This is a genomic window from Curtobacterium sp. PhB115, from assembly GCF_003752025.1.
Taxonomy (GTDB): domain Bacteria; phylum Actinomycetota; class Actinomycetes; order Actinomycetales; family Microbacteriaceae; genus Curtobacterium.
Map to the genome: position 1 here is coordinate 782,241 of NZ_RJKR01000005.1, position 111,837 is coordinate 894,077.

The 111,837-nt window shown below is 70.6% G+C and carries 109 protein-coding genes and 1 pseudogene (1 of these 110 cut by a window edge); 41 read left to right on the forward strand and 69 right to left on the reverse strand.

The features are described 5' to 3' along the window. Nucleotides 1-205 precede the first annotated feature (205 nt). Nucleotides 206-1,408, reverse strand: a complete 1,203-nt coding sequence (locus EDF19_RS03910; protein WP_123679575.1) for a PP2C family protein-serine/threonine phosphatase — start codon at nt 1,406-1,408, stop codon at nt 206-208. A 121-nt stretch (nt 1,409-1,529) separates the two neighbouring features. Here EDF19_RS03910 and EDF19_RS19000 point away from each other — a divergent pair, with 121 nt between their 5' ends. Next, complete coding sequence (locus EDF19_RS19000; RefSeq protein WP_185022655.1) at nt 1,530-1,850, forward strand: hypothetical protein; 321 nt, start codon at nt 1,530-1,532, stop codon at nt 1,848-1,850. Here EDF19_RS19000 and EDF19_RS03920 read toward each other — a convergent pair. Both EDF19_RS03920 and EDF19_RS03925 read right to left on the reverse strand, forming a co-directional pair. Next, nucleotides 1,825-3,447 carry an MFS transporter gene (locus EDF19_RS03920; protein WP_185022656.1) on the reverse strand — a complete coding sequence of 541 codons (1,623 nt, stop codon included), beginning with the start codon at nt 3,445-3,447 and terminating at the stop codon, nt 1,825-1,827. The two genes, EDF19_RS19000 and EDF19_RS03920, sit on opposite strands and share 26 nt — an antisense overlap. An 86-nt stretch (nt 3,448-3,533) precedes the next feature. Then, nucleotides 3,534-4,253 (reverse strand): alpha/beta fold hydrolase, encoded by a 720-nt coding sequence (locus EDF19_RS03925; protein ID WP_123679577.1) that lies wholly within the window; start codon nt 4,251-4,253, stop codon nt 3,534-3,536. Between the two features lie 150 nt (nt 4,254-4,403). Between EDF19_RS03925 and EDF19_RS03930 the strand changes: the two genes are divergently transcribed. Further along, complete coding sequence (locus EDF19_RS03930) at nt 4,404-4,922, forward strand: hypothetical protein (RefSeq protein ID WP_123679578.1); 519 nt, start codon at nt 4,404-4,406, stop codon at nt 4,920-4,922. Nucleotides 4,923-5,024: 102 nt separating this feature from the next. Here EDF19_RS03930 and EDF19_RS03935 read toward each other — a convergent pair whose 3' ends face one another. The 4 genes from EDF19_RS03935 to EDF19_RS03950 form a co-directional block, all read right to left on the reverse strand. After that, entirely contained in the window at nt 5,025-5,861 is an 837-nt protein-coding gene (locus tag EDF19_RS03935) for a helix-turn-helix domain-containing protein (RefSeq protein WP_123679579.1), read from the reverse strand. A 47-nt stretch (nt 5,862-5,908) separates the two neighbouring features. Next, nucleotides 5,909-6,733 (reverse strand): AraC family transcriptional regulator, encoded by an 825-nt coding sequence (locus EDF19_RS03940; protein ID WP_123679580.1) that lies wholly within the window; start codon nt 6,731-6,733, stop codon nt 5,909-5,911. 80 nt (nt 6,734-6,813) lie between these two features. After that, nucleotides 6,814-7,446, reverse strand: coding sequence for a signal peptidase I (gene lepB, locus EDF19_RS03945; protein ID WP_395859456.1), 633 nt, complete (start codon nt 7,444-7,446; stop codon nt 6,814-6,816). Next, nucleotides 7,443-8,003, reverse strand: a complete 561-nt coding sequence (locus EDF19_RS03950) for a hypothetical protein (protein WP_148071024.1) — start codon at nt 8,001-8,003, stop codon at nt 7,443-7,445. Before EDF19_RS03950 ends, lepB begins: the two co-directional genes overlap by 4 nt. A 128-nt stretch (nt 8,004-8,131) precedes the next feature. Between EDF19_RS03950 and EDF19_RS03955 the strand changes: the two genes are divergently transcribed. Further along, nucleotides 8,132-8,917 (forward strand): SDR family oxidoreductase, encoded by a 786-nt coding sequence (locus EDF19_RS03955; RefSeq protein ID WP_123679582.1) that lies wholly within the window; start codon nt 8,132-8,134, stop codon nt 8,915-8,917. 127 nt (nt 8,918-9,044) lie between these two features. Here EDF19_RS03955 and EDF19_RS03960 read toward each other — a convergent pair whose 3' ends face one another. From EDF19_RS03960 to EDF19_RS03995, 7 genes are all read right to left on the reverse strand, one after another. Then, nucleotides 9,045-9,914, reverse strand: coding sequence for a VOC family protein (locus tag EDF19_RS03960; RefSeq protein ID WP_123679583.1), 870 nt, complete (start codon nt 9,912-9,914; stop codon nt 9,045-9,047). Nucleotides 9,915-10,082: 168 nt separating this feature from the next. Next, the gene (locus EDF19_RS03965) at nt 10,083-11,156 is read right to left on the reverse strand and encodes a hypothetical protein (protein WP_123679584.1); all 1,074 of its coding nucleotides are present in this window, start codon (nt 11,154-11,156) and stop codon (nt 10,083-10,085) included. Continuing rightward, on the reverse strand, nt 11,156-11,758 hold the full coding sequence (locus tag EDF19_RS03970; protein ID WP_123679585.1) for an ABC transporter ATP-binding protein: 603 nt from the start codon (nt 11,756-11,758) through the stop codon (nt 11,156-11,158). Before EDF19_RS03970 ends, EDF19_RS03965 begins: the two co-directional genes overlap by 1 nt. Further along, the gene (locus EDF19_RS03975; RefSeq protein ID WP_123679586.1) at nt 11,749-12,792 is read right to left on the reverse strand and encodes a peptidoglycan-binding protein; all 1,044 of its coding nucleotides are present in this window, start codon (nt 12,790-12,792) and stop codon (nt 11,749-11,751) included. Before EDF19_RS03975 ends, EDF19_RS03970 begins: the two co-directional genes overlap by 10 nt. Next, a complete protein-coding gene (locus EDF19_RS03980) occupies nt 12,792-13,385 on the reverse strand; it encodes a hypothetical protein (RefSeq protein WP_123679587.1) in 594 nt (197 codons plus the stop codon). Before EDF19_RS03980 ends, EDF19_RS03975 begins: the two co-directional genes overlap by 1 nt. A 38-nt stretch (nt 13,386-13,423) precedes the next feature. After that, nucleotides 13,424-14,011, reverse strand: a complete 588-nt coding sequence (locus EDF19_RS19005; RefSeq protein ID WP_185022657.1) for a hypothetical protein — start codon at nt 14,009-14,011, stop codon at nt 13,424-13,426. Between the two features lie 52 nt (nt 14,012-14,063). Then, nucleotides 14,064-14,348 (reverse strand): hypothetical protein, encoded by a 285-nt coding sequence (locus EDF19_RS03995; protein WP_123679589.1) that lies wholly within the window; start codon nt 14,346-14,348, stop codon nt 14,064-14,066. A gap of 103 nt (nt 14,349-14,451) precedes the next feature. Here EDF19_RS03995 and EDF19_RS04000 point away from each other — a divergent pair, with 103 nt between their 5' ends. After that, a complete protein-coding gene (locus EDF19_RS04000) occupies nt 14,452-15,018 on the forward strand; it encodes a GNAT family N-acetyltransferase (RefSeq protein WP_123679590.1) in 567 nt (188 codons plus the stop codon). Between the two features lie 122 nt (nt 15,019-15,140). Here the strand turns inward: EDF19_RS04000 and EDF19_RS04005 are convergent, their stop codons facing one another. Together EDF19_RS04005 and EDF19_RS04010 are read right to left on the reverse strand one after the other, a co-directional pair. Then, the gene (locus EDF19_RS04005; protein ID WP_123679591.1) at nt 15,141-16,670 is read right to left on the reverse strand and encodes a catalase; all 1,530 of its coding nucleotides are present in this window, start codon (nt 16,668-16,670) and stop codon (nt 15,141-15,143) included. A 182-nt stretch (nt 16,671-16,852) separates the two neighbouring features. After that, nucleotides 16,853-17,293 (reverse strand): annotated as a pseudogene (locus tag EDF19_RS04010) (Fur family transcriptional regulator); the annotation flags it as partial. 169 nt (nt 17,294-17,462) lie between these two features. On the opposite strand from EDF19_RS04010, the gene EDF19_RS04015 reads away from it, so the two are divergent. Continuing rightward, nucleotides 17,463-18,776: an acyltransferase gene (locus EDF19_RS04015; protein WP_123679592.1), complete on the forward strand. Its 1,314-nt coding sequence runs from the start codon at nt 17,463-17,465 to the stop codon at nt 18,774-18,776. Between the two features lie 147 nt (nt 18,777-18,923). Then, nucleotides 18,924-19,742, forward strand: coding sequence for a cytochrome c oxidase assembly protein (locus tag EDF19_RS04020; RefSeq protein WP_123679593.1), 819 nt, complete (start codon nt 18,924-18,926; stop codon nt 19,740-19,742). Between the two features lie 98 nt (nt 19,743-19,840). On the opposite strand, the gene EDF19_RS04025 is transcribed toward EDF19_RS04020, so the two are convergent. Together EDF19_RS04025 and EDF19_RS04030 are read right to left on the reverse strand one after the other, a co-directional pair. Beyond that, nucleotides 19,841-21,391 carry a DHA2 family efflux MFS transporter permease subunit gene (locus EDF19_RS04025; RefSeq protein WP_123679594.1) on the reverse strand — a complete coding sequence of 517 codons (1,551 nt, stop codon included), beginning with the start codon at nt 21,389-21,391 and terminating at the stop codon, nt 19,841-19,843. Then, nucleotides 21,388-21,996 (reverse strand): PadR family transcriptional regulator, encoded by a 609-nt coding sequence (locus EDF19_RS04030; RefSeq protein WP_123679595.1) that lies wholly within the window; start codon nt 21,994-21,996, stop codon nt 21,388-21,390. Before EDF19_RS04030 ends, EDF19_RS04025 begins: the two co-directional genes overlap by 4 nt. Nucleotides 21,997-22,182: 186 nt before the next feature. Here EDF19_RS04030 and purS point away from each other — a divergent pair, with 186 nt between their 5' ends. Genes purS through EDF19_RS04050 form a run of 4 tightly spaced genes read left to right on the forward strand, consistent with a single transcriptional unit; the run spans nt 22,183 to nt 26,504 of the window. Then, entirely contained in the window at nt 22,183-22,449 is a 267-nt protein-coding gene (purS, locus tag EDF19_RS04035) for a phosphoribosylformylglycinamidine synthase subunit PurS (protein ID WP_123679596.1), read from the forward strand. Between the two features lie 5 nt (nt 22,450-22,454). After that, entirely contained in the window at nt 22,455-23,150 is a 696-nt protein-coding gene (purQ, locus tag EDF19_RS04040) for a phosphoribosylformylglycinamidine synthase subunit PurQ (RefSeq protein ID WP_123679934.1), read from the forward strand. A 35-nt stretch (nt 23,151-23,185) separates the two neighbouring features. Next, nucleotides 23,186-25,567 carry a phosphoribosylformylglycinamidine synthase subunit PurL gene (gene purL / locus EDF19_RS04045; RefSeq protein WP_260216908.1) on the forward strand — a complete coding sequence of 794 codons (2,382 nt, stop codon included), beginning with the start codon at nt 23,186-23,188 and terminating at the stop codon, nt 25,565-25,567. Between the two features lie 16 nt (nt 25,568-25,583). Further along, entirely contained in the window at nt 25,584-26,504 is a 921-nt protein-coding gene (locus EDF19_RS04050; protein WP_123679598.1) for a 2-hydroxyacid dehydrogenase, read from the forward strand. A gap of 28 nt (nt 26,505-26,532) precedes the next feature. Here EDF19_RS04050 and EDF19_RS04055 read toward each other — a convergent pair whose 3' ends face one another. Together EDF19_RS04055 and EDF19_RS04060 are read right to left on the reverse strand one after the other, a co-directional pair. Beyond that, nucleotides 26,533-27,648, reverse strand: a complete 1,116-nt coding sequence (locus tag EDF19_RS04055) for a beta-propeller fold lactonase family protein (RefSeq protein WP_123679599.1) — start codon at nt 27,646-27,648, stop codon at nt 26,533-26,535. Continuing rightward, a complete protein-coding gene (locus tag EDF19_RS04060; protein ID WP_123679600.1) occupies nt 27,645-27,968 on the reverse strand; it encodes a chorismate mutase in 324 nt (107 codons plus the stop codon). The genes EDF19_RS04055 and EDF19_RS04060 overlap by 4 nt, the downstream gene beginning before the upstream one ends. A 78-nt stretch (nt 27,969-28,046) precedes the next feature. Between EDF19_RS04060 and EDF19_RS04065 the strand changes: the two genes are divergently transcribed. Then, the gene (locus EDF19_RS04065) at nt 28,047-28,448 is read left to right on the forward strand and encodes a DUF1304 domain-containing protein (protein WP_123679935.1); all 402 of its coding nucleotides are present in this window, start codon (nt 28,047-28,049) and stop codon (nt 28,446-28,448) included. Nucleotides 28,449-28,536: 88 nt separating this feature from the next. Here the strand turns inward: EDF19_RS04065 and EDF19_RS04070 are convergent, their stop codons facing one another. Continuing rightward, nucleotides 28,537-29,547 (reverse strand): iron-siderophore ABC transporter substrate-binding protein, encoded by a 1,011-nt coding sequence (locus EDF19_RS04070; RefSeq protein WP_260216911.1) that lies wholly within the window; start codon nt 29,545-29,547, stop codon nt 28,537-28,539. A 57-nt stretch (nt 29,548-29,604) separates the two neighbouring features. Between EDF19_RS04070 and EDF19_RS04075 the strand changes: the two genes are divergently transcribed. Continuing rightward, on the forward strand, nt 29,605-30,471 hold the full coding sequence (locus EDF19_RS04075) for a shikimate dehydrogenase (protein ID WP_185022658.1): 867 nt from the start codon (nt 29,605-29,607) through the stop codon (nt 30,469-30,471). A 25-nt stretch (nt 30,472-30,496) separates the two neighbouring features. Here EDF19_RS04075 and EDF19_RS04080 read toward each other — a convergent pair whose 3' ends face one another. Both EDF19_RS04080 and EDF19_RS04085 read right to left on the reverse strand, forming a co-directional pair. Next, nucleotides 30,497-30,883, reverse strand: a complete 387-nt coding sequence (locus EDF19_RS04080) for a YchJ family protein (protein WP_123679603.1) — start codon at nt 30,881-30,883, stop codon at nt 30,497-30,499. Nucleotides 30,884-30,892: 9 nt separating this feature from the next. Continuing rightward, complete coding sequence (locus tag EDF19_RS04085) at nt 30,893-31,318, reverse strand: organic hydroperoxide resistance protein (protein WP_123679604.1); 426 nt, start codon at nt 31,316-31,318, stop codon at nt 30,893-30,895. A gap of 235 nt (nt 31,319-31,553) precedes the next feature. Between EDF19_RS04085 and EDF19_RS04090 the strand changes: the two genes are divergently transcribed. The 3 genes from EDF19_RS04090 (at nt 31,554) to EDF19_RS04100 (ending at nt 33,719) form a co-directional block, all read left to right on the forward strand. Next, entirely contained in the window at nt 31,554-32,240 is a 687-nt protein-coding gene (locus EDF19_RS04090; RefSeq protein WP_123679605.1) for a hypothetical protein, read from the forward strand. Beyond that, nucleotides 32,240-32,836: a hypothetical protein gene (locus EDF19_RS19010; RefSeq protein WP_123679606.1), complete on the forward strand. Its 597-nt coding sequence runs from the start codon at nt 32,240-32,242 to the stop codon at nt 32,834-32,836. The genes EDF19_RS04090 and EDF19_RS19010 overlap by 1 nt, the downstream gene beginning before the upstream one ends. Nucleotides 32,837-32,987: 151 nt before the next feature. Further along, entirely contained in the window at nt 32,988-33,719 is a 732-nt protein-coding gene (locus EDF19_RS04100; protein ID WP_123679607.1) for an SOS response-associated peptidase, read from the forward strand. A 110-nt stretch (nt 33,720-33,829) separates the two neighbouring features. Here the strand turns inward: EDF19_RS04100 and EDF19_RS04105 are convergent, their stop codons facing one another. From EDF19_RS04105 to EDF19_RS04115, 3 genes are all read right to left on the reverse strand, one after another. After that, nucleotides 33,830-39,295: an Ig-like domain-containing protein gene (locus EDF19_RS04105; RefSeq protein ID WP_148071026.1), complete on the reverse strand. Its 5,466-nt coding sequence runs from the start codon at nt 39,293-39,295 to the stop codon at nt 33,830-33,832. A 275-nt stretch (nt 39,296-39,570) separates the two neighbouring features. Then, nucleotides 39,571-39,900, reverse strand: a complete 330-nt coding sequence (locus EDF19_RS04110; RefSeq protein WP_123679609.1) for a hypothetical protein — start codon at nt 39,898-39,900, stop codon at nt 39,571-39,573. Nucleotides 39,901-39,963: 63 nt separating this feature from the next. Then, nucleotides 39,964-40,293 carry a hypothetical protein gene (locus EDF19_RS04115; protein WP_123679610.1) on the reverse strand — a complete coding sequence of 110 codons (330 nt, stop codon included), beginning with the start codon at nt 40,291-40,293 and terminating at the stop codon, nt 39,964-39,966. Between the two features lie 260 nt (nt 40,294-40,553). On the opposite strand from EDF19_RS04115, the gene EDF19_RS04120 reads away from it, so the two are divergent. Together EDF19_RS04120 and EDF19_RS04125 are read left to right on the forward strand one after the other, a co-directional pair. Continuing rightward, a complete protein-coding gene (locus EDF19_RS04120) occupies nt 40,554-41,024 on the forward strand; it encodes a VanZ family protein (protein WP_185022659.1) in 471 nt (156 codons plus the stop codon). Between the two features lie 85 nt (nt 41,025-41,109). Continuing rightward, nucleotides 41,110-41,316, forward strand: coding sequence for a hypothetical protein (locus EDF19_RS04125; RefSeq protein WP_148071027.1), 207 nt, complete (start codon nt 41,110-41,112; stop codon nt 41,314-41,316). Between the two features lie 80 nt (nt 41,317-41,396). Here the strand turns inward: EDF19_RS04125 and EDF19_RS04130 are convergent, their stop codons facing one another. The 5 genes from EDF19_RS04130 to EDF19_RS04150 form a co-directional block, all read right to left on the reverse strand. After that, on the reverse strand, nt 41,397-41,948 hold the full coding sequence (locus EDF19_RS04130) for a sortase (RefSeq protein ID WP_123679613.1): 552 nt from the start codon (nt 41,946-41,948) through the stop codon (nt 41,397-41,399). An 85-nt stretch (nt 41,949-42,033) separates the two neighbouring features. Next, on the reverse strand, nt 42,034-43,848 hold the full coding sequence (locus EDF19_RS04135; RefSeq protein ID WP_123679614.1) for a DUF4012 domain-containing protein: 1,815 nt from the start codon (nt 43,846-43,848) through the stop codon (nt 42,034-42,036). Between the two features lie 44 nt (nt 43,849-43,892). Beyond that, complete coding sequence (locus tag EDF19_RS04140) at nt 43,893-44,864, reverse strand: GDP-L-fucose synthase (protein WP_123679615.1); 972 nt, start codon at nt 44,862-44,864, stop codon at nt 43,893-43,895. Then, on the reverse strand, nt 44,864-45,892 hold the full coding sequence (gene gmd / locus EDF19_RS04145; RefSeq protein ID WP_123679616.1) for a GDP-mannose 4,6-dehydratase: 1,029 nt from the start codon (nt 45,890-45,892) through the stop codon (nt 44,864-44,866). The genes EDF19_RS04140 and gmd overlap by 1 nt, the downstream gene beginning before the upstream one ends. After that, on the reverse strand, nt 45,889-47,163 hold the full coding sequence (locus tag EDF19_RS04150) for a glycosyltransferase family 4 protein (protein ID WP_123679617.1): 1,275 nt from the start codon (nt 47,161-47,163) through the stop codon (nt 45,889-45,891). The genes gmd and EDF19_RS04150 overlap by 4 nt, the downstream gene beginning before the upstream one ends. Nucleotides 47,164-47,351: 188 nt before the next feature. Here EDF19_RS04150 and EDF19_RS04155 point away from each other — a divergent pair, with 188 nt between their 5' ends. Both EDF19_RS04155 and EDF19_RS04160 read left to right on the forward strand, forming a co-directional pair. Continuing rightward, on the forward strand, nt 47,352-47,942 hold the full coding sequence (locus tag EDF19_RS04155) for an acetyltransferase (RefSeq protein ID WP_123679618.1): 591 nt from the start codon (nt 47,352-47,354) through the stop codon (nt 47,940-47,942). A gap of 5 nt (nt 47,943-47,947) precedes the next feature. Then, nucleotides 47,948-50,188: a glycosyltransferase gene (locus tag EDF19_RS04160; RefSeq protein ID WP_185022660.1), complete on the forward strand. Its 2,241-nt coding sequence runs from the start codon at nt 47,948-47,950 to the stop codon at nt 50,186-50,188. 636 nt (nt 50,189-50,824) lie between these two features. Here EDF19_RS04160 and EDF19_RS04165 read toward each other — a convergent pair. From EDF19_RS04165 to EDF19_RS04190, 7 genes are all read right to left on the reverse strand, one after another. Beyond that, on the reverse strand, nt 50,825-51,844 hold the full coding sequence (locus EDF19_RS04165; RefSeq protein WP_123679620.1) for a glycosyltransferase family 4 protein: 1,020 nt from the start codon (nt 51,842-51,844) through the stop codon (nt 50,825-50,827). After that, complete coding sequence (locus EDF19_RS19530; protein WP_395859470.1) at nt 51,844-53,130, reverse strand: O-antigen ligase; 1,287 nt, start codon at nt 53,128-53,130, stop codon at nt 51,844-51,846. Before EDF19_RS19530 ends, EDF19_RS04165 begins: the two co-directional genes overlap by 1 nt. A gap of 1 nt (nt 53,131) precedes the next feature. After that, complete coding sequence (locus tag EDF19_RS04175; RefSeq protein WP_185022662.1) at nt 53,132-54,031, reverse strand: lipopolysaccharide biosynthesis protein; 900 nt, start codon at nt 54,029-54,031, stop codon at nt 53,132-53,134. A 367-nt stretch (nt 54,032-54,398) separates the two neighbouring features. Continuing rightward, entirely contained in the window at nt 54,399-55,472 is a 1,074-nt protein-coding gene (locus EDF19_RS18790; protein ID WP_148071029.1) for a glycosyltransferase family 4 protein, read from the reverse strand. Further along, nucleotides 55,472-56,950, reverse strand: coding sequence for a sugar transferase (locus EDF19_RS04180; protein WP_260216913.1), 1,479 nt, complete (start codon nt 56,948-56,950; stop codon nt 55,472-55,474). Before EDF19_RS04180 ends, EDF19_RS18790 begins: the two co-directional genes overlap by 1 nt. Then, entirely contained in the window at nt 56,944-57,897 is a 954-nt protein-coding gene (locus EDF19_RS04185) for a hypothetical protein (protein WP_123679623.1), read from the reverse strand. Before EDF19_RS04185 ends, EDF19_RS04180 begins: the two co-directional genes overlap by 7 nt. 13 nt (nt 57,898-57,910) lie before the next feature. Continuing rightward, nucleotides 57,911-59,347, reverse strand: coding sequence for a polysaccharide biosynthesis tyrosine autokinase (locus tag EDF19_RS04190; RefSeq protein WP_123679624.1), 1,437 nt, complete (start codon nt 59,345-59,347; stop codon nt 57,911-57,913). A 156-nt stretch (nt 59,348-59,503) separates the two neighbouring features. Here EDF19_RS04190 and EDF19_RS04195 point away from each other — a divergent pair, with 156 nt between their 5' ends. Further along, the gene (locus EDF19_RS04195; protein WP_185022663.1) at nt 59,504-60,226 is read left to right on the forward strand and encodes a CPBP family intramembrane glutamic endopeptidase; all 723 of its coding nucleotides are present in this window, start codon (nt 59,504-59,506) and stop codon (nt 60,224-60,226) included. 46 nt (nt 60,227-60,272) lie between these two features. Continuing rightward, a complete protein-coding gene (locus EDF19_RS04200) occupies nt 60,273-61,568 on the forward strand; it encodes a PP2C family protein-serine/threonine phosphatase (RefSeq protein WP_123679626.1) in 1,296 nt (431 codons plus the stop codon). A 54-nt stretch (nt 61,569-61,622) separates the two neighbouring features. On the opposite strand, the gene EDF19_RS04205 is transcribed toward EDF19_RS04200, so the two are convergent. Next, nucleotides 61,623-61,805 carry a hypothetical protein gene (locus tag EDF19_RS04205; RefSeq protein WP_123679627.1) on the reverse strand — a complete coding sequence of 61 codons (183 nt, stop codon included), beginning with the start codon at nt 61,803-61,805 and terminating at the stop codon, nt 61,623-61,625. A 321-nt stretch (nt 61,806-62,126) separates the two neighbouring features. Continuing rightward, complete coding sequence (locus EDF19_RS04210; protein ID WP_123679628.1) at nt 62,127-62,750, reverse strand: TetR/AcrR family transcriptional regulator; 624 nt, start codon at nt 62,748-62,750, stop codon at nt 62,127-62,129. 124 nt (nt 62,751-62,874) lie between these two features. Here EDF19_RS04210 and EDF19_RS04215 point away from each other — a divergent pair, with 124 nt between their 5' ends. Next, nucleotides 62,875-63,360 carry a hypothetical protein gene (locus EDF19_RS04215; RefSeq protein ID WP_123679629.1) on the forward strand — a complete coding sequence of 162 codons (486 nt, stop codon included), beginning with the start codon at nt 62,875-62,877 and terminating at the stop codon, nt 63,358-63,360. Here the strand turns inward: EDF19_RS04215 and EDF19_RS04220 are convergent. After that, entirely contained in the window at nt 63,276-64,121 is an 846-nt protein-coding gene (locus EDF19_RS04220) for a helix-turn-helix transcriptional regulator (protein WP_123679630.1), read from the reverse strand. The genes EDF19_RS04215 and EDF19_RS04220 overlap by 85 nt on opposite strands. A gap of 54 nt (nt 64,122-64,175) precedes the next feature. Here EDF19_RS04220 and EDF19_RS04225 point away from each other — a divergent pair, with 54 nt between their 5' ends. Further along, nucleotides 64,176-65,402: an MFS transporter gene (locus EDF19_RS04225; RefSeq protein ID WP_123679631.1), complete on the forward strand. Its 1,227-nt coding sequence runs from the start codon at nt 64,176-64,178 to the stop codon at nt 65,400-65,402. A 7-nt stretch (nt 65,403-65,409) separates the two neighbouring features. Here EDF19_RS04225 and EDF19_RS04230 read toward each other — a convergent pair whose 3' ends face one another. The 5 genes from EDF19_RS04230 to EDF19_RS04250 form a co-directional block, all read right to left on the reverse strand. Next, complete coding sequence (locus tag EDF19_RS04230) at nt 65,410-66,078, reverse strand: response regulator transcription factor (protein WP_123679632.1); 669 nt, start codon at nt 66,076-66,078, stop codon at nt 65,410-65,412. After that, the gene (locus EDF19_RS04235) at nt 66,075-67,337 is read right to left on the reverse strand and encodes a sensor histidine kinase (protein ID WP_123679633.1); all 1,263 of its coding nucleotides are present in this window, start codon (nt 67,335-67,337) and stop codon (nt 66,075-66,077) included. Before EDF19_RS04235 ends, EDF19_RS04230 begins: the two co-directional genes overlap by 4 nt. Continuing rightward, a complete protein-coding gene (locus EDF19_RS04240) occupies nt 67,324-68,316 on the reverse strand; it encodes a type II CAAX endopeptidase family protein (protein ID WP_123679634.1) in 993 nt (330 codons plus the stop codon). The genes EDF19_RS04235 and EDF19_RS04240 overlap by 14 nt, the downstream gene beginning before the upstream one ends. A 376-nt stretch (nt 68,317-68,692) precedes the next feature. Next, nucleotides 68,693-69,253: a low molecular weight phosphatase family protein gene (locus EDF19_RS04245; protein WP_123679635.1), complete on the reverse strand. Its 561-nt coding sequence runs from the start codon at nt 69,251-69,253 to the stop codon at nt 68,693-68,695. Between the two features lie 2 nt (nt 69,254-69,255). Continuing rightward, nucleotides 69,256-70,551, reverse strand: coding sequence for an adenylosuccinate synthase (locus EDF19_RS04250; protein ID WP_123679937.1), 1,296 nt, complete (start codon nt 70,549-70,551; stop codon nt 69,256-69,258). A gap of 194 nt (nt 70,552-70,745) precedes the next feature. Here EDF19_RS04250 and EDF19_RS04255 point away from each other — a divergent pair, with 194 nt between their 5' ends. Beyond that, complete coding sequence (locus EDF19_RS04255) at nt 70,746-70,919, forward strand: antitoxin (RefSeq protein WP_123679636.1); 174 nt, start codon at nt 70,746-70,748, stop codon at nt 70,917-70,919. 85 nt (nt 70,920-71,004) lie between these two features. On the opposite strand, the gene EDF19_RS19015 is transcribed toward EDF19_RS04255, so the two are convergent. Together EDF19_RS19015 and EDF19_RS04260 are read right to left on the reverse strand one after the other, a co-directional pair. After that, nucleotides 71,005-71,169: a hypothetical protein gene (locus EDF19_RS19015; protein ID WP_185022664.1), complete on the reverse strand. Its 165-nt coding sequence runs from the start codon at nt 71,167-71,169 to the stop codon at nt 71,005-71,007. 165 nt (nt 71,170-71,334) lie between these two features. Then, the gene (locus EDF19_RS04260) at nt 71,335-74,997 is read right to left on the reverse strand and encodes a S8 family serine peptidase (RefSeq protein WP_123679637.1); all 3,663 of its coding nucleotides are present in this window, start codon (nt 74,995-74,997) and stop codon (nt 71,335-71,337) included. 160 nt (nt 74,998-75,157) lie between these two features. Between EDF19_RS04260 and EDF19_RS04265 the strand changes: the two genes are divergently transcribed. The 3 genes from EDF19_RS04265 to EDF19_RS04275 are packed head-to-tail and all read left to right on the forward strand — an operon-like array spanning nt 75,158 to nt 78,620. After that, a complete protein-coding gene (locus tag EDF19_RS04265) occupies nt 75,158-75,829 on the forward strand; it encodes a TetR/AcrR family transcriptional regulator (protein ID WP_123679938.1) in 672 nt (223 codons plus the stop codon). Further along, nucleotides 75,826-76,542: a hypothetical protein gene (locus EDF19_RS04270; protein ID WP_123679638.1), complete on the forward strand. Its 717-nt coding sequence runs from the start codon at nt 75,826-75,828 to the stop codon at nt 76,540-76,542. Before EDF19_RS04265 ends, EDF19_RS04270 begins: the two co-directional genes overlap by 4 nt. Continuing rightward, the gene (locus tag EDF19_RS04275; protein ID WP_123679639.1) at nt 76,539-78,620 is read left to right on the forward strand and encodes a YhgE/Pip domain-containing protein; all 2,082 of its coding nucleotides are present in this window, start codon (nt 76,539-76,541) and stop codon (nt 78,618-78,620) included. Before EDF19_RS04270 ends, EDF19_RS04275 begins: the two co-directional genes overlap by 4 nt. Nucleotides 78,621-78,814: 194 nt before the next feature. On the opposite strand, the gene EDF19_RS04280 is transcribed toward EDF19_RS04275, so the two are convergent. Further along, nucleotides 78,815-79,618, reverse strand: coding sequence for an NAD(P)-dependent oxidoreductase (locus tag EDF19_RS04280; protein ID WP_123679640.1), 804 nt, complete (start codon nt 79,616-79,618; stop codon nt 78,815-78,817). Nucleotides 79,619-79,628: 10 nt separating this feature from the next. After that, a complete protein-coding gene (locus EDF19_RS04285; protein ID WP_123679641.1) occupies nt 79,629-80,525 on the reverse strand; it encodes a DUF559 domain-containing protein in 897 nt (298 codons plus the stop codon). 274 nt (nt 80,526-80,799) lie between these two features. On the opposite strand from EDF19_RS04285, the gene EDF19_RS04290 reads away from it, so the two are divergent. Continuing rightward, nucleotides 80,800-81,795 carry a LacI family DNA-binding transcriptional regulator gene (locus EDF19_RS04290; RefSeq protein ID WP_123679642.1) on the forward strand — a complete coding sequence of 332 codons (996 nt, stop codon included), beginning with the start codon at nt 80,800-80,802 and terminating at the stop codon, nt 81,793-81,795. Nucleotides 81,796-81,949: 154 nt separating this feature from the next. On the opposite strand, the gene EDF19_RS04295 is transcribed toward EDF19_RS04290, so the two are convergent. Then, a complete protein-coding gene (locus EDF19_RS04295) occupies nt 81,950-82,594 on the reverse strand; it encodes a TrmH family RNA methyltransferase (protein WP_123679643.1) in 645 nt (214 codons plus the stop codon). A gap of 421 nt (nt 82,595-83,015) precedes the next feature. Further along, a complete protein-coding gene (locus EDF19_RS04300) occupies nt 83,016-83,711 on the reverse strand; it encodes a TetR/AcrR family transcriptional regulator C-terminal domain-containing protein (protein ID WP_123679644.1) in 696 nt (231 codons plus the stop codon). Nucleotides 83,712-83,869: 158 nt separating this feature from the next. Here EDF19_RS04300 and EDF19_RS04305 point away from each other — a divergent pair, with 158 nt between their 5' ends. Both EDF19_RS04305 and EDF19_RS04310 read left to right on the forward strand, forming a co-directional pair. Further along, nucleotides 83,870-84,667 carry an HAD-IIA family hydrolase gene (locus EDF19_RS04305; protein WP_123679645.1) on the forward strand — a complete coding sequence of 266 codons (798 nt, stop codon included), beginning with the start codon at nt 83,870-83,872 and terminating at the stop codon, nt 84,665-84,667. Nucleotides 84,668-84,669: 2 nt separating this feature from the next. Next, nucleotides 84,670-85,482: a methyltransferase domain-containing protein gene (locus tag EDF19_RS04310; RefSeq protein ID WP_123679646.1), complete on the forward strand. Its 813-nt coding sequence runs from the start codon at nt 84,670-84,672 to the stop codon at nt 85,480-85,482. A 131-nt stretch (nt 85,483-85,613) separates the two neighbouring features. On the opposite strand, the gene EDF19_RS04315 is transcribed toward EDF19_RS04310, so the two are convergent. Next, complete coding sequence (locus EDF19_RS04315) at nt 85,614-86,525, reverse strand: CPBP family intramembrane glutamic endopeptidase (RefSeq protein WP_185022665.1); 912 nt, start codon at nt 86,523-86,525, stop codon at nt 85,614-85,616. Nucleotides 86,526-86,562: 37 nt separating this feature from the next. Here EDF19_RS04315 and EDF19_RS04320 point away from each other — a divergent pair, with 37 nt between their 5' ends. Further along, complete coding sequence (locus EDF19_RS04320) at nt 86,563-87,252, forward strand: metal-dependent transcriptional regulator (RefSeq protein WP_123679648.1); 690 nt, start codon at nt 86,563-86,565, stop codon at nt 87,250-87,252. Nucleotides 87,253-87,833: 581 nt separating this feature from the next. Here EDF19_RS04320 and EDF19_RS04335 read toward each other — a convergent pair. Continuing rightward, nucleotides 87,834-88,478: a HEAT repeat domain-containing protein gene (locus EDF19_RS04335; protein WP_123679651.1), complete on the reverse strand. Its 645-nt coding sequence runs from the start codon at nt 88,476-88,478 to the stop codon at nt 87,834-87,836. Nucleotides 88,479-88,610: 132 nt separating this feature from the next. Between EDF19_RS04335 and EDF19_RS04340 the strand changes: the two genes are divergently transcribed. Further along, nucleotides 88,611-89,564, forward strand: coding sequence for an aldo/keto reductase (locus EDF19_RS04340; protein ID WP_123679652.1), 954 nt, complete (start codon nt 88,611-88,613; stop codon nt 89,562-89,564). A gap of 236 nt (nt 89,565-89,800) precedes the next feature. Here EDF19_RS04340 and EDF19_RS04345 read toward each other — a convergent pair whose 3' ends face one another. Both EDF19_RS04345 and pyrE read right to left on the reverse strand, forming a co-directional pair. Further along, on the reverse strand, nt 89,801-92,164 hold the full coding sequence (locus EDF19_RS04345; RefSeq protein ID WP_123679653.1) for a septum formation family protein: 2,364 nt from the start codon (nt 92,162-92,164) through the stop codon (nt 89,801-89,803). Then, entirely contained in the window at nt 92,161-92,712 is a 552-nt protein-coding gene (gene pyrE / locus EDF19_RS04350; protein WP_071404348.1) for an orotate phosphoribosyltransferase, read from the reverse strand. Before pyrE ends, EDF19_RS04345 begins: the two co-directional genes overlap by 4 nt. A gap of 86 nt (nt 92,713-92,798) precedes the next feature. Here pyrE and EDF19_RS04355 point away from each other — a divergent pair, with 86 nt between their 5' ends. Together EDF19_RS04355 and EDF19_RS04360 are read left to right on the forward strand one after the other, a co-directional pair. Then, on the forward strand, nt 92,799-94,466 hold the full coding sequence (locus EDF19_RS04355) for a hypothetical protein (RefSeq protein ID WP_148071030.1): 1,668 nt from the start codon (nt 92,799-92,801) through the stop codon (nt 94,464-94,466). Between the two features lie 64 nt (nt 94,467-94,530). Continuing rightward, a complete protein-coding gene (locus EDF19_RS04360; RefSeq protein WP_123679655.1) occupies nt 94,531-95,847 on the forward strand; it encodes a M23 family metallopeptidase in 1,317 nt (438 codons plus the stop codon). Here EDF19_RS04360 and EDF19_RS04365 read toward each other — a convergent pair. Genes EDF19_RS04365 through EDF19_RS04385 form a run of 6 tightly spaced genes read right to left on the reverse strand, consistent with a single transcriptional unit; the run spans nt 95,844 to nt 98,888 of the window. Then, nucleotides 95,844-96,617: an aminoglycoside 3'-phosphotransferase gene (locus EDF19_RS04365; protein WP_123679656.1), complete on the reverse strand. Its 774-nt coding sequence runs from the start codon at nt 96,615-96,617 to the stop codon at nt 95,844-95,846. The two genes, EDF19_RS04360 and EDF19_RS04365, sit on opposite strands and share 4 nt — an antisense overlap. A 7-nt stretch (nt 96,618-96,624) precedes the next feature. Continuing rightward, nucleotides 96,625-97,227: a hypothetical protein gene (locus EDF19_RS04370; protein ID WP_123679657.1), complete on the reverse strand. Its 603-nt coding sequence runs from the start codon at nt 97,225-97,227 to the stop codon at nt 96,625-96,627. Continuing rightward, entirely contained in the window at nt 97,224-97,880 is a 657-nt protein-coding gene (locus tag EDF19_RS19020; RefSeq protein WP_185022666.1) for a hypothetical protein, read from the reverse strand. Before EDF19_RS19020 ends, EDF19_RS04370 begins: the two co-directional genes overlap by 4 nt. Then, nucleotides 97,877-98,248 carry a hypothetical protein gene (locus tag EDF19_RS19025; protein WP_185022667.1) on the reverse strand — a complete coding sequence of 124 codons (372 nt, stop codon included), beginning with the start codon at nt 98,246-98,248 and terminating at the stop codon, nt 97,877-97,879. Before EDF19_RS19025 ends, EDF19_RS19020 begins: the two co-directional genes overlap by 4 nt. Beyond that, a complete protein-coding gene (locus EDF19_RS04380; protein ID WP_123679659.1) occupies nt 98,245-98,436 on the reverse strand; it encodes a DUF2273 domain-containing protein in 192 nt (63 codons plus the stop codon). The genes EDF19_RS19025 and EDF19_RS04380 overlap by 4 nt, the downstream gene beginning before the upstream one ends. After that, nucleotides 98,433-98,888, reverse strand: coding sequence for an Asp23/Gls24 family envelope stress response protein (locus EDF19_RS04385; protein ID WP_123679660.1), 456 nt, complete (start codon nt 98,886-98,888; stop codon nt 98,433-98,435). Before EDF19_RS04385 ends, EDF19_RS04380 begins: the two co-directional genes overlap by 4 nt. Before the next feature lie 120 nt (nt 98,889-99,008). On the opposite strand from EDF19_RS04385, the gene EDF19_RS04390 reads away from it, so the two are divergent. Next, the gene (locus EDF19_RS04390; protein ID WP_123679661.1) at nt 99,009-99,845 is read left to right on the forward strand and encodes an exodeoxyribonuclease III; all 837 of its coding nucleotides are present in this window, start codon (nt 99,009-99,011) and stop codon (nt 99,843-99,845) included. Between the two features lie 113 nt (nt 99,846-99,958). Further along, nucleotides 99,959-100,207, forward strand: a complete 249-nt coding sequence (locus tag EDF19_RS04395; protein WP_123679662.1) for a nuclease — start codon at nt 99,959-99,961, stop codon at nt 100,205-100,207. Nucleotides 100,208-100,222: 15 nt separating this feature from the next. Here the strand turns inward: EDF19_RS04395 and EDF19_RS04400 are convergent, their stop codons facing one another. Continuing rightward, a complete protein-coding gene (locus EDF19_RS04400; protein ID WP_260216916.1) occupies nt 100,223-100,621 on the reverse strand; it encodes an aldehyde dehydrogenase in 399 nt (132 codons plus the stop codon). Nucleotides 100,622-100,852: 231 nt separating this feature from the next. Next, on the reverse strand, nt 100,853-101,776 hold the full coding sequence (locus EDF19_RS04405; protein WP_123679664.1) for an AEC family transporter: 924 nt from the start codon (nt 101,774-101,776) through the stop codon (nt 100,853-100,855). Between the two features lie 86 nt (nt 101,777-101,862). Between EDF19_RS04405 and EDF19_RS04410 the strand changes: the two genes are divergently transcribed. The 3 genes from EDF19_RS04410 (at nt 101,863) to EDF19_RS04420 (ending at nt 103,773) form a co-directional block, all read left to right on the forward strand. After that, entirely contained in the window at nt 101,863-102,459 is a 597-nt protein-coding gene (locus EDF19_RS04410) for a nitroreductase family protein (RefSeq protein ID WP_123679665.1), read from the forward strand. A 59-nt stretch (nt 102,460-102,518) separates the two neighbouring features. Beyond that, a complete protein-coding gene (locus EDF19_RS04415; protein ID WP_123679666.1) occupies nt 102,519-102,932 on the forward strand; it encodes an acyl-CoA thioesterase in 414 nt (137 codons plus the stop codon). Between the two features lie 82 nt (nt 102,933-103,014). Then, complete coding sequence (locus EDF19_RS04420) at nt 103,015-103,773, forward strand: HAD-IIB family hydrolase (RefSeq protein ID WP_123679667.1); 759 nt, start codon at nt 103,015-103,017, stop codon at nt 103,771-103,773. 21 nt (nt 103,774-103,794) lie between these two features. Here EDF19_RS04420 and EDF19_RS04425 read toward each other — a convergent pair whose 3' ends face one another. Continuing rightward, nucleotides 103,795-104,418, reverse strand: coding sequence for a phosphoribosylanthranilate isomerase (locus EDF19_RS04425; RefSeq protein WP_123679668.1), 624 nt, complete (start codon nt 104,416-104,418; stop codon nt 103,795-103,797). A gap of 47 nt (nt 104,419-104,465) precedes the next feature. Further along, complete coding sequence (locus EDF19_RS04430; protein ID WP_123679669.1) at nt 104,466-105,518, reverse strand: serine/threonine-protein kinase; 1,053 nt, start codon at nt 105,516-105,518, stop codon at nt 104,466-104,468. Between the two features lie 199 nt (nt 105,519-105,717). Between EDF19_RS04430 and EDF19_RS04435 the strand changes: the two genes are divergently transcribed. Continuing rightward, nucleotides 105,718-105,921, forward strand: a complete 204-nt coding sequence (locus EDF19_RS04435) for a DUF2945 domain-containing protein (protein ID WP_123679670.1) — start codon at nt 105,718-105,720, stop codon at nt 105,919-105,921. Nucleotides 105,922-105,931: 10 nt separating this feature from the next. On the opposite strand, the gene EDF19_RS04440 is transcribed toward EDF19_RS04435, so the two are convergent. Together EDF19_RS04440 and EDF19_RS04445 are read right to left on the reverse strand one after the other, a co-directional pair. Beyond that, nucleotides 105,932-106,684: a DedA family protein gene (locus EDF19_RS04440; protein WP_260216919.1), complete on the reverse strand. Its 753-nt coding sequence runs from the start codon at nt 106,682-106,684 to the stop codon at nt 105,932-105,934. A 51-nt stretch (nt 106,685-106,735) separates the two neighbouring features. After that, on the reverse strand, nt 106,736-107,917 hold the full coding sequence (locus tag EDF19_RS04445; RefSeq protein ID WP_185022668.1) for an ROK family transcriptional regulator: 1,182 nt from the start codon (nt 107,915-107,917) through the stop codon (nt 106,736-106,738). Between the two features lie 36 nt (nt 107,918-107,953). Between EDF19_RS04445 and EDF19_RS04450 the strand changes: the two genes are divergently transcribed. Beyond that, nucleotides 107,954-109,666: a beta-N-acetylhexosaminidase gene (locus tag EDF19_RS04450; protein ID WP_123679673.1), complete on the forward strand. Its 1,713-nt coding sequence runs from the start codon at nt 107,954-107,956 to the stop codon at nt 109,664-109,666. Nucleotides 109,667-109,863: 197 nt separating this feature from the next. On the opposite strand, the gene EDF19_RS04455 is transcribed toward EDF19_RS04450, so the two are convergent. After that, nucleotides 109,864-111,837 carry the 3' portion of a fructose-specific PTS transporter subunit EIIC gene (locus EDF19_RS04455; RefSeq protein ID WP_123679674.1) on the reverse strand. Its footprint extends 156 nt past the window's final position, so only the last 1,974 of its 2,130 coding nucleotides appear in the window; the start codon falls outside the window, past its right edge — the gene reads right to left on this strand; it ends in the stop codon at nt 109,864-109,866.

A 111,837-nucleotide genomic window follows, 5' to 3' on the forward strand; every position in this document is an offset into this window, starting at 1 on the left:
CCGCCGCTCACGTTCGGCGAGCGGTCACGAACTGTCGCCCGGAGCCCCGCCAGCCGACACTTCGTGACACCTCGGCGGAACTCCGGCGGCGTGTTGTGACCACTCGGCGGGCCACCACAGCCGACAGAACGTGACCGACCGAACGTGACCGACAGAACGTGACCGACCGACCGACCGGCCGGGCGCGCGCCAGGACCCGCGCGCGTCAGGCGTCGCGCGCGATGACGACGACGGTCAGGTCGTCGCCCGGGTCGTGCTCGACCGCACGCGCCCGCACCCGCTGCAGGAACGTGGCGATGTCCGGCGACTGCCGGTAGAGCGCCCCGAGCTCGGACAGCGCCGCGAGCGTGGAGTCCCAGAGCTCGAGCGCCCCGTCGCTGACCACCACGAGGACGTCGCCCGGCCGCAGCACGAGCGACCCCGACGTGCGCGGCAGCCCGGTCGGGTGCAGGCCGATCGGCAGGTCGGACGACCGCAGGATCCGCTCGGCACCGTCATCGCGGAGCTGCAGGACGAGTCCGTGGCCGGCGTCGGTGAAGTCGAGGCGCCCGGTGGCCGGTGCGAGGCGGCCGTGGAACATCGTCGCGAAGGACTCGGCACGGCTGAGCTCCGGCGCGACCTGCGCCTCGAGCTCGGCGACGGCGACGTCCGGTGCCAGGTCGCCCCGTGCGAGGAGTGCGCCGCGGATGTTCGCGGCGAGGAGCCCGGCGGACATGCCCTTGCCCATCACGTCCGCGACGGTGAGGTGCAAGGCGTCGCCGGCCAGGTGCCAGTCGTGGAGGTCACCGGAGACGACGCCGTGCGGCACGGACATGCCGGCGATGCGGTACCCGGGCACTTCGACCGCGGCGGGTTCGAGGCCGGCGAGCACGGCGCGCAGGCGGTCCTCGTCGGCACCGGCGGCGAGTTCGCGCTCCGCCCAGACGCCGAGCTCCTCGAGCAGCGCGAGGTCGTCGGGCTCGAGTGTGCGGGGCTGCTGGTCGATGAGGCAGAGCGTGCCGACCTTGAGGGCGTCCTCGCCGACGCGCAGCGGGACCCCGGCGTAGAAGCGCACGTGGGGCGCCCCGGTGACGGCCGGGAGGTCGGCGTACCGCTCGTCGGAGCGTGCGTCGGGGATCAGCACGGGGCCGGGGGCTCGGAGCGTCCGGCCGCAGAAGGTGTCCTCGAGCTGGGCGATCTGCGCCAGCGGCTCGTCGATCTGCTGCGACTTGATGAACAGCTCGGACTCGCCGGCCAGGTTGAGGAAGGAGCCGGTGACGCCGAAGGCCTCGCGCGCGATCCGGGTGATCCGCTCGAAGCGTTCCTCGGCACCGCCCTCGACGACGTCGAGTGCGGCGAGGAGCGCGGCGCGGCGGACCGCATCCGGCGCCGCGGTGACGGGGACGGTCGTCGCTGGCTCCGAGTGCATGACTCCACGCTAACGCGCCTACCGGACAAGGCACGTCCCCACATCGGAGGACCCGTGCCCCCAGTAGGCGGGCCACCCCGTCGCGAACGGTCCACCACCCCGGCCGGACTACCCTGGACACGTGTCCCGTCGTCTCGCCCCCGTGCTCGCCCTCGGCGGCGCGGCCCTGCTGCTCCTGACGGGGTGCGGTGCCCACGACTCCACCGGCCAGGTCTCGGTGACGGTGTCGAGCAGCGCCGCCGACCACCCCTACGAGGTCAAGGTCTTCGCCTCCACCGGCAAGCTCTCCGAGCACCAGCGCGTGTTCCCCGGCGGCACGGCGGACTTCGCCGGGGTCCCGCTCGGCGAGGTCACGATCCGTGCGAACGAGCTGTGCACGCAGCAGACCACGGTCACGAACGAGCGGGTCGCGACGGTCACCCTGACGACGACGGGCTGCTGACCCCGGGCGCCACCAGGTGCTCCACGCGGGGCTCCCCCGCCACGGCGCGCACGGCGTCGAGCATCCTGGCGTCGTCCCCGGTCTGCCGGACCTCGTGCTGGTCGACGTGCTCCTGCCACGACCCGACGCGGAACGCCTCGACCCACGCGTCCGGTCCGGCCGCGGTGTCGACGTAGAGGTTCCAGTCCCGCGCCCCGGTCCGTCGACGGCTGTGCCCGAGCAGCACGGCGGCCGCCCGGAACGCGTCGACGTGGTCCGGCGGGACGGTCCAGTGCACGAGCACGAGGGTCTCCCCGGTGGCTGCGGTGTGGTCGTCCGGCACGAATGCGACGTCCCCGAGCGGCATCGGTGCGACCGCTCGCTGCCGGTCGGTGAGGACGGGGAACGCCGACACGGCCACCAGCAGCGCGCTGAGGGCGGTCAGTGCCCCGGCGCCGGCGAGCACCCCGACGACCCCGAGGGGCGTGGCGATGATGCCGGCGAGTGCCGCACCGATCGCGGTGCTGCCGAACAGGACGAGTTGGTACGTCGCGAGTCCGCGCGCCCGCACCCAGGCGGGCAGGAAGGCCTGCACCGTGCCGTTGAGCGTCGTCACCACCCCGATCCAGGCGACGCCGCCGACGACCAGTGCGACGAGGACCACGGCGAGCACCGGGACGATGGCCACGACGACGGTGGACAGGCCGAACACGACCGATGCGGTCCCGACAGTGCGACCGATGCCGAGTCGCGTCCGGATCGCGGGCATGACGAACGCGCCGCCGACGGACCCGATGCCGACGGCTGCGAGGAGCAGCCCGTACCCGCCGGAGGACAACCCGAGCGGCCCGGAGGCCACCAGCGGCAGCAGTGCCCACAGCGCGTTCGCCGGCACCATGAACGCCGCGAGCTGCAGGAGCAGCCGCCGGACGACCCCGGCGTGCAGCACGTACCGGAGACCAGCGCGGGTGGCGTCGATGAACGGTTCCGCCCGGGTCTCCGGACGTCGGTACCCGCGCCAGGCGACGAGGACCACGAGGAACAGCGCGAAGGAGACCGCGTTCGCGGCGAAGACGAACGGGACCCCGAGCTGCGCGATCACGACGCCGGCGAGCGCCGGGCCGATCGCGCGCGCGACGTTGACGCCGACCGAGCTCAACGCTGCGGCATCGGTGATCATCGCCCGCGGCACGATCTCCGGGACGAGCGCCTGGTAGGCCGGCAGCTGCAGGGCCGAGGCGGTGCCGAGCAGGAAGGTGACGGTGAGCAGCAGCGCCGGCGTCATCTGCCCCGTCGCGGTCAGCACGGTCATCGCGAGCCCGACGACCACCTGGAACGCCTGCACGCCGATGAGCAGCCGCCGTCGGTCGACGAACTCGCCGATCACCCCGGCCGGGATCCCGATCAGCAGGACCGGCAGGCTCGACGCCGTCTGGACGAGGGCGATCACCACGGGCGCGGCGTGCTCGTCGACGAGGAGCCACTGCGCCCCCACCGTCTGCATCCAGCTGCCGATGTTGCTGACGAGCACCGCGATCCACAGGGCACGGAACACCGGGATCGCGAGCGGCGCGAGCGCGCCGCCGCGGGGTGTCGTGGTCGTGCGCTCGGTGGTCACGTCGCCTCCTCGGGGTGGGAACGGGGGACTGCCTGGAGGCACGGTGCGCGTCGGACGCGCACCGTGCCTCCAGGCAGGTGGTCGCGTCAGGCCGTGCCGGTGGCGGCGACCGCGCGCTCGATCACGTCGGCGACCTCGGACGGGTGGGTCTGCATGACCAGGTGCGGGGCGGGCAGCTCCGTCACGTCCTCGATGCCGGCGCGGGTGTACCCGAAGCGCTCGACGTCGGGGTTGATGGTGTGGTCCTCCGAGGACACGATCGCCCAGGCGGGCGTCGTCTTCCACGCGGCGACCGACGCGGGCTCGCCGAACGCGGCACCGGACAGCGGACGCTGGGACACGGCGAGGACCTCGGCGACGCGCAGGTCCAGCCCGCCGGCGAACACCGCGGGGAACGCGTCGATCTTCACGGAGACGTCCGTGCCGTCTTCGGCACCCGCGATCGGGTACGGCGTGTAGACGAGGTTCTCGGCGAGGTCCGAGTCCGGGAAGCCGCCCTGCAGCTGTCCGAGGCTCTCGCCCTCGTCGAGGACGTAGCCGGCGACGTAGACGAGGCCGACGACGTTCTCCGCCGCGCCGGCGACGGTGATCACGGCGCCGCCGTACGAGTGCCCGGCGAGGACCACGGGGCCCTCGATGTGCTCGGCGACGGCACGGATCGATGCGGCGTCCTCGGCGAGGCTGCGGTTGTAGACCGGCGGCACGACGACGGTGTGGCCACGGTCGAGGAGCTCGCGGGTGACGGGCGCCCAGCTGGCGGCGTCGGCGAACGCGCCGTGGACGAGGACGATGGTGGGACGGGCCACAGAGGCCTCCTGGGGGTCGAGAGCGGAAGCGGACGGAAGCGGTGCCGGACGTGGTGTCCGGCGTCGTCACGGTACGACCGCGACCGCCTGTCCGTCCTGTCCCTGTGGGGACCCCCTTCGTGCGCGTGCCCGACGGCTAGCGTGGGGTGCATGGACGACCAGCACGGCCCGACGACGACGTCGGCCCAGCGGTTCGTGGACGCACGCACCGAGCCCGCGATCGCCTTCGACCGACACCTCGACGTGGTCGCCGCGAACGCGATCGCCGGAGCCGTGTCGGCGTCGCTCACCGTCGGGACGAACCTCGCACGGTTCACGTTCCTGAACCCCTACGTGGAGGACTCCGTCGAGGGCTGGGAGTCGGAGGCGCACCGGACGGCGGCGGCACTCCGGGACTCGCTCGACCAGCACGACGAGGACGGGCGGTTCCGGGCGCTCCTCGGCGAGCTGATGGCGCGGAGCAACGCGTTCGCGCTCGAGTGGGCAGCCGGAGCCGGACGGGCTCCGACGGAGGGCACGACGACCGTCGAGAACCCGTTGGTGGGGCGACTGGTCCTCCGCTGGGAGCACGTCCGACGGCCGGAGGACCTCGAGCACGTGCTCGTCGTCTGGAGCTCGGCGGACGCCGACACCGCGGAACGTCTGGAGGCCCTGCGCCGCGCGCTCTGACGTCCAGCGCTTGGACGCCCGGTCGCCCGGTCGCCCGGTCGCTCGGTCGGCCCGTCGCCCCGTCGGCCCGTCGGCCCGTCGGCCCGTCGGCCCGTCGGCCCGTCAGATCTCCGAGGCCTGGGCCGTCCCGTGCCGGACCTGTGCGGCGAGGAACGCGACCGCGGCGGCCGCGGGCGTACCGGGTTCCGCCCAGAAGGTGACGAGGACGTGGCCACTCCCCGGGACGACCAGGTTCTGCCACCGGAACTCCACCCAGCCGATCGGGTCGATGTGGTGCCGGGAGACCCCGGTGCGCTGGACGGCGACGTCGTGCCGCGCCCAGATCCGTGCGAAGTCGGGGTCCTGCAGGGTCAGGGTCCCGACGATCTCCTGCAGCCGCGGGTCGTCGGGCTCGGCGTGCAGGCGGAGCGCCGCGACGACCCGGTACGCGGTCCGCTCCCAGTCGGCCGCGTGTTGCCGCGAGGCCTCGGAGAAGATCTGCAGCACGAGGTTCGCGCCGGGTTCCATGTACCCGGGGCCGAGCGCGCTCGCGAGGGCGTTCGACAGGATGATGTCCTGGTTGCGGTCCATCACGAACGCCGGGGTGTGCGCCCAGTGGGCGAGCAGGTCGCGGACCGAGTCGTCGACGCCCGGCGCGGTGGTCCCCGTCGGGCGGTTCCGCTCGGCATGCGCGAGCCGTCGCAGGTAGCCGCCTGCCTCGTCGTCGAGCTGGAGCGCCCGGGCCAGGGCGGCGAGGACCTGGTCGGAGGGCTGGTGATCACGGCCGCGCTCGAGCCGCAGGTAGTACTCGGCGCTGATGCCGGCGATCCGTGCGACCTCTTCTCGTCGGAGCCCGTCGACGCGTCGTCCCGGATCCCGCGTGAGGCCGACGTCCTCGGGCTGGACGAGTGCTCGGCGCGCGCGGAGGTACTGCCCCAGCTCCGACCGTCGTGCGTCCACGGGAGAACGCTAGCCGGAAACCGCAGACAAAGCGAGAACCAGCGTTCTCAGCCCGCGCGTCGCACCGATCTGCCCGCCCGCGCGACCGTCTCGTGCGGGCTCTCGCCGAACCGCGCCCGGTAGTTCGCCGCGAAGCGCCCGAGGTGCGCGAACTGCCACCGCCGAGCGACCTCACCCACCGTGGTGCTGCCCGCGCGGGAGGCCCGCAGCACCAGGTGCACGCGGTCGAGCCGGACCTCGCGGAGGTACTGCACGGGTGTGACCGCGAGCCGCCGGCGGAACAGGTCCTGCAGCCCGCGCGCACTGAGGCCGCAGGCATCGGCGACGTCAGCGACGGTGATCGGGTCGCCGGCGTGCTCGTGCACGAAGCGGATGGCCCGACGCATCCGGTGCGCCACGTCGGACCGGGTGCGGGTGAACGTCGACAGCACGACCGTGGCGATCCGCCGGTTCAAGGAGGCGCGCTCGTCGTCGGGCAGCGCCGGGTCGAGGACGCGGCCGGCGACGTCGCGCAGCAACGCACGGAGCGGCTCGGTCGCGGGGTCCCCCTCGTCGGGCTGCCGGAACTCCCACGGTTCGTCGGCGTCCCCGAGCAACGACGGTGACAGGTGCACGAGGGTCATCGCAGTGGCGTCCGTCTCGAACCCGTACGCCACCGGCGCGGACAGCATCACCGGGCGCTCGGGACCGACGTCCCACGTCCCACCGTCGTCGTCGGTCAGCCGGGCACGGCCGTCCGCGAGCCAGAAGACGACGTGGTCCGGACGGGGCCCGATGGTGCCGGACCGCGGCCCGCCCGCACGGATCCGCCGGATCATGAGGTCGTCGTCGCCGCCGGACTGGTACTCGTCGGGCGCGTCCGAGGTCGTCACGACGAACCTCCGCTCCGCTGCTGCGCCGGATCGTCCCGCGCAGGAATCGGAACGCTACCGCACCGGCGGCGCGACACCGGTCAGGACGGGTCCGGCACCGCGTCCCAGTCGTCGGCGTAGCGCGAGAGCACCGTCCAGCGGGACACCGGCCAGGTCGTGACGAACGCACGCCCCACCACGTCGTCGAGCGGCACGGTGCCGTGCACGCGCGAGTCGGCCGAGTTGTAGCGGTTGTCGCCCATCACCCAGAGCTGCCCCTTCGGCACGGTGATCTCGAAGTCGGTCCCCGCGACCCGGTCGGACCCGGGCTGGAGCCGCACGTAGGGCTCGTCCACCGCATGGCCGTTGACGGACAACCGGCCGGACGTGTCGCAGCACGACACCTCGTCGCCGGGCAGGCCGATGACCCGCTTGATGAGGTCGTTCCCCTGGGCGGGGCCGAGCCACCCGCCCGGGTCCTCGAACACCACGACGTCACCGCGCTGCACGTGGACGAGCCCGGGAACGAGTTCGTTGACGAGCACCCGGTCGCCGATCAGGAGCGTGTTCTCCATCGACGCCGACGGGATGTAGAACGAGCGGACCAGGTACGCCTTCACGAGGAAGGACGCCAGGAGCGCGGCGATGACGATGATCGCCAGGTCGCGGAGGAACTTCCAGCCGGCGCGCTTCGGCTCCGGACCGGAGCCACCGTCGATGTCGATGTCACTCAATGCGTCAGCACCACCTTCACGAACCCGATCACGAAGGCCACCGCGGCGAGCACGATGCCGCCCCACAGCCCGATGAACGAGGGCTTCTTGCCACTGAACCGCTGCATGAAGACGCCGACCATGCCGATGCGCACGACCAGGATGACGGTGGCGGCGATCTGCGCCCACTCCGCCGGGAGCCAGCCGATCCACGCCGCCGCGTACAGGACCGCGGGGATGAGCCCGGAGGTCGCTATCGGGTTCGCGTTGCGGACGATCGCCGACACCGTCTCGCGGTGCTCCGCATCGTCGCCGTCGTCGCCGAAGCCGTGCGCGACGATGTTCGACAGGACGTGCGCGAGGTAGGTCAGCACCGCGGTCGCGAGGACCGTCAGCACGGCGGCACCGTGGCGGATCTGCTCGGGGTTCACGGCGATCGCGACGGCGAGCACGGTGATGTTGCCGTAGATGTACGACGACATCCGCTCGCGCATCTGCTCGAGCGGGAAGTCCCGCGGGTCCGGACGGCCGCCCCGCTGTGGGCGCCCCGGGACCGGCGGTCGTCGTGTGCGTGGCATCCCTCCATCTTGGCCCTCGCCGGGACGGCCACGCCGACAGGACACCGAGTGCGATGGGTCACACGGGTGGTCGGTTCCGGCAGACTGGGTCACGATCGGCGCGACGGAGCGTCGGACAGGAGGCTCGAATGACGTCCGCACGACCCCTCGCGTTGGTGACCGGTGTGGGCCGCAGAGCCGGGATCGGCGCGGCGCTCGCCACACGGCTGGCGACCGACGGCTGGGACCTGGCCATCTCGTGGTGGGGCCCGTACGACGACCGCGTGAGCGGTGGCGCGGACCCCGACGGGATCGAATCCGTCATCCAGGAGTGCGAGTCGGTGGGTGCACGGGTGACGCGCCTCCCGGTCGACCTGGAGGACCCGGCGCAGGCGGCCGCACTCGTCGGCCGCGCCGAGACGGAAGCGGGCGCGCCCGTCACCGCGCTGGTGATGTCGCACTGCGAGTCGGTGGACTCGGACTTCCGGACCACGACGCTCGAGTCCTGGGACCGGCACTTCGCCGTGAACGCCCGCGCACCGTTCCTGCTCGTGCAGTCCTACGCGGCCGCGCTCGAACGCGCCGGCGACGCCGCACCCCGCGACCGACGCCGCATCGTCGCGCTGACCAGCGACCACGTCGCGTTCAACCTGCCGTACGGGGCGTCGAAGGGCGCGCTCGACCGGATCGTGTTCGGGGCGGCCAAGGAGCTCGGCAGCCTGGGCGTCAGCGCGAACGTCGTCAACCCGGGGCCGAACGACACCGGGTGGATGTCGGACGAGGTCAAGGGCTGGGCGGTCGAGGCGACCCCGCTCGGGCGGCTCGGACGCCCGTCGGACACCGCGGCCCTGGTCGGGTTCCTCTGCTCGGCGCAGGGCGGCTGGGTCAACGGGCAGCTGCTGAAGTCGGACGGCGGGATCTCGAACAGCGCCTGAGCGCGTGCGTGCGTGCGCTGCGCTGCGGCGCGTGCGTGGGTGCGCTGCGGAGTTTCGGCGTCAGCGACAGTTCTCGCGAGCGGCGCCGCGTGAACTGTCGCTCAGCGCGAATTGCGGCGCGCCGGTGTCAGCCGCGACCGGGCGCGGTCACCTCGATGCGGTTCGCCCACGGGTCCTCGAACGCCACGGTCCGACCGTCGTCGGCGAGGTCGAGTCCGCCGTGCCGCATCCGTTCGGTCAGGGCGCCGAGGTCGTCGATCCCCGGCACCTCGATGCGCACGAGTCCGAGGCCGAGGGCGAGCTGCCGCCGGCCGGCCCCGCGGGAGTTCCAGGTGTTCATCGCCATGTGGTGGTGGTACCCGCCGGCGCTGACGAACAGCGCCTCGCCCCACCCCGCGGTGGTCGCGAAGCCGAGCTTGTCGACGTAGAACTCCCGCGCGGTGGCGACGTCGCCGACGGACAGGTGCACGTGGCCGACCTTGCCCGGGCGGCCGGCTGCGGTGTCGAGGGCTTCTTGTGTCAGGTGCTCCTGCAGGAACGCGTTCGGGTCGACGTACTTCGTGTCCATGTCGACCATGCCGTGCGTCCACGACCACTGGGTGCGGTCCCGGTCCCAGTAGAGCTCGACGCCGTTGCCCTCCGGGTCGGTGAAGTAGAACGCGAAGCTGACCAGGTGATCGGCGCTGCCGGTGAAGGTCTGCGGGTACTTCGTCGCGACCGAGTAGAGCGCAGCCGCCAGGTCGGCCTTCGTGTCGAAGAGGATCGCGGTGTGGAACAACCCGGCCTCGTGCGCGCCGGCGTGCTGCATCGACGGTGTGTGCTCGAGGATCACGATCGGGGTGGCGCCTCGACCGAGCACTGCGACGCCACCCTCGTTCGACAGGAGCGAGAGCCGGACACCCTCGGTGTAGTAGCCGATCATCCGGTCGAGGTTCGCGACCCGGAGCGTGACGGCGCCCATCCCGGTGTCGGCGGCGAGGAGGTCCTGCGTGTGCATGGCACCAGTGTGCGCGCATTTGGTTGACGCGTCAACTAAACCGGTCAGTGCCGAGTTTTCGCGCTGGGCGACACTTTTCGCGGCCCCGTGCCCGGAATGTGTCGCTCAGCGCGAAAACGGGGTCGAGACGGCCGGCGGAGCGACACCAGCGCCATCGCCGCCGGTCGTTCAGCGGGAGCGGAAGTAGCGGTGCAGCGCGCGCTCGCGGATCGCGGCTGCGGCGAGCACCCCACCGAGCAGCGCGCCCACGAGCCCGAGGGAGGCGATCGCGATCGCCTCACGCACGATCGGCCCTGCGTCGTCGACACCGAGGCCTCGCACGAGCACCACCGCGACGGTCGTCGCGACCACGGCCCCGACCGATCCCCAGACCAGGTGCTGCAGCAGCACGCCGAGCAGCTGCGCACTCCGCGGCACCCCGACGTGCAGGTCCGACGCGAGTGCGAGCCGGCGCCTCCCGACCGCCGCGCCCCCGACGGCCAGGCCCAGTGCGAACGCCACACCCGACGACGCCAGCAGCGACGGCGGTGCGGTCGGGGCGAAGGTCTCCCCCAGCCTCGGGTTGAGCTGGCCGAGGGTCGGGCGTTCCTCGTCCTCTGCGCCGGTACTCGCCGAGAGGGTCCGGCGGAGCATCGACCCCGTGTCCTCGCGCTCGGGCCAGACCGTCACCCAGCAGGCGTCGAACAGTGCACCGTCGTCGAGCGCCGGGGCGAGCACCGCGTACTCGAGGTCCGGGTCGCGCCCGTCGTCCGGGTACGCGTAGACACCGGCGACCGATGTGCCGCCGTCGACCGTCACGAACGGGTCACCCGGCGCGAGGCCGAGTGCATCCGCGACCGCCGACGACGCGAGGACTCCGGGGACACGCGTCCGCCCAGTGACGTCGAGCGCCGCGGGCAGGCCGGCCGTGACCTCGTACGTCGGGACCGCGGACCCCGGCAGCGCAGCGGGATCGGAGCCGTCGTCGAGCCGACGGAGCGCTCCCGACGCGAGGACCCCCTCGGACCCGGCGAGCGCGTCGCAGGCTCGTCCGTCGATCCGGCCGGGTGCTCGTTGGATCGTCGTCGCGGCGCCACTCGCCACCCAGGTCGCTGCGGCACGCACGTCGTCGGCGAGCGCCGCGGCACGCAGTCCGACGACACCGCCCAGCAGCACCGCGACGACCAGAGCGCTCGCGGCCGCCCGTGCTGCTCCGGACACGACGTCGCGCCAGGCCTCACGGAGTACCTCGGTGGGACGCATCAGCGATGACGCCCGAGGTCGAGCACGTCGTCACAAGCCGCCATCGTGTCGTCGTCGTGGGTGGCGACGATCACGCACGCACCCGAGTCCGCCAGCGAACCGATGGCCCGGTTGACCTCGTCTGCCGTGGCGCGGTCGAGCTGCGCAGTCGGTTCGTCGACGAGCATGAGACCCGGAGCACTCGCGATGCCGCGGGCCAGCATGAGCCGCTGCGCTTCGCCACCGGAGAGTTCGGCGAACCGCGCATGCGCTCGGTGCTCGAGCCCGAACCTGCCGAGCACGGCCAGCGCACCGACGTCCGCGGAACGTCGGTCCGCTCCACGCGCGAGCAACGGCAGCGCGACGTGGTCGAGCGCGCGGCGACGGGCCACGCCGTGCGGGTTCTGGAACACCCACAGCGGCCGACAGCCGTCGGGGCGCGACACCGTGCCGTGGGTCGGGCGGAGCATCCCAGCGACGATCGCGAGCAGGGTCGACTTGCCGGATCCGCTCGGTCCGACCAGCGCGGTGACGGTGCCCTCGCCGAAGGTGCGGTCGACCAGGTCGAACAGCACAGTGCCGTTCGGCCAGACGTGTCCAACGCCCTCGAGCGTCACCGGCACGGGCGACCGGGGTCCGGGGTCGCCCGCACCCGGTCGAGGGTCCGGCCGTCGACGGGACGGACGAACGCCTGTCCGAGCTCCGAGCCGAGCACCTCGACCCGGATCGGTCCGCCGCTCGTCGGTTGGACGCAGGCCCGACCACCGGTGACGGCGAAGAGTGCGGTCGGCGGGAGCACGTGGACGACTCGGGGGTGCCGGAGCGACCAGGCGGCCGGCAGTGTCGGGGCCCCGTCGGCGGAACCAACCGTCACCGCGTACTCGGGCAGTGCGGCGACTTCGGCGAGCGTCTCCGTGGACGAGACCACGCCGTGCGCATCGATCGGCACCTCGGCGCTGCCCACGCGAAGGACGCGGTCGCCGGGTGCGGGATCAACCGGCGTGGCATCGATCCGGGCACCTCGGAGTTCCGCCGGCAGCTCGGCCAGCACACCGTCGGCTCCGACCGGAGCACCCACCACGGCGGCGCAGGTCTGCACGGTGCTCTCGGCGGCCGGCAGCCAGCTGAAGGCGTCACGCGGGATGCCGTCCTGCAGCAGATCCGTCCGCGGCACGCCGCGGTCGACCAGGAACTGCTGCGCGGCTCGGAGGGTCCCACGACCGAGGATGCCGTCGACGGAGAGCCCGGCGCCGAGTCGGGTCAGCTCCTGCTGCAGCCCGGACACGTCGTCGCCGCGGTCGTCGAGCTCGAGGTCGCGCCAGAGCGGCACCCCGGAGGCGAGCGCGACCACCGGCGCACCGTCGATGCGCGCGGCGACGTCACCGCTCCGGAGCACGCCGCCCGTCGAACAGGACGAGGCGGTCACCGTGCCCGTCCTCGTGGTCACGACGGCACGCGGTGACCCGGCGTCGAGCGTGAGTTGCACCTGCCGTTCATCGGCGTCGGTGCGCTCGGTTGCCCGCACGGTGCTGGCCGGCGTCGCGGTCGCCAGCGCAGCGGGTGGCTCAATGGGCAGCGCGACGACCACGCCCGCCGCCACTCCGGCTGCGACGACCAGCACGCCGAGCCCCACGAGCGTCCCCGATGGCCATCGCATCAGCCTTCCCGCCAGAGGCCGAGCGGGTCGAGCCGACAGGCAGTCCACGCCTCGTCGAAGTCCCCGAACGGCAGCGTGTCCGCGTCGTAGTCCTTCCGCCACTGCCGCTCGGTGTAGTCGGCACCCACGAGGCCGGCTCCGCGGAGACAGGCGACCGTGATCTTGGCGTCATCGAGCTTCTGGGGATTCCGGCGGGTCTCCTCGAACAGGAACGTGACGTACTCGTCGAATCGCTTCTCGCCTGCACGAAGGATCGGATCCGAGTTCTCGAAGAAGTCGTCGGGGTACTCGCCGTCGAGCGCCGGGAGCGAGAATCCACCGTCCGGGTCGTACTCGATCCCGAGCCCCGAGTCCGCCAGGCACCGACGCACCTGCTCATGCGCTGACTCGAGTTCCTGCGGAGTCACGCGACCGTCGGAGAGGATCCGTGCCTCGAAGTCGGAGACATCGGAGTCGACTGCGTCTCGGAAGGCATCGGCCCGCGGCCCCGCCGCCTCGAGCGATGCCGTCGCCTTCCCCGTCGACTGTTTCGCGGGGACGCTGTCGTTGGTGCAGCCCGCCAGGAAGAGCGCCGCAGCACCGAGCAGTCCCACCCACGCGAGTGGGCGCGGTGCCGTGGGCCTTGCGCTCGTCACTGCGCCCTCCAGAGCCCGAGGGGATCCAGGCGACACTGCACAGCTGCCGCATCCCACTCGGAGAACGAGAAGGTCCCGTCCTCGTTCTCAGCACGCCACCTGCGCTCGGTGTACGAAGCGTCGACGAGCCCGGCTTCCCGGAGGCACGCGACGGTGATCTCCACCTCGTCCTGCTTCTCGGGGTTCCTGCGGATCTCGTTGAACAGGTACGTCACCTCACTGCTGAACCGACTCGCGCACTTCGACATGACTTCGTTGACGGCCTCCGCATCGGCGGCTTTCCTCCCCGGGAGCGGGGACGCTTCCGATGTACCGTCCTCGGCGGACACGTAGTCGTACCCGAAGTTCCGCATGCAGACCCGCGTGCGCGATTGTGCCTCTGCGAGCTCCTGCGCAGAGATCACTCCGTCGGACAGGACGCGCCGCTGGTACTGACTCGCCTCGACGGCCGACTCGGCGAACTCAGTGGACCACGGCCCGGCAGCCGCGAAGGCCGCCTCGTCGACGGCACCGGCACCGGCACCGGCACCGGCACCGGCACCGGCTTGAGCGTCGACTTGGGCGCAGCCGGCGAGCACGCCCACGATCACCACGGCCGCGGGCACCGCTGCTCGCAAGTGACTCCGCACCACCGGGTCAGGCCCTGACCATGCCGTACTGCGCGATGTTCGTCCAGCAGGCGGCTTCGTACGACCACCGGTTCCCACCGACCACGTTCCCCCATTTGAGGGTCCCGCTCTTCAAACGGTTGAAGTGCTGAGCCTTGGGGCATCCGGAGTCGTACTTGCCCTTGCTCTGGGTGACCTGACGCCAGCAGGTCGCTGCGCTGGCATCCGTCGCCGTCACCGTGTCGACCGCGACCCCTCCGGCGCCGACGATCGCAAACACGGTCATCCCCAACAACACGTTCTTGATCGACATCGATCTCCCCTTCGTCCACCCGATACTCGTGTATCACCGTTAACGTATCGAAGACGAGAGCGCCCGCGCAACCCAGCCCAGCACGACCCGGCAGGATGGACCGATGACTGAAGACATCCGGTGGGAGGTGCTCGAGGAGAGCACCCTCTCACTCCCCGACCACGAGGCGATCGCTGCACTGCTGGCGCAGGCGTTCCCGGACTGGTCGCACTGGTACGTGGGCGGCCGCAGTTGGGCGGGGATGCAGCCGGAGCGCCGGGTGCTCGCCCGCGACCAGGACGGCGTCGTCCTGGCACACGTCGGCATCCGCCGCATGTTCATCACGGTCGGTGGGCGTGACGTCCTGGTCGGCGACACCGGCCTGGTCGCCGTCTCCCCGCGACTGCAGGGAACGGGCAGGGGCCGCGAGCTGATGGAGCGCGCGCACGCGGTGCTCGAGGGCCTCGCGGTGCCGTACGGCTTCCTCGGCGCAGGCGAGAACCGCGTCCCCTTCTACGCGAAGCTCGGCTGGCACGTGTTCGACGACGTCGTCACCGACTACACGGCCTTCACAGCTGAGGGCGCCGGCCTGCCGATGACCGACCAGGGCGGCTGGATGGTCCTGCCGGTGACCGAACAGCTCGAGGACTGGCCCGCCGGACCGATCTGGCTCAACGGCCAACAGGTCTAGCGAGCGACCGACCGACGGACGGGAGGCGCGGTGCCAGCTGGCACCGCGCCTCCCGTCCGTCAAGTGGTGGACCGGGGCTCACGCCCCTGCGCTGGCTGGGCTACGCCCCTGCGCTGGCTGGGCTACGCCTCGACCGCAACCGTCTCCGGGTCCTCGTTGGATCCCGGGGCGCTCGGCACGACGGCCGCGCGCACGCGCGCGCCGAGGTCGGCGTCGACGTTCGTCCAGTACGCGAACACGCGCTCGCGCAGGTCGTCGCGCGTCACCTTCGAGACGTGACCGGCGATGTTGCCGACCAGGCGCTCGCGGGCGGCGTCGTCGAGGACCTCGCGGACCATCGTGCCGGCCTGACCGAAGTCGTCGTCCTCCGGGTGGAGGGTCGCGGCGGAACGCTGCAGCGCACCGTCGGACTCCCAACCGGGCACGTCGTCGGTCGCGGCAGGGTCGGCGTGCGCACCACCGAGGGAGTTCGGGGCGTAGACGGGCACCTCGGACTTCTGGAAGTCGAAGCGCATCGCGCCGTCCTTCGAGTACGAGTGCACCTCGTTCTTCGGGGCGTTCACCGGCAGCTGCGCGTGGTTCGTGCCGACGCGGTAACGGTGCGCGTCCGCGTAGCTGAAGATGCGCGCGAGCAGCATCTTGTCGGGGCTCGCCGCGATGCCGGGCACGAAGTTCGACGGGGCGAAGGTCGCCTGCTCGATCTCGGCGAAGTAGTTCTCCGGGTTGCGGTTGAGCTCCATCGTGCCGACCTCGATGAGCGGGTAGTCCGCGTGCGGCCACACCTTCGTCAGGTCGAACGGGTTGAAGCGGTACGTCTCGGCGTCCGCGTAGGGCATGATCTGCACCTTGAGCGTCCAGCGCGGGTGGTCACCGCGCTCGATCGCAGCGTGCAGGTCACGGATGTGGAAGTCCGCGTCCTCACCCGCGATGCGGTCGGCGTCCTCCTGGGTCAGGGTCTTGTGGCCCTGCTCCGTGAGGAAGTGGTACTTGGCCCAGAAGCGCTCGCCCTCGGCGTTGATCCACTGGTAGGTGTGCGAGCCGAAGCCGTCCATCTCGCGCCACGAGGCCGGCAGGCCGCGGTCACCCATCAGCCACGTGACCTGGTGTGCGGACTCGGGCGACAGGGTCCAGAAGTCCCACTGCATGTCGTGGTCGCGCAGGTGCGAGCCGGGCAGGCGCTTCTGCGAACGGATGAAGTCGGGGAACTTGATGCCGTCGCGGATGAAGAACACCGGGGTGTTGTTGCCGACGAGGTCGTAGTTGCCCTCGGACGTGTAGAACTTCAGCGCGAAGCCGCGGGGGTCGCGCCACGTGTCGGGCGAACCCTGCTCGCCGGCGACGCTGGAGAAACGCGTGAGCATCTCGGTCTGCTGACCCGGCTGCAGGAACGCAGCGCGGGTGTACTTGCTGATGTCCTGCGTGACGGTGAAGGTACCGAAGGCACCGCCGCCCTTCGCGTGGACGACCCGCTCCGGGACGCGCTCGCGGTTGAACTGGGCGAGCTTCTCGACCAGGTAGTGGTCGTGCAGGGCGAGGGGCCCGTCGGCGCCGACACCCATGGAGTGCTGGTCGCTCGAGACGGGGGCGCCGGAGTTGGTCGTGGTGGTGGGGGTGCCGGCCGGCTGGCCGGTCGTCGTGTTCTGGTCGGACACGGTTCCTCCTTGCGTGGAACGGTTGGTTCGGTCAGGGGTGCTCGGGTGGTTCAGGGGACGCGCGGGGCGTCGGGCGCCTCGGGCGCCTCGGCGTCGGGGACGCTCGCGGTGGGCGCGGCTGCGTCGGTGGCCGACGCGCCTGGGACGCTCGCGTCCGCGCCGGAGGCCGCCGCGTCCGCGCCGGGGGCCGCCGCGTCTGCGTCGTCGCGCTCGGCCGCGGCGCACTGCTCGCAGATGCCCCAGTAGGTGACCTCGGCCGTGGTGACCGCGAAGCCGTGCGCATCGGACGGCGTCAGGCAGGGCGAGTGCCCGACCGCGCAGTCGACGTCCTCGATCGCGCCGCACAGCGTGCAGACGATGTGGTGGTGGTTGTCCCCGGTCCGTCGCTCGTACCGCGCGGGGCTGCCTGCCGGCTCGATCCGGCGCACGAGTCCGACGCCGGTCAGCGCCGCGAGCACGCCGTAGACCGCCTGGTGACTGGTCGTCGGCAGCTCCGCGGTGAGCGCGGTGACGATGTCGTCGGCGGTGGCGTGGGGCATCGACTCGGTGGCGCGGAGGACCGCGAGGCGTGGTGTCGTGACCCGCAGCCCAGAGGCGCGGAGCAGATCGGCGTCGACGTCCATGCTGAGCCTTTCTTTTGCAGGATTCAAGACAACGTGTCCACTGTACACGAGCCGCCACCACGTGGAGACCGCGAGACGTATGCCGCAGCCGGAATACGAAGTGTCACGATCCGGTCGCGATCACCTGGGACAACGCTGGACCGACCGTTCCGCGCGCTAGCGTCCGGTCATGTCCACGCACCAGGGTCTGCCCGAGCAGACGAACAGCGCATCGGACGTCCGGGGGATCATCGCGAAGCGGGACCTGGTCGTCGACCTCATCCGGACGGCCTGCGTCGTCCTCGTCGTCATCGTGCACGTCACGATGGTCGGCGTCGCCGCCGATGACCAGGGGGTGCGGGTGACCAGCCCGCTGCAGGAGCTCCCGTGGTACGTCGCCGCGACCTGGGTCGGCCAGGTGATGCCCCTCTTCTTCGTGGTCGGCGGCTTCGCGAGCGCGGTCGGTTGGCGCAGCACCGTCGCCCGCGGAACGCCCAGCCCGGCCCGCGACTTCGTGGCCACCCGGCTCGTGCGGCTGTTCCGACCGGCGGTCCCGCTGTTCGTGTTCCTGACGATCGGGCTCGGTGTCGCCACGGCCGCCGGCACGCCGCCGGAGCTCCTGGCCGAGGTCGCGTTCGGCATCGGCTCGCCCCTCTGGTTCCTCGCCGCGTACGGCATCACCCAGTGCTGCGTGCCCGTCATGATGCGCCTGCACGAGCGGGCGCCGTGGGCGACCCTCGGCGTGCTGCTGGTGCTCGCCGGCGTGGTCGACGCGGTTCGTCTGGCCACCGGCGTCGCCGAGGTCGGGCTGCTCAACCTCGGGCCGGTGTGGCTCTTCGCGCAGCAGCTCGGGTTCCTCTGGGCCGACGGCTGGTTCGCACGCCGGTCGAAGGCGCTCATGCTCGCGGTGGCCGTCGCCGCCTACGCCGTGCTCGTCCCGATGACCTCGATCGGGCTGTGGGCACCGGACATGCTGCAGGACCTCAACCCGCCGATGCTCCCGCTGGCGTTCCTCGCGATCGCGCAGGCCTGCCTGGTCCAGCTCGTGCACGCACCGCTCACCCGCCTGATGCGCACCCGCACGGCGCTCGGCGCGGTGTTCGTGCTCGGCCGGGACGGCATGACGATCTACCTGTGGCACCTGCCCCTCTTCATCGCGCTGAACGGTGTGGCCCTGCTCGTGGGCGTGCCGTTCCCGACGCCGGGCTCCGGTGGGTGGTGGGCATCGCGCGTGGTCGCGGTCGTCGTGCTGCTCACCGTCGCGCTCGGCGTCGCCCGTGCGCTGCGGTCGTCCGACCGCCCGCTCCCCCGGTTGCTGCCGTCCGCCGACCGTCCGTCGTGGACCGTCATAGCCGTCGCGGCGGTCTGCACGATCGGTCCGGCGTTCCTCGTGATGCAGCTGCACCTGTCGCTCGGGGTCGCCGTCGTCGGGGCCGTCGCCGTCCCGGTCGGCGTGTGGCTGCTGTCACGGACCGTCCCGGCCAGGGGCGTCACGCGCATCTGAACCGGTTCTCACCGAGCGGGGTCGCTCCGGCCTGCGCGGGCACACGCGCCGGGCAGAGGATGGCACCAGACCATCCCCAGGAGGCACCCGACGCCGTCGACACCCGAGTTCTGGAGCATCTGGCGGTTCGATCCCCTGTCGGCCGCGATGATCGTCGTCGCCGCGGTCGCCTACGGCTGGTGGGTGGTCGGCGCGGCACGACGGGGCACCCGGTGGCCGTGGTGGCGCGCCCTCGCGTTCCTCGCCGCACTGGTGCTGTTCGGCATCCTGCAGTTCGGCATCGTCGGCGTGTACGACCAGCAGTTGCGTTGGGCGTTCGTGCTGCGGTCCGCGCTGCTCTTCTTCGCGGTCCCCACCTTCGCCGCGCTCGGTGCGCCCGTCTCGTTGCTCCGGACAGGAGGCCCGGATCACCTCGCGCAGACCGCCGACGCCCTCATGCGCTCACGTCCAGTGCGTCTGCTCGGCAACGCGATCGTCGCACCGCTGGTCGCCCTCGTGCTGTTCGGCCTGCTGCTCACTCCACTCTCGGCCACGATCCGGGAGTCCCCCGTCTGGGCCGTCGTCATCACGGTGACGCTGCCGGTGCTCGGGTTCGGGCTGCTCGCGCCGCTGTCCGAACCCGGGGTGCTCCGCTCGTCGACGTTCGTCACCGCGGAGTTCCTGCTCGCGTTCGTGGAGCTGATGATCGACGCGGTACCGGGCATCGTGTTGCGGATCACGAACCACGTGCTCGACGGGTCGGTCGTGCAGGCGGTCGGGCAGCCGTGGTTCCCCTCACCGCTGCGCGACCAGCACCTGGCGGGCGACCTACTGTGGTTCATCGCCGAGGTCGCGGACATCCCCGTGCTCATCTCGCTCTTCATCCGGTGGCAGCGGACGGACCGCCGCGAGGCCCGGGCGGTCGACGCCCTGACCGACGAGGAGATGGACGAGCTGACGCGGGCGCACCTGCAGCGCCGCGGATGAGGTGCGCGCGGGCGTCTGCGCGGGGCGCTTCGTGAGCAGAAATGGTCGGGTGCCCGCAGGCGACCCGACCATTTCTGCTCACGAAGTGCGCGCTGGTGCTACTTCGCGGAGGCCTCGGCGGGAGCCCCGGCGGCGTCGGGCTGCGTCGTGACGGAACCCGTCTGCTGCCACGCCACGGTCTGCTTCGGCTTCGCCAGGAACAGCGCCGCCACGATCGCGGCGATGAGCACGATCGCCGGCAGGAACAGCGACTGCCCCATGGCCGTCGAGAAGGGCTCGAGCAGGAAGGACGGCAGCGAACCGACCTGCTGCTCGGCACCACCGGCGGAGACCCCGCCGGTCGAGGCCGGGAAGTTGGCCGTGATCCGTGCCTCCATCAGCGCGGCGATGCCGGCCGAGCCCAGGACCGCACCGATCTGACGGGTGGTGTTGTAGACGCCCGAGCCGGCACCGGCCAGCTTCGGCGGCAGGTTGCGCGTCGCCGAGACCGACAGCGGACCCCACATGCAGGCGTTGGCGATGCCGAGGAGCGCGCTCGGCAGGAGCACCCAGCCCCAGTCGGCGCCCGAGGTGAGCAGGCCACCGAACCAGAACAGCCCGGCCGAGAAGCAGGCGAGACCGAACGCGGCGACCCAGCGCGGGTTCCACCGATTGAGGTTCTTGCCGACCAGCGGTGCGAGACCGGCGGACAGCACGGCCTGCGGCACCAGGAGCAGCGCAGCCTGGGTGGGCGAGAAGCTGAGCACGTCCTGCGCCCAGAGCATGATCGGCAGCGCGAACGAGGCGATGGCGACACCGACGGCCGTGATGGCGACGTTGGCCAGCGTGAAGTTGCGGTCCTTGAACAGGCCGAGCGGCAGCAGCGGCTCGCCCTTCTGCACGCCCTGCCACACCACGAAGCCGGCGAGCACGACGAGGCCGACGATGATGAGCGACCAGACCGAGATCGGACCGGTGATGGTGCCCCAGTCGTAGGTCTCGCCCTCTTGGATGCCGAAGACGAGCAGGAACAGGCCCGCTGCGGACAGGAAGATGCCCAGGTAGTCGAAGCGGTGCCCGTGACGCTCGAACGACGGCACGAAGCGCTGCGCGAGCACGAACGCGACGACACCGACGGGGACGTTCACGAAGAAGATCCACTCCCAGCCGAAGCCGTCGACGAGCAGGCCGCCGACGATCGGGCCGACGAGCGACGCGACACCGGCGACGGCGCCCCAGAGGCCCATCGCTGCGCCGCGGTTCTGCGGCGGGAAGATGCGCGTGATGACGGACATCGTCTGCGGGCTCATCATCGCGGCGCCGAGGCCCTGCACGACGCGGGCGACGATGAGCATCTCGATCGAGCCGGACAGGCCGCACCAGAGGCTGGCGAGCGTGAAGACCACGAGGCCGATCTGGTACATGACCTTCGGGCCGAAGCGGTCACCGAGCCGGCCCGTGATGAGGAGCGGCACCGCGTAGGCGAGGAGGTAGGCGCTCGTCACCCAGATCACGGAGTTGATGTCCGCGTCGAGCTTCTGGGCGATGGTGGGGGTGGCGACGGACACGATGGTCGAGTCGACGAGGATCATGAAGAAGCCGACGACGAGCGCCCAGAGGGCGGGCCACGGCTTCTTCTCGGTCGTCCGCGGAGGCGTGACGGTGGTCATCGAGTGGGTTCCTTGCTGTTCAGGGTGATGTCTGTGGGGACGGCCGGACCGTCCCAGGGGATGTCGCCGCTCGCGATCCGGTCGGCCGTGGCGGAGAGCCACTCGATCTGTGTCGCGAGCATCGCACGGACGTACGACACGTCGAGCCGGTAGCGCTCGGCCAGGCCCTTCGTCCGCATCGCCGCCAGCGACTCGTCGTAGAACGCGAGTTCCTCCGACAGTGCGGCCACACGGACCCGGACGGCATCGACCGCCTCGGGCACCGGGAGGTTCTCGAGCTCGGCGAGCGCGAGGTGGAACTCCGGGTACTCCTCTGCCGGGACCGCCACCATCCGGCGCAGCCCCTCGGCGAGCGCGTCGCGACCGGCGTCGGTGATCGCGTACGTCGTCCGCTCGGGCCGGTTGCCGTCCCGGTCGGTGCCGACGACCTCGGCGAAGCCGAGCTCGGTGAGCCGTCCGACCTGGTGGTACAGCGTGCCGGGACGGACTTTGACGTGCCGGTCGTCCTTGCGGTGGATCATCGTCTGGAACATCTCGTAGGGGTGCGACGGCCCCTCGTTGAGGAGCCCGAGCGCGGCGAACGCGAGCGGCGTGAGCGACGTCATCCGTGCCTCCAGGGTCGAGATCGGGTGTTCCAGGCGGACTATTCGACTTGGAATATACGGGTTGGAAGAGGCATGAGCAAGCGCACAGCACGGTTCTCCACAGGAGGCCCGGACCGGTCCCGGCGTGTCGCACGCGCCCCGTAGACTGGTCGCGTCCCCCCACCCCTGAAGTGCTGGAGAGAACACGTGCCAACGATCGTCGTCGAGGTCATGCCCAAGGCCGAGATCCTCGACCCCCAGGGGAAGGCCGTGGGCAACGCCCTCGCCCGCCTCGGCAAGGCCGACCTGACCAACGTCCGCATCGGCAAGCGCTTCGAGGTGACCGTCGACGGCCCCGTCGACGACGCCAAGCTGGCCGAGGTCCGCGACATCGCCGCCGACGTCTTCTCGAACGCGGTCATCGAGGACGTCGTCTCCGTGAGTGTCGTCCCGGGTCAAGTCGAAGGCCAGTGAGCGCGTTGAAGATCGGCGTCATCACGTTCCCCGGCTCGCTCGACGACCGCGACGCCCAGCGCGCCGTGCGTCTCGCCGGAGCCGACCCCGTCGCGCTCTGGCACGGCGACCACGACCTGCAGGGCGTCGACGCCATCGTGCTGCCCGGCGGGTTCTCGTACGGCGACTACCTGCGCGCCGGTGCGATCGCCGCGAAGGCGCCGATCATGGCCGAGGTCATCGACGCTGCCGGCAAGGGCATGCCCGTGCTCGGCATCTGCAACGGCTTCCAGATGCTGGCCGAGGCCCGGCTGGTTCCCGGCGCACACACCCGCAACGCGCACCAGCAGTTCATCCGGCGCGACCAGAAGCTCCGCGTCGAGACCACCTCGACCGCCTGGACCTCCGGGTTCACAGCGCAGCAGGAGATCACGATCCCGCTGAAGAACGCCGACGGCCGGTTCGTCGCCGACGCCGACGAGATCAAGCGCATCGAGGACAACGGCCAGGTCGTGTTCCGCTACGTCGGCGTGAACCCGAACGGGTCGATCGACGACATCGCCGGCGTCTCGAACGAGCGCGGCAACGTCGTCGGCCTGATGCCGCACCCCGAGCACGCGACGGAGCCCGGCTTCGGCCCGGACACCGCCGCCGCCATGGCCTCCGGCACGGACGGCCTCACCTTCTTCACCTCCGTGATCGAGTCGACGCTCGTCAAGTGACGACCGCGACTCCAGTGACAGGGAACGACAACACCGTGACGACTTACGTGCGCCCGAAGCCCGACACCGTGCAGGACGCGGCGGCCACCCCCGACAAGGACCAGCCGTACGACGCGCTCGGGCTCAAGCCGGACGAGTACGCCCGCATCAAGGAGATCCTCGGTCGGCGCCCCACCTCGGGCGAGCTGGCGATGTACTCCGTCATGTGGAGTGAGCACTGCTCCTACAAGTCCTCGAAGAACTACCTCCGTCAGTTCGGCAAGAAGGTCACGCCGGAGATGACGAAGAACCTCATGGTCGGCATGGGCGAGAACGCCGGTGTCGTCGACGTGGGCAACGGCTGGGCGGTGACCTTCAAGGTCGAGTCGCACAACCACCCGTCCTACGTCGAGCCGTACCAGGGCGCCGCGACCGGTGTCGGCGGCATCGTCCGCGACATCATCTCGATGGGTGCACGCCCCGTCGCCGTGATGGACCAGCTCCGCTTCGGTGCGATCGACCACGAGGACACCGCACGCGTCGTGCACGGTGTCGTCGGCGGCATCTCGTTCTACGGCAACTGCCTCGGCCTGCCGAACATCGGTGGCGAGACCTACTTCGACTCCGTGTACCAGGGCAACCCGCTCGTCAACGCGCTCGCGGTCGGTGTCCTCCGTCACGAGGACCTGCACCTGGCGAACGCGTCCGGTGCCGGCAACAAGGTCGTGCTCTTCGGCGCACGCACCGGTGGCGACGGCATCGGCGGCGCCTCGATCCTGGCGTCCGACACGTTCACCGAGGGCGGCCCGACCAAGCGTCCCGCCGTCCAGGTCGGCGACCCGTTCGCCGAGAAGGTCCTGATCGAGTGCTGCCTCGAGCTGTTCCAGAAGGAACTGGTCGAGGGCATCCAGGACCTCGGCGCCGCGGGCATCTCGTGCGCCACGTCCGAGCTGGCGTCCAACGGCGACGGCGGCATGCACATCTCGCTCGACGACGTCCTGCTCCGCGACCCCACGCTCACCGCCGAAGAGATCCTGATGTCGGAGAGCCAGGAGCGCATGATGGCGGTCGTCCGCCCCGAGAAGCTCGACGAGTTCCTCGCGGTGGTCGGCAAGTGGGAGGTCGAGACCAGCGTCCTGGGCGAGGTCACCGGCACCGGCCGTCTCGTCATCGACTGGCAGGGCCAGGAGATCGTGAACGTCGACCCGCGCACCGTCGCCGTCGACGGCCCGGTGTACGACCGCCCGGTCGCCTACCCGACCTGGATCGACGCGCTGCAGGCCGACACCGCAGCCTCGCTCGACCGTCCGTCCGACGGCCCCGCGCTCAAGGCGCAGTTCCTCAGCCTGCTCGGCTCGCCGAACCTCGCGTCGAAGAACTGGGTCACCAACCAGTACGACACCTACGTGCTCGGCAACACCGCACTGTCCTTCCCCGACGACGGCGGCATGATCCGCGTCGACGAGGAGACCGGGCTCGGCGTCGCGATCGCCACCGACGCGAACGGCCGCTACTGCCAGCTCGACCCGAAGCAGGGTGCACGGCTGGCGCTGGCCGAGGCGTACCGGAACGTCGCCGTCACCGGTGCCGTCCCCGCCGCGGTCACCGACTGCCTGAACTTCGGCTCCCCGGAGAACCCCGAGGTCATGTGGCAGTTCTCCGAGGCGGTCGAGGGCCTGGCCGACGGCTGCATGGAGCTCGGCATCCCGGTCACCGGCGGCAACGTGTCGTTCTACAACCAGACCGGCACCACCCCGATCCACCCGACCCCCGTCGTCGGTGTCCTCGGTGTCATCGACGACGTCGCCAAGCGCGTCCCGTCGGGCTGGCAGGACGACGGCCACAACATCTACCTGCTCGGCCGGACGAGCCTCGAGCTCGACGGTTCTGCGTGGGCTGGCACCGTGCACGGGCACCTCGGCGGGCGTCCGCCGGCGGTCGACCTCGCGAATGAGAAGGCCCTCGCCGAGCTGCTCTTCGCGGCATCGGGCGAGCAGCTCCTGACGAGCGCGCACGACCTTGCGGACGGTGGCCTCGGCCAGACGCTCGCCGAGTCGGTGCTCCGTTTCGGCATCGGCGCCCGCGTGGTCCTCGACGAGCTCGAGACCCGCGACGGCATCGACACCGCGACGGCGCTGTTCTCCGAGTCGACCGGTCGCGTCATCGTGACCGTCCGCCGCGAGGACGACGTGCGCTTCCAGGGCCTCTGCGACGGCCGGGGCTTCCCGGTCCTGCGCATCGGTGTGACCGACGCCACGTCGAACGCGCTCGAGGTCCAGGGCGCGTTCGAGGCCACGCTCGACGAGCTCCGCGGCACGCACGGCGCCACGCTGCCGTCCCGCTTCGGCGACGTGATCGTCGAGGACGTCATCGAGGGGTACGTCGGCCGTGGGCCGCTCGACTCCGACGGTGCCTTCTCGCCGCGCACCGACTCGTAGGCGCGGCCGACACCACATGCCGATCGTCACGCTGCCCTTCGCCGAGCTCGTCGACCGGTTCGGCCCCGTGCCGGACGGCATCGAGCTGGACGTGTGGGACGTCGAGTCCCCGTACGACCGCCCCGACCAGGTGGCGATCACGTTCCTGCCGTTCTACTTCGGTGGGCGGCACCGGTGGCAGTTCGTGCACGACCTCCCGGCGCTCGAGCTCCTGCAGCTGCCGAGCGCCGGGTACGAGCACGCGGTCCCGCACGTGCCCGGTCACGCACAGCTCGCGAACGGCCGGGGGATCCACGACGACGAGACCGCCGAGCTCGCCGTCGGACTCGCGCTGACGTCGCTCCGTGAGCTCGGGGAGTTCCAGGCCGACCGTGCGAACGGTGTCTGGGACGCCCGCACGACCCGTTCCCTGGCCGACCGACGGGTGACCGTCGTGGGCTACGGCGCGATCGGTTCCGTGATCGCGACCCGGTTCGAGGCGTTCCGCACCGACGTCACCGTGGTGGCCCGGACCGCTCGCGAGCAGGACGGCCGCCACGTGCACGCGTTCGGCGAGCTGCCCGAGTTGGCGGCGACGACCGACGTCCTCGTGCTCATCGCGCCGCTCACGGACGAGACCGAGCGGCTGGTCGACGCGGAGCTCCTCGCGGCGCTGCCCGACGGTGCCCTCGTGGTGAACGTGGCGCGCGGCAAGGTCGTCGACACCGATGCCCTCGTCGCCGAGCTGCAGTCGGAGCGCCTGTTCGCGGCGCTCGACGTCACCGACCCGGAGCCCCTTCCGGCGGGGCACCCGCTCTGGACGACGCCGAACACCGTCCTCACGCCGCACGTCGGCGGCAACACGGACCTCAGTGTCCCGCGCTCCGTCGAGCTGATGCGCCGTCAGGTGGCCGCGTTGGCCGAGGGCCGCCCGTTCGAGAACCTCATCGAGCGCTAGCGACCCGCAGCACGACGGCGCGCAGCCCTCAGAGCGGGACGATGCACGTCGGCGTCCCGACCGGGATCTGCTCGACCGCGTCCCCCGGCACACCGTCCTCGCCGAGCGGCAGCACCGCGACGGCGTCGGACTGCTCGTTGGCGACGAGCACGTACCCGGGCACCCGAGCGAAGTGCCGCGGCCACACACCGCCACAGGACGCCGCCCCGACGAGCGAGAGTCCCCCGTCGGCGGCGTCGAGCACCACGATCAGGTCACGCCCGCGGACGGCGACGTACACGAGCCCGGCGTCGTCGACCTCGATGTGACTGAGGAGCGACTCCCCCACGTCGCCCTCGAAGGTCGGCGTGGTGGCGACGACCACGAACGACCCGGAGGCATCGCGACGCAGCCGGTGCACGGCCCCGTCGAGCTCACCGGCGACGAAGAGGTCCCCGTCGAACCAGGCGAGGTGCCGCGGTCCGACGCCGGGAGCGACGTGGTGCACCCGGAGCGGCTCGATCGTGGGGACACCGTCGGGGGACACTGCGACCCGGAACTCGTGCAGGGCGTCGCCACCGAGGTCGGCGACGAGCACCGTGCCGTCCGGGGTCGCGACCGACTGGTGCGCGTGCGGGCTCTCCTGCCGGTCCACCACGGGGCCGGAGGCGTCGGGCAGGACCTCGACCGCGACCGCCCGGGCCGGCACGTCCAGCCGGTCGGCGTCACCGTGCACACCCGAACCGCTCGCACCCGAACCGCTCGCACCCGAACCCTGGAGCACGACACCGTCGCTCGCCAGCACCGAGGCCGAGTACGACTCGGCAGCGGCGAGCGAGATCGCGGTCACGGTGCCGGAGACGTAGTTCGTGACGACGAGCGCGCCGGACGGGTCGACCCGCACGTGGCAGGGTGCGTCACCGCCGGATGCTGCGTCCCACAGGTGCTCGAGCGCACCGCCCTGCAGCCGGAACGCCGAGACACCCCCGTCGTTCGTCTCGGACACGGCGTAGACCCGGTCACCGGAGACCGCGAGGAACGAGGGGTCGTCGAGCACGGCGACGGTCCGGGCGACACCGTCGTCGACGATCGAGATGCCGGTCGCGTTGCCGCCACCGGTCGCGGTGTACGAGCCGACGAGCAGGCTCGGCAGGTCGACGCTCATTCGTCACGTCCGGCGATGCGCTCGTGGTGGTGGATGACCTCGGCGACGATGAAGTTCAGGAACTTCTCGGCGAAGGCGGGGTCGAGGTGCGCCTCGGCAGCGAGGCTCCGCAACCGTGCGACCTGCACCTGTTCGCGGTCCGGGTCGGCGGCGGGCATGCCCGACTCGGCCTTCAGGTGCCCCACTCGCTGCGTGTACTTGAAGCGCTCGGCGAGCATGTGGATGACGGCGGCGTCGATGTTGTCGATGCTCTGCCGAATGCTCCGGAGTTCGGCGACGGCCGTCGCTTCGGGCTCGGGCGGGGTGACGTCGTCGTTCATGCCCCGAGCCTACTGGCGGACTCTGTCCATCACGTGTCGATGACACCGACCTCGTCGGAGTGCAGGAGAATGGGGAGCATGTCGGTCCTGCTCGTGATCTCGGGCGTGTGTGCGGTCCTCGCTGGCCTCGTCCACGTGCACATCTGGTTCCTCGAATCCATCATCTGGACGAGTCCGCGCGCCCGCAAGGTGTTCGGCATCGCGACCGAGACCGAGGCCGACGCGACCCGCTCCCTCGCGTTCAACCAGGGGTTCTACAACCTGTTCCTGGCGATCGGGGCGATCCTCGGCGTCGTGCTCGTCCTGGCGGGCAACACCGCGACAGGCTGGACCCTCGTCGTGTTCTCGACCGCGAGCATGCTCGGCGCCGCGGTGATCCTGGTCGGCTCCGGCCGCAAGTACCTCAACTCGGCGTTCAAGCAGGGCACGCTCCCGCTGATCGCACTGCTCTTCGCGCTGCTCGGCTCGACCTTCGCCTGAACCGGCAACGACGAAGCCCCCACCGGCGAACCGGCGGGGGCTTCGTCATGCCGTGCCCGACACCAGGCCAGGCCGGGCCAGCCCGGGACTAGCCGAGCTTCTCCTCGAACTGTGCCGGCAGCTTGTCGAGCGCCCACTCGATGGCAGCGGTCGTGCCCATCGAGAACGCCGACGAGACGTCCTTGTCGTCGAACACGATGGAGTGCCCGGCCTCGACCGACGGCACCTTCTGGAACAGCTTGTTCCCCTCGGCCTCGGACGCGTCGACGTAGATCGGCAGGATCAGCGTGAGGTCGGCGTCGAGCAGGTCGAGGTTCTCGTCGGACAGGGTGACCGAGAACGCCTTGCCGGCTTCCTTGTCGATGTCCGCCGGGATCGTGAACCCGAGGTTCTTCATGAACGACGAGCGGCTGTCGGTGGAGGCGTACGCCCCGAAGCCCTCGGAGCTGTAGGCACCGACGACGGCCGTCTTGCCCTCGAAGTCCGGGTGCGCCTTGCGGGCCGCAGCGTAGGAGTCGTCGAGGTCGGAGAGCAGCTTCTTGCCCTCGGAGACCTTGCCGAGCGCCTTCGCGATCATCGTGGTCTGCTGCTCGGTCGAGGCGAGGTAGTTCTCGCCGCCCTTCGGGATCGCCACGGTCGGCGCGATCGCGGACAGCTTGTCGTAGCGCTCCTTGTCGCCGGACGACTTCACGTCGAGGATCACGTCGGGGTTCAGCTTGAGGATGTCCTCGTAGCTCGGCTCGAGCGTCTGGATGATCTTCGGCGACTTGTCGTACGCCCCCTTCAGCCAGGGGCCGACGCCGTCGCCACCGAAGGCGAGCCAGTCGCTCGCCCCGACGGGCTGCACGCCGAGCTCGAGCGCGGTCTCGGCGTCGCCCCAGCCGAGCGCGACGACGCGCTTGGGCTGCGAGTCGATCGTCGTGGTGCCGAGCCCGGTCGTGATGGACACCGGGAACGCTGCGTCGGACGAGCCCGTCGAGGAGTCGGAGCCGGAGTCGGAACCAGAGCCGGATGCACACCCGGCGAGGACGAGGGACGCTGCGACGACGGCACCGGCTGCGGTGAGCACGCGGCGGAGACGAGAGGAGGATCGGATCACGAAGGGTAGCCTAACCTAACGGGGCGCACAGAAAAACGCCTGGATAGGCTGTGGACCGTGGCGTCCCTCGATCCTGACCGCACCCGTCTGGCGGTGCTCGGCTCCCCCATCGCGCACTCGCTCTCCCCCACGTTGCACCAGGCGGCCTACGACGTCCTCGGGTTGGCATGGACGTACGGGAGGCACGAGGTCGCGTCCGGTGGGCTCGACGCGTTCGTCGCGGGGCTGGGTCCGGAATGGCGTGGGCTGAGCCTCACGATGCCGCTCAAGCGCGAGGTGCTGCCGCTCCTCGACCGGACGACCCCGCTCGTCGACGAGCTCGGGGTCGCGAACACGATCGCCTTCCGGCTCGAGGGCTCCGACGTCGTCCGTGCGGGCGCGAACACCGACGTGCAGGGACTCGTCCGACCGGTCGAGGCGCTCGGGCACCTGCCCGGAGAGGCCTCGATCCTGGGCGGCGGGGCGACCGCGACGAGTGCGCTGACCGCAGCGGTGCGGCTCGGGGCCTCGCTCGTGCGGGTGTTCCTCCGCGACACCGCGAAGGCCGGGCCCCTGGTCGACCTGGCCGTCCGGCTCGGCGTCTCGCTCGAGGTCCTGCCGCTCACCGACCTGCCGGGCACCCGCCACGGGTTCGTCGTCTCGACGCTGCCCGGCGGCGCGGCCGACTCGCTCGACGTCGTCCCCTCGGGCCCGGACGCGGTGCTGTTCGACGTCGCCTACGAGCCCTGGCCGACCGCTGCCTCGACCCGCTGGGCGGACGCCGGCGGCCGGGTGCTGAACGGCCTCGACATGCTCACCGAGCAGGCGATCGGACAGATCCGCTTCTTCCTGACCGACGACGAGGACGAGCTCCTGCCCGACGAGGCGACGGTCCGTCGTGCGATGCGCACCGCCGTCGGCCTGTCCCCCGTCATCGGCAGCTGACGAGCAGCAGCGCAGCAGCTCGCGATCAGGCGACGACACCGTCCACGTAGAACCACCGTCCCTGCTCGCGGACGAACTCGCTCGTCTCCTCGAGCGTCCCGCGGTCGTCGTCGGAACGCCACCACGCGCGGAACGCGACCGTGCCCCGGGAGTCGAACGGGCCTCCCGAGGTCGTCGTCAGGATGTCCAACCGGGTCCAGCGCTGGGACGCATCCAACTCGAGGTCCGCCGGGCGGGTACGCGGGTGCCAGGTGAGCAGCAGGTACTCCGGCAGGCCCAACGCGAACGCACTGAAGCGTGAGCGCATCAGGCGCTCCGCGGTCGGCGCGGCCGCGCCGCGGTGCAGCGGCCCGCAGCACTCGCCGTAGGGGTTGCCGCTCAGGCAGGGACAGCGGCTCTCGTCCGTGATCACGCCGGAACGCTAGTCGACGATCGACAGCGCGACGGTGATGTTGCCGCGGGTGGCGTTCGAGTACGGGCAGATCTCGTGCGCGCGCTCGGCCAGCCGCTGCCGCTGCTCCTGCGGGGCGGCCGGAGCGTAGACGTCGAGCTCGACCGCCAGGCCGAAGCCCCCGTTGCCGGTGCCGCCGATGCCCACCTCGGCGGAGACCTCCGCGCCGGTGGTGTCGACGTCGAGCTCCTTGCCGGCGGCGTGGAGTGCGCCGAGGAAGCACGCGGCGTACCCGGCGGCGAACAGCTGCTCGGGGTTGGTGCCCTCGCCGCTGCCACCCATCTCCTTCGGCGGGCGGGTGTCCAGGTCGAGCCGGTCGTCCTCGCTGCGGACGTGCCCGTCGCGGCCGCCTCCGGTGGCGTGGGCGGCTGCGGTGTAGACGATGTCGAGACTCATGCGTCCGAGGTCATCGTGCTGACCTGGACGTGTGCTGCGGAGGCCCGTGCTGCTGGGGTGCGACGCCCGCGCGCACCTGGGCCGCCGGGCGTGTCCGCGGAGCGCTTCGTGAGCAGGAAAGGTCGGGTCGCGCGGGCGCACTCGACCTTTTCTGCTCACGAAGCCACCCGGCCCGGCGCGGCGCCTGCGCAGCGCCCGCAGCGCCCGCGCAACCCCCGCAGCGTAGACATGACGTGTGTTCACGATCGGATGGCGGGTGTTCCGCGAGCGGCTGCCACACCTGGTCAGCGTGCAGCGCCGTCGACGCCTCCTGGTCGTCGGGCTCGTCGTCGGTGTGGTCGCGTTCGTGGGGCTGCTGTTCCTCGGTGCGCTCCTGGACGACGACTCCGTCCCCCTCGCCGCAGGGATCGTCGCGGCACTGCTGCTCGCGTGCGGCATCGGCCTGATCGGCGCGGGCTTCGTGCGGGTCGGACCGAAGGGCTGGAACGTCCCGCCCATCCCCGGCATCGGCTGGCGCACGCAAGAGGCCATCGCCCGCTACTACGGTCGCAAGCCGCCCCCGGTCGACCCGAAGCACCGCGACGCCGTCCTCCATCGCATGCCCGAGACCCGCGACCTGCTGGTCCGAGCTGCGTTCCGCGGGTACCTGCTGCTGAGCGGGTGGGCACTCGCGTTGCTCGCGGCCGCGCTCCTCAACGTCTTCACGATCTCGGCGCACGGCGACGTCATCGGCCTCTCCGCCTTCTGGATCCTCGTCCCGATGAGCGCCGCTGTCACCGCCATCGGGGGTGTCCGCACCCTCGGGCGCCAGGAACAGCTCCGCGTCGAGGCCGAAGCGCTCCCGCCCGTCCCACCGGCACCGCCCGCACGCGGTCGCCCGGACAGCCCGAGCGGCAGCAAGCTGTCGCTCCCCGGCGAGTGATGTTCGCGCTGGGCTGGCGGGTCTTCTTCCGGTACTGCGGCGACGTGCTGGACCCGAGGCGTGTCCGCCGCGCCGTCACGTGGTCCGGTGCGGCAGCGGTGGTCGCGTTGGTGCTCATGCTCGTCCTGGAGGCCCGGGTCGACTGGACGACGCGGGCTCCGCTCCCGAGCATGGCGGGCATCGTGCTCCTGGCGGCCGGGGTGGGTCTGCTCACCTTCGCGTGCTTCCCGACCGGGCGACCACCGGAGCTCGCGGCGACGATCAACGGGCGGCAGGTCCGACCCTCCGAACAGCTGTCTGTGCGGACCTCGGTGCAGCCGTACCTGCGGCGCCGACCACGGCCGGTGGCACCGGAGGACCGCGACGCCGTCCGCACCGACACCGCCCTGCTCCGCCGAGGACTCATCGCCCTGCTCTCCCGGGTCGCCCCGCTGCTGGGGGCGGCCGCCGTGGCCGTCGTGGGTGGTTTGCTGCTCGGCGCCGTGCCGTTGTGGCCCGCGGCGGCCGTCCTGGTCTACGTGCTCGGGCTGTCCGAGTACGTCGTCCGCCTGGGTCGCGCCGAGCGCGCGCGGGTCGCCGCCGGCCCCACATCGTGAGCAGGAATGGTCGGGTGGCGTGACGGCACCCGACCATTCCTGCTCACGAAGCGGAACGACGTGGCACGGAGCGGGACGCAGCGGCACGACGTGGCACGGAGCGGGACACCCAACCCGCACGCGTGTCGGGGGCACGGGGCACACTGGGCGCATGTGTGGAAGGTTCGTCGTCTCCGACACCACGGCCGATCTGTTGCCCGAGCTCATCGGTGAGCTCGCCGACCGGACAGAGCACGTGGACGAGGACACGGGCGTCGTGGGCACCGGCCTCGTGCCGAGCTGGAACGTCGCCCCGACCGACCCCGTGTTCGCCGTCCGCCAGCGCCACGGCGAGCGTGAACTCCCGCAGATCAGCTGGGGCTTCGTGCCGAGCTGGGCGAAGGACTTCCAGAAGCAGCGCCCGAAGCCGATCAACGCCCGCATCGAGACGGTCGCGACGAGCGGCATGTTCAAGCGCGCGTTCGCCACGAACCGTTGCATCGTGCCCGCCCAGGGCTACTACGAGTGGGTGGTGCGCGAGGACGGCAAGGAACCGCACTTCGTCCACGAGCCCGGCGGCGCCCTGGCGATGGCCGGCGTCGTGAGTGCCTGGCCTGACCCGACGAAGCCCGAGGGCGACCCGGACAAGTGGCGGCTCTCGCTCGCGATCATCACCCGCGACGCCCACGTGGCCCCGGGCGAGGTGCACGACCGGATGCCGGCGTTCCTCACCCCGGACGGCTACGACGACTGGCTCGGCGGCGGGCTGCCGGCCGACGACCTGCTGGCGCTCCTCGACCACGAGTCACTGACCGTGGCCGCGGGCCTCGAGCAGTACGAGGTGTCCCGCGCAGTGAACAGCGTCAGGAACCAGGGTCCGCAGCTCATCGAGCCCGTGGCGTAGCGCCGGGACCGCAGGCGACCTGCGGAGGCAGGTGGGGACGGAGAAGCCGGGAGGCCCGGATCACGTGGGCGGTCTGCTCACGTGATCCGGGCCTCCCGGCTGGTGCCCTGCTACGGACGCGGGGTCCGTCGGATCCCCGGGGCGGCTGCGATGCCCGCCGCGATGCGGCGACGCGTCACGAGCAGCACACCGGCCAGCAGCAGTGCGATCGCGGCGAGGCCGAGGCCGACGAGGCCCGTTGCGCCGGTGAAGGCGAGCTCCGCGGTGTGCAGCGCTGCGGCGACACCGACCGGGTAGGTGACCGTGATGGTCGCCTTGACGGTCTGGCCGTTGCTGTCCGTCACCGTGTACCCGATGAACGCGGTGCCGATGAAGGTGGTGCCGGTGTGGCCCGTCTCCGGGGTGAAGACGACCTTGCCGTCACGGACGGTCCAGGTGCCCTCGCCGTCGATCACGACCGTGTCCGACGCCGTGCCGGACGCGGGGTCGATCAGGTGGAGCGTGCCCTTGTCGAACGTGGCTCCGCCGGATGCTGCGTCGTTGTCGAGCGGAGCGATGACGACGCGGTGGCCGACGGTGCCGGTGGCGGAGTCGTCCTTCGCGACCGCCGCTGCGACGACCGTGATGGTCGCGGTGGCGGTGGTGGTCTGCCCCGAGGCGTCCGTCACCGTGTAGGTGAACGTGTCCGTGCCGGTGAAGCCGGCGGCCGGGGCGTAGACGTACGCGCCGGTGGACCGGACGGTCACCGTGCCGTGTGCCGGCTTCCGGGCCAGTGCGGCGGTGAGGTCGCTGCCCTGGTCGTTGGCGAGCAGGCCGTGGGCGGCGTCACGAGCGATCGACGTGCCGGCGATGGTGTGCCCGGAGTCGTTCGCCGCGGCGATCCCGACGGTGACGGTGACGGTGGCGTCGACCTGCTGACCCGAGGCGTCCCGCGCCCGGTAGGTCACGGTGTCGGTGCCGGAGAAGCCCTTCGCGGGGGTGTACACGAACGTGCCGTCCGCCGCGATGGAGACCGTGCCGTGCTTCGCGGTGCCCGAGGTGACGACCGTCAGGTCGCTGCCGTGGTCGTTGCCGAGCACGCCGGGGCCCGCGACGGTGACCGGCTTGCCAGCCGTCGTCGACGCCTTGTCGTTCGTCGCCGTCGGGGTGACGGTGATGGTCACGAGGCCGGTCGCGGTGTTGCCGTCGCGGTCGGTCGCCGTGTAGGTGAAGGTGTCGGTGCCGGACCAGTCGTGCTCCGGCGTGTAGACGTACGAGCCGTCCTTCGCCAGCGTGACCGAGCCGTGCGCCGGCTTGCGGTCGAGCTTCGCCCAGAGGCCGGTGCCCTCGTCGTCGGCCAGGACGCCGGTGGCGATGCTCGCCTTCAGCGTGCCGTTCGTCGTGGTCAGGCCCTTGTCGGGCGTCGCCGTGGTGCCGACCAGGACCGTCACGGTGGCCGTGGTGGTCTGGCCGGAGCCGTCGGTCACGGTGTAGGTGAAGGTGTCCGTGCCGGAGAAGCCCTTCTTCGGCGTGTAGACGAGCGAGCCGGGCTCGGTGCCCTCGGTGACGTCACCGTGCGCCGCGGAACCGTGGCCGGTGACCGTGAGCGTGGTGCCGTGGTCGTTGCCGGTCAGCGTGGTGCCGGCGATCGACAGGGCGGTCCCCGCGGTGGTGTGCAGGCTGTCGGCGACCGCGACGGGCTTGACCGTCACGGTGACGGTCGCCTTCGCGGTGCCGCCGGTCGGGTCGGTCACCGTGTAGGTGAACGTGTCCGTGCCGGAGAAGCCGTCCTTCGGCGTGTAGGTGACGGTGCCCGTCCCGGTGATCGTGGCGTCGCCGTGCTCGGGCCGGGTGACCGCGGTCACCGCGAGCTTCGTGCCGGAGTCGTTCCCGGTGACCGCCGCGTCGACCGGGGTGCCGGCGGTGGTGGTGGCCACGTCCGGTGCAGCGGTCGGTGCGACGACGATGGTCACGGTGCCGGTGGTGCTGTTGCCGGCGCCGTCGGTGACGGTGTAGTCGAACGAGTCGGGGCCGGAGTAGCCGGGCTTCGGCGTGTAGGTGTAGCCGCCGTCCTCGTCCACGGTGACGTCACCGTGCTCGGGGTCGGTGTTGTCGGTGACCTTCAGGTCCGTGCCGGTCGCGCCGTCGAGGACACCCTCGCCGGCCGGCACGGTCGTCTTGTCGCCCGAGGTGGCCGTGGTGGAGCCGCCCGCGGTGACGGGCGTGACGGTCACGGTGACGGTGCCGGTGCTGGTGTTCCCGTCGAGGTCCTTCACCGTGTAGGTGAACTCGTCGGTGCCGGAGAACCCGGGCTTCGGCGTGTAGGTGACGGTGCCGTCCTCGTTCCGGGTCGCGGTGCCGTTCGCGCCGCTCTTCCCGGTCGGGATGTCCAGCACGCTCAGGCCGGTGCCGTGGTCGTTGCCGGTCAGGTCACCCGAGGTGACGGTCGTGCTGCCGCCGGCCTTGACGGTGATCGCGTCCGGCTCGGTGCCGGGCCGCACGGTGATGGTGACGAGGCCGGTGGTGGTGCCGCCCTTCGGGTCCGTCGCCGTGTAGGTGAAGGTGTCCGTGCCGGAGAAGCCGTCCTGCGGGGTGTACGTGTACGACCCGTCCGTCGCGAGCTCGAGGTCACCGTTCGTGGGCTTCTGGTCGACGGTGGCGGTGAGCTTCGTGCCCTCGTCGTTCGCGAGCACGCCGGGGCGGTCGTCGCCGTCCCCGCCGACGCTCAGGGTCGTGCCGGCCGTGACGGTCGCGGAGTCCGCGGTCGCCTTCGGGCCGACGATGACCGTCACCGTGCCGGTGGTGGTCAGGCCGGAGCCGTCGGTGACCGTGTAGGTGAAGGTGTCGGTGCCGGAGAACCCGGGCTTCGGCGTGTAGACGACGTTGCCCGTGGCCTCGTCGATCGACACGTCGCCGTGTGCGTTCCCGTCGGCGTCCGTGCCCGCCTCGACGTCCGTCACGTGCAGCTTGGTGCCCGTGTCGTTCCCCGTGAGGGTCTCCGGGTCGATGGTCAGCGTCTCGCCGGCCTTCGTCGACACGTCGTCGCCGTTCGCGACCGGCTTCACGGTCACGGTGACCGTCGCCGTGCCGGTGGTGACGCCGTTGCCGTCGGTCACCGAGTAGGTGAACGAGTCGGTGCCGGAGGAGTCCGCAGCCGGCGTGTACTCGACGGTGCCGTCCTCGGCGACCACGGCGGTGCCGCTCCCCGGGCCGGTCACGATGGTGGTGACGAGGTCCGAGCCGCGGTCGTTCTGCTGCACGTCGACGGTGACCGGCGTGCCGGCGTTCGTCATGGCGGTGTCGGCGGCGATCGTCGGGTTGACCGTGATGGTCACCGTAGCGGTCGTCGGGGTGCCGGACGCGTCGGTCGCGGTGTACGAGAAGCCGTCCTGGCCGGAGTAGCCGGCGGTCGGCGTGTACGTGAGAGCACCGGTCGCCTTGTCCACGGTGACGTCGCCGTGCGCGGGCTTCGTGTTCGAGGTGACGGTCAGGTCGGTGCCGCGGTCGTTGCCGAGGACGCCGGTGGCGCGGGTGTCGGCGGTGTACGTGGTGCCCGCGGCGACCGCGAAGGTGTCGTCCTTCGCGAGCGGCGCGACGTGCACGGTCACGGTCACGGTGTCGGTCTTCCCGTTGCCGTCGGTGACGGTGTACGTGAAGGAGTCCGGGCCGGAGTAGCCGTCGGCCGGGGTGTAGGAGTACGAGCCGTCGGGGTTGACGGTCGCGTCGCCGTGGGCGGGCTTGGTGTTCCCGGTGACCGTCAGGTCCGAGCCGAGGTCGTTGGCGAGCAGACCGGGCGTGGTGCCGCCGGTGCCCGTGCCGGTGCTCGGCGAGCCGGCCGTCGCGGTGATCGTGTCAGCGCCCGCGGTCGGCAGGATCGTGACGGAGACCGTGGCGGTGATGACCGTGCCCTCGGTGTCGGTCGCCGTGTAGGTGAACGAGTCCGGGCCGGAGTACGTGCCGCGCGGCGTGTAGGTGTACGAGCCGTCCTTCTGGACCGTGACGTCACCGTGGGCAGGGGTGCTGTTTCCCGTGACCTTCAGGCCCGTGCCGTGGTCGTTGGCGAGCAGGCCCGTCTTCGTGTCGGCCGTGGCGGTCGCGCCGGCGTGCACGCTGAACGCGTCGTTCGTGGCCTTCGGGGCGACGGTGATCGTCACCGTGCTCGTCGAGGTCTGGCCGGACGAGTCGGAGGCCGTGTAAGTGAACTGGTCCGTGCCCGAGAAGTCGGTGGCCGGGACGTAGCTGAAGCTGCCGTCCGTGGCCGACATCGTCAGGGTGCCGTTCTTCGGGTTCGTGTGGCCCGTGACCGTCAGGCCGGTACCCGCGTCGTTGCGGAGCACGCCGGTGGCCGGGACGTCGAGCTTCGTGTTGACCGGGGTCGAGTACGTGTCGGCGGTGGTCGCGGCGTGGGTGAGCTTGAGCGTGTTCGTGAAGGTGACGACGATGTCCGTACCGTCGGCCGTGGTCGCTGCCGGGAAGTCGAAGGCCGCCGTGTTGCCGGTGCCGTTCGCGACGACTGCGTCGGTGTTGAGGTTGACCGCGCGCCACGTCGTGTCGTAGTTCGACAGGACGGTGCTGCCGGCCGCGGTCTGCGTCGCGGTGTACCGCTTGTTCGGGGTCGACAGGACGGCGCCGGCCTTCTGCGGCTGGTCGCCGGTGGCCGTGCCCGCGGTCGTCGCGGTGTTGCCCGACGTCACGCCGCCACCGGTGACGGCGAGGGCGAACTGGTCGTTGGAGCCCCAGCGCTTGTCGACGTTCGCCTGCGCGGCGAGGGTGTTCGCGTAGTTGCAGGAGGCCAGGTCGCTGGGCGTGTAGCCATCGGCGATCGGGAACGAGGTGACCAGGTCGCCCGAGCCCGGGTCGATCTTGTACATGGTGCTGTCGACCGAGGCGAAGAGGTAGCCGTCGGACGAGAACGCGATGCCGGGGCTGCCGCTGGCCGCCGCGTCGATCGGCAGGGTCGCGACCTTCGAGGTCGTGAGCGCCGTGGTGCCGGCGGTCGTGGGGACCGTCTCCGTGTCGACACGGCGGATCTCGTTGCCGGTGACGACGAAGAGCAGCCCACGCGTGCTGAACGCCATGTCACCGTTCTTGCCGGTGAGCAGGTTGCCGATCGTGCCGACCTGGCCGATCTTCGCTCCGGTCTTCGTGTTGTAGGCACCGAGGTAGGCGGGGTTCGCGCCGCTCGCGTAGTAGTAGATGCCCGTCGCGGGGTTGATCGCACCGCGGAGCAGCTGGTGGCTGCCGTTCGGGTCGGCGTCGGTGACGTCGGCGAGCCGGACACCGTTCACGGCGTCGTAGGTCGAGATGGTGTTGCCGTTGTTGACGGACGCGTACGCCGCGACACCGTTGCGGGCGAGCGCGAGCGCGTTGTTCCCCGGCGACATGCTCGTCACGTTGGTGACCGCACCGGTCGTGGCGTCGATCGCTGCCAGCTGGGTCGCCGAGGTGTTGATCGCGTACAGCGTGTTCTGGTCGCAGGACAGCGCGGTGGCGGCGGCGGCGGGATCGGCGGCGACGGCCTGCGTCAGGCCGACTCCGGCGAGCAGCGCGGCGCCGAGCATGGCGATGGTTCGGACACCGGGACGGCGTCGAGGCACAGCGGTGCCCTGGTTTCCAGGCAGCATTATCACTTTCGGGTCGAGACGATGCGGGCGCCTGATCCACGACCGTCGGTTCAGGGAGAACGGTCGTTGGCGCCGGGTCGATACTGGCAGGTCTCGATACCCGAATGGGGACATCCGGGGTCCCCATTAGGGGGGACCACTCGTTGTGGGGGTAGGCGCGTGTCACCCGCTCGGGGCACGACGAAACCCCACCGGGATCCGATGGGGTCTGGGTTCGTCGTGTCCGGCCGGGGCCGCTGGCCGTCGGCTCAGACGGAGGGGCGGATCACGTCGGGCAGCAGCACGTGCAGCCGCTCGGTGAGCTTCGCCTTCGCCTGGTCGAGCGACCGGTAGTCGCCGACGTACTGCCCGAACGTGTCGGACACGAAGAAGTGCGTGCCCTGCCGGTCGACGGTCCCGCCGTAGTAGCCGCCGTAGTTGGCGACCCACAGGCCGGTGTCGGGCTGGGCCCACGTGACGTGCACGACGGAGGGTGCGCTGGGTGCGATCACCTGAGCCTCGATCTCGGCGATGACCTCGATCGTCTGGGTGTCCAGGGTCACCTCGGCCTGCTGGCGGTGGGCGACGGTCGTGCTCATGGTCCTGCTCCTTCGTGCTGCGTTGCGTTCTGGTGGTGCGGGCGTCGGTGACGCCGGTGCTGCCTACTCGACGGGTCGGATGACCGACGGGAGCATGACGTGGAGCTGGTCCTCGAGCTTGGTCTGCGCTTCTTCCAGCGATGCGAACTCACCGACGACCAGCCCGAAGGTGTCGGAGGCGACGTAGCGGCCGTCGCGCTTGTCGACGCTGCCGCCGAAGTACCCGCCGTACCCGGCGATCCACTCGCCCTGGTCTTCCTGCACCCAGGTGACCTTGGCGCGGGTCGGACGCGCAGCGGGGGCGGCGTCGGCCTCGAGGATCGCGATGGTGTCGACCGTGTCGGTGTCGAGGGTGACCTCGGCCTGCGTCTCGTTGTTGACGGTGATGCTCATGTCGCTCTCCTTCACGATCCGGGGTACATCTGCTGACACCAGAACGCTACGAGATCGGGGCACCGGATCGCCAGCGAGGCCCGTCGATTCACGGGTTCCGTCAATGCGATGCATCGTCGAGCCCCGGGTTTCCGGGGAGGTGTGACGTCTTTCCGGGGTACACGTCCGATTCCGGGGTACTCGTTTTCCGGACCTCCGGGACACGGGGTACGGCTGGCGGCGGGGCCGGCCTGGAGGCGCGACTCGCTACCGTCGCTCGGGTGACCTCCGACAGTCCCCACGACCCAGGGCACGCCCCGGCCACCGGACGCAGCCGGCGGATCGCGACGTGGCTGGCCGCCGCCTACGGCGTCGCGGTGGTCCTCATCGGCTTCTGGGGCTCTCCCGTCGACGCGGCAGGGCGCCCCTGGCTCGACCGGGCGATCACGGCCGCGCATCGCTTCGGCGCCCCGGACTGGTTCGGCTACTCGACCGTCGAGTCCCTGGCGAACGTGGTCTTCTTCGTCCCGCTCGGGTTGCTCGTCGTGCTGCTCGCGGGTTCCCGGTGGTGGTGGGCCGCCGTCGCAGCAGGACTCGTGGTCAGCGCAGCCGTCGAGACCGGGCAGGCGTTGTTCCTGCCGGCACGGACCGCGTCGCTCGCCGACGTCTTTGCGAACACCGTCGGGGCGCTCGTGGGGGCCACCGTGGGCGTCGTGGCCCTGACCTGGGCGGCGCGGCAGCGGCGTTCCTGAACGGCCCGCAGAATGCGTTGCGGTCCTCCGCACGTGTAGTCCGAGCATCTATCAGTTCGGGCGGTCCCCTGCGTACGTTCGGAACGTGACCCGAACACACACCCACAGCACGATGCGCGCACACGCGCGCCGAGCCGCGCCGCACCCGCGGCCGGCAGCTCGACGCCCCCGAGCGCCGCACGCGATCGCCGACCAGCCACCGCGCCACGTCCAGGTCTTCCCGTGGTGGGCCTGGGTCGCGACGCCGCTCCTCACCGTCGGGATCGTCTTCGGACTCCTGCAGGTGCTCTGAGCCGGACGAGCAGTCCGACCCCGAACACGACGAAACCCCCGGAGCCGAGGCGCCGGGGGTTTCGTTCAGTCGATCGAGACTCAGACGGTCTCGCGCTGGCGACGCACCGAGGTGCGGACCAGGAGCAGCCCGCCACCGAGGACGACGGCACCGCCCGCGACCCAGATCGCGAGCATCGAGATCGTCGAACCGGTGAAGGCGAGCTCGCCGTTGCCGTTGGTGGCAGCCGGGACCGCAGCGGCGCCGTCAGCCGGGACGACCGTCAGGGCCGAGGTGGCGACGTTGCCGGAGGTAGCGCCGGTCGCGGTGAGCGAGTAGGTGCCAGAGCCGCCCTGCGGCAGCGTGACCGAGACCGCAGCGGCGCCGGTCGACGAAGCCGTGTAGGTCTTCGAGACGGTGGTGATAGGCAGCGCACCGAGGGTGGCGGCACCGGCACCGGTCACCGAGACGGTGACGGTCTCGTTGGCGACGAAGGAACCGGCGGCGAAGCCGACCGTCGCGGTGCCACCGGCGACAGCCGCACCCGAGACGCTGACGTTGGACGCCGGGACGTACCCAGCGGCGTTCGCAGCGGTCGGAACCGCGACGAACGCAGCGGCAGCCAGGACGACTGCAGCGATGATCTTCTTCATTAAGGAGTCCCCTAGATGCCTGTGCTCCGCGCGGATGGAAGTGCGACCAGCCCCAGGTACTTGCAGGCGCGATTGCGAAGTTCCCTCAACCTACCGGAGATTCACAGCCTGCGGACAGGGGCTGCGTAACTTTCTGATGAACTCCGGGAGTGGACACCGCGTCGACCGGAGTCGTCGCCTGGCCCGGACCACCCAGGTACTGGACTCGTATGGTCGTGCTTTTCCCTGGTGAGAGCAGTGCCTGGAACTGCGCGACGGGGTGCTTGCCGTCCATCGCGGTCTGCGGAGACGCCGTCTTGCCATCCTGAGAAGACGCAACGTAGACCCCTGAAGAGGGGGCATAGATCGCCACGTTTGTCCGCACAGCGCCGGGCGACACGCCGTAGATGCCGCCGCCTGTGACGTACTCCGGCAGGCTCGTCGCCGCGTCTGCGGGGGCGGAGCTCTTCAGGGTGACCTCGACCGTCCAGGTCGGTCGGCCGTCCTTCCGGCACACTTCACTACCGATCGAGACCGTCTTCTCGAGGTAGTAGTCCATCTTCGCGCCGGTGGCGTCGTTGAGGTAGACACCGAACTGCTGCGAGCTGTCGTCGTTCTTCGGCAGCTCCCCCGCGATCGCGGTGCCTGCCAGCTCGGCCTGTTCGCCCTTGTCCGCGCTCCAGAGCTTCACCCGGCCCTCGTCCACGCCCGTCGTGAGCGCCGCGATGAACTCCTTCGGGTCGAACCCGCCCTCGGACACCTTCGTGAAGACGGCACTCGCGGCCGACGCGAAGAACGCGTCCTGGACCGCCGGGTCCGGGTACTTCGCGTAGGCGTCGCTCAGCAGAAACTGCACGGCGTTGTCCGACGTCAGCTCGTCCCCGGTCGCGAGGGTGACCGGCCCGGTGGCCTTGAGGATGTAGCCGAGCGTCACCGGGTCGATCGACAGCACGCCGTCGACCTGCTGCCCGTGCTCCTGCTTCCACATCTGGCGGGCGAGCTTCGCAGACGTGTCGAATCGCGGAGTCAGGGTCACGTCCTGCATGTACTTGCCGGTGATCGACCCGTACAGCCCCGTGGTGTCGGTGCCGAGCGGCAGGACCGGGTCCTCGTACGGGCCGAACGAAGACCCCGCCGCCTGGCTCTCGAGGTGGATAGCTCCGTCCTCCACCGTCAGGAGCGCCACGGCACCGGGGATCCCCCCGCCCGCTCGCAACTCGGCATTGTTCTGGAACAGCACGAGGTACTGCCTCGCGCCGTCGTCCCCGAGCATCGGAGGCACGAGTGACACTGCCTTGTTCGCAACTGCGGCCTGCTCGGACACGGATGCCAGCGACGTTCTGAGCTGCCGGACCGCGTCGGTCACAGCGGACACGGTGTCGGTCGTGTCGATACCATCGGCGGCCCTCGTCGCCTCACTGAGAGCGGTGGTCGCCCGAGCGACCGCCGGCTGCGCTGTCATGAGCGGCTGCAGATCGATCTTGCCGTCCTGGGGCTTGAAGGCATCGACGTCCACATCGCCGAGCACGCCAGCGACCGGCCGCACCGCGTTGCTCGCGACGTCGTCGACGATCACGGAGACCTGCCGGACCGCTGCGAGGTTCTCCCCGATGAACGGCGTCCGCTCGAAGAGTGCCCAAACGGGGTCGCCTGTGAGTGCACGAGCTCCAGCCGCGCTGTCTTCGAGCTCCTTCGCCGTGCGCTGCGCACCCTTGGTGTCGCCCTTCGTCAGCTGCGACTTGAGCGTGTCGACGTGCGAGACCGACGCCTCGAGATCTCGCTTCGCAAGCAGCCCGCGGACGCCGACCCACGCGACCGCGAGGATCACCAGGACGATGAGTGCGAGGACACCCCACAGGACGTAGCGAGGTCGGGACCGCTGACGTCGTGCAGCGCGTCGGGACTCGGGTAGGGCCGACATTGCTTCATCCTCACGTTCGGCCGTGCCCGGCCGGGCGGTCCGCGTCACTCGCGGATGTGGTCGACGTTCTCTCGGTACCAGTCGATGGTGCTGCGCAGGCCGTCCTCGAGACCGATCCCGGCGCGCCAACCGGCGTCGCCGAGCTTCGAGACGTCCAGGAGCTTCTGGGGCGTGCCGTCCGGCTTCGAGGTGTCCCAGACGGTTTCACCGTCGAATCCGACGATCTTCGCGATCGTCTCGGCGATCTCCTTGATGGTGACGTCCGAGCCCGTGCCGACGTTGACCTGCTCCGGGCCGTCGTAGTGCTCCATGAGGTGCAACACGGCGGCAGCCATGTCGTCGACGTGCAGGAACTCCCGGCGTGGCGAACCGGTCCCCCAGTTCTCGACCTTGTCGGCGCCGTCGCGCACGGCCTCGTCGTACCGACGGATCAGCGCCGGCAGCACGTGCGAGCCGGTCGGCGAGAAGTTGTCGCCGGGCCCGTACAGGTTCGTGGGCATCGCCGAGATCCACGGCAGCCCGTGTTGGCGGCGGACTGCCTGCACCTGCATGATGCCGGCGATCTTCGCGATGGCGTACGCGTCGTTCGTCGGCTCGAGGTGCCCCGTCAGCAGGGAGTCCTCGTGGATCGGCTGCTCGGCGAACTTCGGGTAGATGCACGACGAGCCGAGGAACATCAATCGCTCGGTGCCGTGCTCGACGGCCGCGTCCATGACGTTGACCTGGATCTGCAGGTTCTCGCTGAGGAAGTCGTGCGGGAACGTGTTGTTCGCCATGATCCCGCCGACCTTCGCGGCGGCGAGGACCACGTACTTCGGCTTCTGCTCGGCGAAGAAGGCGAAGACACCGTTGCGGTCCTTCAGGTCGAGCTCGCTCGACGTTCGACCAACGAGGTCAGTGAAGCCGTCGCTCTCCAGCCGCCGCCATACTGCGGATCCGACGAGGCCGCGGTGTCCAGCGACGTACACACGCGCTGAACGATCCAGCGGACCGGCGGCGAAACCAGTCTCGGACATCAGGACTCCCAACTGGCGAGCTTGACCTTGTCGATCCACGGCCGACCTTCACATTCAAGCGCCTCGATGTCAGCGTCGACCATGATCCGCGCGAGCTCGGCCGTGTCGACCGTCGCTTCCCAGCCGAGCTTCTCCTTGGCCTTCGATGCATCGCCGACCAGCGCGTCCACCTCGGACGGGCGGAGGTACCGCTCATCGAACTTGACGTGGTCTTCCCAGTTCAACCCGGCGTGCGAGAACGCGGCCTCGAGGAAGTCCTTGACGGTGAAGTTGCCGCCCGTCGCCAGGACGAAGTCCTCGGGCTCATCGGCCTGCAGCATCCGCCACATGCCCTCCACGTACTCCGCCGCGTATCCCCAGTCACGAACGGAGTCGAGGTTGCCGAGGTACACGAACTGCTCCCGCCCGGCCTTGATCCGAGCAACTGCGCGGGTGATCTTGCGCGTCACGAACGTCTCACCGCGACGCGGTGACTCGTGGTTGAACAAGATCCCGTTGACCGCGAACATGCCGTACGCCTCGCGGTAGTTGCGGGTGACCCAGTAGCTGTAGACCTTCGCGGCTCCGTACGGGGAACGCGGCCAGAAAGGGGTCTCCTCGTTCTGCGGCGGCGGCGTCGCCCCGAACATCTCCGACGACGACGCCTGGTAGAAGCGCGTGTGGATGCCGGATACTCGAACCGCCTCCAGCATGCGCATCGTGCCCACGCCGGTCACGTCGCCGGTGTGTTCCGGCTCGTCGAACGACACGCGCACGTGCGACTGCGCGGCCAGGTTGTACACCTCGTCCGGCTTCAGCTCGCTGAGGAGACTGACAAGCCGCGCGCCGTCACCCAGGTCGCCGTAGTGCAGGAACAGCTTCGCCGCAGGCTCATGAGGGTCCTGGTACAGGTGGTCGATCCGGGAAGTATTGAAGGTCGAGGCCCGACGGATCAGTCCGTGCACCTCGTATCCCTTCCGGAGCAACAGCTCGGCCAGGTAGGAACCGTCCTGGCCGGTGATGCCCGTGATGAAGGCGCGTTTCGTCAATCGGTCCTCGTCTGCTGGGTGGTCTTCGGGTGGAACGCATCGAACCGACCAGGGCGGAGCGATGCGAAGAGCGAACCGAACTTCATGAGAGCTGCGTTCGGCGTCAGGTGCTGTTCGAGGAAGGACAAAGCGGATTTTCCGAACTCCCGAGCGGCCGCCTCGTCCGCTCCGAGCAGCAAAGCTTCGTCGAGGAGGGCGGAGGGGTCGCCTGCAGGCACCGCGCGCCCTGCGCCCGCCGTCAGCACCTCGTACTCGGTGACACTTCCGGGCTCCGTCGACGCGAGCACCGGCAATCCAGTGCTGAAGTACGACGTCAACTTGCTCGGCACCGCCATGCCTGAGATGCCTGGCGCTTCGTTCACCAACAACACGTCGGCGCTGTTCATCGCGGCGACGAACTCTTCGTCCGGCAACGAGTCGAGGAACACGAGTCGCTCGACGTCCGCGCCGAGCGCCTGGAGGCGCTGCCGCTGGTTCCCTCCGCCGAGCAAGACGAACCGGATGCGCTCCTGACGCTCGTCCGCAAGGCGAGCGGCCTCCACCACGTTCTCAAGTCCCTGCTTCACACCGATGTTCCCGGCGTGAAGGACCACTGTCTCGTCGGGCTGCCAGCCGAGTCTCGCTCGGACGGCCTGTCGATCGACCTGCTCAGGAGCCGATACGTGCGACCAGTTGCGGATCACGACGACTTGGTCGTGCCGCACGCCCAGCTCTCGGACGACGTGGTCCTTGAACCGATCGTGGATCACGACAACAGCATCCGAGTTTCGGAGCAGCCACGACTCGGCGCGACGAACCACCTTGGTCGCGAAACCGCCTTGCCCGGTCTCCTCAAGGCCCAACGAGTAGAGGTCCTGCACCCAAGTGACGACGGGGGCAGAACGCCGACGGAGTCGGGAACGAACCATCGCCACCGCCGACGAGAAGAGCGCAGGCGAAACCAGGACGACGACATCGGCGTTTCGCCATGACGCGAATGCCGCCCGGAAGCCGAACGTCAGCTCGGACAGCAGTCGGAGTACGCCCACGGGACGCGCCGGCAGGACATGACGCAGCCGAGTCACGTGCACGTCATCGTGGACGCTGGACCGCCGGCTCGGCGGCGCCTCGGGTCCGAAGGACCAGTCCGGGTAGTGGGGGAACGCAGTCAGCACGGACGTCTGGACGCCTGCCGCGGCCAAGCTCGAAGCGAGACCGCCGGTGTACGGCGCGATGCCGGTCGGTTCCGGCGGATAGTTCAATCCGACGAAGACGAGAGACCCCTGCTGCACCTGCAGACCATAACAGTTGCTCAGTTAACGGCAGGGGTCGACTCCATACTTGACCCCACAAGTGGCGGCACACGCCCGCCGAGCGACACTTGATGGATAGAGGCGTCTCTGGAAACAGGCTCATCACTGCCTAAGATGGCGCCGAGCAGTCTGGCGCCCCGGCGCCACCGGGGACAGGAGTTACAGCGATGCAGGCCGACACCGAGCCGACCCGCGTGATCCCTCTCGCCGCTGCACCAGGGGAACGACAGTCTTGGGGCCGCTCCCGCTTCACCGTTTACCTGTGGGGTGCCGTCGAGCTGCTCTTCGTCGCGAACCCGTGGCAAATATCCTCGAGACTCCGCGTCCAGGCGCTACGCGCTTTCGGTGCTGAGATCGGAACCGGCGTCATCTTCCGTCCGAGGACCAGAGTTCGCTTCCCTTGGAAGCTCCACATCGGAAACGACAGCTGGATCGGTGAGGGTGTCTGGTTTCACAATCAGGACCACATCCACGTCGGTCGCGATGTCGTGATCTCCCAGGAGACATTCCTCACGACCGGCAGCCACGCGCATCGGCGTGACATGGCGCTCCTGACTCGCCCCATCCACATCGAGGACGGCGTCTGGATCACGTCTCGATGCATGGTGCTCGGCGGGACGCGCATGGGGATGTCTTCGTTGGCGACGCCAATGTCGGTCGTGAGCGGCACCATCCGTGCGAACACGGTTGTCCAGGGAGCGCCGGCCGTTCCGGTCGGGAACCGGTTCGATGGTCACGACTTGGTCTCTCGACGATGAGGATCGTGCAGTTCGTTTCGTACGTTTCCGTCGACGGGGCGTTCGGCGGCCCGGTGGCCGTCGCTGCTGCACAAGCACAGGAACTTGCCCGCCAAGGCCACGACGTCACGCTCATCGCCGGCTGGGACGGCAAAGCCAGTCTCGTGATCCCGGGTGTGAAGGTTGTCCTCGCGCCTGTACAGCGCATGCCGAGAGCGAGGTTCTTGGGATTGCGGTCTCGGGCTGTGCGTGCCTGGATCCGAAGGAACGCAAAACGGATCGACGTCCTTCACATTCACTCGGGACGGCACATCCTCGACCTGGAAGTGGCGCGCGCAGCCAGACTGCTGGGCGTGCCGTACTTCCTGCAGACGCACGGGATGATTGCTCCGCGGCAACAACAGATCACTCGCATCCTCGACAGGCTGCTCACCGCCCCGGCGGTGCGCGGCGCACGAGCAACATTCACGCTCACTGACGCCGAGCACCTTGAGCTGGCAGCGTTGTTCCCGGGCGCGACGCTGGCCCCCACCCGGAACGGCGTGGCTCCCGTTGCCGTCAGCGATCCCCCCGGCAGAGGACGAGCGAGCGAAGTCTTGTTCATCGCCAGGTTGCATCCTCGCAAACGCGTCATGGCGTTCGCGGAGATGGCCGCGCTCGCCAGCGTGGGTCATCCCTGGTTGAACTTCGTCGTCATCGGCCCGGACGAGGGCGACCTTGGACGTCTGACGGAGTTCATCCGCGCGCACCCAGAGGTCCGCCTCTCCTACGAAGGCGCGCTCCCACCCGGTCGCGCAGCGGAGCGCTTGACCGGTGCCGTCGCTTACGTCCTGCCGAGCCGAGGGGAGGTTTTTCCGATGACGGTGCTCGAAGCGATCTCCGTCGACACGCCGGTCGTCCTGACTGACGATTGTGGCATCGCAGAGGACCTGCGTGCTCGTGGGGCGGCGCTGGTGAGCGACGGATCTCCGGCGTCACTTCGTGACCTGCTTCTCTCCATCGTCGACACTCCAGGTCTTCGTGACCGCTTGGTTAGTGCCATGCGTCTGGCGCTCCTTGACCAGTACTCGATCTCGAGCGTCGTGGGCGAACTTGTCCAGCACTACGAGCGTGAGCGGTCAGCTCAGCGTCCGGCCGTGGTCTGGCTCACGAACGCGGCTCCTCCATATCGTTTGCCGGTCTGGGAAGCATTCGCGGAGCGTGTCGACCTCGAGGTTTGGCTCCTCGAGAACGATCGCCGCCTCCAGCGCGATGACAACAATCGAGGTGACGACTGGCTCGTGGGCGAGTCTGCCAGCACATACCGCGTTCGATTCTTGAAGAGCTCCGTACTGCGGCGAGGCGAGGCGCGGCACTACATCACGGCGTCACTGCCGGTGCGCGCCCTCCGCGGGAAGGACGCGATCCTCATCGGGGGATGGGACTCGCCCGCGTACTGGTCTGCGTCGCTGGCTGCCCGGCTGGCTGGCGTGCGGCGAGTCGGTTTCTACGAGTCGCACCGACTATCCCAACAACACACCAGTGGCGCCATCGCGGCGTTGCGTCGGCTCTTCTTCCGCTCCCTCGACGGCGTGGTCGTACCCGGTACAGCGGCGCGGGACGCGCTCGACAAGGAAGGTATCGACACCAGGAAGATCGAGGTGGGCTTCAATGCCGTAGACGTGCAGGGCATCCGTCAGGCGACCGTTCGTGCGCGCGACATGCTCACCGATCCGGGCATGAACGTTGGGTACCGCCTCCTCTCGGTCGGTCAGCTGATCCCGCGGAAGAACATCGCAGCAGTGATCGACGCAATCTCGAGTCCTGAGCTGCGGAAGGCGACGCTCACCATCGTGGGCGTCGGGGACGAGGAATCGACGCTCCGCGCTCGAGCTGCGGCGCGCGGTGTGGCCGACCGCGTGACCTTCCTGGGATACGTTCCGGCGGCGGGGCTTCCGGACGTCTTCGCTGTTCACGACGTCCTCGTGCACGCCGCGACTGAAGAAGTGTGGGGGCTTGTGGTGAACGAAGCCCTCGCGGCAGGGCTCGGGGTCGCGGTGGCGCGGAGCGCCGGCGTGGCTCAGTCGGTCGACGGAATGCGTGGCGTTCGCCTGACGGGGACGACCAGCCGCGAGATCAGCAGAACGCTCGTCGCGATGCTTCCATTTTCGCACGAATCGGACCCAGCTATCTTGCAGCACACCCCCGAGGCATTCTCGCGCACATTCGAACGCGCGCTCCTCCCGGCCGTCGAAGCCGCACCCCACGAAGATAGCCCATCGCGATAATCGCAAGTGTGGCGGTGCTGGCGGCCAGCTTTGTCCTGCTCCGGCGCCACACTGCCGCACTTCCCGGCCTCATCCTGGGAGCTCTCTTTCTCGACTTCGCCATCAGCGGGGCAAGCGTGTGGAATTGATCTAGCGATGAGAACGGTGCCGGACTCCCAGCAGATCGACACCGGCGAGCGGCTCCAATTGGCACGCGCGAACATCGTCGCCATCGCAGCATCGGGAGCGGCCGCCGTCAGAGTTCTCCGACCGTTGATCGGGATCGCCGCGTTCGTGGTCTCAGCCTTCACTGACTGTCGCGGCATCCGGCTGGCGGCAATCGTCCTGGCGCTCACCTGGCGGACCCTCACGGTATCGGTTGGAACTCGCCTAGCTGCAGTTCCCACCGAAAAAGATCGCGCCGCTTCCCGACCAGCTCTCGTCGAGCGGCCGCCGCACCTGTCCGCCTGCCTCAGCAGACACAGCGGAACCTAGCTGAGAGGGCTACTGCCCCCAATCGTCCTCGAAGAAGGCAGATGCGGAAACGAGGGAGCGCTGTATAACCAAAAGCTGACGGCCCGCGTACTGCCAGAGCATCTGGGACAGAATCCGACTTCACCAAGCGGATCCGTGCTAACCGACAGTGTCGCGCTAATCTCACACGCCCTCTTTGCCACTTTTACGCAGAACCTCAGCCATGAGCTCCATGTAGCGTGCCGCCGTACGAGCGATGGAATAAAAATCGGCCACCCTCCCCGCAGCGCCGCGCGCATGATCGCCGAGTTCATTCAGATTCCCGATTGCGCCTAAAACGGCCCGCTCGGCAGATGACGCGTCGCCCGCAATGAACTCGGTGCGAGGCAACCAGTCGGGGAGCGTTTCACCGACGGAGTCAGAACAGACGATCGGAACTCCAGCCGCAGCCGCTTCCAAAAGTCCGACGCTGAAGGCTTCCCTGTCCGAGGGGTGAAACAGCAAATCGGTTCCAGCCAGCACCGGTGCAACGTCCTCTATAGCCCCGGGGAAGAACATTGGCGAGGCCGCTTCGAATCGCCGCATCAGAGATGCCACTTTTGGGGACTCGATGTTCATCGGCCCCCACCATCGCAAACGCACATCGGGACTTGAGATGCGCTCAGCGACCTCGATCCAGAGTTCAGGATTCTTTTGCTCCACGATTCTCGCGATCGTATTAACGCGAACGATCTCCACATCCTCGTGACTGATCCGATTGAATGAGGAGGCGATGCCATTGGGGATGACCCTCGTCGGTGCAGCCGGAAAACGACTCCGGTAGGCCCGTGCCTGACTCTCAGATACAGCTACGATCGCGGACGACTTGTGCAGCAGGAGTCGCTCGACAACTCGAAGAGTGCGCGATTCGAAATCGTCCACAGCGCTATGCAGAACGGATATCACCGGCAGGCCTTTGCGTGCGGCGGCCCGTGCGTAGAGGTTAGGGAGCGCGGAATGAGAGACAACAACGTCCGCAACTGTAGCTCGCAGTCGTCGGCGAAGGGAGAAAAATCGACTGATCGGATTCTTCGACTTGTCACCCTCAAGGTACAGGGTTGACACCCTAACGCCCGGCATCGCGCACCACGCGTCTTCGAGAGCCGCCGCCAGGGATTCCGCCCCGCCTACTCGCGGACTTAGGAGAACCTGGACAATGTGCATTAGCCTTCAACCTCCGAACGGCCAGCTCGCCCTCTGGCACCCAGGTCACCAGAAATTCCCCGCACTGGGGAGCTCTGGCACACCATAAGAATGAAGGTGAGGAAGGCCGGATACAGGTAAGTGCGCCCCGGTAGCGACGTCACCTCGGTGAGGCCGGAGGCTAGCCATATCCCGATCATTGCGACGCACAACGATTGGACGCCTGGTGTCGCTCGAGACTGAGTGGCCGAAAAGAGTATCACAGCCATGCACGCAATCCCCCAGGCACCAGCAGTTACTAGAATCTCGACGGCCATGTTGTGAGTCGAGTAATTCGCCTGGAGTTGAGCTGTCGCAGCCTGTCTCACCCAGTAAGACGCTCCGTGGCCGAAAATCGGGCTCCGCGGCACGAGTTCGTCAGTCGCGATCTGCCAAAGAGTGGCGCGGCCGGTGAACGAACCGGCGCTCCACCGCAAGAACGGCAAGGCCGCAACAGCTACCGTCAGGAGGCCCGCCGCCACAAAGACCATTCTGTCGGCAGCCCTATGCCCGCGCATCGACGACGACTCTCTCCAGTAGGCCCCTCGCACGAGCGAGAACCCTAGACCCGCAACGAGGATCGCAAAACCAGACCGACTACTCGTTAGATCAACCAGCACGAAGCCGGCCGCCGCTACAAGCATCCACCGCTTCAAGTCCCTCACGTTGAGAAGCGCGAGCCCAATCATCACAGCGAGGCAAACACCGAGCGCGTTGCCCGTCCCTTCCGGTCCGAGCGCACTACCCCATATCGAGCATTTATCTCCCCGGCAAGAGCCAATCAGCTGTGGTCCTTTAAGGATAAGAAGAACTGCGAGCACCATGGCAGCCAACCGTGCCGCGTCCGAAACCGCGAGGAACAGCGAACTTTTGTCATACCCGCTCGCCGGAACAATGATTGCTGGAAGCAAGACGCTCAGTGACAAGAGCAGAATCGTGAGATCACCAGATGGAAGGGCGAAAGCGAACGGAACCGTCAGGAACAGTAACAGACCTGCACCAATTGCGCTGAGAGCCGCACCCCTGCGAACGTTTGATAGCACTAACAGCACGGAAACGACGCAAATTGGCGCCACTTGTAGCGCGAGCGAGCTTGACGGGCTAATATTCGGGTTCAACAACGTAGGTAGAGTTGTGACGACGCCAGAGGCAAGGCCCAGCGTCGCCCACCAGTACTCCACTCTTCGCCGGGAGCCCCTCACCCGCGGTTGGCACCCCATGACGACAACAAGGCACGCTGAGAGCGCAACAATTGACGTCATATTCATTTCAATTCCGCCACTCGAGCGCCTTACGTTTCGTATAGACTCCCCAGGCTAGGAGAATGAAGTTCACTATCTGGAGGCCGAGGTACGCCCACCCCGCACCGATCGCGCCAAACAAATGGCCAAGCAGCCCTACGGCGATAAGTTGCGCTACCGCTGCGAGGAGCGTCACGCGGCCAACGTATCGATCGAAACCCCTAGCCTGAAGGAAGGCTGCGCAGGGTTGGTTAATGACCGCAGGGATAGTTCCAAGTGCAAGGAGCGCGAGAACCGGTCCAGCGCCGTCGTAGTGGGATCCGAGCAGGAAGTCCGTTATCGTCGGCGCAACGAGGGCCATCACCAAGCAGACAAGTACCGCTAGGAGAAGCAGCCAACTGGACCGACGTGCGACCTTCCACGCTTCCCGCTGGGAGCGCTCCTTCGCGATGAAGGGCACGGCCGCGGAAGAGAACGCAGTAGCGAGAAGCCCCATCGGTTGGGTCCATCTATTCACAGAGCCGTAGACACCACCAACCGACGCACCGCCGACGGCCGTGAGTAGTGGCAGGTCTAAGCCCTGTATCGCGCCAGCAACACTGAAGGTGCCGTAGTGGAGCGAGCCACGCCACGGAAAACGGATCCGGACACCCGGCTGCGTGTCTCGGAAGTCGGCGCGACCGAGCCAACTCGACAAACTCCCCCCTACGAGCGGGCCGATTGCCACGGCTAGTGCCAACGCGACCGTTGGGTCAGCGCCCCCGCAAATCAATACGACAGCAGCAATGGCAACCGCCGACCGGTCGGCTAATTGCACTAATGCTACTACGTGTGAACGTGCAGCAGCGCGTAGCCGCACCTGGGTAGTAAGTGAGATCGACGTGGCGGCCATCACGGACGGCGTTACCCACCAGTAGTCGAACCGCATGACTGCGAGGATACCTGCAAAGGCGAGAACCGATGCTGCTAGAAAGGCTAGCTTGCCCTTCTGGGCCGCAGAGTGATCGGTGGCTAGTAGAGTGCCCCGAGCTAGGTCCCGCGTCCACATCGAAGAAGTTCCAAAGTCAAATAGACTAGCTGCCGAAAGCCCGAATGCGATAGCCGATGCGACGGCCCCGAATTCTGCGACTGACGAAACCCGAGCCGCTAGGAGATAGACGGCTGCCAGGATAAGCTGAGATATTCCCGCCGCAGCGGCAAGTGCTATAGCCTGACCACTGAGTCCAGTAAGTTTTGCCCTCAACCCTTGCGCCCGCTTTCGCCATGACCTCGAGGACGCGACACTGCCATCGCGTTCACCACCATTCCAGAAGAGGATCGGTGAAGGAATTCGTCTCCTCCGCGAGAACCCTTTCCGGTCGAGGTGATTCCAATGAGAGCGCCATCGCGCCGGCAATCGCCTCTGCATTGAGCGGGACCCATCGGCCGACACCTAGTCTTCGCGCGTCGTCTCTAAGCGAAGAAGCTCCAGCCGCCAATACCGCCGTTCCCATTGCGCCAGCTTTCCCCAATATGCCGCTCGGCCCTTCGTTCGAGTGAGCTAGGACTACGCAGTCGACGGCGGCGATCCTGCTGTCGAGTTCGATGTCGGAGTGTCGACGGTTGTCGACGATGACTGGCAGCCCTTGTCGTCGGGCCTTAGCGACGGCGCGCATGACATCATCAAAATACTCACCGTCGATACGGCCCGCAATCAAGACACCAGCACGCGCTTGGTCCAGGTTCCTCAGTGCACCCTGGAGTACCAGCTCGACGTTTTTTCGCCGCGAAATTGCCCCGATCACCGCGAACCAATATTCCGCCCCAGTCAGATCGCTCCGAGCAACAGCGATGCTCTCGTCGGTGGCGGTGTTGGAAATCGGATCTATGGCGGTTCGCAGTCCTGATCGGGGCTCGGATCCGGGGGACCTCAGGACGAACACGTGCATGTTTGGCATGCTGTCGGTCCGCCGAATTGCGCGGTCTCGAATGTTCTGCTTGAGCCACGTGACGGCTCTATATCGGGACGGATGGACCTTCTCGCGCATTATAAGTGCATTAACGCGGAGGGGGTGCCTCGATCGCATTCTTTTAGCCCGTGCAAGAACATACCGATCTCCATCGGGGACCACGACGAGATCAGCATTCGATTCATTCGCCAAGCGGCGGACTTCTTTCAACGAAGTCGAATGCGCCGCAAGCACTTCCACTCGGTCGCGATCAAGGCTGTCCCAAAGCTGCGCTTCCTGCGGAAGTGTTTCTCCTTCATTGGACATCGCGATTGTCACTTCAAACCGGGCACTTAGGGCTCGTCTAGCCAGCAGCTCAACATAATAGAGCCGATGGCCGTCCGAATTTGGTTCAACAATCAATACGCGGTTGGGTGACATCAGTAGGCTCCGCTCCCGCCAGCAACCGCCCGGATTGTCTTCCAGAGAACTATCGTATCCCCGATCAGCGACCAGTTGTCGACGTAGTAGAGGTCGAGGCGAACCGAATCCTCCCATGACAAATCCGAGCGCCCACTCACCTGCCAAAGACCCGTTATCCCCGGCTTCACGAGGAACCGCCGGTGGACGTGGAGGTCGTAGCGCTCGACCTCGCGCTGCAGCGGCGGCCGGGGCCCGACGAGGGACATGCTCCCGGTCAGCACGTTGAACAACTGCGTCAGCTCATCCAGGCTGAACCGACGCATGAAGCCACCAACACGCGTGACGCGGGGGTCGTTCTTCATCTTGAAGAGCACCGTGTTGCCCTCGGCCCGATCAAGCGCGCTGAGCTCCTGCACCCGTTCTTCGGCGTCGACGACCATCGATCGGAACTTGATCATGCGGAATTGCTTGCCGTTCAGGCCGACGCGTTCCTGCAGGAACAGCACTGCGCCCGGTGAACTGGCCTTCACGGCGAGGGCGAGCACGAGGAAGACCGGCGAGAGCAGGACGATGAGGAGTGAGGACGCGACGATGTCGAAAGCACGCTTCGTGTAGAGTTTCCGCCCTTCGTACGTCGGAGTCTCGATGTGGATGAGCGGCAGCCCCTGCACCGGGCGCGTGTGGATGCGTGGACCCCCGATGTCGGTCAGACTCGGCGCAACCACGAGGTGCTGCTTACCCGGTTCGAGGGTCCAGCTGAGTTCACGGACTCGTTCCGGGGGAAGGTCGTCGGCGCTGGTGATGACGACGGTGTCGGCGCCGCTCTCCGCGAGCGCTGCGTGCAGGTCGTCGAAGCCGCCGTAGCTGCGGATCGAGGAACCAGGCAAGTCTCCGATGTGACCGCTCGACACGGCGGCCCCGAGCACTCGGTAGCCGGCCTCCGGCGTGCGCGCGAGTTCGCGTGCGATGTGCAGGACGCTGGGGATCGACCCCACCAGCAGCACCTTCGCCGAGTATCTGCCCGCCTGCCGTTGCGCGACCAACCACTGCCGCCACATCCACCGTGAGAGCAAAAGGAAGACGATGCCGACCGGGAAGGCGATGAGGACGTACCCGCGCGCGAGGTCGACATGGAACAAGAAGGCGGCGATGGCCAGGATCCCGAAGACCCTGATGCTCGAGTCGGCCACGAGCCGGTACTCGACGCTCCCCACGCCGAGGACACGGGCACCACGAGTCTCGTAGACCGCTAACGCAGCGAGCCAGATGAGGATGACGACCACCGAGATACCGGTGTAGCTCAGCCGCAGGTCGTTCTCGTTCGCCGCCAGGTTGGAGTCGATCCCGAGCCACGCGATCTGCACGCCGAAGACGACCCAGAACAGGACGAGGAAATCGGTGAACAGGACGCGCCGGCTGTACGAGCGGCTCCAGTCCATTGTCGAGGCCTCGATCGTGCGTGGCTCGGCCGCACGGCCCATCTCTCCGTTCACCACGTCACACCGCCGTCACCCGACACGAGCACGTCGTCACCAGCCCAGAGCCAGACGGCCGCTCCGGCACGAGTGAGGACGATCGGGTCTTCCGCATCCGCATCGTCGGCACATCCGATCGGGGTGACTGTCGTCGCCGCGGTCACATCGCTCGCGGGCATCGACACGATCTGCACGCCGCCGCAGACGTCCGCCCCACTGCGAGCGAGCGTGTAGCTGCTGCCGTTCACCGCGAGTGAGCGGACACCCTTGACGGGCACCTCGACCCAAGCCGTCGTGCCGGTTCGCCACTGGACTGCCTGGCTGCAGACGACGGCGGTGGTCCGCTCCCCCTGGAACGCCTCGATGGGGTCGACGCAGGGCGAGTCGACGGTCCCGGAGGACAGGAGGAGGCCGTCGGGTCCGATACCGGCCCCGGCTGCCCCGGACGCGCCTGGCTGCCAGGTCGTTCCGTCGTCGGTCGACGTGCTGGCCCGCGGTTCGCAGTCGTCGCCTGACGCCACGATGACAGAGACGTTCTCGGTGCCTGCGCGCAGCGCCAGCACCGCACCGGTCTCAGCCCCGAGACCGACAGCAGTCCACGTCGCTCCCCCGTCCACGGTGTGTTCCAGCACCCCGTTGGTTCCGCCACACATCCCACCGGAGGCACGCCATGCCTCCAGGCTGTCGACTGCGGACAGCAGACGGCGGCCGGGCGTGACCATCCCTGCGGGATCCGCCGTTGCGGAGCCGGACGGCTTCGCGGACGTGGACGGCGTCGGCATCGGCTTGCTGGAGAAGGTCGGGACGGGGCCCGTGGTGCCGTTGGAGGTGGGCGCGGTGCGCGCGAGCGCGAGGGCGACGAGCAGCACGTCGACGATCACCAGGACCACGACGATCACGGCGACCCAGACGAGCGTGCGGCGCGAGAAGACGCTGCCGAGGCTTCGGGATCCTCGGCGGGGACTCACGCGGCGACCATCGTCAACGTTCGGCTCCGCGGAAGGCGCCGATGCGGCCGCGCTTCGGGGGCTTCGGCATGGGGGTGTCGTCGTCCTGCAGGCCGTAGCCGTACGCGTAGCCGTAGCGGCCGTAGCCGTAAGCACCCGGCCCCTTGGTCGGCATCATCGTCATGACGAAGCCGGCGATCGGGGCGCCGACGTTCTCGAGCGCGCTGACGGCACCGGCGAGCTGGCCCTTGTGCGTACGGCCGGAGGCGACGGCGACGATGGCGCCGGAGGCCTTCTTCGCCAGGATCGCGGCGTCGGTGACGGGCAGGAGCGGCGGGGCGTCGAAGAGCACGTAGTCGAACTGCTGCTCGAGGCCGGCGATCAGGTCCTGCATGGCGCGGGAGCCGAGGAGCTCGGAGGGGTTCGGCGGGATCTGACCGGCAGGCAGGACCACGAGGTTGCCGCGGCCCCACGGGACGGCGACGTCCTCGACGGTCGCTCGTCCGATGAGCACGTCGGTCAGGCCGGCGTTGCCCTCGAGGTCCATGTAGGTGGCGACCTTCGGGCGTCGGAGGTCCGCGTCGATCAGGATCACGCGGAAGCCGGCGCTGTCGAGCGCGATGGCGAGGTTCGCGACCGTGGTGCTCTTGCCCTCGGACTGCACGGAGGACGTCATCACGAAGGTGCGTGAGCCGGTGCCGAGGTCGAGGAACTGCAGGTTGGTGCGCAGGGTGCGGAAGGACTCGGCGCGAGGGCTGCGCGGGTCCACCTGCACGATGAGCGGGCGCTCGGAGGCCTTGCTGTCGTAGGCGATGCCGCCGACGACCGGCTTCTCGCTGATCTTCTCGACGTCCGACTCGGTACGCACGCGGTTGTCGAGGGTCTCGCGCAGGACGGCGACGCCGACGCCGAGCGCGAGGCCGACGAGCAGGCCGAGCACGACGTTGACCGGCACGTTCGGACTGACCGGGGCGCTCGGGACCTGGGCTTCCTTGACGCGGGTCAGCTTCACGGTGCTCGTGCCGTCGGCGTCGGTCGCTTCGATGTTCTGGACGACGTTGGTCAGACTCTCGGACGTCGCGTTCGCGATGTCGGCCGCCTGCTTCGCGTTCGTGTCGTTCACGGTGATCGAGATCAGCGTGGTGTTGAGCGGCGCATCCGACGTGACGATCTCGGCGAGCTCGTCCGACGTCATGTCGAGCTTGAGGCTCGAGATCACGGGCAGGAGCACGATCGGCGTCTCGACGAGGTTCGAGTACGTCAGCACGCGCTGCTGCGTGAAGGTGTTGCCCTGGGCGAGGTCGCTCGCGCTGCCGCTCGTCTGCGTCGAGACGAAGACCTGCGCCGAGGCGGAGTACACGGGCTGCTTGAGCAGTGAGAAGCCCGCCGCAGCGGCCACCCCGACCAGTGCCAGCACCAGGATGAAGACCCATCCCTTGCGCAAGACCGCGATGTAGTCGCGTAGCTCCACGCGGCACCCTTCCCCGGAAGTCGCCGCGCCCTGCAAGTCCCGTCACAGGTCGGCCGGGATTCTCCCAGCGTTCGGCATGGAAATACTGCCATACCGATGAGTCGCGCTCGGGTCGACGGGCACAACGTCTCGTTCCGTGTCCCGTACGGTGTCGACATGCAGCCCGAACCGGACGCGCCGACCGTCGCCCGCCCTTCCTCGGCGGTGCGGGACCTGCAGGTCGTCGTGATCGCGCTCCTGGTCGCCGTGCTCCTCTCCCGCATCGTCGGCGGCGTCGCCCGGACTGGGGGTCTGCCGTCGCCGATCGTGCAGGTGCTCGCCGCCGACCTGGCCGTGTGGGTGCCCCTCGTGCTCGCCGTCGGGTGGGTGTTCCGGAGTTCCTCTCCGTCGGTACTCGTCCGGCGCCTCGGGCTCGGCTGGGCCGACGTCGTCGCGGCGATCGGGATCGTCATCGTCTGCCGCGGGCTCGACGCCGCGCTGTCCGTCGTGTTCTTCGGGGCTACGGGATTGACACCGCAGGTGACCCTCGGGCCCCCGGACGTGCTGCTCCTCGTCGTCTCGGCCATCGGCGTGTGCCTGGTCAGTCCGGTGCTCGAGGAGATCGTGTTCCGCGGGATCATGCAGCGCCGGCTGTCGGCCGAGCTGACTCCGCGCACACGGTTCCTCGCGGTGCTGGTGACCGCGTTCGCGTTCGCGTTGCTGCACGTGTCGATCAATCCAGCGGTGTCGTCGGTGGCGGGGTTCGAAGTCTTCGTGACGACGTTCGTGCTCGGCCTGCTGACGGGGACGCTCGTCGCCATGACCGGCCGGATCGGCGGCGCGATCCTGGCGCACGTCCTGTTCAACACCGTGGCGGTCGTGCTCACCTGGCCCCGCTGAGCCAGAGGGCGCGATGACGCTCCCCGACCGGTAACGTCCTTCTCGAATGTCTCGCACAACCAGCGTCCTCGAGAGCCCCCTTGCGCGGCAGGCTCCGCTGAGCGCGCTGTTGGCACTCGGCGCGGTCCTCACCCTCGTGGTGCCGTCCCTCCGCGTCACGGACGACGGCCTGTTCGTCGCGAGCCTCGTGGGCACCGGCGTCGCGACGATCGTGTCCGCGCTGGCGTTGGCGTTCCCCCGCGCCGTCGGACTGGTGCCGGTGTTGCTGGTGCTCGACTTCGTGGCGATCGCACTGTTCCGGACGAGCACTGGCGCGGGGGCCTCGGTCTTCACCTCGCTCATCGTCCTGCCGGTCGTCTGGTGCGGGTCCCTGCGCGGGCGACTGAACGTGGTCTGGGCGGTGTTGGGTGTGACGTTCGTGATCCTCGCGCCGTACTTCCTGACGCCGACGAACGTCCCCGGCGCGAGCGAACTCGTCCGTCTCGGCGTCACCGTGATCGTGTTCGGGACGGTCGCGGCGGTCGTGCAGGAGCTCTCGCGGCGAGCGCGGCGGAACGTCCGCGATGCTCAGCGGGGCGAGGAGCGCGTCCGCGCGGAGATCGATCGGGCCGCCGCCGTCCAGCGGTCCCTGCTCCCGACGTCGACCGACCACCTGGGCGCTGACGTCGCGGTGGCGGGCGCCTGTCTGCCGGCGAAGTCGGTCGGTGGTGACTTCTTCGACTGGTACGAGACGAACACCGGGATCGCCGTCAGCCTCGGTGACGTGATGGGCAAGGGCGTGGGAGCCGGACTCATCGCGGCGGCCGTCCGTGCCACGGTCCGGAGCGCCCGCACCGTCGACGACCCGTCCGAGGCGCTCCTGCGTGCAGCCGACGGGCTCGCCGCCGAGGGCAGCGTGACCGACGTGACCTTCACCACGCTGTTCCACGCGCGCATCTCGGCGGACGGCACCTTCCGGTGGGCGGACGCGGGCCACGGCCTGAGCCTGGTGCTCCGGGCGGACGGTGACGTGGATCGCCTCCGCTCGAGTGACCTCCCGCTCGGGATGGGTCTCCGCGACGAGTGGGCGACGACCGAGGGGTTCCTCGAGCCGGGCGACCTGCTCATCTCGTTCAGCGACGGCGTGCTCGATCTGTTCGGTGGTCGCGAGGACACCGTCGACGCCGTGGCCGATCTCGCACGGTCCTGCGGTTCCGAGCCCACGGCACTCGTGGCGGCGCTCTCCGCACGGGCGGACGAGGTGGCGCACGACGACGACGTGACCGTGATCGCGATCAGGCGAGCGCCGGTCTCCGTCGAGTCCGGAGCGCTGCCCGCGCACCCCGCGCAGGAACGGGCATGACGAGGTCAGTCGCCGACGGGTGACTCCTGCTCCCGGCGCATCCGGCAGCACCGCTCAGAGCGCCCGCGAGAAGCAGATCGACTCGGGGTCGTCCTGGTACGCCCCGAACGGACGGATCCGCACGAACCCGTTCCGCAGGAACAGCGCGGCCGCGTGCGGTTGCCGCAGCCCCATCTCCGCCACGACCGCGGGTGCCTGCAGCTCTTCCGCCTGCGCGAGCAGTTCGAGCAGCAGCACGTCGCCGACGCCCCGGCCCGCTGTACAGGCGGTCGACCTCGATCCGGGCGGCGGCGCGCAGCCGGACGGCGTCCTCGTGGTCGAAGGGCTCGGCCGTCACCGAGAACTTCAGGTGCTGCATCGTCGTGTGTGTTCCTCGCCGGCACGGCGTCGTCGCGGTGCCACGTGGGTGGTCGGTGTGCGTGCCGCCGCTCGAACCCGAATCGAGCGGCGGCACGGTGAGTGCGCTCCCGTTCGAACCCGAATCGAGCGGTGGCACTCGCAGACGACGAGCGTCTGCCCTCGGACGCCCTAGCGTCCGCGGTCTGTGGTGGGTCTGGGTCAGCTCACGAGGTCGAGGTCCCAGACCGGTGCGACGTAGGTGCGCGACCATCCTTCGCGCAGTCGCGTCACGGCGCGGTCGAAGGACTCCAGCAGGTCCATCTCCGGGCGCACCATCGACTGCAGCTGCAGCCCCTCGTAGGTCGCGAGCAGCTGCTCGGATCCTCGTGCGGGCTCCATGGTGCGCGGCTCACGGCCGAGCAGGATGTCCCGTTCCAGGGAGTGCTGCACGAAGGCGTGGAACCGCCGCCAGCGGGAGTGCAGCATCGGCGCGAGCGGGTGCTCCGGCGAGGCCGCGATGTTCAGCGTCGCCGTGAGGAACCGCATGAGCGAGGGGTCGGCGATGTTCGCGGTCACGATGGCCCGCAGGAACGGCACCGTGCCGTGCTGTTCGGCGAGCGGCATCAGCGGTGCGGTGCGCTGGTCGTTCCACCGGTCGATGGTCGCGAGCAGCAGGCCGTCCCAGCTCGGGAAGGTGCGGTCGACCACGTCGACGGACTCGCCGGCCTCGGCGGCGACGACGGACGGGGTCACCTCGTGCAGGGGGCGGGACCGCAGCGCGTGGATCATCCCCTCGACGACCGTCGAGCGGAGCGAGGCCGCATCCGGCGTTTCGATGTTCATGCATACACCACACCAGCCACAGGGCTACCATCCAAGCCCCCCGATCGGGATCGTTCGCAAACCGGACCGACACGATCCGGTCACGCCCCTTCCGCCCGACGCGACAGCGAGTGATACTCAGCCCATGAAGTGGGGACGGATCGTGCCGATCGCAGCGCTCGTCGTCGTGGCCGCGACGACCGCGGGCTGCGCGACGCAGAGCGGCGACGGCGGAGGCCCGGAGTCGAGCGGCGACGACGGCATCAAGGCCTCCTCGTGCGTCGACTGGGTGACGCTCCCGACCGCTGCCGACCGACGGACCGAGTCCGACCTCGTCGTGGACGCCGAGGTCACGAGGACCGACCGCACCGTCGAGCGGGGCGGCATCTACGACGTGTACGAGGCGACCGTCACCGACGTCTCGAAGGGCAGCGCTCCGGGCGACACCATCGACGTGATCAGCACCTCGGACCAGTGCACGACGTCCGGCGAACCGGTCGAGTACGTCGACAGCGACGCCCTCGCGGACGAGGGCACCTACCGCCTCTACCTGACGAAGGCCGACCCCGACGACGACAGCGTCTGGCGACTCGTCGTCCCCGGCGCCGCCGACCCGCTCACCACCGGCTGACGTCGCCGGTACACCCCGGGCGTCATGCCCACGAGCGGTGTGAACTGGTCGATGAACTGACTCGTCGTCGCCCACCCGCAGGCCGCGGCGACGTCGGTCACCGAGGTCCCACCGGCCAGCAGGACGAGCGCCCGGTGCACCCGGAGCTGTAACCGCCACTGCCGGTATCCCATCCCGGTCTCCTGCCGGAACAGGCGGCTGAGCGTCCGCTCGCCCACGCCGACCTCGCGCGCCAGCTCGCCGAGTCCGCGCGGCCGGGACAGGTCCCGTTCGACCTCGCGCACCACCTGCCGCAGCCGCGGATCCCGCGGCTGCGGCAGGTGCAGCGGCTGCTCGGGCGCGGACGCGAGCTCGTCCACGACGACCGCCCGCAGGTGCTCGATCGCCGACCCGGAACGGCGAGCGTCCGTCGTCAACGCGAGCAGTGCCTCCCGGGCCAGCGCCGAGACGGCGAGCACCGCCGGACCGGACGGGAGGCCCGTGACTGCGTCCGCCGACAGGAACACGACCCGCATGTCGGTCGCCCCGTGGGCCCGGTGCCGGTGCTCGGCACCGGCCGGCACCCACGCGACGCGGTTCGGCGGCGCGATCCATGCGCCGTCGTCGGTGATGAGCGACAGCACGCCGGAGGCGGCGTGTACCAGGTGACCGAGCGGGTGCGTGTGCGTCGGGACGGTCTCGGCGTGTGCGAACGCGAAGGCAGCCTCGGTGCGCAGGTCGACGGTCCGCGCGTCGACCGGTCCCTGGCTGGAATCCGACATCGAGCGGCAGTCTACGTGTTCCGGGCCGGTGGCGAGCAGTGGTGGGATCGATCCATGACCACCGCCTCGATCCCCGTCACGACCACCAGACCACGGCTCCTCGCCGGCTGGTACGTCGGCGCGGGCCTGCTGCTCATCGCGATCAACCTGCGGATGGGCGTGGCCTCGGTCAGGCCCGTGCTCGGGGCGATCGAGCGTTCGCTGGGGCTGTCCCCGTCGGCGGCGAGCCTGCTCACGACGATCCCGGTGTTCGCGTTCGGGGCGTTCGCGTTCCTGACCCCGGTGCTCAGTCGGCGCATCGGCCTGCACCGGCTGCTCGGCCTGACGATGGCGGTGCTGGCGATCGGCATCGCACTCCGACTCGAGCCGCACGGCTGGGCTCTCTACGGCGGCACGGTGCTGGCCGGAGCGGCGATCGCGGTGGCGAACGTCTGCATGCCGGCCGCGATCAAGAGCGACTTCGCGCACCGGGTCGGGCTGATGATGGGCCTGTACTCGACGGCGCTGTTCCTCAGTGCGGCGATCGCCTCGGCGGCCGTCGTCCCGCTGATGGCGGCGTTCGCCGGATCGTGGCGTCCGGCGCTGGCGTTCTGGGCGGTCCCCGCGGCGATCGCGTTCGTGGTGTGGCTGCCACGGGCACTGCAGCGCCCGGACACCCCGACCCGTGCCACCGGCGCGGGTGCCGCCGACGAACCGACCTTCGCGCGGCTGCTCCGCGACCCTGTGGCGATCGCGGTGACCGGCTTCATGGGGCTGCAGAGCCTGTCGTACTACGCGTTCCTGACCTGGGTGCCGACGGTGCTGCAGGACGCCGGTGTCTCGGCGCACACTGCCGGCCTGATGCTCGCGTACTCGAGCCTGCCGGGGATCCTGACCGGCATCACCGGGCCGGCGATCGCCCGGCGCCTGCGCCCGACCTGGCTGCCGGTGCTCGTCGTCGTGGCGCTCTGCGCCGCCGGGTTCGCCGGACTCCTCATCGCGCCGGCCGCGGGTGCCTGGGTGTGGATGACCCTGCTCGGACTCGGGCAGGGCGGCGCGATCAGCCTGTCGCTGAGCTACATCGTCTGGCGCTCCCCCGACGCCCGGCACACCGCCCACGTGTCGACGATGGCGCAGGGCTTCGGCTACCTGCTTGCGGGGCTCGGGCCGGTCGGCCTCGGCCTGCTGCACACGGCAACCGGGGGCTGGACCGTGCCGATCGCGGTGCTGCTCGTCCTGCTCGCGCTGCAGTTCGTGGCCGGTGCGGCTGCGAGCCGCGACCGTCACGTGCTCCGCCGGTAGCGGCGGTCTACGGCTCGGGGACCGCCACGATCCGGTTCTGGTACGCCCACACCACGGCCTGCAGCCGCGACCGCACCCCGAGCTTCGGCAGCATCCGCGCCAGGTGCGACTTCACGGTGGAGACCTCGAGGACGAGCGCGACGGCGATCTCCTCGTTCGACATGCCCTGCGCGAGCAGCAGCAGGACTTCACGCTCGCGAGCGGTCAGGACCTCGTCCGCCCGGTCGCCGGAGACCGGCCGCAGGCTCCGCCGCGAGACGAACTCCCGCAGCACCCGCCGGGTCAGGGCCTGGTCGAGCGTCCCGTTGCCGGCAGCGACCTGCCGGACGGCGTCGACGATCGTGTCCGGCTCGGCGTCCTTGAGCAGGAACCCGGAGGCACCGGCCTCGAGCGCCCCGAACACGTAGTCGTCGAGGTCGAAGGTGGTGAGCATCAGCACCGGGATCGCCGGGTCGGCGTCCGGAGCGCAGAACAGCCGAGCGAGTTCGATGCCGTTCATGACCGGCATCCGGATGTCCAGGCAGGCCACGTCGGGTCGCGTGGACCGTGCGAGGGCGAGTGCTTCACCGCCGTCGGAGGCCACGCCGACGACCTCGATGTCGGCCTCCGCGCCGAGCAGCGCGGAGACCCCGGCGCGGACCAGTGGCTGGTCGTCCGCGACCAGCACGCGGATCACGCGACCACCTCGGTTCCGTCAGCGGCCTGCGTGGGTGCGGGAGGTGCCTCCCGGCCGAGCGCCAGCTCCACCAGCCACCCACCGGACGGGGTGGGACCGGCCTGGAGGCGCGCCCCGACCAGGTCCGCACGCTCGCGCATCCCCCGCAGGCCGTTGCCGCCCGAGGGTGAACTGCCGGGTGCCGGATCGGTGGCCGGTGCGTTCTCGACCCGGATCGCGACCCGGGTCGGGTCGCGGTCGTCGACGGTGACCGTGCACGGGGCGGACGGTGCGTGCAGGACGGCGTTGGCCAGCGCCTCCTGGACCGTGCGGTAGGCGGCCAGCTGCGCGAGTGGGCCGATCCCCTCGGCGAGGGGGTGGTCGCCCGCGTGGACGTCGAGCCGGACGTCACTGCGGAACCGGGCACGCTCGACCAGGTCGACGATCCCCGCGATGGTCTCCACCGCTCGCTCGGCGGGGACGTCGTCGCGGAGCAGCCCGACCAGACGGCGGAGGTCGTCGAGGACGGCGGTGCTCTGCTCCCGGACCTGGCGGGCGCCCTCGTGGGCACGTTCCGGCTCGGAGTCGATCTGCCGGTCGATGACGGCCGCCATCAGGGCGATGCCGGACAGGTGGTGGGCGGCGATGTCGTGGAGTTCCCGGGCCATCGCGGCACGTTCGCGGGAGACCGCGGCGTCGACCAGGGCGTCCTGTTCCCGGCCGACGGCGCTCACCTCGGCCGTGCGGGCGGCGCGGACCTCGCGGCGGGACTGCACGAGCAGGGTGACGAGGAGCGGGAGGCCGACGGCGCCGACCGCTTGCAGGACACCTTGGCCGACCGAGGTCGCACGTGGGACGAGGACGGCGCTGCCGGCCGCGACCAGCACGGCGGCGGCGACGAGCGACGGCCACAGACGCGCCAGCGGGACGCGGAGTGCGGCGAGGACGACGGCCACGACCACGGGCAGCGCGGTGAGGCCGAACAGGTCGGCCGTCTGCGGGGCGAGCGCGGCGATCACCACCGGCAGGGCGGCGACCACGAGCAGGACCGTGCGGGGTGCGCGGCGGGCGGCGAGCAGGGCGGCCGACTGGGCCAGCAGGCCGATGGCCAACACGGTCCACGCGGCCGTGAACGGCGCCGGCACCCGCAGGACGAGTCCGGCGCTGTCGGGATCGGCGGCGTCGAGCGGCGGGAGCCCGACCAGCAGGCCGAGGGCGACGACGCCCGCGCCGAGGGCCACGAGCAGGTCGACGCCGCGGGTGCGCTCAGCGGGTGCCATCGTTGGATCCTACGAGGCGGGTGTGCGCGGGGGCCGGGGCGTGGACGGGGATCGGGGCGTCCAGGGGCAGGACGCGTCGGGCCGGGTCGTAGCCGAGTCGGCCGCGGGTGGCGACGAGGAGCACCGCGGCGGCGATCGTCGACACGATGGTCAGGCCGATCATCAGCGTGCCGGCCGTCATGGTCGGGTACATCTCCGGGAACAGCGTCGAGATCGTGTTGTTCACGCCGACGTGCAGCAGCAGGGCCAGGGGCAGGCTCTCACCGGTCTTGTTGAACACCTGGATCATCACGACGTTGAAGGTGATGGTGAACAGGGCGAAGACGACGGGTTCGCTCCAGTGCGCATTCGGCCAGCCGCCCCAGTCGCTCAGGTAGAGCGGCATGTGCCAGAGCGCCCAGATCGGACCGAGGATCGCGGCGGCACCGAGTCCGCCGAAGCGGTGCTGCAGGCGCGGCAGGGCGAAGTCGCGCCAGCCGGGCTCCTCGCTCAGGCCGGTCGAGAACAGCTGGATCACCAGCCCTGGTACGAGCATGGCGAAGGCCAGGGCTGAGGGTGCCCGGACCTCACCACCGGCGAAGGGCAGCGCGGAGACGACGATCAGTGCCGGCACCACGACGAGTGCCAGTGCGTACCAGTACCAGGCGACCCGCCAGCGGAACAGCCGCCCCACCCAGCGCCGGAGGCCCGCGCGACCGTCCGCGACCGCCGTGACGATGAACGCGCTGCCCAGCGGGCCGAGGAGCGCACCGGGCAGGACCCCGGTGAACTGTCCGCTGCCCAGGACCTCGGGGAAGTGGATGTCCCACACACCCAGGCCGTGCGGCGACAGGATGTACGGGATCCACGCCAGCCAGCTCAGGCCGAGCGCGAGGGTGAAGAAGGACGGCAGCGGGTGCCGGGCGATGACGCCGGCGGCTCCCCTGCGGGCCTCGGGGGCGGTGCCGGCGGAGGGCCGGACTTCGGTGGTGTTCGTCATGACATCGACGCTAGGAACGGCGGCGCCCGCGGACGACCGGCGCAGGGATGCACCTGCCGGACTTGCATCGAAGGGTGGAGGCGGGGGCGTCGTGCTTGCCTGGCCGCGTCGTGCTTGCCGGGCCGTCACCGCAGCGTGCGAGGTTCCGCGCACCGTGCGACCCGAACGACCCCGCACACTCGTCGAAACCTCGCACCGTAGCGCCGCGCGCCCCTCGCACCGTGCTCGCGCCCGCCGCCACCGCAGTGTGCGACGTTCCGCGCACCGTGCGACCCGAACGACCTCGCACACTCGTCGAAACCTCGCACCGTGCGAGGGCGAGCACACGCCGACGGGCTCGAGCACACGCCGACGGGCACGAGCACGAGCACGAACCTCAGCGCAACGAGCCCCGCAACGCCTCGGCGATCACCGCGAGCGCCCCGTCGATCTCGTCCGCCACGCGCTGATGCGTCGCCTCGGACCGGCGGTAGGGGTCGTCGACGTCGTCGTCAGCGGGGTCGGCCGGCGGCGGCACGGCCCCCCGGAGTCGCGCGACCCGATCGACGAGCTCGACGGGAGACCCGACGCCGTCCAGGTCCGACGGCTCGAGTCCCGCGATCACCCGCGCGAACTGCTTGATCGTGAACGCCCTCCGCGCAGCCCGGGGCGCCAGCGACACCACGGCAGCACGGTGCGATCGCTCCGCCGTCAGCACGAGGTCGGCCTCCGACGCGATCGCCGCCGTCAGGTACCGCGAACCGTGCGCCGACGGGTCGCCGCCGAGCCGCACCGACTGCGCCGCCGCGGCACCGTCCATCGCGGCACCGTCGTCGGCGATGGTGCCGGCGGACTCGACCACGAACGCCGCAGCGTCCGGGCCGAGTCGCGCCGTCAGGACCTGCGCGCCGAGCGGTGAACGACAGATGTTGCCGCTGCAGACGAACAGGATCCGCATCGTCAGGCGCCGGCGCCGAGCAGGTCGTGCCGCACGACGATGGCGTCGCGGCCCGGACCCACACCGATCGCGGAGATCCGTGCGCCGGACATCGCCTCGACCGCGAGGACGTAGGCCTGGGCGTTCGCCGGCAGGTCCTCGAACGAACGGGCGCCGGTGATGTCCTCGGTCCAGCCGGGGAACTCTTCGTACACGGGCTTCGCGTGGTGGAAGTCCGACTGGTTCACGGGGACCTCGTCCACGCGGACACCGTCGACCTCGTACGCGACGCACACCGGGATCGTCTCGAGACCCGTCAGGACGTCGAGCTTGGTGAGCACGAAGTCGGTCACACCGTTGATGCGTGCCGTGTAGCGGGCGATCGGGGCGTCGTACCAACCGCAGCGGCGGGGACGGCCGGTCGTGGTGCCGAACTCGAAGCCGTTGGCGCGCAGGAACTCGCCCGACTCGTCGAACAGCTCGGTCGGGAACGGGCCGGCGCCGACGCGGGTCGTGTACGCCTTGACGATGCCGATGATGCGCTCGAGCTTGCCCGGGCCGATGCCGGAACCGGTCGCGGCGCCACCGGCGGTCGCGGACGACGAGGTCACGAACGGGTAGGTGCCGTGGTCGACGTCGAGCATCGTGGCCTGACCGGCCTCGAACAGGACGGTGTCGCCGCGCTCGAGGGCACGGTGGATCTCGAGGGCGGTGTCGGCGACCATCGGGCGCAGGCGGTCGGCGAAGGACAGCAGCGACTCGACCACTTCCTCGGCGTCGATCGCGCGGCGGTTGAAGACCTTGACCAGCAGGTGGTTCTTCTGGTCGAGGGCCGCTTCGACCTTCTGCCGCAGGATGTTCTCGTCGAAGATGTCCTGGATCCGGATGCCGACGCGGTTGATCTTGTCGGCGTAGGTCGGGCCGATGCCGCGGCCGGTGGTGCCGATCTGGCGCTTGCCGAGGAACCGCTCGGTCACCTTGTCGATGGTGCGGTGGTAGTGCGTGATGACGTGGGCGTTCGCCGACACGAGCAGCTTCGAGACGTCGACGCCGCGGGCCTTGAGCGCGTCGAGCTCCTGGAACAGGACCTCGAGGTCGACGACGACGCCGTTGCCGATGATCGGCGTGACGCCGGGCGTGAGGATGCCGGAGGGCAGCAGGTGCAGCGCGTACTTCTCGCCGCCGACGACGACCGTGTGGCCGGCGTTGTTGCCGCCGTTGAACTTCACGACGTAGTCGATGCGGGAGCCGAGGAGGTCGGTGGCCTTCCCCTTGCCCTCGTCGCCCCACTGGGCTCCGATGATGACTGCTGCGGGCATCTGGTTCTCCTCACGTTGGCGGAGGACCTCACGCGACCAGGCGGGCCGGTGGTCCACCCGAGTCTATCGGCTGGTCACCTGCGCGCCACCCGCGGGGGTCAGGCACCCTGTCCGGACGACGCAGGCTGGGCAGCCGCTCGGCGGTCGCGGAGCACGGTCGGACGCGTCAGATCCACCATCGGAAGGAGCACGACATGAGCGACCTCGGTGACAAGGCCAAGGACTTCGCGAACAGCGACAAGGGCGAGAAGGCGTCGGACGCCGGCCTGGACAAGGCAGGGGACGCGGCCGACAAGGCCACCGGCGGCGGCCACGGCGACCAGGTCGACAAGGCCGAGAAGGCGGCCGACGACGAGGTCGGCCAGTAGCCCTGGAGCCAACCAGAAACCGGACGGGAGGCGCGGTGCCAGCTGGCACCGTGCCTCCCGTCCGATGTGGGCGTGCGTTCCGCGATCAGGCGCGGAAGAAGTCCTGGTACGACGGGTCGCCGACGGGCTGCGAGTGCCCGGGCTCGGCGAGTCGCTGCTCGACCATCGCCTGGATGACGTCCGGCGGGGTGAGCCCACGGCGGCGCCACTCGACGGGGTTCGTCCGGAGCTGCTTGAGCGTGTTCGTCATGTGCACCACCCTGCCATCGTGTTACTAGTTTGTCTAACTACCTGTCCTGAATCCGCGTCGAGGGAGTGCCTCGATCTCGTTTCGTGAGCAGAAGATGTCGGGTCCGAACTCGGGACCCGACATCTTCTGCTCACCATGTGCGGCGCGTGGACGCGCTCGCGGCGACTACCGGCGCGTCACCTTCGCGGTCGACTTGGACGTCGCGGTGCCGTCCTTGTAGCCGGACGCGTGCGCCGTCACCTTCACGGTGAACTTGTGCCCGACGTCCGACGTGCCGAGCTTCAGCGTCGCCGCGGTGGCTTTCCCGACGGCCTTGCCGTCACGGAGCCACTGGTACTTGTACGACGCCTTCGCGGTGCTCCACTTGCCGTGGTTCGCGGTGAGCTTCGAACCGACCTTCGCCGACCCGCTGATCGACACCTTGCTGCCGGCAGCGAGCGCGAGCTTCGGCGGGGTCACCGAGATGGTCGACGTGCCGACCTGCTTGCCCACGGCGTTGTCGAGGTGCAGCAGGAGCACGGTGGCCTTCGTGACACCGGAGGCCCGGGTGACCCGGATCTTGCCGGAGTCGGCGAACAGGACACCCGTGCTGCGACCCTGCGCGAACGAGAGCGCCGGCTTCGACGGGTCGAACGAGGCGTTCTTCGTCTCGTCGACCACGTAGGAACCGCTGGTGGCCAGTGCCGGGGCGTACGCCGACTCGGTGAGCACCGAGTAGGTGAACTTGCTCTTCGCGCCGATGAGCGAACCGGTGACGGTGAGCACCTTCACGGAGCTGTCGAAGGTGTTGACGTCCTGTCCGGGCGCCCCGCCGTTGAGCGGCTGGGCGTCGACGACCTCGCCGGTGGCCAGGTCGACCGTCGTGGCGAACGTCGCGTCCACCGCTGCGGACTTGGCGTTGTACAGCAGGTAGTCGGGCTCACCGTCACGGTTCGTGTCGATGAGGACCTCGACGTTGGTCACGGCGCCGGGGTTGGCGTCGGGGCCGGCCGTCTGCACACCGAACGCGAGCGTGTCGGAGGCCTTGTCGTACGCGGCACCGTAGGAGCGGATGTCCGCCGCCTGCAGCGAGCGCTTGGCCGAGCCCTCCGGGAACGCCTCGACCGGGTCGGTCCCGCCGAGCACGAACGGTGCGACGGTCGCGTGGTAGCCGGAGGTGATCCCGCCCTGGTCGACCGTGCGGCCCTTCAGGGTGAGGTCGGCCGCCTTGCCCGGACCGGTGAAGGCCACGGTGGAGCGACCCTGCACGGAACTGACGGGCTTCGGTGCGACGTAGGCGCCGACCCGCAGCGGGTTGGTCGTCTTGTCCGTCGGCGAGAAGGCGACGATGCCCGAGGCCGCGGCCACGAACTCGCGCTGGTAGCCCTGCTGCACCGACTCCTGGGTGGGGTCGATGACGCGGCGGAGCTTCGTCGGGTCGGCGATGGTGAACGTGAGCTTCACGGTCGCCGTGCGGTTCGCCGGGACGGTGACCCGCTTCGAGCTGAGCGCGAACGTCACACCGGGCTGCGACACCTGCGGCTGGTAGGCCACGTCGTAGGTGTGCGCGACGCCGTCGGTGTTCGCGATCTGCAGGGTGCGGCTCTCGCTCGTCTTGCCCGAGACCTCGACGACACCGTACGAAGCGGTGACGAGCAGGTCGTTCTCGACGCTGCGGACGGTGGTGCCGGCGGTCACGGCCTGCAGGGCGTCGACGCGGCCGGTGCCCTGGCGGAGCAGGGTCGCCGAACGGTTGCCGTCCTTGACGTCGTGCGTCGCCGTGTTCATCAGCGCCGCCTTGACCTGCGGTGCGCTCCACGTCGGGTGCGACTGGAACGTCAGCGCGGCGATGCCCGCCACGTCCGGCGTCGCCATCGACGTGCCGCTCATCGACAGGCGTCCGTCACCGGTGCCGTTGGCCGCGGAGATCACGTTGACCCCGGGGCCGGCGATGTCCGGCTTGACGATGTCGTCGAACGAACCGTGGACACCACGGCTGGTGAACCCGGCGAGCGTGTTCACGGTCTCCGGGTCGGTGGCCAGTTCGAAGCCCTGCAGCTCGTCCGCGAAGCGCACGTGCAGGGTCCCCGCCTTGGCAGCGGCCTGGAGGCTCGTGGCGGCATCGAGCGTCAGCTCGGCACCCGGGATGGTCGCGTTGCCGGCGATGCCCGAGTCGAAGGTGTTGATCGTGCCTGCCAGGAGCACGCCGACACCGCCGGCTGCCTGGACGTTGCCGAAGCGCACGCCGGAGCCGCACTCGAGTGCTGCGTCGGTCCACTTGAGCCAGACGACCTTGCCCGCGATCTTCGCGGCGTCCGCAGCGCTGAACGCGGCGCAGCCGTCGATGTTGCTGGTCGGGACGACGACGTCACCCTCGACCGGCAGCGTGCCCGTGAAGTTCTGCGAGTACTGCGACCGGTAGGTCTTCGCGACGTTCGCCGGGGCGGTGGCCTCGACGCCGTCGTACAGCGACTGGCCGGTGGCGCTCGCGGCGACGGTCAGCGCACCCTCGGCGTTCCCGGGCGATCCACCGATGTCGGTGAAGTCGTCGGCGTTGCCGGAGGCGATCACGGGCAGGACCCCGCGAGCGGTCAGTGCGTCGATCTTGGCGTTGTCGGGGTCGTCCGGTGCGCCGTAGTCGGAGCCGAGCGACAGGTTGAGGACGTTGATGTCCTTGCCCTGGGTGAGCGCCTGGCCCACCCAGTCGAGTGCGGCACCCGTGACGTCGGTCGAACCGCCGCCGTCACCGAACACCTTGAGGGCGTAGAGGCCGGACTCGGGCGCGGTGCCCGGGCCGATCCACATGTCCTGCACCTGCTTGGTGGTCAGCTTCGTGTAGTCGCCGTCGAAGGTCTTCTTGTCGGCGGTCAGGCCGTAGCCCGCGATCGAGCCGGACACGTGCGTGCCGTGGTCGCCGCCCTTGCCGTCGATGGGGTTCTCGTCCGGAGCCGGCACCGGGTCGTACGCCGGGTCGTCCGGGTCCGCGTTGTAGGTCGCACCGGCGAAGTCGTACCCGCCCAGGAACTTGGACGCGTCGTACAGGCTGGGGTCCGGGGCGCCGCTGCTCGCGTTCGCCAGGGCCTCCTGGTAGGCGGCCGTCGTGCCGGGGCCACCGAAGTCGGCCTGGGTGTAGTCGAGGCCGGTGTCGAGGACGGCGACGTTGACGTCCTTGCCGGTGTGACCGGTCTGCTGCCAGGCGTTGAGCGAGCGCGTGTAGACGTCGCTCGCGGCGTTCTTCGGGGCGACCCCGTCCGCGCCGGCCTTCGCCAGGCTCGGGTCCACGCCGGACGGAGCAGCACTCGCGTCGGCGTTGACGGTCGGGTCGACGATCTTCTTCGGCGTGAGCGGGATGACGCTCTCGACGTCGGAGCGCTTCGCGATCTCCTGGAGCGCGGAGACGTCGGCGACGACCGCGACGCCGGGGACCGTGTACTCGGTCGAGTACAGCTCGGTGGCGTCGGAGTCGGCGCGCTTCACGGCGGCGCTGACGGCGTCGGTGGTCGACTCGATGGCCTTGACGCGGCTCTTCGCTGCCGAGGACTGCGTCTTCGACTTGGTCAGGTCACCGCCCTTGGCCGCGGCGTCGACCTCGAGCGCACCCTTGCCCGTCGTGCGCACGAAGGCGGCGACGGTCTTGGAGGCCTTGGCGTCCCGCAGCGGTGCGGAGAGCTTCAGTGCGGCGATCGAGGTGCCGGCCGGTGCCGCCGAGGCAGCACCGCCGACGGCGAGCCCACCGCAGGCCAGGGCCGCGGCGGCGATGCCGGCGGTCAGGACTCGGGTGATGCGACTCGGGTGGAGCTGGTGGTGTTGATTCGGGTTCGGGTCTGAATTCGGTGTTGCACGGTTCAAAGAGGACACTCCAGGCTCAGTCCGTGGTTCGCATGAGATTGCTGTGAAGTTATGCGTTTGCTCTCAGGGTGGACAGTCCGCACTTTGGGGGACACCCCCGTTCGGGGGCGGCTTCCCTGTTAAGTTGCACACGTGTGTGCACGTTATTAGGATGGTGGACATGACCTCTGCTTCCCCCTCCACGCGCGCGCCCCGCCGCGACGCGACCGAGAACCGGGCAGCCCTCCTCGACGCCGCGAAGACCTGCCTGCAGCGCGACCCGGACGCCTCGATCGAGATGATCGCCGCCGCCGCCGGACTGTCCCGACGCGCGGTGTACGGACATTTCCCGTCCCGCGACGACCTCGTGCGCGAGGTCGTGACGGCCGGGGCCGCCCGGATCGCCGCCGCGATGCCGACCACCTCGGACCTGCAGGAGCTCCCGCCGGCCGCGCGACTGGCCGCGATCGCCGTGACGCTCTGGTCCGAGGTGTCCCACGTCCGCTCGATGGCCAGGGTCGCCGTGCGCAGCCCGTTCGCCGAACCCGTCGCCGAGGTGTTCGCACCGCTGCGCGCCCGGGTCCGCGAAGCCTGCGCCCTGGGCATCGCGGACGGTGCGATGCGCGACGACGTCGACCCCGCGACGCTCGGGCGCCTGGTCGAAGGAGCGTGCATCGCCGTCCTCGACGAGGCCACCCGGTCCGGCACCAGTGACGAGGACGGGCGCCGCATGGTCGTGCTGTCCGCGCTCGGCATGGCCGGCATCGACTGGCGCACCGCGCTGCTCTCCGAACCCGCTGCTCCCGCTGCTCCCGCTGCTCCCGTTGCACCCGCTGTGAAGGACCCCGCATGACGCTCGAACTCGCCAACGTCGGCATCGGCGACGAGCCCGGCGCGGCACTGCCCGTCGTCTCCGCCGTCGCCGCCCCCGGACGCCCCGGGGTCGTCGCCGTCGAGACCGAGCAGGCACCCGTGCTCGCCTCGCTCGTCGCCGGCGGCCGGATGCACCCCGACACCGGTCGGGTGCTGCTCGACGGACACGAGGACGCCGCCGCCGTGCGCCGCGCCTTCGCCCTGGTCGACACCCCCGGCGTCGCCGAACCCTTCCCGGTGCTGAGCGTCAAGCAGATCGTCCGCGAAGAGCTCGCGTTCGCCGGGCAGCGCCCCTCCCGCGAGCACGTCGACACCGTGCTCGACGAGCTCGGGCTGCAGCACTACGCCGACACCCACGTGCAGCGGGTGCCGACGGCGGTGCGGGTCCGGCTGCTCGTCGAACTCGCCCTGCTCCGCGACGGGGTGACGGGCATCGTGCTCACCTCGCCCGAGCGGCACGGCGGCGCCGTCGAGGAGTGGTTCGCCGTCCTGCGCGACGTCGCCCGGCGCGGCGTGACCGTGGTGCTCGTCACCTCGAAGGCAGCCGCCACCACCGTCGAGAACCTGCTCGACACCACCCAGACCGAGGGTCCCGACGACGCGGCCCTGTCTGACGGGAACGACCCGGGCCTCCAGTCCGGTCCGTCCGTCACCGCAGAATCCGCAACCGTCCCGACGGAGGCAACCCCGTGACCACCACCTCGCTCGTCCGCTCCGAACTGGCGCGGCTCACCGCGACCCCGCTCGCACGTCTGGCGTTCATCGCGCTCATGATCGTGCCGCTGCTGTACGGCGGCGCGTACCTGTGGGCGAACCGCGACCCGTACGCGAAGCTCGACCAGATCCCCGCGGCGATCGTCAACCTGGACGCCGGGGCCACGCTCGACGGCGACCACGTCGACTACGGCACGGACGTCACGAAAGAGGCGATCGACGGCGCCGACTTCAAGTGGACGAAGACCACCGCGGCCGACGCCCGCTCCGGCGTCCGGAACGGCACCTACGACTTCGTGGTGACCATCCCGCACGACTTCTCCGAGCACCTGGTGTCCGCGCAGTCCGACGACCCCACGCAGGCGAAGCTCGTCATGACGACCGCCGACACGAACTCGTACCTGGCCTCGACCATCGCGGAGCAGGCGGGCAAGACCATGCGCACCGCCGTCGCCGAGCGGGTCGGCAAGCAGGCGGCGAAGACCCTGCTCGTCGGGCTCGCCGACGTCCGCGACAGCCTGGGCGACGCCGTCGACGGTGCCGACCAGCTGGCGTCGGGCACCGCCACGGCCGCCTCCGGAGCCGCGACGCTCGCCGACGGCACCGGCGAGTTGTCGTCCGGCGCCGCCGAACTCGCCGACGGCACGGCTTCGTTGCCGTCCCAGACGACGCAGCTGGACAGCGGCGCGCAGCAGGTGGCATCCGGCGCCGCGACGCTCGCCTCGGGCCTGGCGAGTGCGCAGCAGCAGACGGCGGCGCTGCCGGACCAGACGGCGCAGCTGAACTCGGGCGCGCAGCAGGTGGCAGCGGGCAACAAGCAGCTCGCGGACACCGTCGACTCGTACAGCTCCGACGTCGAGGCGCTCCAGCCGCTCGACGCCGCCACCGTGCTCGCCGGCATCACCGACAACCTGCCGGAGGGCGTGACGCTGACCGAGGAACAGCAGGCCGCGCTGACCGCCACCGTCACGGACGCCGTCACGCAGGTGAACACCACGGGGGCACAGGCCAAGAAGACGTACGAGACCACGAAGTCGTCGGTCGACCAGCTCCGCGACGGGTCCGCGCAGGTCGCTGCCGGCACGTCGTCGCTGGCATCAGCCGCTCCGACCCTGGCGTCCGGCATCTCGTCTGCGGCGACCGGCGCGTCCACGCTGTCGGACGGTGCATCGCAGGTGGCCTCGGGGACGTCCGCGCTGGCCGCGGCCGCTCCGGAGCTGTCCTCGGGTGCTGCGTCGCTCGCGTCGGGCGCCGCGTCCGCCGATGACGGGGCGTCGTCGCTCGCCTCGGGGCTCGCGAAGCTGAAGACCGGCTCGTCGAAGCTCGCGTCGTCCCTCGACGAGGGCCGCACGAAGATCCCGGCGTCGAACGCCTCGGAGCGGGAGTCGCAGGCCTCGGTCATCTCCGACCCGGTCAAGGTCGGGGACGACAACGTCGCCGCCGCGTCGAACTACGGTGCCGGCCTCGCACCGTTCTTCATCTCCCTCGCGGCCTGGATCGGCATGTACGCGCTGTTCCTCATCCTGAAGCCGATCTCGAAGCGGGCGATCACCGCGGTGCGGAAGCCCCTGGCGGTGGTGTTCGGCGGGTGGCTGACGCCGGCCCTGCTCGGCCTGGTGCAGATGGTGGCGCTGTTCTTCATCGTCCGGTTCGCCCTCGACCTGAACGTGGTGCACGTCGGTGGGACGATCGGGATCATGGTGCTGGCCTCGGCGACCTTCGCGGCGATCATCATGGCGCTCAACGTGCTGCTCGGGTCGGTGGGGCAGTTCCTCGGCCTGGTGCTGATGCTCGTGCAGCTCGTCACCGCCGGGGGCACGTTCCCCTGGCAGACCCTTCCGGGGCCGTTGGCGGCGCTGCACTTCGCGCTGCCGATGACGTACTCCGTCGACGCCATCCGGCAGACGATGTACGGCGGGAGCCTCGGCGCCGCGTGGTCGGATGCCGGCGTGCTGCTCTGCTGGCTCCTCGGTGCGCTGCTCGTGTCCTTCGTGGTCACGGCGCGGCAGACCCGCTCGAGGACGCTGCGCGACCTGCGGCCGAGCCTGATCGGGTAGGGGGCGGGGGGCGTCGCCCGGCACCGGCGCTCGCCCGCGTTCGCCCGCGCTCGCCAGCGTTCGCCCGCGTTCGCCCGCGCTCGCCAGCGTTCGCCCGCGTTCGCCCGCGTTCGCCCGCGTTCGCCCGCGTTCGCCCGCGTTCGCTTCGTGAGCAGAAATGGTCGGGTGGCCTCAGGTCACCCGACCATTCCTGCTCACGAAGCGCTGCGCCCGAGGGGCAGTTCGACCATCCCGCCGCCGAGGGTCCGCAGGTCGTCGGGCGGCAGAGCCTCGCGGGCGTCGGCGTCGAGCACCGCGGACGCGTCGTCGTGCGGGACGAATCCGATCGCCTCGCCCGCCGACAGGTCCGCCGGCGACCCGGAGTTCCGCGACAGCGCCCACACGACGTGGTGTCCGGGTTCGCGGAGTTCGACCGTCGCCAGGACGAGCCGCACCAGGTCGTCGGGCGAACTCCACATCAGCAACGCCCGCGACGACGACGGCCGCTCTCCGAACGCCCCGATGCGCGCCGAGACGACCGACATGTCGTACCGGTCGGCGAACAGGCTGCCGAGCAGTTCCATCCCGGCCTTCGTCACGCCGTAGTACGTGTCCGGCCGGGGCAGCCGATCGCCCGGGACGCTCCCCGGCTGCTCGAGCGGTTCGGGGACGAGGCCGACGGCGTGGATCGAGCTCGCGAGCATGACCCGGAGCACCCCGTTCGCCGCCGCCCGCTCCAGGACGTTCTTCGTCCCCGTCAGGTTCGCGGCGATCAGGTCGTCCCACGGCGCCTCGGTCGGGATGCCCGCCAAGTGCACGACGGTGTCGACCCCGGCGAGCGCGTTCTCGAGCGCGTCGACGTCGTTCACCGAGCCGGCGACGAACCGCTCCCCCGGCGAGACCGGGTCGTCCGGGGTCCGTTCGTCGAGCAGGACGAGGTCGTGTCCGGCCGCGCGGAGCCGAGGCCGGAGTGCAGCCCCGATGCGTCCTGCGGCCCCGGTGATGAGCAGCGTCGCCATGCCGCGGACGCTACCCCCGACGCGCGAGCAGTGACCTCAGGTGATCGACCGCACCGTGCGCGTGCGGGCCCAGGTCGGACTTCGCCCACCGGACGACGGCCCACCCGAGCCGCTCGACCTCGCGGTACCGGCGGAGGTCCCGTCCCCACTGTTCGGCGTCGGTGCGGTGCTGGTCCCCCTCGTACTCGATCACGATGCGCTGCTCCGGGTAGGCCATGTCGATGCGGCCGACGAACCGCCCGGCTTCGTCGAGGATGTCGAGCTGCAGCGTCGGCTCGGGCAGTCCGGCTCGCACGATCGTCAGCCGCGCCCTGGTCTCCTGCGGCGAGCCGGCGCCGACTCGCACGAGCTTGAGTGCCGCCCGCAGCTTCCGGACACCTGCGCGCGCCCCGGCCCGGTCGAGCGCTCCGCGCAGGTCGTCGATCGTCGTCGCGCACCGCCGTTCCGTCACGACCGCGTCGCCGAGCACGACGAGTTGGTCGACGGCCAACAACGCTCCGCACTCCACCCACAGCGCGGCAGGGGTGCTCACGGGCATCCCCCATCGCTCGACGACGGCAGCCCGGTCGGCGGTGATGCGGTGTCCGACGACCCCGGTCCGGCGCGGTTGGGCGACGGGGATCCGGCTTGTGATGTGCACCGGACCTGCGGCACCGACGGGCACGGGCAGCTCCCACAGCGCGGCAGCCGAGAGGTGGCTGACGAACTGTCCGGGCAGCAGGATCTGCCGGAACGCCCGGATCCGTTCGACGTCATCGGGTGGGCGTCCGCGCGCCCAGCGGATCGACCGGGTCGGCCGGACCAGGTCTCGCCGGCGGAGTCGTTGTCGGCAGACACCCGCACGGTCAGCGGCCCCGACGTCGAACGGCCGGTACCGGAGCGGGGGTGGAAGTGGGCGTGCTCGCATGCCCACCACACTCGCGCCCCGCGCTCCCGCAAGCCGGGCGGAACGCACCTTCCGTGCACAACGTGACCCGCGCCTCCCGTGTGGAGGAGTGACCACACGCACATCGTGAGCAGAAAAGGTCGAGTCGGGACCACGCACCCGACCATTTCTGCTCACCAAGCGAAGCGCAGCGCACCCGCGCCCGCCCGCGCCCAGCCCCGCCCCGCCCCACCGCCCATGTCACGTCAACCGCCGCTACGATCGACCCACGAACCAACGGAGGTCGAACAGCATCATGGGAGACGGCAAGCCCGCGACCATCTACGACGTCGCCGCGCGCGCCGGGGTGTCGAAGTCCCTCGTCTCCCTCGTGCTGCAGCGCTCCCCCCGCGTCAGCGACCAGCGCCGGCAGGCCGTGCTCGAGGCGATCCAGGAGCTCGACTACCGCCCCTCCACCGCTGCGGTCTCGCTCGCCGGCACTCGCAGCCGCACCATCGGCGTGGTCCTCGACGACTTCCGGAACCAGTGGTTCGTGGACCTGCTCACCGGCCTCCGCGAGGCGCTGCAGGACCAGGGCCACCGCCTGGTCGTCGCCGACCGGTTCCTCAACACGGGGCTCGACGCCTCACCGGTCGAGGGCTTCCTCTCCATGCGCGTCGAGGGCATCGTCATCGCGGGCGAACCGACGACGGACCTCGCGATCCCGGCGTCGATGCCCCTCGTGATCGCCGGCGGCCGGGTGTCGATCCCCCGTGCGGACACCGTCGCGAACGACGACCGCGCCGGTGGTGGCATGGCCGCGGAGCACCTGCTCGCCCTCGGCCACACGCGGCTCGGCTTCGTCGGGGCGGCTTCGGCGGCGTCGAAGGAACGCCGCACGGGCTTCGAGGCGACCGTCGCAGCCGCTGCGGGTGCCCACGTCGCCGCCGCGGTCCTGCCCGGCGAACCCACCGAGGACGCCGGATCCCGTGCACTCGGTGCCCTGCTCGACGCGCACCCCGACGTCACCGCGGTGTTCGCGGCGAACGACGTCATGGCTCTCGGAGCACTGTCCGAACTCGCCGAACGCGGACTCCGTGTCCCCGAGGACGTCTCGGTCATCGGCTACGACGACACCCCCGTCGCCGCGACGCGCTACGTCGCCCTGACGAGCATCGACGACCGCAGCGTCGAGATCGGCCGCGGCGCCGGCGAACGCCTGCTGGCCCGCATCGCGGACCCGGGACTCGCCGCGACGGAGGTCCTCGTCGAACCCCGCCTGGTCGCGCGTCGCACGACCGCCCCGCGCTGATCGCGCAGCACGCACCCCCGCTCCCCTGCTCCGCCGCACCGGGCACCCCGCACTCCGCACTCCGCGCCCGGCCTGGAGGCCCGCCACGCGTCCGCCCCGCACGCTTCGTGAGCAGGAATGGTCGGGTCCAGTGCCCGGACTCGACCTTTTCTGCTCAGGAAGCGTCCGGCAACCGGGCGTGCTGGACCACCCAGCTGTGCATGACGATCGCGGCCGCGGCGGAGGCGTTGATGCTCCGCGTCGACCCGAACTGCGTGATCTCGAGGTGTCCGGACGCTCCCGCGACGGCCTCGTCCGTGAGGCCGGGGCCCTCCTGACCGAACAGGAAGACGCAGCGCTCGGGGATCACGGCGGTCTCGATGCGCTCGGCGCCGGGGGTGTTGTCGATCGCGATCACCGGGCGCTGCTCTTCCGCCATCGCCGCGAGGAAGGCCTCGACGTCGGGGTGGTACCGGACGTGCTGGTAGCGGTCGGTGACCATCGCACCGCGCTTGTTCCACCGCCGGCGGCCGATGATGTGGACCGTGCCGGCCAGGAACGCGTTGGCGCTCCGCACGATCGACCCGATGTTGAGGTCGTGCTGCCAGTTCTCGATCGCGACGTCGAATGCATGCCGACGGGTGTCGAGCTCGGCGACGATGGCGTCCATCGACCAGTACCGGAAGTGTTCGAGCACGTTCCGGGAATCTCCCGCCGCGAGCAGCTCCGGGTCGAGCCGCGGGTCGTCCGGCCAGGGCTCGGGGTGTGGGCCGACCCCGTTCGTCGTCAGCTCGTGCGACGGTTCGGGCGCAGTGGTCACGGCTCCAGCGTACGGCGAGCCCGGGGCCCCCTCGCACCGTGCGAGGTGCAGCCCTGCGGCGCCCTCGCACCGTGCGACCGGCGCGCCGGGAGCGTGCGAGGTTCCGCGCTCCGTGCGGGGCCCCCGCCGTCGCACACTGCGCGACACCTCGCACCGAGCAGCTCAGCGCCGCCGCACCCTCGCACCGTGCGACCCCAGCGGCCTCAGCGCCCCGTGCACCTGCACCGTGCGAGGTTCCGCGCTCCGTGCGGGCCCAACGCCCTCGCACACTGCGCGGAACCTCGCACCGAACGGCTCAGCGCCGCCGCACCCTCGCACCGTGCGAGGTGCAGACCCGCCGCACCCTCGCACCCTCGCACCGTGCGACCCGCGGCGACCCGCGGCGACCCGCCCCGCCCCGCGCCCCGCCCCGCGCCCCGGGTCAGTGGACCCGCGCCTCGATCCCGGCGATGAGGATGTCGAGCCCGAGCGCGAAGCGGTCCTCGTACGAGTGCGCCCCGACCATCTCGCCGACGAGCGCGTGCCGCTCCGGGCGTCCGGCCTCGGAGTCGCCCCTCCCGACCTGCACGCCGGTGTGCCCGACCACGAAGTCGTACACGACGAAGAAGGCGTACATCGCCTCGGCGTCGGGCAGCCCGGCGGAGCGGAGCGCCCCGACGACCTTCGCCACGACGGCGTCGGACTCCGTGGAGACCAGGGCACCTCGGCGGCTGTGCGACTCGAGCACGAGGGGGTGCGTCAGCATCAGGTCACGGAAGGTCGTCGCGAAGGTGCGCACCACCGCGTGCCACTCGTCCGGCCAGACGAAGGTGGCGGTGAACTCGTCGACGGTGCGCCGTACGAGTTCGGCGTGCAGGTCGTCGAGGCCGCCGATGGTCCGGTGCACCGTCATCGGAGCAACGCCGAGCCGGACGCCGAGGGCCCGGAAGGACAACCGGTCGATGCCGTCCTCGTTCGCGATCGCGGTGGCGGCGTCGATGACCTGCTCGCGGCTCAGCACGTTGGGTCGGCCACGGCGTCGTCGCGGCGTCCCGTCGACCAGGCCCGGCACCGCATCCGGAGCCGACGCCGCGGCGGGTCGGGGCGTGGTGGACGGGTTTCCGGGTTCGACGAGCACGGCGGGTTCTCCTTGATTCGGTACGTGTCCCGAAAAGCCTAGGGCAAAAGCCGACCGGCGTTCGGTGTCTCGACCTTCTCGGGTCCGCGAGCAGCGCGCAAGAGCCGATCCGTGCCTCCCGGCCCTTTCATGGTCAGCCACGCCGTTAGGGTGAGGCCATGGGTACCCGCAACGACGTCGAGTGCTGGCTGACCGACATGGACGGCGTGCTCGTCCACGAGAACAAGGCGCTCCCCGGCGCCCCCGAACTCATCCAGCAGTGGCTCGACGAGGGCACCGAGTTCCTGGTGCTCACGAACAACTCGATCTTCACGCCCCGTGACCTCAGCGCCCGGCTCCGGAGCTCGGGCCTGCACGTTCCCGAGGAGCGCATCTGGACGAGCGCCCTCGCCACGGCGGACTTCTGCCGCTCCCAGATGCCCGGCGGCTCCGCGTTCGTGATCGGCGAGGCCGGCATGACCACCGCCCTGCACGAGGCCGGCTTCATCATGACCGAGACCGCGCCCGACTACGTCGTCGTCGGCGAGACCCGCAACTACTCGTTCGAGGCGATCACGAAGGCCGTCCGCCTGATCCGCGACGGTGCCCGGTTCATCGTCACGAACCCGGACGCCACCGGCCCGAGCGCCGAGGGTGTGCTGCCCGCCACGGGCGCGATCGCCGCGATGATCGAGAAGGCCACCGGCAAGCAGCCCTACGTGGTCGGCAAGCCGAACCCGATGATGTTCCGCTCCGCGATGAACCGCATCGGCGCCCACTCCGAGAACACCGGCATGATCGGCGACCGGATGGACACCGACGTGCAGGCGGGCATCGAGGCCGGGCTCCACACCGTCCTCGTGATGACGGGGATCAGCGACCAGGCCGAGATCGACCGCTACCCGTTCCGTCCGAGCGAGGTCATCTCCGGCGTGCACGAGCTCGTCCGCACCGAGCCCTTCGAGGTCGAGATCTAGCGGTGCGCTGGGAGCCGTCGCGGTACGCCGCGTTCGCGGACGACCGCGGGCGTCCCTTCCACGACCTGGTCGCGCAGGTCGCGTGGCCGGCCCGTGACGGACGGGAGGCGCCACGTCGCGTCGTCGACCTGGGCTGCGGTCCCGGGGCCCTCACGGCCACGTTGGCCGCGCGGTGGCGTTCGTCGCCGGTGGTCGGGATCGACAGCTCGGCGGAGATGCTCGCGTCGGCTGCGGCCGACCCCGCTCTGGCCGACCTGCCGAACCTGTCGTTCGCGCTCGGGGCGATCGAGGACTGGATGCCCGGGCCGACCGACGACGTGGTCGTGACGAACGCGGCGCTGCAGTGGGTGCCGTCGCACGTGGCACTGCTGCCGCGCTGGCTCGACGCGATGCCGTCCGGGTCGTGGTTCGCGATGCAGGTGCCGGGCAACTTCGGGTCCCCGTCGCACGCGCTGATGCGGTCGATCGGGGCGTCCGGGCCCTGGGCGTCGGCGCTCGACGGCGTTCTGCGGTCGGACCCGGTGCTCGACCCCGCGGGCTACCTGGGCATCATGCTCGACGCCGGGTTCGCGGCCCGAGCGTGGGAGACGACGTACGCGCAGCTGCTGCCGGGCGAGGACCCGGTGCTCGACTGGGTGCGCGGCACCGGGCTGCGACCGGCACTGGCTGCCCTCGACGCCGCCGATCCGACCGGTGCGCTGACGGCGGAGTACGTCGACCGGTACCGGGCGGCGCTGCGCGAGGCGTACCCGGCGAGCGACCACGGCACCGTGTACCCGTTCCGTCGGGTGTTCGCCGTCGGCCGCAAGCCCTGACGGCCCGCTCCGTAGCTGCCGCGCACCGGGCGGCCCGCGCACCGGGCGCGGAAGCGCGCCGGGCGCGGAAGCGCGCCGGGCGCGGAAGCCCGCCGGGCGCGGAAGGCCGCCGCGGCTCTGCAGCCGGGCGCCTACCGGGCCGAGGCCGGCGCTGCCAGGTCGCCACGGGCCTCCAAGGCGAACGCCGCCATCGGCGGCACCGAACGCCACCGCCGCTCGAGCCGCCGCGGCCGGTCGTCCCGCCATGCGACCACGCCGCCGGCCACGACGCCGAGCGCGAGCACCCCGAACGAGAACAGCCCGATCAGCCCGAGCACCGCCAGCCGGCCCTGGTCGTGCACGTCGGCGGTGGCGGAGTAGCCGATCGACCCGAAGTCCCAGAACGCGTGCAGCAGCACCGGGACGAGCAGCGAACCGGTCAGCCGCCGGGCGAGGTAGAGCGTCGAACCGAAGGACGCCGCGAACACCACCTGGATGAGCGTCGGCCCGATCCCCGCACCGGCGAGGGCGTTGAGCAGGTGCAGCAGCCCGAACAGCACGCAGGACAGCGCCCACACGCCGAACTCCGGCAGCCGTCGGCGGAGCCCCACGAGCAGCATCCCCCGTGCCATCAGCTCCTCGAAGACCCCGACGAACAGCACCCCGACGGTGAGCAGCAGGAAGTAGTGCGCCGGCAGCGCCGTCCACTCGATGAGCGGCAGTCGCACCACGCACACGACGAGGATCAGGATCGGCGCCGTCATCGTCCACCGCAGCGTCGTGCGGGTCCGGTCGACGGTGGCGATCCGCCACCAGCCGAGTGCCGTGACGACGAGGCAGAGGGCCACGGCGGCGATGCCCTCCGGGATCACGAGCGCCCGGACGACGCTGTCGACGGTCTGGCCGAGGGCCGGGTAGTCGTCGCTCGGTCGCGACCGCCAGGCGCTGATCGCCGCGAAGACCACGAGCGGGGCGAGACCGATGAGCAGCGACGGCGGGACCGGCCACCGGCGACGCCGGCCGGGAGTCGTCTTCGCGGGGGTGGTCGGCGCGGTCGTGGTCACCTCCCGGTTGTACCAGGCTGGCCGTACCATTGGCGGTATGCGCCTGCCCTCCCTGTCGACCATGGCGGAGGACTACGTGAAGCTCGTCTGGAAGGCCGGGGAGCGTGGCGGTACCGGCCTGGCGACCAGGGACATCGCGGCGACGCTCGGGGTGTCGGCCTCGACGGTGTCGGGCAACCTGAAGAAACTCGACCGCGACGGCCTCATCGAGCACACCCCGTACTACGGCGTCGTGCTCACCCCGCTCGGGCAGCAGGTCGCCGTCGCGATGGTGCGGCGGCACCGGCTCATCGAGACGTTCCTGGTCGAGCGGCTCGGCTACTCGTGGGACGAGGTGCACACCGAGGCAGAAGCCCTCGAGCACGCGGTCTCGGAGCAGTTCCTCGACCGGGTCGACGCGGACCTCGGACACCCGACGCACGACCCGCACGGTGACCCGATCCCCGGTGCGGACGGGGTCGTTCCTGCCACTCTCGGCACCCTGCTCGGGGCGATCGAGCCCGGATCCTGCGGCACGGTCGACCGGGTCTCCGACGACGACCCGTCGCTGCTGCGCTACTTCGACGAGCTCGGCGTCGGGCTCGGCACGCACCTGCGGGTCGAGCGGGTGCGGGACTACGCGGGCGTGATCGCGGTGTCGCGGCGGGGCACGGACGGGTCCGAGTCGATGGTCGACCTGCCGGCCGCGGCGGCTTCCGCCATCTGGCTGGCGCCCGACGCCGACTGAGCGCGAGGCGGGTCACGACACCCCGCTCACGTCCGCCGAGTGGTCACAACACCCCGCTCACGTCCGCCGAGTGGTCACGTTCCGTCGCCCGGAGCCCGCTCAGCCGACAGTTCGCGACCACCCGGCGCGCCACGCACGGGGTGTCGTGACCGCGCTGCGGCTCGCGAACGCGCGTGCCACCGGACTGGAGGCGCGTGGCGGCCGGGCCACGGGCCTCCTGTCCGGCGGTCCGGCCGGTCACAACACCCCGCTCACGTCCGCCGAGAGGTCACGTTCCGTCGCCCGGAGCCCGCTCAGCCGACAGTTCGTGACCACCCGGCGCGCGACGCACGGGGTGTCGTGACCGGCCGAGGGCTCGCGAACGCGCGTGCAATCGGACTGGAGGCGCGTGGCGGCCGGGCCACGGGCCTCCTGTCCGGCGGTCCGGCCGGTCACAACACCCCGCTCACGTCCGCCGAGTGGTCACGTTCCGTCGCCCGGAGCCCGCTCAGGCGACAGTTCGCGACCACCCGGCGCGCGACGCACGGGGTGTCGTGACCGGCCGACGCACCCGGTGCGCGAGCGCGCGGGCACGGCCGCGCTCAGCCCTTGGCGGACCGCGTGCGACCGAGCGCGACCTCACGGCGGGCCCGCTCGAGCGCGTGCGAGGACGCCGCGTCCGGGTCGTGCAGCAGCCGTTCGGTGTCGGCGACGTGCTCCCGGACGGCGTCGGAGCCGCGCTCGGCCGCCGTCGCGAGGACCGGCGCGACGGTCTCCTCACCGAGCCCCACGAGGGCACGCGACAAGCTCAGCCGCCGCTCCCGCGCGCCGATGCCGAGCTGCACCGCGAGCGTCCTGGCCAGGGCGTCGCGCTCGTCGTCGGGGACGAGTGCGACGGCGGTGCGCCAGGCGGCCCGGAGCACCTCGTCGTCGTGGTCCGCGAGCAGGGGCTGCACGGCGGGCCAGGCAGCGGGGTCCCCGACCTTCGACAGGGTGTGCAGCGCCTGGCTCCGGGCCTGCGGCTCGGGCTGTTCGAGCTCCGGCAGGACGCGCGCCACGACCTGCGGCGCCGGGTGCCGGGTGAGGGCCCAGGTCAGCATGTCCCGGACGAAGAAGTCCGGCTCGACCGCGCACCGCTCCACGAGCACGTCGAGGTCCGCCGGGTCCGGGGTCGTCCCCGCGGCCATCACCGCCTGCAGCCGGACCGAGGACCGGGGGTGGGCGAGTGCGTCGGTGAGCGTGGTCATGGGTCCATGCAATCCCGCGGTACCGGGGTGGTGTCAAGACTCGGGGCATAGCGTCGGGAGACGCGCGGTCCGCACCGAGGACCGCGGCGTCGACCAACTCCGATCGACTCCACGACCACGAAAGGACCCCGCATGCCCCGCATCGGTTCCAGCGACCTGCACGTGTTCCCCCTCGCCCTCGGCGGCAACGTCTTCGGGTGGACGGCGGACGAGTCGACCTCCCACCAGGTCCTCGACGCCTACACCGCTGCGGGCGGTGACTTCATCGACACCGCCGACGTGTACTCGGCGTGGGCACCCGGCAACGAGGGCGGCGAGTCCGAGCGGGTCATCGGCTCGTGGCTCCGCGCCTCGGGCAAGCGTGACGACGTCGTCATCGCGACGAAGGGCTCGCAGCACCCGGAGTTCCAGGGCCTCGGCGCCGACACCGTCGCGGCTGCTGCCCGTGCGAGCCTGCAGCGCCTCGGCACCGACCGGATCGACCTGTACTACGCGCACTTCGACGACCAGTCGACCCCGCTCGAGGAGACCGTCCGCGCCTTCGACCAACTCGTCACGGACGGCATCGTCCGCTACACCGCGATCTCGAACTACTCGAAGGACCGCGCCGAGGAGTGGATCCGCATCGCGACGGAGAACGGCCTCGCGCAGCCGGTCGCCATCCAGCCGCACTACAACCTCGTCACCCGTGAGCCCTACGAGTCCGAGATCGCACCGTTGGCGAAGGCTCACGGGCTCGGTGTCGTGCCGTACTTCTCGCTGGCGGCCGGGTTCCTGACGGGGAAGTACCGCTCAGCAGAGGACTTCGCGGGTAAGGACCGCGAGGGCCAGGTCTCCGGCTACTTCAACGACGAGGGGCTCGCGGTCGTCGACGCGCTGTCCACCATCGCCGAGGCGCACGACGCCGAGATCGCCACCGTGGCCCTCGCCTGGCTGCAGGCGCAGCCGGACGTCGTCGCGCCGATCGCCAGTGCCCGGAACACCGAGCAGCTGCCGGCGCTCTTGGCGTCGGCGGACCTCGAGCTCAGCGCAGAGGAGCTGCAGACGTTGTCCGACGTGTCGGCGAAGGTGCCCGCTGCCGCCTAGCCCGGCCGGCTGGCCGCGCGGCGTGCGCCATGCGTGTGCATGTTCCGACATCCCACCTGTCGTTCGACGGGTGGGATGTCGTTCGTTGCACGTGCATCGTGTGCGCGTGCATGTTGCGACGAAACACGCGTCGATCACGTCGTGGTTCGTCGGAACATGCGCACGCACACACGCACACACGCACCGCAGCCGCACAGCCGCAGCCGCAGCCGCAGCCGCCGCCGCAGCCGCAGCACCTACCCCACCGGCGCGAGCGACCCCGTCAACTCCTGCCCGGACGACCGCGTCACGAAGCACGACAGGTACCGGTCACCCTGGTCCCACGTCGCCTGGTCCGGCGCGTACGAGCCCTGCACCTGCACGTCCCCGACCGACGCAGCGGCCGAGGTGTTCAGCGCAGCGGCGCCCTGGCACTGCTCCGCGGCCTGGGCGGCGAGGGCCTCGGCTCCCGGGTAGGTGTCACCGCTGACCGGCAGGCGCGCGGTCAGCTGGGCGATGTGCGGCGATGCGCAGTCGACGACGGTGAAGGACTGCGCCCACGCGTTCGTGAACGGTGACAGGCACTCGCTGCCGGCCAGGTCGGTCCAGGGGTGCTCGCCCGGGAGCGCCGGCGTCGTCGCGAACTGCAGCGTCGTGGCCGGTGCCGCGGCGTCGCTGGACTGCTCGGTCGAGGGTTCCGCCGAGGGACTGGCCGCCGGCGTCGACGCTGCGGCCGCGGGGGACTTCGTCGGCGCGATCGCCTTGTCCGCGATGTTGTTGCCGAGGATCCACTGCGACAGGAAGAACACGGCGACGATCAGCACGAGGATCAGCACGATCGAGCCGCCGATGAGCAGCTGCTTGCCGCGCTTGCCCTCGCTCCGCAGGCGTGCGGCTCCCTGGTTGATGAAGTTGTCGCGCTCGCCGGACTGCGTCGCCGGCGCGGCCGATGCGTACGGGGTCCGACCGGGGCCGGGCGCGTGCGCCGGCGCGCCAGCCGGACCGCCCGGCGCAGCCGCCGGTCCGCCCGTCGCCCCGGATCGGGACGGCGCAGCAGCGGCCGGCATCATGCGGGTGCCGGTGTCCTCCGGGTCGTAGCCGGTGCCGCCGAGCTGGCCGACGGCCTCGGTGCCGAAGAGGTCCTTGATCGCGCTCGTGTCGCTCGTCTCCCGACCGTCCCACTCGGACTGGTCGAGGTCGTCCGGAGCAGCGGCGGGCAACGACGCGGGCTGCTCGGCCTGCTCGCCGGTCTCGTCGCGACGGATGCCCATCACGGCGTCGAGGTCCTGCCCCACCGCGGGCGGCAGGTGCGCCGGGTAGCCGCTGCCGGGCGATCCGGCACCGGCGGCCGGCTCGACGAGCGGCGGCGCGGCGGTCGGCGGCACGGTCGCGTCGGGCTCGTCCCACCACGGCAGACCGGCAGCCGGCAGGGCCGTGGTCGGCGCATCGGCCTGGAGGCCCGGGGCTGCGTCCGCCCCGCCGGCAGCGGCGGTGTCCCGGCTCGCGTCCACGGCGTCGGCCGGCTCCGGCACGACCCGTGCGGCAGCGGGCGTGGCCGACGGGACCGCGGGCGGAGCAGCGGGCACAGCCGGCGGGACCACCGGCGCGGCAGCGGGCACGGCCGGCGGCACCGGGAACGCCCGCGGCGCCTGCACTCCGTCGATCGGGGTGTCGGTCTCGCCGGAGACGACCTCGTCCTCGGCCCCGATCTCGTCGGCGAGCGACCACGAGCCGCTGCCACCGAGCGTCGTCGTGTCGAACGAGTCGCCGGTCAGTGTCCTGGAGGCGTCCGTCGGGACCTCGCCGGTCTCGTCGGCTTGGATCGACCAGTCGAACGGTCGGGGGTGTGCGCCGGTCGGCTCGGGGTCGGAGGACGCGCCAGCGACCCGCAGCAGGTCGGTGAAGCTCGGCGGCTCCTCGGTCGGCGGCAGCACGTTCTCGACGCCGAGCGGCTGGTGCACGACCGGGCCGGTGGGCGTCGCGTGCGAGCCGGTCGCCCGGCCGAGGAAGTCGACGTCGGCACGGCCCTCGCCGAACGGGTCGACGCGGCGCCGTTCGTCCTCGATGGCCTTCGCCGCGGCGGCGCGCTCGTCCCGGTGGGTCTGCGCGGTGGGCAGCACGATCGACGAGGGGTGCGGCGCCGTGGGGTTCGGCGGGACGTCGGCGGCGGCCGGGATCCGGTCGTGCAGGGTCGAACGCTGGTGCTCGGCGGCGGCGTCGGGGTTCTCCGACGGAGCGAGGAGCTCCGGGGGCATCGAGATCGCCTGCGTCGCGCCGTCGTCGAACGACGGAGCAGCAGGCGCAGCAGACGCGGGGTCGGCAGGCGCAGCAGGCGCAGCAGGCGCAGGATCAGCCGGTGCAGCGTCCTCCGGCTCGGCCACGAACGGCTCGGGCAGCGGTGCGCCGGTCTCCCGCGCGGTCCGCTCGGCCTCGCGGCGCTCGCGCCGGGACGGCCAGTCCTCCTCGCCCCGGGGAGCCCCGAAGATGTCCGCGGCGCTGCGGAGACCGTGGAACGGAGCGTCCGGGTCGGGCGCGCGCTGAGCCTCCAGGCCGTCGTCCCCGTCTACCGGGCCGGCGGTCTCGTCGGGATCGCGCGCGTCGTCCGGACGCTCCCCGCTCACGCGGTCAGCCCCAGATCAGCCAACCCGATCGCGGCGAAGTAGGGGTACCCGGCGGCTTCGATCGTCTCCTTCGCCCCGGTGTCGCGGTCGACGACGACCGCGACGGCGGCGATGATCGCTCCCTCGCGCTCGAGTGCCTCGGCGGCCTTGAGCGGCGACCCGCCGGTCGTGGAGGTGTCCTCGAGCACGACGACGCGCTTGCCCTTGAGGTCCGGACCCTCGACCTGCTTGCCGCGGCCGTGGTCCTTCGGCTCCTTGCGGACGACGAACGCGTCGTAGGTCAGGCCCTGTGCAGCGGCCTGGTGCAGGACGGCGCTGGCGATGGGGTCGGCGCCCATGGTGAGGCCGCCGACCGCGGAGACGTCCGGCACCTGCTGGACGAGCTCGGTCATGACCTGTCCGATCAGCGGCGCGACCCGGTGGTCGAGGCTGACCTTCCGGAGGTCGATGTAGTACGTCGCCTTCTTCCCGCTGGTCAGGGTGAAGTCGCCGTGGAACACCGCTTCGGAGGAGATGTACTGGATCAACTGTTCGCGCGCGTCGGTCACAGCGCACAAGGGTAGCCGGTCGGGCTCGCAGCGCGCTCCCCCGCTCTGTGGGGTCGTGCCGAGCAGCGCTCGGTACGCTCCGGAGCATGCCCCGAGCACCGCGTCGCACCCCCGTGGCGTCGGCCCCGTCCGGCGGCCGTCGGACCGGTGGGGTGGGCGTCGCGATCGGACGGGAGGCCGTTGGTGCGTTGGTCGCACTGGCCCTGGCCGTCATCGCCCTCCGCCACGTCGTCGCCACGGAACGGGTGGCGTTGCTCTGGTACGACGGCGACTCGGTGCTCCTGCCGCTGGTGCGGCGTTCGCTGGACCTCGGGCAGCCGTTCGAGTGGGCGATGTCCCCGGCCTTGTTCTTCTTCCCGGAGCTGCCCGTCTACCTGCTCTGCTCCGTCGTGACGGCGACCCCGCAGCAGGCACTGGCGCTGAACGGGGTGCTGGTGCTGCTCGCCGTGTACGCGCTGGTGCGCGCGGCGGCGAACGAGCTCATGCCGTCGGCCGGTCGCCCGGCACGCATCGCGGTGTCGGCGGGCGCGCTCGCCGTCGTGACGTTGGTGGTCCTGACCGAGTCGTCGGCCACCGCGACCTCGCTCGAGCTGGGGTCCCTGCTGCTGACGACGACGTACTACTACGGCGCCCTGCTGGCGATGCTCGGCACCGCGGTCCTCGTGCTGCGGGCGGTCCGCACGGGCCGGGCGTCCGTCGTGGTCCTGGTGGTGCTCGGCCTCGTCGCGGCGTGCACGACGGCGTCGAACCCGCTGTACGTGCCGTGGTCGGCTGCCCCGGTCGTGGTGACGCTCGTCCTGCTCGCCGCGGTGCGCCGGGTGCCGTGGCGGCTCGCCCTGCTGGTGTCGGCGGCGACCACCGTCGGCTCGGTGGTCGGGTACCTGGTCCGGATCCCGCTGCGGCCGTTCGTGTCGCTCGATCCGGCGACGTACGTCCGGCCCTCGCGCGCCGGCAGCACCCTGCAGTTCTTCGCCGCCCTGACCGACGAACGGGCCGGGACCGCCGCCGGCGACGCCGGGCTCCTGCTGCTGTTCCTCGGGGTGCTCGTCACCGTCGGCGGCACCGTGTGGGCCTGGCGGGTCCGGACGGCGCGGACGGTGCTCGTGGCGACCGTGCTGCCCCTGGTCACCGTGGTCGCCGTGTCCGTCGGGGTCGTGGTCGCCGGCTCGCAGACTCCGCGCTACCTCGAACCGATCGTGACGGCACCGCTCCTGGCGCTCGTGGCGGTGGCCGAGCTCGCGCGCACCGCGGTCCGACGCACCCGGGTGCACAGGCCGTTCCGCGGGGTCCGGGCCACGGTGGCGATCGCCGGGGCGGCCGTCCTCGTCACCGGGGTCGCCGTCGCACCGGGCACCGCCAGTGCCGTGGCCACCGCGCGGTACACGCCGTCGTCGTGCCTCGACCGGTGGGCGGACGGCCGCGACGTCGTGGGGGTCGGGCAGTTCTGGACGGTGCGGCCCCTCGCCGCGTACGCGTCGTCGAACGTGCAGCTGCTGCAGGTCCGCGACACCTTCGAGACGTACCCGTGGCTGGTCGACCTCGGGGCCTACCGGGACGCCGACCCCACGTTCGTGGTCGTCGGGTCGCGCGACCTCTGGACCACCGCGGTCGAGGACTCGCTCGGCGCCCCGGCGACGATCTCGCACTGCACGGGCTTCGACGTCTACGACTACGCCGGGACCGCCGGGGCCGACCGGCTCCGGCGTGACGTGGTGGGGAGCGCCGACGTGATCCGGCGCGAACGCGGCTTCTAGGAGTTGTCCACAGCGGCGCGTTGCCGCCCGATCTTCTCTGTACGGATGTATAGGCTCGTGCTCGATGTCCCACGCCACCAGCCGCCGCGCCCCTCGTGCCTCCCTGCGCCTCCGTCTCGCCGTCACCGGACTGGCGCTCGCGGGTCTCGTGGGCACGGTCGTCGTCGATGCCCCGGCGGCACAGGCGGTGACCTACCCCACGTGGGACGAGGTCAAGAGCGCCCGCGGCGAGGAGAGCGCCAAGCAGGGCCAGATCACCGAGATCAAGGGGATCATCAGCGAGCTCGACGCGAAGGTCGAAGCCGCCCAGGCGAAGGCGCAGGAGCTCGGACAGGTCTTCTTCGACGCGCAGTCCGACGCGCAGGAAGCCGCCGAGAAGGAGCAGAAGCTCCGCGCCGACGCGGACGAGCACGCGAAGGTGGCCGAGCAGAGCGCCGCACAGGCCGGGCAGTTCGCGGCGCAGATGGCACGCTCCGGTGGTGCCGACGTCACGACCTCCGTGCTCACGAAGGGCGACGACGCCCGCGACCTCCTCTACGACCTGGGTGCCCTGAGCAAACTGTCCGAGCAGGCCGAACGCGTCCAGGCAGCGGCGGCCGTCGATGCCGGCGTCACCCGTTCGCTCGAGGCCCAGGCCGACCGCGCCGCGGAAGAGCTCGAGACCCTCGCCGCGAAGGCCGAGGCCCGCATGCAGGAAGCACAGGCCGCCTCGGACCAGGTCCAGGCCGCCTACGCCGAGCAGCAGTCGAACAAGGCCCGGCTCGACGCCCAGCTCGCGACCCTGACCTCCGGCCGGGTCCGGACGGAAGCCGAGTTCGCCAAGGGTGAGCGGATCCGCAAGGCGGCGGAAGAGAAGGCCGCGCGCGAAGCGGCACAGCGGGCGGCGGCGGCCCTCGCGGCGCAGAACTCCGGCGGCGGCTCCACCGGCAGCAGTGGCTCCGGGTCGAGCGGTGCCGTCGGTGCGGGCGGCGGCCAGGGGTGGGTCCGCCCGGCCAGCGGCTACGTCATCAGCCCGTACGGCTACCGCGTGCACCCGATCTACGGCACGGTGATCAAGCACGACGGCACCGACCTCGCGAGCGGCTGCTCCACCCCGATCGTCGCCGCCTCGGCCGGCACCGTCGACTACGTCGGTTGGTACGGCGGGTACGGCAACTACGTCCGGATCAACCACGGCAACGGCGTGCAGACGGCCTACGGCCACATCGTCGACGGTGGCTTCCGGGTCAGCATCGGCCAGCAGGTCTCCGCGGGGCAGCTCATCGCGCTCGTCGGCTCAACCGGCCAGTCCACCGGGTGCCACAGCCACATCGAGGTGCACATCAACGGCGCCACGACCGACCCCGTCCCGTTCATGTCCGCGCGGGGTGTCGCCTTCTAGTCGCCGAGGTCGTCCACGTCGACGTTCCACAGCGCCCGGTACCAAGCCGTCCGCTCCGGATCGTCGGGCAGCCCGTACGCCTCGTGGAACAGCGGCTCCCACCCCGGCCCGTAGTTCCACCCGAGCGCCATCGTCGCGACCGCGATGTCCGCCCACCGGTCCGCGACACCCGTGGCGTCCAGGTCGACGTGCCCGCTCCACCGGCCGTCGGCCCCGATGAGCGTGTTCGGCGTGCACGGGTCCCCGTGGCAGACGACGGTGCGGTCACCGGGCGGCTCCGGGCCCAGGCGGTCCGTGTCGGCACCAGCCGCACGACCACGGTCGAGCCGCGCCACGGTCGACCACGTGAACGGGCAGTCCACCACCGGCAGTGTGTCGTGCAGCGCGCGGAGCCCTTCGCCCACCGCGACCACCGCGGTCCGGGGTTCGTCGTGCCATCGGGGGTCGACGGCGCTCCACCCGGGAACGGCCCGGGTGCGGAGCCAGACGCCGTCGTCGTCGCTGCCGTGACCGAGCACCTCGGGCACGCGGACGTACCGGCCGGCCCAGGCGAGCCGGGCCGCCTCACCGTCGATCCACGCGGCGTAGGCGTGCGGCAGGACCTTCACGAACTCCTCGGCGTGCTCGTCGGGGCCGATCCGGAAGGTCGTGCCGCCGATCTCGTTGTGCCAGACCAGGGCGACCTCGCGGCCCCGGGCGGCCTCCACGACCACCCGCGGGACAGGGACGACGGCGTCCGGACCCGGCAACCCGCCGATCGACCGCACCACGACGGTCCTAGTGCACGCGGTCCGGGCGCGAGGACCCGGACCCACCGCGCGCGATCTCGAGCAGGACCGGCAGGCGTTCACCGAGCAGGGCGTCGAGGTCGGCGACGACGGACTCGACCCGTTCGGTGATCTCCCGCGGCGCAGCGCCTCGGCGCGGTCGGACCCGCACCCGGATCGCCCGGCCGCCACGGACCCGGTAGACATCGACGGCCAGCGAGGCGACCTGCGGCAGGTCCCCGATCGCCGAGGAGAGCGCGTGCTGCACGGCGGTGGACTCGACCCGCACCGAACCGGCGACGCCGTCGGCTGATCCGTCGCTCTCGACGACGGTGCCCTCGCGGCCCCCGCCGAGCGTCGTCAGCACCACGATCGCCAGGACGCCGACGACGACCCCGCCACCGAGCACCCACGTCCACGACAGCAGGGAGTCATCGCGCGACGTGTCCGTGCCGAGGCCCGCGAGCGCGTCGCCGGCGGTGCGCCACCAGGACGCCACGAGCGGCAGGCCCTGGGCCGTCTGCACCAGGATCGCGCCGACACCGCCGACGAACAGGACGAGCCCGACGACGACGAGTGCCGTCCGGCCGACCCCACGGTTGGTCGCGTTCATCCGTCCACCCGTCCGGTCGGCTGGACGCGCACCCGCGCAGCCAGGGCGGGGAGCGCGTCGATCGCGGCGAACTCCTGCTCGACGGCCTCGGTCGCGGCCACGGCGGGCACGTCGACGCCGGCGGCTGGGCGCAGCACCACCTCGACGGTCCGGCGGCCCACGGTTCCGATGGCGGCGTCCGGCCCGAGCCGCGTGACGGAACGGGCGGCCCGTGCCGCGGCGGATGCGAGCACCTCGTCGTCGACCACGACGGCGAGCCGGTCGGATGCCATCGCGTGGCGCGGACGCCGCTGCGGCAGGAGCCCCTGCAGCAGGAACACCAGGCCGACGAGGGCGACGATCGCCGCGATCCCGACGACGAGCGTGGTGTCGAGGCCGTCCGGTGCGGCGAGGGCGGCGTCCACCACGGCGCGCGGGTCGACGCCGAGGACGTTCTGGTCGAGCAGCACGAGGGCACCGGCGAAGACGGCAGCGGCTGCGAGCACGAGGGTGGTGAGCATCGCGATGACGACGGCGCCCGACCGGGACACGTGGGTCTCGCGGCGGAGCAGACGGCGGTACGTGGCGGCGTGCCCGCCACCAAAGACGACGGGAGCGCCGTCGCCAGCGCCAAGCCCAAGGCCAGGGCCGGCGCCGGCCTCGGTCCCGCTCACCGGACCCTCCGCGGGACGTCGACGACCGACGACGCGAACGTCACGGTCACCCGGGACACCTGCCGGCCGGTGATGGTGCGGACCCGATCGGCGATCGTGGCACGGGCTCGGTGCGCGGTGGTGACGACGGGTTCGTCGGGGACCGCGTGGCTCCCGAGCACGGGCAGGGTGAGCGGGGCGGTGATCTCGACCGCCAACGCACCGCGACCGTCGTCCGCGACCCGGGCACGGACCTCCCGGAAGGCCACGCGCAGCGACTCGGCCGCGACCGCCTGCGCGGTCCGGACCAGCGCGGTCGTGCCGATGCGGTCCGAACCGGGGATCCGTGCGCCGCTGTCGCCTGCCGTGGCGACGGCGGCGGTGCTCACGACGAGCTCCGGCGTCCGCGCAGCACGTCGAGCAGGCGTCGGAAGTCGACGTCTCCGGTGACGATGCGGGCGACCAGGCCACCGATCGCCATGCACACGGCGACGACGACGAACGCCCAGAAACCGAGGGTCACCGCGACGATCGCGAGGAGGGCACCGGCGCCCATCCCGACGACGGTGGCGTTCACCGGACCCGACCGTCCCGGACGTCCACGTCGTCGACGGTGCCGTTGAGCGCCGGGATGTTCACGTCGTTGATGGCGATGTTGACCTCGGTGACCTCGAGGCCGACGAGCTCGGTCACGGCCGTCGTGACGGCGGCGCGCACCGCGGTCGCGACGTCCATCATCGGGGTCGGGTAGTCGACGACGATCGTCAGGTCGACGGCGACCTGGGTCTCGCCGACCTCGACGCGGACGCCCTGGCCGAGCGCGCTCGAGCCGATGGCGTCGCGGATCGCACCGAAGGCCCGCGAGGCGTTCCCACCGAGGGCGTAGACGCCGGGGACGTCCCGCGCGGCGATGCCCGCGACCTTCGCGACGACGGTGTCGTCGATGATCGTCCTGCCCTTGGCGGTGACCTGCGTGGTGACGGTTCCCGTCGTCGCGGTCCCGTCGACGCGGTTCGTGGTCGATGCCATCAGTGCCTCCTGCGCTCGCTTGCCGGACTCCCAGCGAACACCATCGTGCCGTGCCACGCCCGAGAGCGGGAGGCGGCGCGCTGCACGTCCCGGTCGGTGGTCCCCGGTAGGTTCGAACCCATGCGCGTGGCGACCTGGAACGTGAACTCCGTCCGCACCCGAGTGGGTCGGATCGTCGACTGGCTGGTGCGCGAGGACGTCGACGTCCTCGGCATGCAGGAGATCAAGTGCAAGCCGGAGCAGTTCCCGGTCGACGCGTTCGAGGCCGCCGGCTACCACGTCGAGGCACACGGCCTGAACCAGTGGAACGGTGTCGCCTTCGCCAGCCGCCTGCCGATGGAGGACGTGACGCGTGACTTCCCCGGCCAGCCCGGCTTCCTCAAGGGCCACGAGGGTCCTGACCTGCCGGTCGAGGCCCGTGCGATCGGTGTCACGGTCGACGGCGTCCGTCTCTGGAGCCTCTACGTGCCGAACGGGCGCGAGGTCGGCGACCCGCACTACACGTACAAGCTCGACTGGCTCGCCCAGCTGGCCGACCGCACCACCGAGTGGCTCACGGCGTCGCCGGAGACCCCGCTCGCGCTGATGGGCGACTGGAACGTCGCGCCGCTCGACCAGGACGTCTGGGACATGCGGGTCTTCGAGGGCGCGACGCACGTCAGCGAACCGGAGCGTGCCGCGTTCCGGGCGTTCGAGGCCGCTGGGCTGCAGGACGTCGTCCGGCCGATCGTCCCCGACGGCTACACCTACTGGGACTACAAGCAGCTGCGGTTCCCGCGCAACGAGGGCATGCGCATCGACTTCGTGCTCGGCTCGCAGGCCTTCGCGGACGTCGTCACCGACGCTTCGATCCACCGCAACGAGCGGAAGGGCGATGCCCCGAGCGACCACGTCCCCGTGGTGGTCGACCTCGACCTGGACACCTCGCTCGACGACGACCGCCCGATGATCTTCTGAGCGGTCACAGGGTCGCGACGCGCTCTGTTACGCCCGGCGTCCGCCCTCGTTGAGCACGTGACGGCGCCGACGTAGATTTCCTGCACCGAACCCCTTCGAGAGCAGGTGAAGCCATGTCCCGTCCGACGATCCTTCCCATCCAGCGCGTCATGGCGACCGCGGCCCCGAGCGCCTGGCGCGACGGCATCGTCGTCGAGACCCGTCCCGCCGACGCGGTCGTGGTGTTCCTGGACGGCGGCGTGACCCAGCTCCGGGTGGCGGACGCCGACGGCTTCCTGTCGGTCGGCGACCCGGTCGCCCACCACCCGGTTGCGGAGATCCTCAGTGCCGGTGGCCGTCAGACCACGGCACGCACGGCCTAGCTCAGGCGGGTCCGCTCAGGCGGACATCGAGGCGAGCATGGCCTCACACTTCGCGACCATCTCGTCGCAGGCCATGGCGCAGTAGCGGCACGACTCGTCCATGTCCATGTGCTGCCGGCACTCGGCGGCGCACATCGTGCCCATCGTCATCACGGTCATGAGCATCGACTGCATGCTCGGCAGGTCCATGCCGGCAGGTCGCATCATCATGCGCATGCCGGTGTCGCCCATCATCGACGTGTTGGAGCACATCGCGGCGCACGTGGCCATCTCGCCGCCCATCCGCATGTCGCTCGCGGAGCACATCGTCGCGGCCATCGACGCGGCGTTCATCGCCATCATCGTGTCCTGCATCAGGTCCATGTCCATCGCCACGGGCATGTCCGTCATCGACATGTTCTTCATCATCGCCATCGTGTCCATCGGAGGTCTCCAGTTCCGTCGTGGTCACAGGGCGGGTCCGCCCCGTGGGTGCGAGCGTACGCGCGCCCTCGATGCACTTCGTGAGCAGCAGTGGTCGGGTCGGTGACCGCGACCCGACCGTTGCTGCTCACCACGCGGGGTGGTCGCGACCACGGCCGGCCGGGAGGCGCGGGGCGGGCCCGCCACGGGCCTCCCGGCCGGCCGCGGCGCGGCTCCACGGCGCTACGGGTGCAGCAGGGCGGCGATCGCGACCAGCACGGGGACCGAGCCGATCGTCGAGATGAGCACGACGTCGCGGGCCACCGGGACCGCAGCCCCGTAGCGCTGGGCGTAGTTGAACACGTTCTGGGCGGCAGGCAACGCCCCGAGGGTCGTGAGGACGAAGACGTCCTGGTCACCGAGCCCGAACACGTACCGGGCGAACACGAAGGCCACCGCCGGCATCACCACGAGCTTGATCGACGACGCCACGATGACGTCCGTGCGGATCTCCGGGTCCCGCAACGGCGTCGCACCGTGCAGGCTCATCCCGAAGGACAGCAGCACGACGGGCACCGCGGCAGCACCCACGAGCGAGAACGGCTCGAGCACGGGCGCCGGCAGCGGGATCCCGGTGGCCGAGAACACGAGCCCGACGAGTGAGGCGATGATGATCGGGTTGCGGAACGGCCCGGAGACCCGACGCCCCCAGCCACCGGACCCCGCGGTCGCCGCATCGAGGATCGTCAGGGCGATCGGCGCGATCACGATGAGCTGCAGCAGGATCACCGGCACGACCGCGGTGGCCTGCCCGAGGACGTAGACGGCGACCGGCAGGCCGATGTTGTTCGCGTTCACGTAGCTCGACGCCAGGGCGCCGACGGTCGTCGTGGTGACGGGACGGCGCAGCACGAAGCGGAACACCGCGGCGGCGCCGAGAGCCACGACGGCCGCGCTCAGCAGCGACACCCAGAGCATCGGGGACAGCAGCGACTCGATGTCAGCGGAGGCGATGGTGTGGAACAGCAGGCAGGGCATCAGCACGAAGAACGCGAGCCGACTCATCACGAACTGCGCGTGCGGGCCGAGCAGTCCGATGCGCCCGACGACGTACCCACCGGCGATGATCGCGCCGATGATCGCGAAGCCGGTCAACACGCCACCCATCGGTCCCATCCTCGCACTCCCCCGCGGCGGCATGTGACGTCACTCAGGTCGGAAATGCGTTTGCATCGAATAGCGTTGAGCGCACCATGACCTCGACGAACGCCGACACCCTCACCCGGTCCACCGACTCCAGCCAGCCCCTCGTTCCCCTGCTCGAGGAGCGTTGGAGCCCCCGCTCCTACGACGAGACCGCCACGATCTCGGACGCGCAGTTCGACGCCGTCCTCGAGGCCGCGCGCTGGGCCCCCTCCGCGATGAACTTCCAGCCCCGCCGCTTCATCGCCGGCCGTCGTGGCACCGAGACCTTCCGGAAGATCAACGAGAACCTGCTCGGCTTCAACGCCGCGTGGGCCTTCCGCGCGAGCGCCCTCGTCGTCGGCGTCCTCGAGACCGTGACCGAGGACGGCGAGGAGCGTGCGTTCGCGCAGTACGACCTCGGCCAGTCGCTCTCCGCCCTCACCGTCCAGGCGCACGCCGAGGGCCTGCACGTGCACCAGATGGCCGGGATCGACGCCGCGGGCCTCCGCGCCGCGTTCGACCTGCCCGAGCGCTTCCTGCCGTACACCGTGACCGCGATCGGCACCGTCGCGCACCCGTCGCAGCTCGACGACAAGGCCGCCGAGCGCGAGGTCGCCCCGCGCACGCGCATCCCCCTCGACGAGGTCGTCCTCGTCAAGGAGTAGTCCTCGCAGCAGCACGCGGCCGCGTCCCGGTGGGGGCGCGGCCGCTAGTATGTAGTGACATGCAGCCCGAGATGAACTTCTACACCCGCAAGTGGGTCCGCCCCGAGGACCTCAACGCCAACGGCACCCTGTTCGGCGGCAGCCTGCTCCGCTGGATCGACGAGGAGGCCGCGGTCTACGCGATCATCCAGCTCGGCAACGGCAAGGTCGTCACGAAGTACATGTCCGAGATCGAGTTCGTGTCCTCGGCGAAGGAGGGCGACATCGTCGAGATCGGCCTCGTTGCGACCCGCTTCGGGCGGAGCTCGCTGACGATGCGGGCCGAAGCGCGGAACCTCTTCACCCACCGCAGCATCCTCACCATCGACGAGGTCGTGTTCGTGAACCTCGACGAGGACGGCAACCCTGCACCCCACGGGTACACGGACATCACGTACGACCGCGACCGGGTGCCGGCGACCCACCGAGCGTGACACCGCAGACATCGCGCAGCCCTCGGGCGCGGTGCGCATCGCACCCGGCAGGTGGTCGGACGGCTCTGGCAGGATCTTGGACATGACCACGCCCCGACTCGTCGCCTTCGACCTGGACGACACCCTCGCCCCGTCGAAGTCCGCACTCGACCCCCGCATGCTCGAGACGTTCGCGTCCCTGCTCGAGGTCGTGCCGGTCGCGGTCATCTCCGGCGGCAACTTCGAGCAGTTCGAGCAGCAGCTCGTCACCCCCCTGCGGCACCGTGCCGGGCTCACGCTCGACGACCTGCACCTCCTGCCGACCTGCGGCACGCGGTACTACCGCTGGGCCGGGGACGACTGGGCACTGCAGTACGCCGAGGACCTCACCGACGAGCAGAAGGCCCGAGCCCTCGCTGCGGTCGAGGCCCAGGCGAAGGCGGCCGGGTACTGGGAGTCCGAGACCTGGGGCGCCATCCTCGAGGACCGCGGGTCGCAGATCACGTTCTCGGCCCTCGGTCAGGCCGCTCCGGTCGCGGTGAAGAAGCAGTGGGACCCGACCGGCGCGAAGAAGGACCACCTGCGCCGTGTCGTCCAGGCCGAGCTCCCCGACCTCGAGGTCCGGTCCGGCGGCTCCACCAGCGTCGACATCACCCGCAAGGGCATCGACAAGGCGTACGGCATGCAGCGGTTGGCCGAGATCACCGGCATCGACCTCGACGACATGCTCTTCGTCGGCGACCGGCTCGACCCCGAGGGCAACGACTACCCGGTCAAGGCGCTCGGCGTCCCCTGCCACGCGGTCGCGGGCTGGGAGGACACCGACGTGTTCCTCACCGAGCTCATCCCGACCCTGCGCTGAGCCGGCGTCCCCGCGCTGGGGTCAGCCCAGGCTGCGGACGGCCTCGACGAAGGCGCGGATCTTCGCCGGGTCCTTGACGCCGCGCTCCGACTCGACGCCGCTCGAGACGTCGACACCGTCCGGGTCGAGCGCCTCGACTGCAGCGACGACGTTCGCGGGGGTGAGCCCACCCGCGAGGATCCAGGCCTCGTCGACCTTGCCCTCGATCGAGGCGGCGTCGATGAGTCGGCCGCTGCCGGGGACGGCGGCGTCGAGCAGGAGCAGGTCGTGGTCGAACGACGCACGCTGCTCCGGGGTCTCGCGCAGGTAGTCCTCCGCAGCGACGGCCCGGATGGTGAAGAACCCGGCGTCGCGCGCACGGGCGAAGTCCGTCGGGGACTCGCCACCGTGGAGCTGCAGGGTGGTGAGTCCGACCTCGGACGCGATGCCGACGATCTCGTCGATCTTCTGGTCGCGGAAGACCCCGACGGCGTCGATGCCGTCGGGCACCCGCTCGACGAGTTCCTTTGCGAGGTCGGCCGTCACGGTGCGGGGGCTGCCTGCGGCGAAGACGAACCCGACCGCATCGGCGCCCGCGTCGATGGCGGCGTCCACGGTGTCGGGCGTCGACAGGCCGCAGATCTTGATCCAGCGCTGGTCGGTCATGCTGTCCATCCTGCCAGTGTCCACGGACGAACGGAGCGTGGGCACCGTCAGTGCAGCATGCCGGCGACGTAGGCGGAGCCGCAGGCGACGAGCACGCCGAACGCCGCGAACGAGCCGACGAGCACGTTCCGCCGACGCCACCGCCGCACGGCCGAGAACGTCCCGCGCTTCGCGTGCCGGTGGGCAGCGCGGTGCAGTCGGTGGTCGCGCTGGTGCTTGACGCGCTCCGGGCCGAGCGGCACCGGACCGGTGATCTGTGTGGAGCCACCGCGCAGCGCGCTCGCGATCGCCACCGCGGTCGGGCGGCGCTCCGGGTCACGGGCGGTCATCCGGCTGAGCAGGTCCCGCCACTCGGTCGCGACGTCGTCCGGGATCACCGGGTCGTGTCGCAGCCGGGCGAGTGCGGCCTCGATGAGCGTGCCCGAGTACTCCTGCTTGCCCGTCAGTGACTCGAGCAGCACCAGGCCGAGCGAGTACACGTCGGTGGCGAAGCTGATCGGCTCCCCGGCGACCTGCTCCGGGCTCAGGTACGCGGCCGTCCCGATGATGGTGCCGTCGTTCGTCAGGCGTGAGCCGTCGACGAAGTGCGCGACGCCGAAGTCGGTGAGCTTGACGGTGCGGGCGAAGCCGGACGAGCCCTCGTCGCTGATCAGGATGTTGGCGGGCTTGACGTCCCGGTGCACGATCCCGCGGGAGTGCACGTACGCGAGCGCGTCGGCGAGCTGGGCCCCGAGGTCGGCCACCTCGTAGTTGTGCAGCGCCCCCTCGGACAGCCGCCGGAGCAGGGTCGTGTCGGCGATGAGCTCCATCACGATGAACCGGTGCGGCCCGTCGGGGAAGTCGTGGGTGCCGGCGTCGTAGAGCGGGATGAGCCCCGGGTGGGACAGCATGCTGAGGAGCCGGATCTCGCGCTCCTGACGCACCCGGTCGGCGGTCGTCATCTTGTCCGGCGTCGCGAAGAGCTTCACGGCGACGGCACGGTAGGTGTGCTCGTCGCGGGCCTCGTACACGGACCCCATGCCACCGGTGCCGATGAGCTTCACGAGCCGGTAGCGGGCCGCGAGGACCGTCTCCGCCCGCGCGCTGTCCAGCAGGGTCATGGTGTCCGTCGTTCCGTTCGGAGCCGGGTGGTCGACGCCCCTGATGGCGTGTCGGCTCACCGCAAACGGTACGCGTCCCACCCCGTTTTCGCGCGGTTGTTATGGCATCGTGATCGGGCTACTTCCCTGTGTTTATGCGGATGCATCAGGGTACTGTCCGTGGTCCGACAAGGTGAGCGATCACGCAAGGAGGACAGCGATGGCACTGTCGAAGGGCGACGAGGTGCACTGGAACACCTCGCAGGGGAAGACGACCGGCAAGCTCGTGCAGAAGCGGACGAGCGACTTCGAGTTCGACGGGCAGAACTTCAAGCCGACGGACGACGATCCGTACTGGATCGTCGAGTCCGAGAAGAGCGGCAAGCGCGCCGCGCACAAGGAGTCGGCGCTGACGAAGGCGTGACCGGGGCGGGTCAGTCCTCGGCGGGTTCGGCGCGGCGGCGACCGCGCCCGTCCGAAGCGCCCCGTGCACCCCGTGAGCCGCGCGCCCCCGCCGATCCCCGCCGGATGCGCCGCACGACGAAGGTCACCACGACGACGGCGATCGCGACGTAGAGCACGCGGTCGATCCACTCCGTGTACGCCTCGACCTGCTCGTACTGCGTGCCGAACGCGGCTCCGAGCAGCACGAGCGCACTGTTCCAGATGCCGCTCGCGATGATCGTGAAGAGCGAGAACGACCAGAGGTTCATCCGGTCCGCCCCCGCTGGCAGCGAGATGAGGCTGCGCACGATCGGCACGAACCGACCGAAGAACACCGCGCTCCGACCGTGCCGGTGGAACCAGTCGGCGGCCTTGCGGAAGTCGTCCTCGTCGACCAGGGGCAGCTTGCCGAGCCACCGGGTGGTGCGCTCGAAGCCGATCACCGCGCCGAGCCAGTAGAGCACCAGCGCTCCGGCGTAGGAGCCGAGCGTGGCGAGCACGAGGACCAGCACGAGGTTCATCCGACCGGCACCGGCGAGGAACCCGGCGAGCGGCAGGATCACCTCGGACGGGATCGGCGGGAACACCGTCTCGACGAAGAGCATCAGGGCGACGCCCCACTCCCCCAACGCGTCGATGAGCTGGAGGACGAGTCCGGAGAGCCCGCCCATGTCGGAGGGAGCAGCGGAGTCGCCGGCGGCGACGGTCATGGTGTGGGCAGGCGCAGCCACGGCAGTCGTCATGCCCCCAGCATCCCTGAGTGCCCTGTCAGGACCCGGCGCGGGACCTGGGTGTCAGCCGAGTCCCATGTGTGCGGTCCGCACGTGCGTCAGTGATCGCGCGAGGGCTCCGCGGGCGACGGCGTCGCGACCGACGGTGGACGGGACGATCTCGACGGGGTGCCGGAGCTGTGGCGTCACGACCTCGGCGAGCGCGGCGGCGAACACCGCAGCCGCGGGCAGGACCTCGCCGCCGACCACGACGACCTCGGGGTCGATCGTGGTGATGAGCTGCACGACCCCGGGGGCCACGTCCTCCGCGAACGCCCGCACGACGTCGACCGCGGCCGACGTCGCTGCAGACGCAGGCGCGCCCTCCGGGGCGGACCCGGCCGCGGCCCCGGCCGCCGCGAAGACGGACTCGAGGTCCGTGTCGGAGGCGATCCGGGCCTCCAGGCGGGCTGGCGCACCGGGCCAGCCGGTCGATGCCAGGCCGCCCATCTCACCAGCCGCCCCGCGCGCCCCGCGCGCCAGTGCCCCGTCGATGACGTAGGCCGCGCCGATCTGGCGACCCATCACCAGGTACAGGCCGTCCTGGACGCCCCGGAAGCGCCCCCACATGGCCTCGGCCGTCGCGGCGAGCTTCGCGTCGTTGTCGAAGAACGTCGCGGTGCCGGGGAAGAGGTCCTGGATGCGTCCGGGGACCCGGCGTTCGACCCACTCCGGCACGGCGACGGTGTAGTCGATGGCGCCGTCACGGTCGACCACGGCCGGCACGCCGAAGGTCGCGGCGAGCACGGTCCCGCCGTCGCCGGAGGACGTCAGCCGGCGGACGACGTCCTGCACGCTCGCCCACGCCTGCTCGGCGTCGGCGAGGTCGGCGTACCGTTCCTCGACCCGGGCGAGCGTGACGCCGCGCAGGTCCGAGCGCACCCCCACGATCCCGTGCAGCCCGAGGTCGACGCCGAGCACGGACCCGGCGGACGCGTCGGCGCGGAACCGTTTGGCTCGGCGGCCGGCCTTGTTCGGGGTGGCGATCGCCTCGGCCTCGGTGACCCAGCCCTCGTCGACCAGGTCGGCGAGCGCGGCCTCGACCGTGGGGCGGGAGAGTCCGACGATGCGACTGAGCTCGGTGACCGTGCGGGAGACGTCGTCGCGCAGGAGTTCGTCGAGGATCGCCCGTGAGTTGATGAGTCGGAGCACGCCCGGAGTCGTGCCGATCACGGTGCTCGGGAGCGTTGACACGGTCTCGTCCACGGCCATAGCCTCCATATTACGAAAGATCATTGAGGAATGGTGGAGTCCGACATGCTCATCCCGCGTCCGCGCAGTGCCCGTCCGGGCACCGGCGCCTTCGAGATCGTCCCCGCGACCCGGATCGCCGCCGATGCGGCCAGCGAGTCGGTCCGACTGTACCTGCAGCAGACCCTGCGGGGGTCGACGGGGCTGCCGGTGCGGGACGCGGCGGAGTCGGAGTCCGCCAGTGTGGAGCCCGGCACCGTCTCGCTCCGGGTGGTCGACGACGAGTCCCTCCCCGCCGGCCCCGGGGACGACCGCACCGAGTCCTTCCGCCTGACGGTCACCACCGACGGCATCGACATCGCCGGCGGTTCGGCCGCCGGAGTCTTCTACGGCGTCCAGGCACTCCTCCAGCTCCTGCCCGCCGACGTGCACCGCCACGGCCGTGTCGGCTCCGGCCCGTGGTCCGTGCCGGCCACCGCCGTCGAGGACGCCCCGGCCTTCGCCTGGCGCGGCGTCATGCTCGACGTCGCCCGGCACTTCCGCACGAAGCACGAGGTCATGCGGGTCGTCGACCAGCTCGCCGCGCACCGCATCAACCGGCTGCACTTCCACCTCACCGAGGACCAGGGCTGGCGCATCGAGATCCTGAAGTACCCGCGCCTGACCGAGATCGGGTCGTGGCGGCGCGAGTCCCAGGTCGGCGCGCACGTCCCCGATGCCGACGGCGTCCTGCACCCCGCAGCGTTCGACGGCCGCCCGCACGGCGGGTACTACACGCAGGACGACATCCGCGAGATCGTGGCCTACGCGGCGGACCGGTTCGTCACCGTCGTGCCGGAGATCGAGACGCCCGGACACGTCCGTGCTGCGCTGGCTGCCTACCCGGAACTCGGCGTCCACCCGGAAACCCCGGTCGAGGTCTGGACGGAGTGGGGCATCGCCGACGACGTCCTGAACGCCGACGACGCCACGATCGACTTCTTCAAGGACGTCCTCGACGAGGTCATCGCGCTGTTCCCGTCCGGGTACATCGGCATCGGCGGCGACGAGTGCCCCAAGGTCCAGTGGGAGACCGACCCCCGCACGCAGGAGCGCATCCGTTCCCTCGGGCTCGAGGACGAAGAGCAGCTGCAGGCCTGGATCATCGGGCAGCTCGCGGCGCACGTCGCCTCGCACGGCCGTCGGGCGTTCGGCTGGGACGAGATCCTCGAGGGCGGCACGCTCGACCGCTCGGCGACGGTGCTCTCCTGGCGCGGGCTCACCGGTGCCCGGACGGCGGCGAAGCGCGGGCACGACGTCATCTCCTCGCCCGACGACCAGGTCTACCTGGACTACCGGCAGAGCGACCTGGCGACCGAGCCGATCCCGGTGTCGATCGTCCTGACGGTCGACGACGTCTTCGCGTTCGACCCGGTGCCGTCCGGCCTGACCGACGCCGAGCGCGCCCACGTGATCGGCGGGCAGGGCAACATGTGGACGGAGCACGTCGACACCGCCCGGAAGCTCGACTACCAGCTGTTCCCGCGCGTCGCCGCCCTGGCCGAGGCGCTCTGGTCGGCGGACGTCACGGGACCGCGCGACCTCGCGGAGTTCCGGGGGCGTCTGGCGGAGCACACCGCGCGGCTCGAGGCGATGGGCATCGAGTACCGGCACGAGGCCGGCCCCTTCCCGTGGGAGCAGCGGCCTGGCGTCCCGGGGCGGCCGCACTCCCGCGAGGACCGTGCCGCGTACATCGACGCGATCACGGCGAACATCGCGGAGTAGGTGGCGGGCTGCTTCTCGCGTGGTCACGACACCCCGCTCAGTGCCGCCGCGCGGTCACGTCTCGTCTTTTGGGCGCCACGCCAGCGACGGGACGTGACCGCTCGACGTGCGGCCGGCGGTGCGTCGCGACCACGAGCGGACGGGAGGCCCGGTGCCAGCTGGCACCGGGCCTTCCGTCCATCCTGTGGTGACGTCGACTACACGGCGACGGGCGCGCGCTGCCCCACCGTCTCCCCCGCCACGGCGGCCTCGTCGCCGGCGGCGGCGTCCGCCGCCGGAGTCCGACGCACCCACTTCTTCAGCGCCACGAGCACCAGCGCGGACACCACGGTGCCGGCCAGGATCGCGACGATGAACATCGCGACGTCCCCGATGGCGAAGAACACGAAGATCCCACCGTGCGGCGCCCGTGAGGTCACACCGGCAGCCATCGAGATCGCACCCGTGACCGCGGCTCCGACCATCGACGCCGGGATGACGCGCAGCGGATCGGCCGCGGCGAACGGGATCGCCCCCTCGGAGATGAAGGACGCCCCGAGCAGCCAGGCGGCCTTGCCGTTCTCCCGCTCGGGCTTCGTGAAGCCCTTGCGGTACAGGACGGTCGACGCGAGCGCCAGGGCGAGCGGCGGCACCATGCCGGCTGCCATCACGGCTGCCATGATCTCGAACGGCACGACGTTGGTGGCGGTCCCGGCACCGAGGCCGGCGACGGCGAACGCGTACGCCACCTTGTTCACCGGGCCGCCGAGGTCGAACGCCATCATCAGGCCGAGGATGATGCCGAGCAGGATCGCGGAGGCACCGGACAGCGAGTTGAGGAACTCGGTCAGCTGGGTCATCAGCCAGGCGATCGGGCCGCCGAGCACCAGGAGCAGCAGCCCAGAAGCGATGATCGACGCGAACAGCGGGATGATGACGACGGGCATCAGGCCGCGCAGCCAACGCCAGACCGGGATGCGCCCGATCCAGTACGCGGCGGCACCGGCGATGAGGCCACCGACCAGACCGCCGAGGAACCCGGCGTTCATGAACACGGCGACCGAGCCGGCGACGAAGCCCGGCGCGATGCCGGGGCGGTCGGCCATGGCGTAGGCGATGTACCCGGCGAGCGCTGCGACCAGGAAGCCGAGCGAGATCCCGCCGATCTGGAACGCGGCTGCGCCGAGGTAGTAGCCGAGGCCCTGCGGCGGCAGGTTCAGCAGCGTGTAGTTCGTCAGCGTGAACACGGCGTTGTTCTGGCCGGAGTCACCGTGCTGCAGCGCGATGCCGTACCCGGCGAGCAGGAAGCCGAGTGCGATGAGCAGCCCGCCGCCGGCGACGAACGGGATCATGTAGCTGACGCCGGTGAGCAGCCAGCGCTTGAGTGACTGACCGAAGTGCTCGTTCTTCGTGTTCGTCTCGGTCGTGGCGGCACCACCCTGCACGCGTGCGGCGTTCGGGTCGTCCGAGGCGCGGATGGCCTCGGCGATCATCTTGTCGGGCTCGTCGACACCGCGCTTGACCGGGCCGGACACGAGGGGCTTGCCGGCGAAGCGGCCACGGTCACGGACGTCGACGTCGACCGCGAACACGACGGCGTCGGCGCGGGCGATCAGGGCCGGGTCGAGGGGCTCGACCTGCGAGGACCCCTGCGTCTCGACGTGCATCTCGGCGCCGGCGCGCTGTGCCGCGGCGACGAGGGCGTCGGCCGCCATGTAGGTGTGCGCGATGCCGGTCGGGCAGGCGGTGACGCCGACGAAGACCTTGCGGTCGGTCGCGGCGGTCGCGCCCGTCGCGGCGCTCGCGCTCGCGCTCGCGCTCGCGGTCGCGGCCGTCGGACTGGAGGCGCTGCTCGCCTTCCCGACACAGGCTTCGGCCACTTCACCGCTCACCTCGTGATCGACGAGCTGGACGATCTCGTCCGGGGTGGTGGCGGCGCGGAGTGCGGCGGTGAAGTCCTCGCGGATGAGCGCGCGAGCCAGGGTCGACAGCACCGTGAGGTGGTCCTTGTCCGCCCCCTCGGGCACGGCGATCATGAACACGATGTCGGCGTCGCCGTCCGGGGCGCCGAACGGCACCTTCCGGGCGAGCCGCGAGAACGCCAGGGTGGGCTCGGCGACCGACGACGAACGCGCGTGCGGGATCGCGATGCCACCGGGGACGCCGGTGCCGACGCTTGCCTCGCGCTTGAT

What these genes read in the sequence shown, in the direction of transcription:
- EDF19_RS03910 (WP_123679575.1), bottom strand. Translation starts at nt 1,408, where the DNA reads ATGCACTCGGAGCCAGCGACGACCGTCCCCGTCACCGCGGCGCCGGAT.
- EDF19_RS03930 (WP_123679578.1), top strand. Translation starts at nt 4,404, where the DNA reads ATGGACGACCAGCACGGCCCGACGACGACGTCGGCCCAGCGGTTCGTG.
- EDF19_RS03950 (WP_148071024.1), bottom strand. Translation starts at nt 8,003, where the DNA reads ATGCCACGCACACGACGACCGCCGGTCCCGGGGCGCCCACAGCGGGGC.
- EDF19_RS03955 (WP_123679582.1), top strand. Translation starts at nt 8,132, where the DNA reads ATGACGTCCGCACGACCCCTCGCGTTGGTGACCGGTGTGGGCCGCAGA.
- EDF19_RS03960 (WP_123679583.1), bottom strand. Translation starts at nt 9,914, where the DNA reads ATGCACACGCAGGACCTCCTCGCCGCCGACACCGGGATGGGCGCCGTC.
- EDF19_RS03965 (WP_123679584.1), bottom strand. Translation starts at nt 11,156, where the DNA reads ATGCGTCCCACCGAGGTACTCCGTGAGGCCTGGCGCGACGTCGTGTCC.
- EDF19_RS03975 (WP_123679586.1), bottom strand. Translation starts at nt 12,792, where the DNA reads ATGCGATGGCCATCGGGGACGCTCGTGGGGCTCGGCGTGCTGGTCGTC.
- EDF19_RS03995 (WP_123679589.1), bottom strand. Translation starts at nt 14,348, where the DNA reads ATGTCGATCAAGAACGTGTTGTTGGGGATGACCGTGTTTGCGATCGTC.
- EDF19_RS04000 (WP_123679590.1), top strand. Translation starts at nt 14,452, where the DNA reads ATGACTGAAGACATCCGGTGGGAGGTGCTCGAGGAGAGCACCCTCTCA.
- EDF19_RS04015 (WP_123679592.1), top strand. Translation starts at nt 17,463, where the DNA reads ATGTCCACGCACCAGGGTCTGCCCGAGCAGACGAACAGCGCATCGGAC.
- EDF19_RS04020 (WP_123679593.1), top strand. Translation starts at nt 18,924, where the DNA reads ATGATCGTCGTCGCCGCGGTCGCCTACGGCTGGTGGGTGGTCGGCGCG.
- EDF19_RS04025 (WP_123679594.1), bottom strand. Translation starts at nt 21,391, where the DNA reads ATGACCACCGTCACGCCTCCGCGGACGACCGAGAAGAAGCCGTGGCCC.
- EDF19_RS04030 (WP_123679595.1), bottom strand. Translation starts at nt 21,996, where the DNA reads ATGACGTCGCTCACGCCGCTCGCGTTCGCCGCGCTCGGGCTCCTCAAC.
- EDF19_RS04050 (WP_123679598.1), top strand. Translation starts at nt 25,584, where the DNA reads ATGCCGATCGTCACGCTGCCCTTCGCCGAGCTCGTCGACCGGTTCGGC.
- EDF19_RS04055 (WP_123679599.1), bottom strand. Translation starts at nt 27,648, where the DNA reads ATGAGCGTCGACCTGCCGAGCCTGCTCGTCGGCTCGTACACCGCGACC.
- EDF19_RS04060 (WP_123679600.1), bottom strand. Translation starts at nt 27,968, where the DNA reads ATGAACGACGACGTCACCCCGCCCGAGCCCGAAGCGACGGCCGTCGCC.
- EDF19_RS04065 (WP_123679935.1), top strand. Translation starts at nt 28,047, where the DNA reads ATGTCGGTCCTGCTCGTGATCTCGGGCGTGTGTGCGGTCCTCGCTGGC.
- EDF19_RS04085 (WP_123679604.1), bottom strand. Translation starts at nt 31,318, where the DNA reads ATGAGTCTCGACATCGTCTACACCGCAGCCGCCCACGCCACCGGAGGC.
- EDF19_RS19010 (WP_123679606.1), top strand. Translation starts at nt 32,240, where the DNA reads ATGTTCGCGCTGGGCTGGCGGGTCTTCTTCCGGTACTGCGGCGACGTG.
- EDF19_RS04100 (WP_123679607.1), top strand. Translation starts at nt 32,988, where the DNA reads ATGTGTGGAAGGTTCGTCGTCTCCGACACCACGGCCGATCTGTTGCCC.
- EDF19_RS04110 (WP_123679609.1), bottom strand. Translation starts at nt 39,900, where the DNA reads ATGAGCACGACCGTCGCCCACCGCCAGCAGGCCGAGGTGACCCTGGAC.
- EDF19_RS04115 (WP_123679610.1), bottom strand. Translation starts at nt 40,293, where the DNA reads ATGAGCATCACCGTCAACAACGAGACGCAGGCCGAGGTCACCCTCGAC.
- EDF19_RS04130 (WP_123679613.1), bottom strand. Translation starts at nt 41,948, where the DNA reads ATGAAGAAGATCATCGCTGCAGTCGTCCTGGCTGCCGCTGCGTTCGTC.
- EDF19_RS04135 (WP_123679614.1), bottom strand. Translation starts at nt 43,848, where the DNA reads ATGTCGGCCCTACCCGAGTCCCGACGCGCTGCACGACGTCAGCGGTCC.
- EDF19_RS04140 (WP_123679615.1), bottom strand. Translation starts at nt 44,864, where the DNA reads ATGTCCGAGACTGGTTTCGCCGCCGGTCCGCTGGATCGTTCAGCGCGT.
- EDF19_RS04155 (WP_123679618.1), top strand. Translation starts at nt 47,352, where the DNA reads ATGCAGGCCGACACCGAGCCGACCCGCGTGATCCCTCTCGCCGCTGCA.
- EDF19_RS04165 (WP_123679620.1), bottom strand. Translation starts at nt 51,844, where the DNA reads ATGCACATTGTCCAGGTTCTCCTAAGTCCGCGAGTAGGCGGGGCGGAA.
- EDF19_RS19530 (WP_395859470.1), bottom strand. Translation starts at nt 53,130, where the DNA reads ATGAATATGACGTCAATTGTTGCGCTCTCAGCGTGCCTTGTTGTCGTC.
- EDF19_RS04175 (WP_185022662.1), bottom strand. Translation starts at nt 54,031, where the DNA reads ATGCGGTTCGACTACTGGTGGGTAACGCCGTCCGTGATGGCCGCCACG.
- EDF19_RS18790 (WP_148071029.1), bottom strand. Translation starts at nt 55,472, where the DNA reads ATGTCACCCAACCGCGTATTGATTGTTGAACCAAATTCGGACGGCCAT.
- EDF19_RS04195 (WP_185022663.1), top strand. Translation starts at nt 59,504, where the DNA reads ATGCAGCCCGAACCGGACGCGCCGACCGTCGCCCGCCCTTCCTCGGCG.
- EDF19_RS04200 (WP_123679626.1), top strand. Translation starts at nt 60,273, where the DNA reads ATGTCTCGCACAACCAGCGTCCTCGAGAGCCCCCTTGCGCGGCAGGCT.
- EDF19_RS04210 (WP_123679628.1), bottom strand. Translation starts at nt 62,750, where the DNA reads ATGAACATCGAAACGCCGGATGCGGCCTCGCTCCGCTCGACGGTCGTC.
- EDF19_RS04215 (WP_123679629.1), top strand. Translation starts at nt 62,875, where the DNA reads ATGAAGTGGGGACGGATCGTGCCGATCGCAGCGCTCGTCGTCGTGGCC.
- EDF19_RS04220 (WP_123679630.1), bottom strand. Translation starts at nt 64,121, where the DNA reads ATGTCGGATTCCAGCCAGGGACCGGTCGACGCGCGGACCGTCGACCTG.
- EDF19_RS04225 (WP_123679631.1), top strand. Translation starts at nt 64,176, where the DNA reads ATGACCACCGCCTCGATCCCCGTCACGACCACCAGACCACGGCTCCTC.
- EDF19_RS04235 (WP_123679633.1), bottom strand. Translation starts at nt 67,337, where the DNA reads ATGGCACCCGCTGAGCGCACCCGCGGCGTCGACCTGCTCGTGGCCCTC.
- EDF19_RS04240 (WP_123679634.1), bottom strand. Translation starts at nt 68,316, where the DNA reads ATGACGAACACCACCGAAGTCCGGCCCTCCGCCGGCACCGCCCCCGAG.
- EDF19_RS04245 (WP_123679635.1), bottom strand. Translation starts at nt 69,253, where the DNA reads ATGCGGATCCTGTTCGTCTGCAGCGGCAACATCTGTCGTTCACCGCTC.
- EDF19_RS04250 (WP_123679937.1), bottom strand. Translation starts at nt 70,551, where the DNA reads ATGCCCGCAGCAGTCATCATCGGAGCCCAGTGGGGCGACGAGGGCAAG.
- EDF19_RS04255 (WP_123679636.1), top strand. Translation starts at nt 70,746, where the DNA reads ATGAGCGACCTCGGTGACAAGGCCAAGGACTTCGCGAACAGCGACAAG.
- EDF19_RS19015 (WP_185022664.1), bottom strand. Translation starts at nt 71,169, where the DNA reads ATGACGAACACGCTCAAGCAGCTCCGGACGAACCCCGTCGAGTGGCGC.
- EDF19_RS04265 (WP_123679938.1), top strand. Translation starts at nt 75,158, where the DNA reads ATGACCTCTGCTTCCCCCTCCACGCGCGCGCCCCGCCGCGACGCGACC.
- EDF19_RS04270 (WP_123679638.1), top strand. Translation starts at nt 75,826, where the DNA reads ATGACGCTCGAACTCGCCAACGTCGGCATCGGCGACGAGCCCGGCGCG.
- EDF19_RS04280 (WP_123679640.1), bottom strand. Translation starts at nt 79,618, where the DNA reads ATGGCGACGCTGCTCATCACCGGGGCCGCAGGACGCATCGGGGCTGCA.
- EDF19_RS04285 (WP_123679641.1), bottom strand. Translation starts at nt 80,525, where the DNA reads ATGCGAGCACGCCCACTTCCACCCCCGCTCCGGTACCGGCCGTTCGAC.
- EDF19_RS04290 (WP_123679642.1), top strand. Translation starts at nt 80,800, where the DNA reads ATGGGAGACGGCAAGCCCGCGACCATCTACGACGTCGCCGCGCGCGCC.
- EDF19_RS04305 (WP_123679645.1), top strand. Translation starts at nt 83,870, where the DNA reads ATGGGTACCCGCAACGACGTCGAGTGCTGGCTGACCGACATGGACGGC.
- EDF19_RS04320 (WP_123679648.1), top strand. Translation starts at nt 86,563, where the DNA reads ATGCGCCTGCCCTCCCTGTCGACCATGGCGGAGGACTACGTGAAGCTC.
- EDF19_RS04335 (WP_123679651.1), bottom strand. Translation starts at nt 88,478, where the DNA reads ATGACCACGCTCACCGACGCACTCGCCCACCCCCGGTCCTCGGTCCGG.
- EDF19_RS04340 (WP_123679652.1), top strand. Translation starts at nt 88,611, where the DNA reads ATGCCCCGCATCGGTTCCAGCGACCTGCACGTGTTCCCCCTCGCCCTC.
- EDF19_RS04355 (WP_148071030.1), top strand. Translation starts at nt 92,799, where the DNA reads ATGCCCCGAGCACCGCGTCGCACCCCCGTGGCGTCGGCCCCGTCCGGC.
- EDF19_RS04360 (WP_123679655.1), top strand. Translation starts at nt 94,531, where the DNA reads ATGTCCCACGCCACCAGCCGCCGCGCCCCTCGTGCCTCCCTGCGCCTC.
- EDF19_RS04370 (WP_123679657.1), bottom strand. Translation starts at nt 97,227, where the DNA reads ATGAACGCGACCAACCGTGGGGTCGGCCGGACGGCACTCGTCGTCGTC.
- EDF19_RS04385 (WP_123679660.1), bottom strand. Translation starts at nt 98,888, where the DNA reads ATGGCATCGACCACGAACCGCGTCGACGGGACCGCGACGACGGGAACC.
- EDF19_RS04390 (WP_123679661.1), top strand. Translation starts at nt 99,009, where the DNA reads ATGCGCGTGGCGACCTGGAACGTGAACTCCGTCCGCACCCGAGTGGGT.
- EDF19_RS04395 (WP_123679662.1), top strand. Translation starts at nt 99,959, where the DNA reads ATGTCCCGTCCGACGATCCTTCCCATCCAGCGCGTCATGGCGACCGCG.
- EDF19_RS04400 (WP_260216916.1), bottom strand. Translation starts at nt 100,621, where the DNA reads ATGGCGATGATGAAGAACATGTCGATGACGGACATGCCCGTGGCGATG.
- EDF19_RS04405 (WP_123679664.1), bottom strand. Translation starts at nt 101,776, where the DNA reads ATGGGTGGCGTGTTGACCGGCTTCGCGATCATCGGCGCGATCATCGCC.
- EDF19_RS04410 (WP_123679665.1), top strand. Translation starts at nt 101,863, where the DNA reads ATGACCTCGACGAACGCCGACACCCTCACCCGGTCCACCGACTCCAGC.
- EDF19_RS04415 (WP_123679666.1), top strand. Translation starts at nt 102,519, where the DNA reads ATGCAGCCCGAGATGAACTTCTACACCCGCAAGTGGGTCCGCCCCGAG.
- EDF19_RS04420 (WP_123679667.1), top strand. Translation starts at nt 103,015, where the DNA reads ATGACCACGCCCCGACTCGTCGCCTTCGACCTGGACGACACCCTCGCC.
- EDF19_RS04425 (WP_123679668.1), bottom strand. Translation starts at nt 104,418, where the DNA reads ATGACCGACCAGCGCTGGATCAAGATCTGCGGCCTGTCGACGCCCGAC.
- EDF19_RS04430 (WP_123679669.1), bottom strand. Translation starts at nt 105,518, where the DNA reads ATGACCCTGCTGGACAGCGCGCGGGCGGAGACGGTCCTCGCGGCCCGC.
- EDF19_RS04435 (WP_123679670.1), top strand. Translation starts at nt 105,718, where the DNA reads ATGGCACTGTCGAAGGGCGACGAGGTGCACTGGAACACCTCGCAGGGG.
- EDF19_RS04440 (WP_260216919.1), bottom strand. Translation starts at nt 106,684, where the DNA reads ATGACGACTGCCGTGGCTGCGCCTGCCCACACCATGACCGTCGCCGCC.
- EDF19_RS04450 (WP_123679673.1), top strand. Translation starts at nt 107,954, where the DNA reads ATGGTGGAGTCCGACATGCTCATCCCGCGTCCGCGCAGTGCCCGTCCG.